Consider the following 115343-nt stretch of genomic DNA (forward strand, 5'->3'; position numbering starts at 1 on the left):
AAACGTTTACGGTGATGAGTGTCAAACCTCACAGCAGCGCAATGCCGGAACTCGGCGACTCAATTCGTCAACGTAGGATGAGGAGGCAGGGAACCGCCGTCGGCGTTGGTACGGCGGCGCGAGACAGGAGAGAGCATGGCAGACGCTGGAGTCCCGCACGGAACGAACGGACGTGGTCCGGACGTCTCGTTACGCCGGAAGCCAACCATCAACGACGTGGCAAAAGTTGCCGGAGTTTCGTTTGGGACTGTCTCACGCGTCCTCAACGACGCACCGGATGTCAGTGCCGCCACCCGCCAACGCGTTCTGCAGGTCATCCAGGACATCGGATATCGCCGAAACAGGGCGGCAACCGCGCTGGTCACGAGCAGGTCCACTTCCATCGGCATCGTCACTGACGGTTCCCCCCGGTTCGGCCCCGTCGGGACACTGATGGCCCTGGAAAACATTGCCCGGAAGAAGGGCTATGCCACAACCGTTATCAGTGCCGAAAAGCCGTACGCCGATTCCGTTCAAGCGGCTCTCGACACCCTCGACGACATTGGCGTCGGCGGGATCATCGTTATTGCACCGGTGGTCGACATGGCATCAGCTGTATGGAACGCCACCTGCCGGGTGCCTGTGGAGATGATTGCCGCGGGAGCTTCGTCGACCCCCAACGTCTTCACATACTCCGAAAACCAGGAGCTTGGAGCACGTCTGGCCACCCAGCACCTCATCGATCTGGGCCACACCGACATTGCCCACCTTGCTGGCTCCATGGATTGGTTCGACGGTCGGGTCCGAAAACGCGGCTGGGAGGCCGCGCTGCGTGACGCCGGCCTACCGCAGGGGTTCTGTGCCGAAGGGGATTGGAGCCCGCGCTGGGCATACGAAACCGGCGTCCAGCTTGTTCGGGAAGGCAAAGTTCCTCAGGCGATTTTTGCTGCGAGCGACCATACTGCCCTGGGACTCATCCGCGCCTTCACTGAGAATGGCGTGCGTGTCCCGGAGGACGTCAGCGTGGTCGGATTCGACGATATCGAAGGGTCGGACTATTTCCTTCCGCCCTTGACCACAGTGCGCCAGGACTTCACCGCTTTGGCGCTGATGAGCATGGAGGTGCTGGTTGGAGCCATGGAGGGGCGGGAGGTGGACCGCACGCCTACGGCGCCCACACTGGTTGTCCGCAACAGCTCCACCCGTGCAGCGTCCGGACGTGTCTCCCCAGCAAAAGACAGCTGACGTCCTGCGGTCCCGCTGCCCTCCGTGGTTAGGTTCCGGCGGCGGTAAACTGCCGCAGGGAGGGAGGCGGACAGGTCACTATCGGCCCTGTCCGCCTCCGCCCGAGGGGCCTTAGGCAGTCCGCCGCTTCCTGAGGGCTCTGAAGGCGGCTACCAGGCCGCCGGCAGCCAACGCCCAAGGAACTCCGGCGATGATGGGATCCATCCACTGATGGCTCAGATCGGTGCGCTTTCTGCCGAACCGGGAGCGAGCCCCATGACGGGTAAATTCACTCATGACCCCGGCCTCAGTGATCGGGTTGTCCGGGCGCAGCGTGGCCAATGAGCGAAGATGGTGTTCCCATGCATCGATCCTGTCCCCGGCAATGAGGAGCAGCCAGTGGGCAGCCCGGCCCTCGCTGTACTTGTAGGCGAATTTCCGGACAGCGCCCGAAGCACCTTTGGGAGGTGCGGACGTGCCGAAAACAGGAGTGACGAAGGCATGTTCGACCGAGCGCTCCCGGGGCCACCTCTCTTCCTGGCGTTCCGGGAAGTCCCAGCGGGCACCTGTCTCTATGCCGGGCTGTTCACGAGGGTACGATGGCCGGTCTGCCGGGTCGAGGTCCGCGCCCCATCCTGGGATGCGGCTACGGAGGTCCCCTGCAGATTCCTTCAGGGCTGGTCCAGTGGAGGCGGCATACGGAGTTGGGATCTCATCCATGATTGTCGTCCTTTCAGGCTGGATTGGGTACGACGAGTGGCTTGATGCAGTCATCGAGCTTGGCCGAGAAGATGTGATAACCCTCAGCGATGTGCTCCAACGGGATGCGGTGGGTAACGATGTCGCTTGGCTTCAGGTAACCGTTTCGGATGTGGTCGAACAACCTGGGCCACTGCCTTTTCACCGGACACTGGTTCATCCGAAGGGTGAGTCCCTTATTCATGGCATCGCCGAATTTCACTGCGCTGAAAAGCGGTCCATATGCGCCTACAACTGACACTGTTCCGCCTTTGCGGACTGAGTCGATTGCCCAGTTGAGAGCTATGGGGGAACCGCCCTGCAGTTTCAGCTTTGCGGCTGTCACGTGTTGGAGGAAGTTGCCATCCGCCTCGGCGCCTACGGCATCGATGACGACGTCGGCGCCCAGATAGTCGGTGGTCTTCTTCAGGTGCACAACAATGTCGTCGTACTCCACAAAGTTGTACGTTTCGGCGTGCGCGAAGGTGCGGGCCTTCTCGAGCCGATAGTCCAGGTGGTCGATAACGATCACCCTGCCCGCCCCCATCAGCCATGCTGACTTGGCTGCGAACAGGCCCACAGGGCCGGCGCCGAACACCACCACCGTGTCACCTTCTGCGATGTCGCCCAATTGGGCACCGAAATAGCCGGTAGGCAGCGCGTCCGTGAGCAGCAGCGCGTCCTCGTCATCCATCCAGTCCGGTATCAAACCGGGCCCGACGTCGGCGAAAGGGACGCGCACAAACTCTGCCTGGCCGCCGTCGTACCCTCCGCACGTGTGCGAGTAGCCGTAAATGCCGCCGACGGCGGTCGCGTTGGGGTTTACATTGTGGCAGTTGGAGAACAGTCCGCGGGCGCAGAAATAGCAGGATCCGCAGTAGATATTGAACGGAACCATGACCCTGTCACCGGGCTTGAGCCGCTCCACCGAAGGCCCTACCTGCTCCACCACGCCGATAAATTCGTGACCGAACGTCATGCCGACCCTCGTGTCCGGCATCATCCCGTGGTAGAGATGCAGGTCGGATCCGCAAATGGCGGCCAACGTCACGCGCACGATCGCATCGTTTGGATGCTCGATCGGTGGCATGTCCTTTTCTTCAACGCGCACCTTGTAAGGCCCGCGATACACCATTGACTTCATCAGTTCCGCCTCCCGTAAAAAGTCCTTCTAGACATCCGAAATCCCCTGTCCCGATTTATGCGTTGGAAGGGTGGAGGACAACTTTGGTCCAGCCGTCTTCGCGATTGTCGAAGTTCTTGTAGCCCTCGGGAGCCTGGTCCAGCGGAAGCTCGTGGCTGACGAGGAAGGAGGGGCTGGCTTTACCGCCGGCAATGAGGTCGCGCAGGGCCCTGTTGTACTTCTTGACCGGGCACTGTCCCGAACCCATCGTCTGTCCCTTGAACCAGTAGTTGCCGTAGTCGAAGGCCACTTGGCCCTCCTTGGCGAATTTGTCCGGAGCTCCGGGATCCTGGGGCAGGAAGACGCCCACCACGCCCAGGCCACCGACGAAGCGTACGGAGTCCACCAGCCGGTTCAGGGTCATGTTTGGGTGCTCATTACCTTCGGTATCGTGCGCCTGGTACCCAACGCATTCGCATCCCCGGTCTGCCCCGAATCCCATGGTTTGGTCCTTGACGAATTCCACTGGATCCACCGCGGAATCATCAACCGGGATGGCGCCGATCTGTTCAGCCAGCTTCAGGCGGTCGCTTTGACGGTCCACGACCATGACCTTGCCGGCCCCTTTGAGGATTGCGGAGTAAGCCGCCATGAGGCCTACAGGTCCTGCGCCGTAGATGACTACGGAGTCCCCGGGGTACACCCCGGCCATCTCCGTGGCGTGCCAGCCGGTGGGGAAGATGTCTGCGACCATCACGTAGTCGAGTTCCTTTTCCACAGCATCTTCGCCTAGGCGCAGACAGTTGAAGTCACCGTACGGTACGCGGAGGTACTCGGCCTGGCCGCCCTGGTAGGGTCCCATGTCCGCGAAGCCGTAGGCCGCGCCGGCGAGCTTGGGCTCGGGCTGCATGGTGAGGCAGTAGTTGGTAAAGCCACGCTCGCAGTTTTTACAGAACCCGCAGGCAATATTGAACGGCAGAACCACCCGTTCGCCCACTTTGACTTTGTCCACCGCGGGACCGACCTCGACCACCTCGCCGAGATTTTCATGCCCGAAGGTTCGACCGGGTTCGAAGCTGGTCCGGCCTTCGTACATATGGAGGTCCGAGCCGCAAATATTGGTTGTCGTAATCCGCACCAGAACGTCGGCGGGGTGCTCTATTTTGGCATCAGGAACGTCCTCGACGCTGACGTCGTTTGGCCCTTTGTAAACTACTGCTTTCATTTTTCTGCCCTTTTCTTTTGCCCATGCTGATTCGACCAGGTCGATGTAGCTTCCGGCGGGGGCAGTCGCAGAATGGCGCTGAGCCCGGACCAGAGTGATGGCGCAGCCGTCACCCGGATGAAGGGTGCTAAGTCAGCGAGGAAATGGGGGAATGTAGGTTCTTGCCTGTGAATCGCTTCCAGGGGGGCTGGTAGGCCCAAGGCCTTCGGACGGCAGTCTGTCCAGGACAATTTTCCTGCCGGTCCGTCCGCAAAAGAGAAACTGATTGAAGCTCAATACTAAGCACACTTACTATGGGTGTCGAGGGTAAACCCAAAAGAATTGACCAGTCCGTTTACGTCCTACAGCACCAGCAGCATCGACATAGCGGTCAACGCACACCTGCACTTCGACCACTGCGGAGGAAACCACCTCTTGCTGGCAAACCACTCATGTCCAGGGCCAGGAACTCGGATACTGCGGTGTGGTTCGGTGACTTTGACACCCCCCGTACGGAGGGACAGCTCCTGGTGCGTTCATTGAACCCGGAAGCTGTGTTGGCTTGCGCACCAGTATGAGCCGTGGGGGCCCGTCACAAGCGGGCTCTGATGCCGGCGGGGATCCAATATGTTCCGGTGGAGGCAGTTCAGCAGAGATGGTCGAAGTCTCCCCGCGACCAGGCGGCGTGCCTTTGGGCGGAGCTGAACAACACTTCCTTGGCGCCTGATGGGATCTTGTTGTTGAAGTTGCCATAGATCCGGTCAAATTCCAGGTCGCCGAGCTGCGCGGCGATGCGCAGAGCCACGGAACCTGAGAGCGGGAGATGGTTGGGGTAGCTTCGCATGAAGGCAACCGAACGGCGATCGGGGTTGGGAAAGACGCTGTCCCCGGTGAGCAGTACCCCTCTGCCGTCCGCACCAGCTGCCCAGTGCGCCACGGCACTGCCGCGGAAGTGGCCGCCGGCTTGGTGAAGCACCAGACCGTCCGCGATGGTTCTGCTGCCGGACCAGGTGGTGACGTTCGGGCCGCCGCGGCCCAACCATTCCCGGTCTGCTTCGGACACAAGTACCGGGACGCCACCGAGCCTGTTGGACCATTCAACCTGCACGCCAAACATGTGCGGATGGCTGGCGGCGATGGCCAGGACGGGACCGTGTTCAAGGATGGCGCCAACCGCGTGATCGTCGACGTAGCCAACCGGATCCCACAACAGCGATCCGGCAGGAGTCACCACAAGCTGGGCCGTTTGGCCGATCCCCACCTTGGGCTGGGTCCCGATGCTTACGAGGCCAGGCTCGCTTTCCATCAGGGTGGTGTGTTGTCCGCTCTTGGCGAGTTCGTCCAGCGTGGTCCAATACTGACCGGCCTCGGGCACATACTGTCGCTCGTCCACGCAGATTGGACAGAGGGCCGGAGCCGGTTCATCACGTTCAACAGCGCAGGTGGAGCAGATCAGCATGGGCCCAGACTATGGCACGGCGTGGCCGCGCCGGAAGGGGCGGAGCGCCTCAGCGATGCTGCCCCGTACCGTAGTATTGTCCGAGTTTGGCCAGTCCTTCGTCGATGGAAACGGCCGGCTTCCAATCGAGGAGTTGCCGCGTTTCGCGCTGGTCGAACCAGTGCGCAGTGGATAGCTGCTCAGCGAGGAACCTCGTCATTGGCGGCTCTTCTGTTCGTCCTGCCAGGATCCAAAGTTTCTCGACCACCGAACCCACCGCCCGGGCCGCGCGGCCCGGTACAGACCATGCAGGGGCCGGAACCCCGCCTGCAGCGCAAATGCCGGCAAGCAGTTCCCCGATGGGCCGGGGTTCGCCGTTAGTGACCACCAGGGCTTTGCCGTGTACATGGTCCATTCGGTGCAGTGCGGCGACAATGGCCGAGGCCGCGTTGTCCACGTAGGTGGTGTCGATCAGGGCTGCGCCGGCGTCCAGCAGCGGCAGCCGCCGTTGCTTTGCGCGGGCGAGAACGCGCTCCACGAGCTGGGTGTCACCCGGTCCCCACACGACGTGCGGGCGGATCGCGGTGACACGGAAATCGGGCGCATCCGCCGCGAGTGCCAGCAGTTCGGCCTCTGCCTTGGTCCGGGAATAGTGGCCGTGGGCATGCTTGGGGTCGGCCGGTCCGGCTCCCAGGCCTGCGATGGCGGCACCTGAATTGGCTACGGAGGGGGAGGACACGAAGACCATCTCGCGTACCCCGGCGGCCTTGGCTTCGGAGAGCACATGGGCAGTCCCGCGGACGTTGACGTCGTCGAACTCGGCCGCCCTGCCCGTGAACGACACTTTGGCAGCGAGATGGATCACCCCGTCCACGCCCTTGAGGGCGCTGCGAAGCGCTACAGGGTCCGTGACCGAACCCCGCACGTCCGTGACGCCGTCGATCGCGGAAGGGCTTCGTTGGAATGTCGTGACGTTATGGCCCTGCCGCACCAGCAGCCGGGCCACTTCCCGGCCCAGCAAGCCGCTGGCGCCTGTGACCAGGACGTTCATGGCTTGCCCGGACGGCCGCCAGCCAGCACCCGTGCAGCCCAAGCGGACAGCCGGGTCCGGTCTATTTTGGCGTTGTGCCGGATATCGGTGGGCTGGTTGGGAACCACCAACACGGCAGAGACATCGACGCCCGCTTCCCGGGCGGCGGCGCGGACGCGGTGCGCCAGATGCGGCGCGGCGGGACCGGCCTTCCGGGCCGGAGGGACGGTCTCGACGACGGCGACGATCGCCTGGGTGCCCGCAGGACCAACGCCTACGACGGCGGCCAGCCCCACACCGTCCAAACGCTCGACGGCCTGCTCCGCACCAACAGGCGTCACTGCCTTGCCTGGCGCGGTGACGACGTGCTGCAGGCGGCCTTCCACCCAGAGGCGGCCTTCGGCGTCGAAATGCCCTACGTCCCCGGTCCGGTGCCAGCCGACAGGATTGGTGCTCCCTTGCTGGGTCAACCAGAGTCGGTCGTAGGAGTCCTTCACATGGGGTGCGGTGACCAGGACCTCGCCCGTCACACCGGCCTCCGTCACGGGCCGGGAACCGGATGCGGTCCCGTCCTCAGCGAGCGGAATGACGGCAATGCGGGCACCGTGAACCGGCGTGCCGACGCAGACGCCGTTGCCGGCTCCCTTAACGGTCCCGACGGCGGCTTCGGCGGCCTGTATCTCCTGGAGGCTGATGTCAGTGACGGGGAGGGCTTCTGTCATCCCGTACGGCGTGTGCAGCGAGGCACCCGGCAACAAGAACTGCACCTGTGCCAGGAGAGGCTCCGGGATAGGGGCGCCGGCGGAGAGGAGCAGCTGGACCCGGTCTAGTGCTGTTTGGCCCGCTTCGCTGATCCCGTCCCGAGTGGCCAGGACGTTGCGCAGTGCTGCCGGAGCGGCAAAGACCACCGTGGCGTCGATCGCTGCAACGGCATCTGCTAAGGCGCGGGCAGTCAAGGTTCGTGGGGCGGTAACGTCCATATCCGGTGTGACCGAGACGGCACCCAGGGCGGGACCCAGCAGGGCAAATGGAGCGAAGCCTGCCACGAGCCGGGCGCCCGGACGGATACCGAAGGTTGTCGCCAGCGTATCCCGCGTCGCAGCCAATTGCCGGTGAGTGTAGAGAACGCCCTTGGCGGGGCCCGTCGATCCGGACGTGAACAGCACAGCCGCCGGAGCCTCTGGATCCACGGCCGTGTGGTGGATGTCCCCAGTGTCCGACCCTCGACGGGCCAACTCTTCGAGCGAGGTTTCAACCCGAAGAATTCGACGGCGTGTGGCTGGCAGGACCTGAACACTGATCCGGCGCCCCGGCCAACCGAGTGCGGCCGCTGCAGCAAGTGCCCTGTCAATACCGATCAGGAAATCAGGGGTTGCCCCCTTGACAGCGCGGCTCAGGCCCTTGGTTCCGAGCCCGGCGTCCGCTACGACCACCACGGCGCCCAGCCGAAGGCAGGCATAGAGTGCCACTGTCAGGTCCACGCCTGGCGGGACCATGAGGCTCACGCGGCTGCCACTGACAACACCGGCTTCCCGGAGTCCTGCCGCGACGTCCAACACCCTGCGGTTGAGTCCGTGCCAGCTCAGCGACCGTGCAACACTGCCATCGGACGCCATTTCCGCAACGGCTGTCTCGGCGGCGGCGTCAGAGTCCGCGAGGGTGCCGAGCTCGTCCCAGAGGGGACGGAAAGCAGCAGGCTCCAGGGCAGCTTCCCCCGACACCACGGCGTCCTGTCCGGAGTCTGCGCTGTGTTGGGTTCTGTCCTGTGTGTACCCTGCCAACCATTGGAAAACAGGTGTGGCAATGTCGCGGTCTTCTGCGAGCAGGTGGCCTGCCCCTTCGAAGCGGTGGACCTCCGCGTGGGGAAGGCGGCCGATAAGGTCCTTGAGGTAGCGGTCGGAGAAAATAGGGTCGCGCGGTCCCCAGAGCATCAAAGCGGGGACCTTTACTTCGCGCAAGCCCTCGGCCACGGCTTCAAGCGCGGGGAAGCTGGGGTGGGTGGCGTCAGCGGGAATGTCGGCCACGAAATTTCCCACGCCACTGCGGCGGTGCGGACCCTTGTAGGGGGCCATGTACGCTTTCCGGACCTCTGCGGCCAGCGGAGGAGACGCCAAGGAATGCGTGACCCGCAGGAAAGCGTCGGACGTCGTCGTCCCCCAGGAGTGGACGGCCGGGTGCAAGGCAAGCCGCAATGCGGACGGGATCTTGGATTCGGATGGTTGGTGGACCGCTGTGTTGGTGAGGATCACTCCGGTGAGCTCCGCGGGGTGGGCCAACGCCCAGCCGAGGCTGATCACACCTCCCCAGTCGTGGCCGACAGTGACCACGGGGCCTTCCACGCCCAAGGCATCGGTGAGGTCGCCCAAGTCATTGATCCGGTCGGCGAGGCTACGGAATTCGCCCGTACGTTCCGAGTAGCCCATGTCCAGTTGGTCGACCGCGATGACGCGCCAAGGCTGGGCAGGATCGGTTCCGGCGGCCAGCAGTGTTCGCCACAGATAGGACCAGGTGGGGTTCCCATGCACGCAGAGCAGGGTGCCGGCTGGGGTAAGGCCGCGCCGCGCGAGCTGTCCACCGTTGTCCAGGAGATGCCATTGGCGAACGGTTCCGGGAGCGTCAACGGCGGAAGTGGAGGGTACGCCGATTGTCCGTGACCATTCGGGGCGTACGCCCGGCCAGGTACCTGTCACCATACGATTTCGACCATGCCGGCGTTCAGCCCGGATCCGACACCCATGCAGAGGACCCTATCGCCGGCGCGCAGGGACTGCGCCTCGGCGGCGAGGGTCATGGGGAGTGAAGCCGGACCCACGTTTCCCCAGTGCGGGAAGGTGATGGGAACTTTGTCAGGGTCCAGCCCCACGGCGTTGATGATGGCCTGGGTGTAGGCATTGCTGACCTGGTGGGTCACGTAGCGGTCCATGGCCGTCCAGTTCCATTCGGGCTGGGCTTCGTGCCAGGCGTCGACGACGAGTTGCAGGCCGCCGTCGAGCAGGCCCTTCGTGTCGGTGGTCATGCCGTCAATGCCACCCACGCACAATTCGTGGTGCTCGGTGCCGGCGCGCATCACGCCGCCCACCAGCCGGTGCGCTCCGCTGTGCTCGTCGGCCGGTCCCAGGACTGCGGCCGCGGCTCCTGACCCGAGGGTCAGGGTGGCGAATTCCCGGTTGAAATCTTCCCGGGTCGTTTCGGGCCGCTGCAGCCTGGCAAGGGTCGCCTCCTGCGTCAGCTGTGAGTCCTCACCGTTGACGATGATCGCGTACTTGATCTGTCCGGAATCGATCATGTTGGCGGCCAGGATCAGCCCGTTGACGAACCCCAGGCAGGCGTTGGCGAGGTCGAAATTCATGGCCGAGGATGGCAGGCCCAGTTCGTGATGGATCTTCACTGCAACGGACGGCTCGAGGTTGCGGCGGGTAACGGAGGTGTTGATCAACAACCCGACCTCTGAAGCTTCGACTCCGGCATCGGCCAAGGCCTTCGCCCCGGCCTCGACGGCGGCATCGTCAAAGGATGTTCCAGCCGCCCACCAGCGTCGGTGCGTGACGCCCGCAACGCGTTCCAGGAGCCGGGGCGGGAACTTAAGCCGCTTCAGGGTGGTAGCCAACTTCCGGTCGAAGTCCGAGGAGCTGACGATCCGTGGAGCCTCGACGCTACTAACCGACAGCAGAGCGGTGTTGCTGTGCCTGAAGGTTGCGTTCCCTGCCAATTCAAGCCCCTGTTCGTTTCTGTCCCGCGTTCCTGCGGTGACTGTACCCCTATTACGCCATTCCAAGCCCGAAAGCGCAGTTGTGCTCCGGGTTCGGCGTGCACCAAGATTCCGCCGCAGTCCCGGCGCGTAAAAATGGCGACCCTTAAGCATGACAGACAACCGGGGGGTGTCATGACGCGGGGAGCGGGGCTACCGGGAAATGATCATGATGCTTACCATTAGGGAGCATCTTAGGGGAGACCACCACTTACCAGGAGCGGACATGACATTGAGCAAAGGGACCCGCGTGGAGTGGAACACCTCCCAGGGGAAGACCCAAGGCAAAATCGTGGAGAAGAAGACCAGCGACTTCGAGCTGGACGGGAACATGCACCGTGCCAGCGAAGATGAGCCGCAATACGTCGTCGAATCGGAGAAGACCGGCGCGCGGGCAGCGCACAAGGGCGCAGCGTTGACCGAGAAGAAGTAGTGCCGTGGCCCGGCACGAGGTAGTGATCATCGGTGGTGGCAACGCCGGTGTCTCCCTGGCAGCCCGCCTGGTGAGGTACGGGGTCAAGGACGTTGCCCTCATCGAGCCCCGCGACCATCACCTGTACCAACCGTTGTTTTCCCATATCGCGGGCGGACGCGCCCAAGTGAAGGAAGCTGTCCGCAGCCAGCAGTCCGTGATGCCCAAGGTAGTCACCTGGATCAGGGACAAGGCAACGGACGTTGATGCGGGGGCCAACACCGTCATGCTGGAGTCCGGCTCTTCAGTGGACTACGGGCACCTGGTGGTGTGCCCAGGGTTGCAGTACCACTGGGAAGCAGTGCCCGGCTTGGCAGAGGCCGTAAATTCGCCCTATGGATCGTCCCACTACGAATTTGAGCTGGCCCCCAAGACGTGGAGCTTGCTCAGCGCCCTGCGTTCGGGCACGGCCATCTTCACCATGCCTGCCGGTCCCGTCAAATGCGCCGGCGCCAGCCAAAAACCGATGTACCTGGCCTGCGACTACTGGAAGGAAAAGGGAGTCCTCGACAAAATCCGTGTCGTGATGGTCCAGCCATATCCCACGGTGTTCGGTGTCCCGGAGGTGGACCAGGAGCTGGAACGCAAGATAGCCGAGTACGGCATTGAGCTCCGGACCAACAGTGAACTGGTCTCGGTGGACCCGGCCAGCCGGACAGTCAGTATCCGTGACACCGCAGCAGGCACCATCGAAGAGCTGCAGTACGAGGTCCTCAACGCCGTACCACCCCAGTCCGCGCCCGATTGGCTCACATCCACCGACCTCCCGGCCGCGGGGGACCAGGGCGGCTTTGTCGAGGTGGACACGGAAACCCTGCGCCACCCCCGGTACGCCAACGTCTGGTCCCTGGGCGATGCTGCCGGCACATCCAACTCAAAGTCCGGCGGGTCGCTCCGGAAGCAGACCAAGGTGCTCGCCAGAAACCTCGTGGCGGCCCGGGAAGGAAAACCCGTCACGCAGAAGTACAACGGCTACTCAGTGTGCCCGTTTACGGTTTCCCGCAACACGGTGGTCTTCGCAGAATTCGACAACCACTACCGGCCCATGCCAACCATCCCCAAAGTGCCTACGTGGAAGGAGAGCCGGCTTTCCTGGTGGGTGGACAGGATCATGTTCCCGCAGGTTTATTGGCGGCTGATCCTTCGGGGTCGCGCCTGACGACGCCGCCCATCGCCGTCGGTGGGACGGACGGACGACGGCGGGAGGTCGCCGTCGTCCGTCCGGTCAAGCCTGCTGGGCCTGCTGGGTTAGTACTCGCCTTTGATGACGAAGTACGAACCGCGGATGACCCCAGCCAGCTTGGACTTCTGCCTGGCGAACTTAAAGTTCGCGGCCAGTTCCTCCGGAACCTCCATGCCGTCCGAGAGTTTGAAGCCCACAGCTCTTTTGCCGCCCTCGATGCCGTACATCACGTTGATGGACAGCCCCGATTGGTAGAAAACGTAGGCCATGCTCAGCCCGTCGACTTCGAAGGCGGTAGCTTCCAGGGCCGGCGATCCGATAACGATCCCGCGTTCCTCCCGGAGGATGCGGCTCACCCGTTCAACGACGTCGGGGACCTCGCTGGCCGGACTCACAGCGAAGACGTGCTGGTACTTGTTCCGGAAATACCGGGCCTCGTTGGCGCGCAGGCCCGCGAGGGCCTCGGCCACAGGAGAAGTCTCAAGCCCAGCCGTGGAAACCTTCTCAAAATCAACGATGTGCGGCATGCAGCCTCCTTGTAGGACGTGTCCGCACCCATGCTAACCCGGCCGCGCATCCGTCCTGAGCCTTGTCCGGATCTGGCGGAGTGCCATGAGCGGGAAGAGCAGCAGTGAGATCATTCCGGCCCCCACCAGTGCCGAGGCAATTCCGCTGGTTATAAGCCCCTGGTCCCGGCCGATGGCGGTCACGGCAACGATGATGGGCAGCCCAGTTGCCCCAAACAGGATCAAAGCCCGCTTCTCGTTGGGCGGGGCGCCTGGCGGAGAGGCGAGCAATGATGGCAGCCCGCGGATGATGAGCAAGAGGGCCACGAACAAGGGGACCAAGGCCAGGGTAGCGGGGCTGGAGGTCAAGGCAGCCAGGTCGAAGTCGATACCGGCGTCGATAAAGAAGATGGGGACCAGGAAACCAAACGCAACGGCGTCGATCTTCGTTTCAACCACTTTGCGGTCCTCCTCCGGAGCCCGGGCCATGACGGTTTTCCAGAGGACGCCGGCGGCGAAAGCGCCGAGCAGCATATCCAGGCCCAACACCATGCTCAGCACTACCAGTGCGCTCAGGATCAGCATGATGGACCGGACCGCGAACTGGCTGCTCGTGTGCAGGGTCCGGGTCACGTGGGCGTGGAACGCGGTGTGGCGTGCGCGGGAAGCGACGAAGACCGCAACGCCGGTAAGGACAACGAAACCCACCAATACCGCCGACGCAAAGCCTACTTGGCGCCCGCTGAAGAACAGTGAGATGGCGATCAGCGGCCCAAACTCGCCGGCTGCCCCGAGGGCTGTTACGGCGATCCCAAGAGGCGAGGCCGAGGTTCCCGTATCGCGAAGGATCGGCAGAATGGCACCCAGCGCAGTGGAGGATAAGGCGATGCCAATGATGACGGCCGCTTCCGGGCCTGGAGCCAGCAGGAGTCCGGCGCCGATGCCTGCGGCGAGGGAGATCACCCAACCCGCTGCTGCGCGGTTGGCAGGCCTGCCCCGGATGGTCGAAAACTCGATCTCGTTTCCGGCGACAAAAAACAGCATGGCAACGCCGAAGTCGGCCAGGGTGTCGGTGAAATGGGTCGACTCGATCCATCCCAGCAGGCTCGGGCCCAACAGGATTCCCAAGCCAATCTCGAAGACCACGATCGGGACCTTGGCTACACGATCCAACAACCGGGCCGCAAGCGGCGCTGCCACGGCGAGCAGGGCTATCAGCACCAATGAAGTGGACAGATCCTGCATGGGCGTCGCCGATGTCACGGCCGGCCGGGCCAATCCTTGCCGGCCCAGGGATCATAGTTGGCTACCAGGGCTTCCTGCGCAGGACGGTGTTCTTCCGGTATGTGTTGGAGGTTGATGCGCACCCGGTACCAAAGGGAACTCGAACCCCGCATCCCGTCAATAAGGACATCCGCAGGGCGTAGCGCGGAGGTGAGGTCGGAATGGCTTGCCTTCCACTGTTCGAGTGCTGCAAGTGCTTCCGGTTTGGTTTTGGTCCTGGCCACCTCAATGAGCGGCATGCTGGACATCCTCCTGCCCGATCCGTCACCGGCCCGCGGCGCCTTCTCTGCCGGCCCGAGCTCCGTGGCCAGTGCGAGAAGGCCGTCCAGTGAACCAGCGGCGTCATCAATGCCCGCGTGGGGATCGCCGGATTCGGCGAAGCGGACCGGAACCGTAAGTACGGTGAACTGTTCAGGTCGGGCGGTCCGCACTTCCTCCCAGCTCAGCGGCGTCGATACCCTGGCATCGGGGAGTGACCGGATCGAATAGGCTGATGCCACGGTGCGGTCCTTGGCGTTTTGGTTGAAGTCGACAAAGACGCTTTCGCCGCGTTCTTCCTTCCACCACCGCGCTGTGGCGAGCCCCGGGGCGCGGTTCTTCACTTCACGCGCCAGCGTTTCTGCAGCCAGCCGAACATCGCGGAAGGACCACTGCGGCGTAATACGCGCCAGGATGTGGAGCCCCCGCGAACCGCTGGTTTTGGGCCACCCCACGAGTCCGACGTCGGCCATTACCTCGCGCGCGACGTAGGCGGTGTCCACGATCTGTGACCAGTCCACCCCCGGCATCGGATCGAGATCGACCCGGAGCTCGTCCGGGTGCTCGAGGTCCTCGGCTCGTACTGGATGCGGGTTCAGGTCAAGGCATCCCAGGTTGACCACCCATGCCAGGCCTGCCGCGTCCCTGATGACGGTTTCTTCAGCGGAGGTGCCTGATGAGTAGTGCAGGGTTGCTGTATCGATGAACTCCGGATGGTTCTCAGGCACGCGCTTTTGAAAGAACGGCTCAGCGTTGATGCCCTTCGGGAAGCGTTTGAGGACCATGGGGCGGCCCCCGGCTCCCCGCAATGCACCGTCAGCGACCGCCAGGTAGTAGCGGACCAGGTCCATCTTGGTCAGCCCGGGCTCGGGGAAAACCACCTTATCCGGATTGGAGATGCGGACTTCGGCGCCGTCGACGTCCAGGATCTCCGCCGGCGTCTTGGAGGGGCTCATGCGGCCACGCTAGCAAGCAACAGCCGTCACAACCAGAGTTGCGATGAAACAAAGTGCATGGCCGCAGCAATCGGGGTGGCCAAAAGGCTCAGACTGGCTTTAAAAATATAAACGGGTATGGTGATTCTAAAGCGAATTCGAAGGGAATGATTGGCTTGTCCGGTAAATCACCGATCAATGCGAAGAAGAAGAAACCCGGGAAAACCATCTTGGAAAAGAGGGCAGAAAAGCGTGCCAAGGCGGAGGGCAACGAGAACCTGTTCGCCAAGCCCAGGAAAAGCCACCGGTAAGGCCGCCGTGCGGGCGGTGACCCCTCAGGGTTGAGGGACTTCGTCGGGCATGCGGTCGACTCACGTTTGTTCAAGGAAAAACATGAGACGACTGCCTGGCAGAAAGTATAAAGATTGAAATGCAGAAGTTTCTTTTTGCGCTTATTGTTCCTGCCCGGCTTCATGAGCCCATCAGGGTTCAGGAAATCGGGGCGGGACTTGCAAATCGGCAGTCACTAGTGGAGGGGAATGTGGAAGTCATTTCAGGGCGTGGCTGGCATGCTTTCCTCAATGACCAGGCTGAGTCCATTCCGTTGCCCCTGAACCACCGGGCTGAAGTCCTGATCCGCGAAGCCGGCACCCCTATCGAGGATCCGGTGAGTGGCAACGCCGTGTTTCTCGGCCAGGGGAGCGACGGCAATGAAACGGATGTCCCGGGACAGTTGCTGTTGCTGGCAGAGCGGTTGTTTGGGGCCCGGTTGGCGGCCTGAAAAGGGTCTGGCCAGTCCGTGCTCCGGCCCTGGGCCGGGACTGACCACGTCCCGGCACTATGATGCGCAGGCTGCCCGGAGGCTGGGCGACTATATTTGGCCATGTCAGCCCACCGCCACAACTGAGGGAGCCTGCACATTATGGCGAAGGAACTTGCCACCCAACTTATCGAACAACTCCAGGCTGCCGGGGTGCAGCGGATCTACGGAATAGTGGGGGACAGCCTCAACCCGATGGTCGATGCAGTCCGCCAAACAGGCGGGTCAAGCAAGGGCGGCATCGACTGGATCCATGTCCGCCACGAGGAAGCTGCCGCCTTTGCTGCTGCTGCCGAGGCCCAGCTCACCGGCAAGCTGGCCGTTTGCGCAGGCTCCTGCGGCCCGGGGAACCTGCATCTGATCAACGGCCTTTACGATGCCAACCGTACCGGCGCACCCGTTTTGGCCATTGCTTCCCACATCCCCAGCAAGCAGATCGGCAGTGGCTTCTTCCAGGAGACCCACCCGGACCGGCTCTTCAACGAATGCTCCGTGTACTCCGAAATGATCAGCACCGCCGAACAGGCGCCGCGGGTCATGCACAGCGCCATCCAGAACGCACTGGGCCTGGGCGGTGTCGCCGTGGTTACCCTGCCGGGGGATATCGCGGGACTCGAGGCCGTCGCGCCTACGCCCCTGCCGGCGACCTTCCGGCCCGCCAGTCTGGTCCCTGATCCAACCAGCGTCCAGGAACTGGCTGGAGCCATCAACGACGCCGGAAAGGTCGCCATTTTCGCCGGCGCGGGCGTCGAAGGCGCGCACAGTGAGCTGATCTCCTTGGCTGAACTGATCAACGCCCCGATTGGCCATTCCTTGCGGGGCAAAGACTTCGTCCAGTACGACAACCCGTTCGACATCGGCATGACCGGACTGCTCGGTTATGGTGCCGCCGCCGAGGGTATCGAAGACGCCGACCTGCTCATCCTGCTGGGTACCGACTTTCCCTATGACCAGTTCCTCCCGGACACCCGGACCGCGCAGGTGGATCGCGCCGCGCAGCGGCTGGGGCGTCGGACCGACGTCGACATCGCAGTCCATGGCGACGTGCTCCCCACTCTGAGAGCCCTCCTGCCGTTGGTACAGCCAAAGAAGAACCGGCGCTTCCTGGACCAGATGCTCAAGAAGCACGATCGGCTCATGAATAAGGCGGTGGGTGCCTACACGCGCAAGGTCGAGAAGAAACAGCCCATCCACCCCGAATACGCGGCGTCCCTGCTCGACCAGGTAGCTGCCGAAGACGCCGTCTTCACCGCCGACACTGGAATGTGCAACGTCTGGACCGCGCGGTACATCAACCCGTTGGGTACCCGTCGGTTGATTGGGTCCTTCCTGCACGGGTCCATGGCGAACGCGTTGCCCCATGCCATCGGTGCGCAGCTGGCCTATCCGGGACGGCAGGTGGTCTCCGTGTCCGGTGACGGCGGCTTGTCCATGCTCCTGGGCGAACTCGTCACTGTGGCCGCGCACCAGTTGCCGGTCAACGTCGTGGTGTTCAACAACTCCACGCTGGGCATGGTCAAGCTCGAAATGCTGGTGGACGGGCTGCCCGACTTCGGTGTGGACGTCCCCGAGGCCAACTACGCGGCCGTGGCCAAGGCCCTGGGCTTCCATGCCGTGCGCGTCACCGACCCTGCTGACATCGAGGCCGCCTACCGGGAGGCGTTCGCGCATCCCGGCCCTTCCTTGGTGGAACTCATCACGGACCCGAACGCACTGTCCATCCCGCCGAAGATTTCGGGTTCGCAGGTCATCGGCTTCGCCACTGCGATGTCCAAGGTGGTGCTGAACCGCGGTGCCGGTGAGGCTGTCAGCATGGCCCGCAGCAACCTGCGGAACATCCCGCGACGCTGACTCAGCGCCCGTAAGCGGCTGCCAGGTAGGGTGCCGTCCGGCTGGTGGTGGAACGCGCGACGGCGGCCGGCGGCCCAGCGGCGATGATGGTGCCGCCGGCGTCGCCGCCGCCCGGTCCCAGGTCGATCACCCAGTCGGCCCCGGCTACGACATCCATCTCGTGTTCGACCACGATGACGGTGTTTCCGGCGTCCACGAGCCGGTGAAGTTGCGCCATCAGGAGCTGTACGTCAGCGGGGTGAAGCCCGGTGGTGGGTTCGTCAAGGATGTACAGGGTGTGCCCTCGCTGGATGCGCTGCAGTTCAGTGGCGAGCTTGATGCGCTGGGCTTCACCACCGGACAGTTCCGTGGCCGGCTGGCCCAAGCGAAGGTAGCCCAGTCCCACCTCCAGCAGTGTTTGCAGGCTGCGGGCGACACCCGGGAGGTCGGACAGGAAGTCGGACGCTGCCTCCACTGTCATGCCCAGGACATCGGCGATGCTTTTGCCGCGGTACTTCACTTCAAGGGTTTCGGGGTTGAACCGGGATCCTTGGCATTCCGGGCAAGGCCCGTAGCTGCCGGGCAGGAACAAAAGCTCCACGGCAACGAATCCCTCGCCCTGGCAGGTTTCACAGCGCCCACCAGCGACGTTGAAGGAGAAGCGGCCAGGGCCGAAGCCGCGGGCACGGGCATCTTCGGTGGCAGCGAACTCCTTCCGCACCCCATCAAACAAGCCGGTGTACGTTGCAAGGTTGGAACGCGGCGTACGGCCGATGGGCTTCTGGTCGACCTTGACGAGGCGGTCCAGCCCATGGAGCCCGGAGACTGACCCCGCACTGTTGGGTACGTCCCGGTCAGCTGTTTCGATGGTCCCCGGATGAAGCGCCGCGTCCACTACCTCTGCCAGGACCTGACTGACCAGGGTGGACTTTCCAGAGCCTGACACACCGGTCACGGCGGTCAGGACGCCCAGCGGGAATCCGGCCTCGAGGTCGCGCAGATTGTGCCGGTTGACGTTGTGAAGCGTCACCCATTCATTCGCTCCCCGGGGTTGGCTGGTGCTCCCTCGACTCCCGGCGGCGGCTGGACCGTCGTCGTTCTTTTGATTCCCCGCACTGCTGGTAGCAGGGAAGAGAAACGGCCGCGTCACTGACTCCTTCACGTCGGCAAGGCCGGCGACTGGGCCGCTGTAAAGAATTTCTCCGCCACCTTCACCCGCGCGCTTACCAACATCAACCAGCCAGTCGGCAGCCCGCACGAATTCCATGTTGTGTTCGACCACAAACACCGAGTTGCCGGAGGCTTTGAGCTGGTCCAGGACATCGAGCAAGGATTCGGCATCTGCGGGGTGCAGCCCCGCCGATGGTTCATCGAGCACATAGACCACCCCAAACAGCCCCGAACGCAGCTGCGTGGCAATCCTCAGCCGCTGCATTTCGCCCGGGGAAAGCGTAGGCGTTTGGCGGCCCAATGCCAGGTATCCGAGGCCAAGGTCGGTCAGTACCGTGAGCCGCTTGAGCAGGTCGCGGGTGATCGCAACGGCTACTTCGGTTGCTTCGCCGGAGGGCTGCTTTCGGGAAGCCGTCCCAGCAGAAGCGAGCTCCGTGGTTGGCCGGATAACGTCGGCCAGTTCGGTCATGGGCAGTGCGTTGAGTTCGGCGATGTTCTTCCCGGCGAAGGTCACGGCCAGCGCCTCCGGCCGGAGCCCGCTGCCGCCGCAGCGTGGGCATGGGCCGCTGACCATGAAGCGCAGCACGCGGTCGCGCATGGTGGTGCTCTTGGAATCAGCCAGGGTGTGCATCACGTAGCTCCGGGCGCTCCAGAACCTGCCTTTGTAGGGTTTGGCGACCCGATCGCGCTGCGGCGTCACTTCGACCACCGGCTGCTCTTCGGTGAACAGGATCCAGTCGCGGTCCTTCTTTGGGAGCTTCCGCCACGGGGTGTCCACGTCGTAGCCCAGATGGGTCAGGATGTCGCGGAGGTTCTTACCTTGCCAGGCGCCGGGCCAGGCCGCGATGGCGCCGTCCCGGATGCTGAGGGTCGGATCGGGGACCAAGGAGGCTTCGGTGACTGTGTGCGCGGTCCCGAGCCCGTGGCACTCGGGACAGGCGCCTGCTGCGGTGTTGGGGGAGAAGGCATCGGAGTCGAGCTGCCCGACGCCGTCGGGGTAGGTCCCGGAACGTGAAAAGAGCATCCGCAGCGAGTTCGACAAGGTGGTCACTGTTCCCACGCTTGAGCGGGTACTGGCGGTACCACGGCGTTGTTGGAGCGCGACGGCGGGTGGCAGCCCGGTGATGGACTCGACCTTGGGATTGTGGCCTTGTTGGATAAGCCGGCGTGCGTAGGGCGCGACGGACTCGAAGTAGCGGCGTTGGGCTTCGGCGAAGATGGTTCCGAAGGCCAGGGAGGATTTCCCGGAACCGGAAACTCCGGTGAAGGCCACGATGGAATCGCGCGGGACGTCCACGTCGATATTGCGGAGGTTGTTCTCGCGGGCCCCGTGGACCCTCACGAAGCCGTCCTCGGCGGGGGACTGCGGTGCAGCAGGGTCGGGTCCGGGCCGTTGGGTCGTCATCAGTTTGCTGTCCATTGACACGACTCTATCGGCGTCCGGCTCCCGCACCGTTTTCCTCAGCGCTGACGACGGCGGCTACCGCACTGATCTCCACCAGCGCACCGGGTACGCCCAGGCCCGCCACGAAAGCTGCCGTCACCAGGGGTGGCTCCTCTGAAGCGAGCTGCGCAGCAATCGCTCCGTAGCCTGCCGAGAGGTCGGCACCTTCAACGAAGAGCACAGTCCACTGGATGACGTCTTCCAGGCCCGCGCCCGCGGCCTCGAGGGCAGTTTTGGCGTTGTGCAGTGCGCGGGCAGACTGGATGGCTGCGTCGCCTTCTCCAACCAGTTTTCCGTCCCGGTCTACGGCGTTCTGACCACCGACGTAGATGGTTGTTGCGCCGGGGGGAACGACGGCGACGTGGCTGAAGGCGGGGCTGTTGACCAACCCGGGTGGGCGGAGGCGCTGAATAGGTGACATGAGGGTATGGTGCCATCCGGCGTCGACGGCCAAAAGGGGGCGCCGCTAATCGGCGGCAGGCCGACGTCGTTGTTGCTTGGTTGCCGACCGTTGTTCCTTGGCAGCCCTGTGGCGTCGTGCGGAACCGCGGGTTGGTTTGGAAGGCCGACGGACGGACTCGGGAACGAGGGCCGTCTCAATGAGGCCGGCCAGTTTGGCAAGGGCGAGCTCTCTGTTGCGAAGCTGGGACCGCTCTTCGGACGCCGTCACGGTGATGACGCCGGAGACGAGCCTGCGACCAAGCCGCTGGAGCAGGAGTTGGCGTTGCTCATCAGTGAGGGCAAGGGACTCCTCGACGTTCCACATCACTTCGGCGCGGGTGTCGGTGGTATTGACGTGCTGCCCGCCCGGGCCCGAGGACCGCGAAAACCGCCAGCTGAGTTCAGCGGCGGGGATTTTCAGCGAGCGCCGGATGTCCAAGTCCATGGATTAAGCGTTGCACGCCCCACGCTAGGATCTTGTCATGGCCGGTTCCCTGGATTTCCTCGGCCCCATTCTTGAGGTGATGACGTGGGTGGGGTTTGTCCCCGGCGTGCCTCTGCTGGTCATCGCGTGGGTTGTTGCGAGGCGCCGCTGCCCCTGGGCGGCGGCCGACGGCGAACAGTTCACCGCCGGGGGATACCTGGGACTCCACTGGGTGGACCAACGCAATGAGGAACAGAAAGTCCTCCTGGACGTCGCCGCAAAAGATGGCAGCCTCACATCACGGTCAGTGGTGGTCCACTACGATATCTGCCACCCCTCCAGATGCTCCCTTCAGCCGCCCAAGTACGACAACACCGTGCTGATTCTTGGCTGGGTCCTTACTGGCATTGGTTTCCTGAGTACTGTCGGTGGACTTCTCCTGGTGATCATCTAGCCGCTGGCCCTTGAACGCCCGATCGGTGCGGAGCTAGCATTTGCGAACGGCAGGTCCGTGCGGCCAAAACCAGGAGATCCAGATGAGCGAATCGTCCGCCACGCTGACAGTGGACTTGATTATTTCCTTGGACGGTTACGCTTCAGCCGAGGGGTGGCCGGGATGGTGGGGGCTGGAGAGCCCGGAGTACCTGGCGTGGCTGGAGGAAGAAGGCAAAAAGGAGTTCACCACTCTGATGGGGGCAAATACCTACAGGGTCATGTCAGGTATGTCCGTACAGGCCGCGGGCCAAGACTCAGGCTTCTCCGAACAAGAAGACGCCGCCCTCACCGGGTTGGCCGCCATGCGCAAAGTCATCTTCTCATCCACCCTGCAGGAGCCCTTGGCGTGGCCCAACTCGGAGCTGGTCAGCGGTGACGCGGTGGAGACCGTGCGAAGGATGAAGGAATCCGGAACCAGGAAGTTGATGACCCTGGGCAGCCTCAGTCTTAGCCGTTCCTTGCTGGCTGCAGGCCTGGTTGACAGGTATCGACTGGTCATTTTCCCCGTCATCACAGGCCGGACGGGACGGGAGCGGATTTACGACGGCTATCCGGATGTCTCCCTTGACATGGTGGGAAGCAGGAGGTTTGAAGGCGGGCTGCAAATGCTCGAGTACGTTCCTACCCTCATCGACGGCCCACGGGCTGGTCGAGTGTGAGGCACCGCACAGGAACAGGATCCGCAGGGTCCTGGTGGACAGCCGGGACTAGGGCTGTTCGGGGAGCAAACTCTTCAAGCAGTCGGCATAGTGGGCCATGGCTTCGGAGAAGGTCAGTAGTTCAAAGCCCGCCCCGCCGTCCTTGGCCTCCCGCCACAATATGGGCTCGCTGCTGCTCCCGTTTGCCATGAGCGTCGCAATACCCCACGGATGGTTGGGATCCGCCACGGTAATCCCAGTGGCATCGAAGGCGTCGCGCAGGACGTAGGTGGTGACGGTCCGCCATGACTGCAGGAACGGTGGCCTTAGCTGCTCAATAAGGTCCTCGTCCTGAATGTTGTAGGCGTCCAATAGACCCTTTGATAGCCCGTCCCACTCTTTGTCGTCTCGGACCATGAGGTGCGCTGCCTCAACATGGGCGATGGTTTCGTTTAACGTCATGGCCAGTTCCCCACACTTCCTGTCGTCGCTCAAGCCCGTTCACTCAGGCCCAGGCGCCCGTGGTCATTGCCACGTCACACCATCATGAAAAGTAAACGGACAGGAGCCCTTCTTGATTCCCGTTGCTGCCGTTGTCGGCCACCACCGGTGGTCAATAAGCAAACTTACTAATAGGCTGGGCGTGGGGGCGTCCCCGAACGAAGAGAGTTGAGGCGAACATGGCAGAAGAGCGCGACATCAGCAAAGTCACGGACATCATCAACGGTGCCAAGATTGGCATGGTGACCACAGTCAATGAACAAGGTGCTTTGGTTAGCCGTCCGCTGGCGGTCCAGGATGTCAAGGACGACGGCGACATGTGGTTCTTCACGGGACTCGGTACGTCACAGGTAGCGCATGTCCGAAATGATCCACGGGTCAACGTGTCCTTCGGAAAGAACACGGAGTGGGTATCTGTTGCCGGAAACGCCGAGGTGGTCACTGACCGGCAGATAATCCGCGACATGTGGAACCAAACAGTTGAAGCGTGGTTCCCGGACGGCCCTGAGACCCCGGAGGTCTGCCTGTTGCGTGTCGACTCTGAGTCTGCCGAGTACTGGACCAGCCCTGGTGGCACGGCTGCGACCGTGCTGCAGTGGGTGAAGTCCAAGGTCACCCACTCGCGGATGAGCGTCGGCGAGAGCGGTACGGTTGACCTGTGAACCGACGTGGTTGATTCGGGGCGGTTTCGGCGCCTCCTGGAGGACGAGAAGCAGCAGAAGCTCGAACTTCTCTCGGCGCTGAGCAGCGACATCACATCGGTGAACCGCGCACGGCAGGACTCGAATGTTGATGACGAGCATGACCCCGAGGGCAGCACCATCGCTTTTGAACTTTCCCAGGCCTCTGCGCTACTGCAGCAGAGCAAGCGTGGACTGGCCCAGATTGACGCCGCTCTTGAGCGCATTGCCGCAGGGAGCTATGGATTGTGCGCCGTGTGTGGTGCGGTAATACCAGAGGGCCGGCTGGAGGCCCGGCCATGGACGCCGTTCTGCGTTAAGCATGCCTCCGGCAGGGCATAGCTCTTTCGAAGAGTGGCCGTTTCGCTTCCTTGGCTGCTCGGGGTTCAGGCTCCGCGTCCGCTAGGTCCCCATCCCCGGCTTGACCGGAACGTACTCGATGCCCTGGTGAACTTTCTTTTGCGGTCCACGGGAGAAGCCCTTGGCATCGAGGTGATTACCCGCCCGGTAGTCCGCCAGGGCTTGGTCGTAGGCCTCGTTGAGTTGCCGGCCGCTGAGGATCTCCTGCGTGCCATCGGTGAAGGTGATCTGTACGTTGATGCCGTTTGGGAAGTGGCGCTTCATGCGGATGAAACCTTGGGGATCCTGCTGTAGTGAAATCAAAGTCGGCCACGCTTTCAGAAGAGGTTTCCCATATCTTCCCGCACGGGACTCTACCGTCGACATTTTAGTTGCAGGTTCAACCAATAAGTTGTACGGTTAACTTGAAGGTTCAAGCTTTGCCTTCCAGTCAAACCCTGAAGGACCCCACATGACCGCCTGCCTGGACATCGCTCCACCCGCTGCATCGCTGCCCAGGGCGACCGTTCGCAGCAACGTCACCGTGCCGCTTCAGTTTCCTGACGGATTCCGGACGCCGGCGGAAGTCTTCACGTTCCACGGCCTGGCTGACGGCAAGGAGCATTTGCTTCTGGCCCTCGGCTCATGGGAGCAATCCCTGCTGGCCCCGGATAGCGAAACAGGTGTTGCTCCTCTGGTGCGCCTTCACAGCGAATGCATGACAGGTGACGTCTTTGGCAGCGAGCGCTGCGACTGTGGTCCACAGCTGCGTGAAGCGGTGGAGGAGATTGCCGCCGTCGGAGGTTTCCTGCTGTACCTTCGACAGGAGGGCCGGGGCATTGGCCTGTATTCCAAACTGGATGCTTACGCGCTCCAGGACAACGGCCTGGATACCTACGAAGCCAATCTGGCTCTTGGCCATGACGAAGACGAACGTGACTACTCCGCCGGAGTCCAGATGCTCCAGGCCATTGGTGCCAGTCGAATCCGGCTCCTCAGCAATAATCCTGACAAGGCAGCACAGCTCTCCGCACTGGGAATCGACATCAGCGAACGAGTGCCCACCGGCGTCCATGTGTCCGAAGCCAACCTGGCGTACCTGGCAGCCAAACGCGACCGGACAGGACATGTGCTGGAATTGCCTGAGCCTGCCTTGGTGCCTGAGCCTGTCCCGGAGGTCCGGAGCCCGGGATTCCACACGGAACCGCCAAGCCCGGGAACTTTGATCTCCCGGGCAGGAGCCCTGGTCCCGCACCTCAGGGCACGCGCATCCGAAACCGAAGAACTCCGTCGTTTGCCCGAAACTACCGTGAATGACCTTCATGAGGCGGGCGTTTTCCGCCTCCTCGCGCCCAAGGGCGTTGGAGGTTACGGGTTTGGCGTTGAGGACTATGCCCGGGTGGTCAGGCAGCTTGCCCGTGGTTGCGCATCAACTGCATGGACCGCCGGGCACCTGATGGAACATGTGTGGATGCTGGCCCGCTGGCCCAAGGAAGTCCAGGACGAAGTCTTTGCCTTTGGCGGCGTTCCCCTGGCGGCAGCGACGGGTGCCCCGGTTGGTGCCGCCATAAAGGTTGCCGGTGGCTACAGCATCTCCGGCCACTGGAGTTTTGCTTCCGGAGTCATGCATTCGGAATGGGCGCTCCTGGCTGTTGACTGCGACGGTGTCCGGCTCCAAGCGCTGGTCCCCGTCGCGGCGCTCGAATTAATCGATGCCTGGCATACTGCAGGGCTGCGGGGGACAGGCAGCAATGACCTGCGCGCGGACCAGCTCTTCGTTCCTGACCACCGGGTTTTGGAATGGGCCACCCTGGTCGCTTCGGACAACCCGGGAAGCTTGGTCCACCCCGACCCCACACTTCACATCCCGATGGCGACGCTGTTGAACCTGGTGGCACCGTCCACCGCTTTGGGTGCCGCAGAGCATGCCCTGGAACTGTTTCAAGAGCAATTGCTGGTGCGGAAGGTCAAGAACACCACGGAGCTGCGCCAAGCGGACTCCGTCCTGGCCCAAGCACGTTTCTCCGAGGCCTTCGGACAGGTTGCCACCGCGAGGATGCATTGGGAGGAGGCCATCCAAATCCTGGCTGCGGTGATCGGACGGTCCGACACGGAGCCCACAGATACTGAGCGGTCGCGGTACCGGCTATCGCTTGCCCTCAGCGGCCAGGCGTCGGAGAGCGCTGTCAGGCTCATCGTCGCGGGTTCGGGCGGCAGTGCCCACCGCTTGTCACATCCCTTGCAGCGCATCCAAAGGGACGTGAATGTCCTGCTGAACCATCCCACGCTCAGCTTCGACCCCATTGTTGAGCAAGCAGGCCGGGGACTGCTGGGCCTGGGGTTCACCGTCAGGTCGTTCTAGGCGTTTCAGGCGCTGGGCCCTCCGGGGTTGGTTCCGCAGCCAAGGTGCTGGCCCGGTCCGCCGCAGCCCCTTGCTTCCTGCTCGCCAGCAGGAAGGGCACCGCAATAAGCTCGATAACGCCGGCCATGGCCAATGAAGCCGGATAACCGTAAAGGTCCGCGCCGCGGCCCAGGAGTGGTTGGATCACCACTCCGCCGCTGGAACCCATCAGCGAATCGAAACTGAGGACGGTGGCCCGCTGTTTCGACGGGATCATGTCATTCACATACGCCTGTCGGACCGGAGTAGCCGCAGAACCCACCACGGCCCACAACGCCAGCAGCACCAGGGCTACCCAGAACACGCGCGTGGACCCCAGCACGAGGAGAATCACGGCACCCGCCAGGCTGGCGAGGATCATCACTGACGTGCGTTTGTGGAACAGTCCCCGGGCGTGCGGGGCCAGCCAGCCGCCCAGAATCTGCGAGCCTGCGACAATCGCGGCGGCCAGGCCCGCGATGGAATAGGCTTTCGGGTCCCCAAAAAGATTGAGAAGGTACGGCTGCAGAGCGTAAAAGACGTAAATTCCGACGCCGGCGCTAAAGGGAGCGGCCAGCATCATGTACCGAACGGGCCGGTTTTTCAGGCCGTTGTCTATCGAGGCCGTCAGTACGGTACGGACAGCCCGCATAGGGCTGGTTGAACGCTCAGGCGAGAAACCGACGTCGTGCATGAGACCGAAGGCCACTGCAAACATGGCAAGCAGCACCCCCACGCGCAAAAGGAAAGGCACGCCCAGGTTGGTGGCTTGGGCAATCACGCCGCCCGCGACGGACCCAAACAGCATTGCGAGGCCCTGGACCATTTGCCCGCGGCCAAGCACGGATTCGAGCCCGCCTTCGTAACCGGAGAATCGCAGTGCGTCCACGAGCCACGCTTCGACGGCTCCGGAAAAGAACGTGAAGCCAAGGCCCAGCAGGACCGAAACTACGGCCCACATCCAAAACGGGGCTGAGAGCTGCCAGAGCACGTAATACAGGTAGGTGGACACGGCCAGGGTCACGGTGCCGAGCAGGAACGATACGCGGCGGCCCCAACCGTCGGCGACCACCCCGGTGGGGACCTCGAAGAGGACCATGCCCGCCGTGAAGAAGGCATTCGCGGCGAAGGCTTCCAGGTTGCTGAGGCCCGCATCAAGCAGGAACAGGGTGTTGATACCCCAGATGAAGGACGCCGCCACGGTATTACCCAGCGTCAGTGTGAGGTACACACGTTGGATCGTTCGTGCGGCGGGATTCATGGTGTCGCCGCTTCCGCCAAGGCGGGGAAGGACCACACGCCCATTCTCGCGCTGATCGCTCCTGTTTGCCAGATCCGGGGGAGGTTTGATGTGCCACTAGGGGTTTGCGTTAGGGGAATGTAGATCTTCGGGGCGTTAAGCGGCAAATGCCGGGGAACCCTGCGTGGGTTCCCCGGCAATTGGCGGTACATCGTTAAGCTTGGTTGCTCACCAGGCCATCTGCAGCGGCACTTACCGTCTGGTGCGCCGAAAGCAAGGGCCTGAAGAACTCGCCGAGTTCGGCCGTTGCGGTCAGTGGCAGGATGTTGGCAACGTATTGGTCGGGGCGGACCACCACGACGACGCCGTCGCGGCTGAGGCCGCGCTGTTCGAAGATGTCGTTTGCCGGGTCGGTTCCGAAGACCTTCTCAAGGTACGTGAGCTCAAACGGTCCCACAGTGGGTTTGAAGACCGCCGGGACGGCGTTGATGTCCACTCCGGTGTGGTCTTGCTGGTAGATCACCTTGACGTCGAACCAGGCGTCGCGGTCAAGGCTCGACGGCGTAGCGGCCAGCGGGGAGTCGGGTGCGGTTTCGAGCCACTCGGCCACGTCCGCGAGCGGGCCGGCGGATCCTGCAGGTGCGGCGTCGGCGAAGACGTAGATCCGCCAGCGTCCGTCGGCTTTTGCGTGGTGTCCAAGGTGCATCGGGTTGGTGTCACAGACACGCTCCACCGGTGCTGATTTGAAACGCTTGCCCACCGGGAAGCCGGTGGCGAGTTCCTGGTGCTTTGCCTCGGCAACGAGCATGGAGGGCGCGTACTGTGTCATGAACCCGGCCGGGAACTCCGCGGTGCTCGTGTAGAACGTTTCCAGCTCCGTAGGGTCCTTGAATTCCTCGGGCTTCTTAGCCATGAGGGTGGACCATTCCTTATCGAAGTCGATCAGGTTCTTCGCTACTACCTGCCGTTCGGCGGAGTAGGTGTCCAGCAGGGACTCCGGGGACCGGCCTTCGAGGACGTGGCCGAGTTTCCAGCCAATGTTGAAGCCGTCCTGCATGGAGACGTTCATGCCTTGCCCGGCCTTGGCGGAGTGGGTGTGGCAAGCATCTCCGGTGATGAACACCCGTGGTGTGCGCGTGCCGCGCTCTTCCGGCAGGACGTCGTCGAACCTGTCCGTGAGCCGGTGACCGACTTCGTAGACGCTGTGCCACGCAACATTGCGGACATCCAGCGTGTAGGGGTGCAGGATGTCGTTGGCCTTGGCGATGATCTGCTCAATGGTGGTCTTGCGGACCGCGCCGTGGTCATCTGCAGCGACCTCACCCAAGTCCACGTACATGCGGAACAGGTGTCCGCCCTCGCGGGGGATCAGGAGGATACTGCCGCCCGAGCCGGACTGGATGGCGCACTTGGTGCGGATGTCGGGGAAGTCCGTGACGGCGAGAACGTCCATGACGCCCCATGCATGGTTGGCCTGATCGCCTGCAAGATGGCAGCCGATGGATTCGCGGACCTTGCTGCGGGCGCCGTCGGCGCCCACGACGTACTTGGCGCGGATCAGCCGTTGCTGGCCTTCGTTCGGACCGGAAGTGTGGCCGAGCGTCACAGTGACTGGGTAGTCGCCTTCGCCTGTGACATTGAGGCCAAGGAACTCGTAACCGTAGTCGGGAACCATTCGGGTGGGGGAGTTGGCCATGAATTCCGCGAAATAGTCCAGCACCCGGGCCTGGTTGACGATCAGGTGCGGGAACTCGCTGATCCCCGCGGGGTCATCCACCGCGCGGGCAGCACGGACGATGCGCGAGTAGTCCGCCGGGTCCGGCTTCCAGAACGCCATCTCGGTGATCCGGTACGCCTCGGCAATGATCCGCTCAGCGAAACCAAACGCCTGGAAGGTCTCCACGCTGCGTGCCTGGATGCCGTCGGCTTGGCCTATCGCAAGCCGACCCGGGCGCCTCTCAATGATGCGCGTAGTGACACCCGGGAACTGGGACAGTTGTGCCGCGGTGAGCATGCCAGCGGGGCCGGTGCCAACAATCAGCACGTCAACTTCGTCGGGAAGCCCGGTTGGTCGATCAAGACCAACGCCGGCTGCCGGCTCGACTCGGGGGTCACCGGATACGTAACCGTGGTGGTGGAACTGCACGGGCTTTCCTCACTTCTTCGTGGGCTGGTGCTTCATGAGTGTTCAGACTTTGTTCGATAATAGAACAGCTTGTTCGATTATCGCTCAGACAATCGTAATGCGGGTCACACACGCGTTCAAGTCCTTTCGGATTTGACCCCGGTTGCACCCCAGTTCCTTCGGAATAGTGGTTGGGCATGTGAGGATCAGGTATGCCTCGACTGATGCTTCTGGACACTGCCTCGTTGTACTTCCGCGCCTTCTATGGGGTGCCGGATTCGATCCGTCGCGCAGACGGAACACCGGTCAATGCGGTACGGGGCCTGATGGACATGATTGCCCGTCTCATCACCGACTATGAAGCAACCCACTTGGTGGCATGTTGGGATAACGACTGGCGACCCAAATGGCGGGTGGGGCTGATTCCCAGCTACAAATCGCACCGTGTCGCGGAGCTCGTCCCGGACGGTCCCGACGTCGAAGTGGTTCCCGACCCGTTGGAGGCACAGATCCCCATGATCCAGCGAGTGCTGGAGCTCGCCGGCATTGCGGTCGTTGGCGCGGATGATCACGAAGCCGACGACGTCGTTGGCACGTACGCCAGTCACGCACAGTTCCCCACCGATGTGGTCACCGGCGACCGCGACCTGTTTCAACTCGTCGACGACGCCCGCGGCGTCAGGGTCATTTACACCGCCCGCGGCATGAAGAACCTTGAGGTGATGACCGACGTCGTTGTTGTGGGCAAGTACCGGGTGCTGCCCCAGCAGTACGCCGACTTCGCGACCCTGCGGGGTGACGCTTCCGACGGGCTGCCCGGCGTGGCCGGAATCGGTGAAAAAACCGCAGCGTCCTTGTTGGGCGAGCACGGTTCGTTGGCTGGCCTGCTGGAGGCTGCCGAGACGCCCGACGGCGGACTGTCGGCTACGGTGCGGGCCAAACTTTCAGCGGCGGCGGACTACCTTAAGGTTGCGCCCGCCGTCGTCAATGTTGTCCGGGACCTGGAGGTTCCTACGCTCGAACAAGCCGGCGCCGAACTGCGGCCAGTAACAGGGGATGCACGCGCTGAACTTGAGCGGCTCGCTACCGAGTGGAACCTGGGTGGCGCTGTGAAGAGGCTCCTGGATGCGTTGGACAAGCTCGGCTGAACCTCGAATTCACAGCGGAATTACAGGTTCACAACAGCGCGGACTGGGGTAGCACCTCCATCGTGTTAAGAGGACGGCACACCTGACCGTCCCTCAGGCACGGACCGAGGCAACACGGTCCATTGAGGAGAGGTATATGTCGAAAACCAAGAAAATCACACTCGGAATCGCGGCGGGAGCCCTGGCCCTTGGCGCGGGGATGGGAGTGACAGGGATGGCGACAGCAGCCACTACCCCGTCGCCGAGTGCCACATCCTCCACGGATGCGGGCACAGCCCCAGCTGATCACGCGGGCAAGCCCGGAGGCCACGGCCATGGACGCGACGGGGGCAAGATCGCCTCCCAGCTCGCAACCAAGCTGGGTGTTGATGAAGCCAAGGTCACCGAAGCCCTCAAGGCTTTCCGCGAGGCCAACAAGCCCGCCACGCCACCTGCTGAAGGATCGGAAGGCACCAAGCCGGACCGGACGGCGCAAGAGGCCGCACTGGCCAAGTCCCTGGCCACGGCATTGGGTGTTGACGAGGCCAAGGTGACCAGCGCGCTGGAGGAGATCCGCACTGCCGGCCAGGCAGAGCGCGCAGCTGCACTGAAGACCAGGCTCGACAAAGCCGTTTCAGACGGAAAGCTCACGCAGGCCGAAGCTGACGCCGTGACCAAGGCTGTCGAAGCCGGGGTCATCGGAGGCGGCGGCGAGCGTTAGGTGCCCGCCCCTCCCTGGCTGGAAGCCAACTGAAAAGGATCCCTCAGGCTTCGGCTTGGGGGATCCTTCGCGTCATGTTTCGGGGAGACACCTAATGCGGCCTGAACTGCTCTGCAACGGGACACTCAAAAGGTTCCCCGGCAAACAGGCCTACACCGTCCAGATACTTCACAACGATCACATAGGAAGCAATCAAACTGGTCTCCGTGTAGGGAATGCCCAGATCATCGCAACACCCCCTGACGATCCCAGAAGCCCGCTGGAGGTAGGGCCGCGGCATGTCGGGGAAAAGGTGATGTTCGATTTGGCGGTTTAATCCGCCCATCAGGGTGTCCATCAACAGGCCGCCGGTGATGTTGCGTGCCGTGAGGACCTGGCGGTTCAGGAAGTCGGCCCTGCTGGTCGGTGGGAGTATGGGCATTCCTTTGTGATTCGGCGCAAAGGAAGCGCCCATGTAGAAACCGAAAACACCCAGTTGTACGCCAAGGAAAGCACATGCCATCCCTAACGGCAGGAGCGAAAAGACCAAGAACGGTACAATCAGCAACCGCAGCACGATGACGGGGATCTCCACCCATCGGTGGTCCACTTTCCCTTGACGCAACAGGTATTTCAACGAATCAATGTGCAAGCTGACACCTAGGAAAAACAAAAGGGGAAACAGCAGCCAGCCTTGTTTGTGGGTGACATGCACCATGACTCCATGCCGGCCGCTTGCCGCCCCGGGGTGGAACGCAATGGCTCCAGTGTGGATGTCCGGATCCTTATCGATGACATTGGGAAAGTTATGGTGCCTTGTGTGCTTCTGCGCCCACATGGAGTAACTGATACCGACAAGTCCTGTGCCGATCAGTCGAGCGGACCACTCGTTCATTCCTTTGGACTTGAACACCTGCCGGTGAGCGGCTTCGTGCGCCAGGAAAGCAAACTGGGTAAGTACCACGCCCATGAACGCTGCGATGAGGAGCTGGAACCACGTATCCCGGAGCAGGAGGAAACCGCTCCACGTTCCGGCCCATGCGATCATCAGGACGATGAAGATGGTGATGTAGAACCCTCTGCGGCGCTGAAGCAGGCCTGCATCGCGGACGGACCTGAGGAGTGCGGAGTACGAGTTGACCGCCCGGGCGGTGGCACCTCGCTCCGGACGGTACTTCTCGGACGAAACTTCTGGTGCCACGGTGCCTCTAGCCAATTACCGGTGGACTGAACACATCGTTTTCCACCGTCTCTTCAGAGTACGCCCCAACCCCGAACAAAGCCCGCGAAAAATCTCGAGGCAGGATGTCGAAATTTCCTCGACCCACTCGACCTATGGACGAGAAAGTCGAGACGACTTTCCACGACACAGGAGATTGAGTGAGATGGCGAAATACTCCGGAGTGATCTTTGCCCGCCGGGTGGAGAGGAAGTCGCGTGTCTCGGTCCGGTTGTCTATGGTTCAACGGTAAGACTTTTGGTCGGCTCAGGGAGTCACTGCCAATACCCCTATCAGCAGTGCCTCCCTTCCTTTCAGGCAAAGAGTGTTAGATGGAAACATCCACTTAAGACAGACACGCAGGAGAAACATGCCTACCGCTTCCGCATTTGCTTCACCCTCGGCCACGGGCGACCTGACCCTGACCACCATCGAACGCCGTGAGGTTGGCCCGAACGACGTCCATATCGACATCAAGTTCGCCGGAATCTGCCACTCGGACATCCACACCGTCCGCGGTGACTGGGGCCCCCAGCAGTACCCGCTGGTCCCGGGTCATGAGATCGCCGGTATCGTCACCGAAGTCGGCTCCGAGGTCACCAAGCATAAGGTGGGCGACCGCGTCGGCGTCGGCTGCATGGTCAATTCCTGCAAGGAGTGCAAGAACTGCCTGGCCGGCGAAGAGCAGTACTGCCTCAAGGGCAACGTGGGCACCTATGGCGCAGTGGACCGCGACGGCACCATCACCCAAGGTGGCTACTCAACCAACGTCGTAGTGAACGAAGACTTTGTTGTCACCATTCCGGAAGGTCTGGACCTCGATGTTGCCGCACCGCTGTTGTGCGCAGGCATCACCACCTTCTCCCCGCTGCACCACTGGGGTGCGGGTCCCGGCAAGAAGGTCGCCATTGTCGGCTTGGGCGGATTGGGCCACATGGGCGTCAAAATCGCCCACGCGATGGGTGCCGAGGTGACCGTCCTGTCGCAGTCGTTGAAAAAGATGGAAGACGGCCTCAAGCTCGGCGCGGACCACTACTACGCCACCAGCGACCCCGCCACCTTCGAGGCGCTTGCAGGCACCTTCGACCTCATCATCAACACTGTCAGCGCTTCCATCGACATCAGCTCCTACCTGCAGCTGTTGACCCTCGATGGAACGTTGGTCAACGTTGGAGCGCCGGCTGAACCGCTGCCGGTGAACGCCTTCGCCCTTATCGGCGGCCGTCGACGGTTCGCCGGTTCCATGATCGGCGGCATCCCGGAGACCCAGGAAATGCTGAACTTCTGCGCCGAGCACAGCCTTGGCGCCGAAATCGAGGTCATTCCCGCGAGCCAGATCAACGAGGCGTACGAGCGAGTCCTGGCCTCCGACGTGCGCTACCGCTTCGTCATAGACACCTCCACCATCGGCTAGGACCCCCGGCGACACCGTCAACACGGCGCCACCAAAAACACGAAAGGCCACGCCTCCTCCCGGAAGCGTGGCCTTTCCCGCGCCCCCAACAGGGACAATGGTCTGGTGACATTCGGACTGGACACCATTGGCAGGGGACTGGTCTTCGCCGATTCCCTCGACAACCTCGCCTCGGCCCTCACCAACCAGGGCGACGCCGGCACCGCAGTCGTGCAGGCACCGCCAGGAACAGGTAAAACCACGTTGGTGCCTCCGCTGCTGTCCAATCTTGTGTCCGAACGGCACCCCGGCCAGCCTCGCGTCGTCGTCACCCAACCGCGGCGCGTCGCTGCCCGGTCCGCCGCCCGCCGGCTTGCCAGCCTGGACGGTTCGCGGCTTGGTGGCAGGGTCGGCTACACCGTCCGGGGTGAAAGCAAAATCAGTAACGACACCGTGGTGGAGTTCGTCACGCCCGGCATTCTTCTCCGTAGGCTGTTGGTTGATCCGGGGCTTGACGGCGTCCATGCGGTCGTCCTGGACGAGGTCCACGAGCGCGGGCTGGAAACGGACCTTCTTCTCGGCATGCTCGCTGAGGTCCGCGAACTCCGGGATGACCTGTCATTGGTGGCGATGTCGGCGACCGTCGACGCGCCTCGTTTTGCGGCGCTCCTGGGTAAATCCGGGCTCGACGGCGCCGGTCCTGCTCCGGTGGTTGATTGCCCGTCCGCGCTGCATCCGTTGGAGGTCCGGTGGGTGCCTTCCCGGGACCGGCGGCTGGATGAGCGGGGTATAACCCGGAGCTTCCTCGACCACGTTGCCTTCACCGCGGCGACCACCCACGCTGCTGCCCTGGACACCAATCCCGGGGTGGATGCCTTGGTGTTCCTTCCGGGCGCCCGGGAGGTGTCCGACGTCGCTGCCCGCCTGCGGGGGCAGGTGGCCGACGAAATCGAGGTGCTGGAGCTGCACGGCCAGATCGGACCGGAGTCCCAGGACCGCGCTGTATCAGGCCGGGAACCCGGAGGCGCGCCCCGGATCATTGTCTCCACGTCCCTGGCGGAATCCTCGCTCACCGTTCCGGGGGTTCGCCTGGTCATCGACTCGGGGCTCTCCCGGGAACCGCGCCGCGACTCGGGGCGGGGCATGTCCGGTCTGGTGACGGTCTCTTGTTCCCGCGCCTCGGCGGAGCAGCGCGCCGGCCGGGCTGCGCGGCAGGGTCCGGGCACGGTAGTGCGTTGTTATGACCAGCAGGCGTTTTCCGCTGCCCCCGCTCACCAGACCCCGGAGATTACCGTCGCGGACCTGACAGGAGCGGCATTGGTCCTGGCTTGCTGGGGCGCGCCTGGCGGCGAGGGCTTATCGCTTCCCGATGCACCTCCGGCCATCGCCATGAGGGATGCCGTGGAGGTGCTCCGGGAATTGGGAGCGGTGGCGGACGACGGAACCGCCACCAGTTTGGGCAAAACCCTGGCCCGGATCCCGGCCGATCCGCGGCTTGCACGCGCCTTGCTGGAAGGATCCAGCGTTGCCGGCCCACGTTCGGCCGCTGAAACGGTGGCCTTGGTGGCGGGGGACCAGCGGGCTCCCGGAGCCGATCTCACTGCATTGCTCTCATCGCTGCGCACGGCTTCACACCCCGGCGCCCGGCGATTCGCGGAGGACACGCGGCGGATGGAGTCGATGGCGCGGCGGGAGGCGGCCGCCGTCGAACCTTCCCAAGGAAGCAAGGGCGTCACGGCGAGGGAAGCGCCCGGATTTGTGGTGGCGTTGGCGTTCCCGGATCGGATCGCCCGGCGCGTTCCCGGCGATGGAAGCATCACGTACCTGCTCTCCTCCGGAACGCGTGCCGGTCTCCCGGCTGGTAGCCCGTTGACGGCCCATGAGTGGCTTGCTGTCGCCGAAGTGTCCCGGGCCCATGGCCGTGACGCTGCGGGTACCGGTGCGGTGATCCGATCGGCAGCACCACTGTCGGCAGAACTTGCAGAAGCCGCAGCCCCCCACCTCCTTCTCCAGACGGTGCAGGCAAAGTTTGGCCAAGGGCGCGTCACCGCCAAGCTGGAACGTCGCCTGGGCGCCATCGTCTTGTCCTCCACGCCGGTCAGGCCCAGCGTGGAAGCCGGTCGGCACGCCGTGACGGAGGCGCTGAAGAACACCGGGCTTTCGATGATGGGGTGGTCTGCACCGGCCGATGCCCTGCGCAGGCGGCTCGCTTTACTGAGGCGCGAGCTCGGTGATCCGTGGCCGGACGTCAGTGAGGATGGCCTGCTCGCCCGCCTGGACGAATGGTTCGGCCCGGAGCTGGAGACCATCGCCTCCGGCACGCCTGCCGGCTCCATCAACCTCGTGGAACCCTTGCGGCGCCTGTTGCCTTGGCCGGAAGCGGCCAGGCTGGACAGCCTGGTGCCGGAGCGCCTTGAGGTGCCGAGCGGTTCGCGGGTGCGGATCGATTATCCGGACGTGGACGACGACGGCGGCAGGCCGGTTGTGGCGGTCAAGCTCCAGGAATGCTTTGGCTGGGACCGTACGCCGCACCTGGTCGATGGCCGCGTTCCGGTGCTCTTCCATTTGTTATCACCGGCCGGACGCCCGTTGGCTGTCACGGACGACCTCACCTCGTTCTGGTCCGGGCCGTACGCGCAGGTCCGGGCCGAGATGCGTGGGCGCTACCCCAAGCATCCCTGGCCCGAAGACCCGTGGACGGCGCCGGCCACGGCCAAAACCAAGAACCGGATGCAGGCCGGCTAGCCCAACCGCTCCACCATGAACTGCATCTCGCCATCCACGAAGGTTCCCACAACGCTGCTGGCGGCGAACTCGTCAGGCCCGGTGGTCAGGGGATCGAGCTCGAAGGCTGTGAAGTCTGCGCGCTTGCCCACGGTGATGGAGCCCGATACATCCCACAACCCTGCGGCCTTGGCCGCGTGCGAGGTGTATCCCTCCAGGGCCTGGAGCGCGGTGAGGGCCTGGGCCGGGGCGATGGGCTGCTGCTCGGGATGTCCGGATCGCCGGCGCAGCTGCGCATCGGCGATGGTGGGAAGCGGCTCGTAGGGGGCGATGGGCCAGTCCGAGCCGATGCCCAGGGTCACTCCGGCATCACGAAGGTCCCTGCACCGCCATGCCCTGTCCGCACGTTCGGGGCCCAGGCGGATAGACCAGTTGTCGCTGTGGTCCGCGAGCGAATAGTGCGTGCAATGGGTTGGTTGCATGCTGGCCACCACTCCCGAGTCCCTGAAGCGTTCCACCAGTTGGTCCGGTACGGATTCGATGTGCTCGATCCGGTGCACCGTCCGGCGCAGGACATCGGCAGGAACAGTCTCGGAGAGCGATTCCAACGCGTTCAATACATGGTGCACGCCCGCGTCTCCGATGGCGTGGGTCGCTGTGGGGATTCCCCGGGAGGCGAAGTAGCGGACAGCGGCGGTGTAGTCCTCGGGACGAGGCCAGAACGCTGCTGTGGATTGGCCAAGGGTGTCCGGTTCGTAGAGCCACGCGGTGCCGTTGTCCACTGTTCCGTCGACGAAGAGCTTGATGGCCTCAATGGACCAGCGGCGACCACCGGTTCCGATACTGCGGGCCATCTCCTTCCACTGGGCTTCGCCGCTGCCTGGCATGCACCACGGGGCCGTGCGCAGCCGAAGGGGCAGGTCACCGTCTGCTTCCAGTGCCTGCAACAGGGCGGTCGATTCCTCACTGTGGTCCATGATGTGCCCGCCGGTCAGTCCGGAACGGGCGAAGTCCCTCAGCAACCCGGCCAGCCGCGCCTTACGCTCGGCGAAGGACTCCTGCGGCATGTGCCGCTGGACGAGTTCCATGGCCGCGGCTTCCAGCAGGAGCCCGGTAGGGGTGCCATCGCCGTCGCAAACCACCTCTGAAGCCTGGTTGAATTCCTCCGGCCCATGGACACCGGCACGGTCAAGCGCCCGGCTGTTGGCCAGCGCCGAATGGCCATCGAACAGCCGTACAAGGGCTGGCTTCCCGCCGCTGACATCGTCCAAGGCATGGCGGTGCATGGGGGTGGTGCCGAAAGCGTTCGGGTTCAGGCCCCAGCCACGCAACCACTCGCCGTCGTTCGCTGCTTCCGATCGCAACAGAGCGCGCACGTCCGCCAATGTCGCCGCACCGGACAGGTCGACCCCCATGGTGAGGTCAAGGCCAAAGACAGGATGGATGTGGCAGTCCACCAGGCCGGGAGTCAGCGTAGCCGTACCGAGGTCCACCACCCGGGTTCCCGCTTGGCGCCAGCTTTGGGCGTCCGTGCGGCTTCCGACGGCGGCAATCACGCCACCGCTGACTGCGACGGCTTGTATGGGCTCATGGTGTGGCCGGTCATCCAGTGTGTGAACGGTGTCGGCCAGAATGATGAGGTCAGGAGTCATGGGTTTCAAAGCTTCCAATCCGGGAAAAGACGTCGGGGCGGTTGGTGCGCAGGCTACGGGCGATGAGCAGGCCGGCAAGGAACACCAGCGGTGATACCAGGAGCAGGATGGTATTGGTCAGGGCATCGGCGAAGGTGAGGAGTTCGATGTTGATGGCGATCAGTGCCACCACTCCGAACAGGAGGATGGCCGAGGCTACTGTCAGGGGGATGATCAGGCGGTTCGTGACAGCGGCAGGGTTACGGCGCAGGTAGGTAAAGGCGGCAACGGACACCAGTCCCTGGAGTGCGACAATCCCGAAAATACCCGGTGTGTTGACCCAGATCAGGAGTTGCTTGTAAGGGTCGGCCCCGGCGATCGCACAGATGATAATGACGACGGCGGCCAGGACAGTCTGGATCTGACCTGCACGATGCGGCGACTTGTATTTGGGGTGTGTCTTGCCAAGGAATGCGGGCAGGACGCCGTCTTTCGCCAGCATGTACACGTAGCGGTTGATGGCGTTGTGGAAGGCAAGCTGGGATGCGTAGACACTGGTCACGATCAGCACGTACATGACGACTTCGGCCCAGGGCCCCACGTATTGGTTGATGGTAGCGAAGAACATGCCATCGGCCAGTTCACCGGCAGCCTCCACCACGTTTCCGTCCCCATATGCCTGGATGACGGTCCAGACGATGAACGCGTAGAACACGGACATGAAACCTACGGCAATGTAGGTTGCCCGGGGGACCGACTTGTCAGGATTGCGTGCTTCGCGCCGGTACAGCACCGTGGATTCAAAGCCCATGAAAGCTGCGAAGCAGATGGCGAGGATGGCCAGCACGCCTGGCGTGAACGCATGCTCGGGGGAGAAGGAGGAGAAGCTGATGCCTTGGGCGCCTCCACGGGCCAGGATTCCAACCCCCATGACGGCAAGGATTGCGGTTTCGGCGATGAGCAGGACCCCCAGGACCTTTGCCCCGACGTCGATGCCGCGGTATCCAAGGAACCACACCGCTGCGATCGCAACCAAGGCCACTACCGGCCAGGGAACGTCGAGGCCGAAGAGCGTGTGGAGCATCGCCTGGGTCTGGACGGCGAAGAGCCCGTAGACGCCGATTTGCAGGCAGTTGTAGGAAACGATTGCCAGGATGGCTGAGGCCAGGCCCACGGTCTTGCCCATGGCCAGTGTGATGTAGGTGTAAAAGCCGCCGGCGGCCTTGACGTGTTTGGTCATGGCCATAAAGGAGATGGCAAACACCAGGAGCACCGCGCCGGCGATGACATACCCCATGGGGGCGCCGATGCCCCCAACGCCAAGGGCTACTGGTGCCACTCCGGCCATCACGGTGAGGGGGGCTGCTGCGGAGATCACCAGGAAGGCGATGCCGCCGGTGCCGATGGCATTCCGTTTGAGCCCATTCCCGGCATCTGCTGCCGGGGGTCGGGTTTCGAGGTCAGACATGGGGGTCCTCTGGGGTTCTGTGGGGAGGGGAATTCTTGGAGGTTCCGGAGACTAAAGCGAAAGGCTTTCGTTTATCGTAAGGGCCTGTGACCCTCCGCACAATACTTCGACGCAAACTTCTGGCTAGAGTCGTAACAACAACCGCGAATGGAGACACCCGCATGGCACGCCCGCTGGTCCCGCTGATATCGGTCGACGCACTCGTCACCGCCGCCCTCGAACTGGTGGACGAGGCAGGGGATTTCAGCCTGCCGAAACTGGCCAAACGGATCGGGGTCAGCCAGTCCTCCATCTACAACCACGTGAGCGGTCGCGAAGAGATACTTGAGCTCATGCGCGGGCGGATCATCGCAGAATTGCCCTACGTACTCGGCGACGACCAGGATTGGGAAGCATCACTCCGCGCGATCGTCCGCAGCTACCGCGACGCTTTTGCCCGCCACCCCAGGCTCGCGCCCCTGCTGGTACTCCAAACAGTCCAGGACCCCCAAGTACTGGCGCTTTACGAAAACCTTGCCGTCGCCCTCCGCACAGCCGGGTTCACCGGCCGGGACGTGGTCTCCGCGATCTCCACCATTGACAGCTTCGCGCTGGGGTTCGCCCTGGACCTGGCAGCTCCTGACGTCGTATGGGCTCCGCCGCTGCACGGCTATCCGACGCTCACCCATGCCCTGAGCTATGCGGGCCCTCCCACTGAACGCGGTGAAGCCGCTTTCGAATTCGGTCTGGAAATCCTCATCGCAGGCCTCCACTCGCGCCTCCAGTCGACGGTGCAATAGACGTGGACGCTGCTGGAAATGTGGCCCACAACTGGTGGGACGCGGTGCTTCGCGGTTTCACCGACACCCATACCACTGCAGTTCCCCTCCCTGCCCTGCTCGGCATTCTCGCCTGCTCCGTGGTCCTGAGCATTCCACGGCCCACATGGCGCTGGTTCGGCCTGTACGTGACCTTCGTCCACGAACTCGGCCACGCGTACGCAGCCCTGATGACCGGCCGGTTCGTGCACGGACTTCGCATCGGGCTGGACCATTCGGGCCGGCTGGTCAGCAGCGGCCGGAGTTCCTTCGGTGCGGCATGGTCAGGATTCTGGGGTTATCCGGCCCCGGCGGTTGTGGGCCTAAGCCTGATCGCCGCATGCGCTGCCGGGCGTTCGGGAGCCGCAATGTCCGTGGGCGCCCTGATACTGCTGGTTTCGCTGGTCTTCCTCAGGAACCTGACGGGCATACTGGTGGCAGTGTGCAGCGCGGTCATTGCCCAGGTCCTGATACTGTTTGCGGCGCCCACCACCGTCAATTACGTCGTGCTGGCACTTGGTGTTGCGCTCTCCGTGGGCGGTGTCCGCGATCTCTTCAAACTCGTCGGTGTTCATACCCGGCGACGGAACCGGTTGGCGGCCTCGGACGCGTTCATTCTGGGCCGCACCACGGGTGTCCCGGCCTACGTCTGGCTGGCCGGCTTCACCGTGGTAATTGCGGGGTGCTCACTCGTGGCTGCCTGGTTGCTGTGGGGCATGCTCACGGTTTAGTCCAAAGCCGGGCCGGTGGATCAAAGGCCGACGCCGGCAGGCTGGTTTTGCTCGCTGCAAGCCCTTGTCCTGCGGCCACCCCAGGGTGTCCAATCCTCTTTAACGTTCCACGTTCAGGGCGTTTGCATGAGCGCCGGAGAGAACACCAGGAGGTGCCCATGTCCGTGAAGGGTACGCGCGAACCGGCAAAAGGAAGCGGCCCAGGCAATGCTGAGGCCAAGGGCGGCGATAATGGCTCGACCATGTCACCCACGGATCCTGCCGGCATCCGGAATGTGGCACTCGTCGGACATTCCGGTGCAGGTAAATCCATGCTGGTGGAAGCCCTGCTTGCAGCCACTGGCGCCATTCCCAGGATGGGGACCATCAGCGACGGGACCACGGTCAGCGACTCGGATCCGTCCGCGATCCATCAGCAACGGTCGGTGACCTTGTCGGTGGCGCCGATCCGGGTCGGTGCGGTCAAGGTCAACCTGATCGACACCCCGGGCTACACCGATTTCACCGGCGAACTTCGGGCAGGTTTGAGGGCCGCAGACGCGGCCCTTTTTGTTGTCTCCGCTGTGGACGACATCGACGGCGCCACCGTTACGTTGTGGGGCGAGTGCCAGAAGGTCCGGATGCCGCGTGCGGTGGTGCTCAGCAAACTGGACCATCCGCGTGCTGACTTCGCCGCCGCCGTCGTGCGCTGCCGGGAAGCATTCGGTGACTCTGTCCTTCCCCTGTACCTTCCTGCCGCCGACAACGCCGGCCTGATCGGCATCATCCATGGCACCAGCAGCGAGCCGCGGGTGGAGGAAGCCCGGGGACCCCTGGTGGAAGGCATTATCGCCGAAAGCGAAGACGAGACACTGATGGACCGGTATCTCGGTGGTGAAGAACTGGCGCTGGCGGACCTCATCAAGGACCTCGAAACAGCCGTGGCCAGGGGAAGCTTCTTCCCCGTCATTCCCACCTCCGCAGAAGCCGGCATGGGGCTCGCTGAGCTCATGGCCCTCATGACCGAAGCCCTGCCATCACCCTTGGAACGGGTTCCCCCGCCGGCCATGACGTTGGACGGCACATCGCTGAAGCCCCTGCGCTGCGATCCGGCAGCTCGATTGGCGGCCGAAGTAGTGCGAACCACCGTGGATCCGTTTCTTGGCCGTGTTTGCCTTGTCCGGGTTTTTTCGGGAACCCTGCGGGAAGATTCATCGATCCACGTAGGCGGCAGGGGACTCGCCGACAGGGGCCATGAAGACCACGACGCCGACGAACGCGTCACGCACCTCTACTCACCTGTCGGTCAGGGACTGAAAGCAGTTCCGCAGTGCATTGCAGGTGACATCTGCGCGATCAGCAAACTCGCCAACGCCGAGACCGGCGACTCGATATCAGACCGTGAGGCGCCGCTGCTTCTTGAGACCTGGAACATGCCCGAGCCCCTGATGCCGGTCGCCATAGAAGGCGCCTCCCGAAGTGACGAGGACGCGCTTGCCAAGAGCATCGGCAAGGTGGCGGCCGCCGACCCCACGCTGCGCCTGGAACGTAACCCGGATACGCACCAACTCGTCCTCTGGTGCATGGGGGAGGCCCACGCGGAGGTAGTCCTGGACCGGCTCCGCAACCAGGGCGTCAAGCTGCAAACCGTGGACGTGATCACGCCTCTCCGGGAGACCTTTGCCACGAAGGCAAATGGCCACGGCCGGCACGTCAAGCAGTCCGGAGGCCACGGGCAGTTCGCCATCTGCGACATAGAAGTCGAGCCCCTCGGCCGCGGCGAAGGATTCGTGTTCTCCGACAAAATCGTGGGCGGCGCAATCCCGGGCACTTTCGTTTCTTCCGTGGAGAAAGGCGTCCGGGCGCAGATGCTTAAGGGTGTCTTGGCCGGTTTCCCCGTGGTGGATATCAAAGTGACGCTGGTGGGTGGTAAGACCCACAGCGTTGATTCCTCTGATGCGGCTTTTCAGGCGGCCGGAGCCCTGGCGCTGCGCGAAGCGGCAGCCGCGGCGAAAATCCAACTCCTGGAACCAGTATCCGCGGTGGTTATCAGCGTTCCCGATGAGTATGTAGGGACAGTCATGAGCGACCTTTCCGGTCGGCGGGGACGCGTCACCGGGACGACGGCTGACGATACCGCAGGGACCGAAATTACCGCCGAGGTCCCGGACCAGGAGCTCCTGCGGTACGCCATCGAGCTGCGTGCACTGACCGCCGGGACGGGCCGATTCCGGCGGTCCTACCTCCGGCATGTAGCGCTGCCCAAGTAGGACCTACGGGTTGGCCCCCAGGAACGCGGCCACAGCCGGCGCCAGCGATGCGCCCACTTCGGCTGCGCCCCGCTTCACACCCTTGACCGCGAACGAATGGTCGCCGCCCTCACACCACTGGAGTGTCGCCGTCGGGCCAATCCTTGCCACCACGCCCTCCAGCAGTTCCGGCGTGGCAAAGGTATCGCGGGTACCTTGAAGAAAGAGCATGGGCACAGTGACTCCGTAGAGGTGCTCGTCGCGAAGCTTGTCCGGCTTACCCGGTGCATGCAACGGGTAGCCCAAGTAAACCAACCCCCGTGCGGGCATTCCCTCAGCCACGGCCATTGATGCCATGCGTCCGCCGAAGGATTTTCCGGAAGCCCAGATGGGTTCCGCATTGCCCAGCTCAGTGGCCCTGTCCATCACGGCCCGCCACGTAGCGATAGCCAGAGGCGGCCGATCAGGAAAACGCCGGCCCGCTTCGCGGTACGGGAAGTTGAAGCGCAGGGTTGCGACGCCTTCGTCCGCCATCGCTTCAGCGAAACCCTGCAGAAACGGGTGCTCCATTCCCGCGCCGGCGCCATGGGCCACCACGAGGGTGGCCGAGGGGTGGTCAGGCCGGATGGAAAGGGCCGAAATTTCGAGTTCGTTGACGGCGATCCGCAAGGATGTTTCAGGCGTTGGCATGCATCCATCATCCTGCAGTGAGGCGGTCCGCGATGGACATGCGCACCGGAACGGGCCCGAATGCTGACGCGGGCGGTTCAAACACGGTAGCTTGTGGCCATGGCGAGCGAAGCAACCGTTGTCACCGTGCCCGGCCCCGATGGCCCCCGGGAGGTTCGAATTTCCAGTCCCAGCCGAGTCATGTGGCCGGAGGCAGGACTGACCAAGCTGGACCTGGCCAATTACCTCATTGACGTGGGCGAGGCCTTTGTCGCAGCCAACGGGAACCGTCCCGTCAGCCTTCAACGGTATTCGGGCAACATCGAGGGCGAGATGTTCTTCTCGAAGAATCCGCCCAAGGGAGCGCCAGACTATGTGCGTTCCGTGCCCGTCACGTACCCGAGCGCACGGTCCCATCCGCAATTGGTCATCGACGAGCCGGCGGCCGCAGTGTGGGCCGCACAAATGAACACCGTGGTGTTCCACCCGTGGGCTTCCCGGGCCGACGATCCGGATAACCCGGACCAACTCCGGATCGACCTCGATCCCCAACCAGGGACGGACTTTGATGACGCCAAGCCGGCCGCCCTTGAACTTCGGTCAGTCCTGGAGGAGGCGGGCCTCACAGCGTTCATTAAGACCTCCGGGAACCGGGGGCTTCACGTCTATGCCCCCATCCACCCCAAGCATGAGTTCCTGGACGTACGTCACGCCGTGATCGCGGCCGGCCGTGAATTGGAACGCCGCATGCCGGATAAGGTCACCATGGCATGGTGGAAAGAGGAGCGCGGAAAGCGGATCTTCGTTGACTTCAACCAGGCAAACCGGGACAGGACCATCGCCGGTGCCTACAGCCCACGCGCAGTACCCACAGCGCAGGTGTCCTGTCCACTGACGTGGGACGAACTGGATCACGCAGATCCGGCGAAATACACCATCGCCACAGTTCCCGAGCGCCTCAGGAAAGCCGGTGACCCGTGGGCGACCATGCACTCGCAACCGGGGGAGATCGACGTTCTGCTTTCCTGGTGGGAACGCGATGTCAGCAACGGCCAGGGCGAGATGCCCTTCCCGCCGGAATTTCCCAAGATGCCGGGAGAACCCATGCGGGTGCAACCGAGCCGCGCACGTAAGACGGAGGAATAAGCCGCGGGCAGGGGATGCCTCCGGCGCCTCGGCCAGCGCCCGGGGCATCTGTCGGGGGGCATCGGTCCGGGGGTTATTCGAACCGGGACGGATCTCCGGTTCCGCGACGCACGACTTCGGCAACGCCGCTGGAAAAGTCCACCACGGTAGTCGGCTCTGCTCCGGTGTCGCCGGCGTCGATGACACCGTCCACCTGGTTGTCCAGCCGTTCCTTGATTTCCCAGCCCTGCGTCAGGGGTTCTTCCTGGTCGGGCAGCAGGAGCGTGCTGGACAACAGCGGTTCGCCCAGCTCAGCCAACAGGGCCTGGACAACGCGGTGGTCAGGGATACGCACACCCACCGTCTTCTTCTTGGGGTGCAGGAGCCGCTTGGGTACCTCGCGGGTGGCCGGCAGGATGAACGTGTAGCTGCCCGGAGTGACCGCCTTGATGCTCCTGAAAACGTCGTTGTCGAGCATCACGAACTGGCCCATCTGGGCGAAGTCCTTGCACACCAGCGTGAAGTGGTGCTTGTCGTCCAAATGCCGGATCGCCCTGATGCGGTCAAGCGCTTCCCTGTTTCCGATTTGTGCCCCCAACGCGTAGCAGGAGTCGGTAGGGTAGGCGATCAGGCCGCCGTCCTGCAGCATTTTGACCACTTGGCCGATGGCGCGTGGTTGGGGATCTTCCGGGTGCACATCAAAGAATCTGGCCATGGGAAGAGCCTACGACAAAGCTAGGACAGGATGTCCTTGTTCGAGAATTTTGCGTAGGCCAGTGTGCCGCACACGGCGATGTATCCGGCCTGCAGCAACGCATTGGCACCGAACGACGTCCAGTCGATCGGCTGCCGCAGCAGATCCGCGAAGCCCAGCCAATGGTGGCTGAACAGCCACGGGTGCAGCCAGTCCAGTTGCGGGAGGTTGTCCAGCACCTGGGAGACAACAGAGAGGACAATCGTGGCGGCCATGGCGCCCACCGGAACATCAGTGAAAGTGGAAATCAGCAGTCCTATGGCAGACAAACCCAACAGCGAAACCGTGATGTAGCCGGCGATCCCCAAGGACCGCAGCATCGATTCGCCCACGCCAATGGTGTCGCCTGAGAGGAGCGTCACGGGTCCTACAGGAAAAAGCACGACGCCGGCCAAGGCACCTGACGCTGCCACGGTCACCGTCGCGGCGAAACAGAACGCTACGGCCCCGGCATACTTGACCAGCAGGAGCCGGACGCGGCCTGCGGGTGCAAGCAACAGGTAGCGCAAGGTCCCCATGTTGGCTTCGCCGGCGATGGTATCCCCAGCCACCACGCCGATGGTCAGGGGCAGGAATAACGGTACGCACACCACCAGGGCGGTCACGGCCACAAAAAGTCCGTTTTGGGTGATGCGGTCCAAAAAGAGCGGTCCCCGGCCTGGGGCGACGGGCCGGGACGACAGTTTGACGGCCACAGCTATGAGGATGGGTACGGCTGCGAGGGCGAGCAGCATCGCCCATGTACGGAGGCGACGGAACAGCACCGACAATTCAGAGCCAAGCAGGGACCAGCCAACCGGGGGCCGCACCCCCGGGGCCAAGGGCTTAGAGGTGTCAGCCGACAACGTCGAACCCCTCTCCGGTCAGGGACACGAACCGGTCTTCCAGGCTTGCGTCTTCAACAGCGAAACCCCGTACCCGAACGCCATCGGCAACCAAGGCTGCCACGATCACCTCAGGGGCAGGCCCGGCCAGTCCACCGTTCATGACAGCCCTCGCCTCGATGGGGCGTTCCCCATCCGGTGTGGCGGCCGGGACCAACCCCAGGCGCGCCAGGACGCCGATGGCGCGTTCGGCGTCGGGCGTTTCAACCACAACCTGCCTCTGGCCCGCGGACCGCAACTCCGCCAGCGGTCCTTGGGCGACCAGGCGCCCGGCACTCATGACGCCGACGTGGGTGCACATTTGTTCCACCTCGGCCAGCAAATGGCTGGAAACGAACACAGTGGTCCCTCCCGCGGCGAGGGATCGCACCAAGCTACGGACCTCGCGGGTGCCCTGGGGGTCCAATCCGTTGGTGGGTTCGTCCAGGACCAGCAGTTCCCGCGGCCTGAGCAGCGCGTTCGCCAAGCCAAGGCGCTGCTTCATGCCCAACGAATAGGCCCGGACCTTCTTACCGGCAGCGTGGGTAAGTCCAACACGGTCCAGGGCCTCGGCGACGCGTTGTCGACGTGTCGCCGGCAAGGCGTGGCGGTCAGCTGAATCGAGGCGCATGAGGTTTCCGGGTCCTGTGAGGAAGGGGTAGAAACCGGGCCCCTCCACCAAGGCGCCGACATTGGGGAGGACCGATGCCAGCGCGGCCGGCATGGACTGGTCCAGGACCCGGACATCGCCGCTCGTGGCGGAAGCCAGCCCCAGCAGTACCCGGATGGTGGTGGTTTTTCCCGAACCGTTGGGTCCAAGGAAGCCGAACACCGCTCCGCGCGGTACAGCGAGGTCGATGCCGTCAACGGCGGCGCGTTGCCCGAAGCGTTTCACCAGCCCGCGGGTCTCAACAGCCAGCTCCTCAGCGGCGGCCCCGCGCTGCGTTGGTGAGGGCTCCTTCACTGGGCGGCAGCCGCTGACTGGAGCCGCTCCAACGGGACCAGCCCTGCGAGGACGCGGCCGTCGTCGAGAATCAGGACGCTCACCAGCGAAGAGGTCAATGCCCGTCCGCCGGAAACGCTTTGCAACATCTGGGAGATTTGGGGATTCGAAGTAAGCCCGGCAGGCACAGCGGCGGCAGGCAGCACGACGATCGATCCCCACCCTTCGCCGGAAACCCGTGTGCCGTGAGGGGACGGCGCTTTGGCACTGGCATCGGCATCGGGCACCGGAGTGGGCCGCGCGGGAAGTATCTTCGTGGTGACAGTGGATCCCGCGGGCGGAGTGAACTGGAACAGGCCGGGATCGGGAGCGCTAAAGCTCAGATCGGTGAAGGCCAGGGAGTAGGCAGGGTCGGCTTGGTTTTTCGCCTGCACGTGAACGCCCAGCGGGAAGCCGGTTTCGGAGTCGACGTCGATGGACACCGAGGCCACCAGGGTGCCGGGGTCCTTCGGGGCAAGGTTAAGCCTGTACGCATTACGACCGGCAACCGATGAAGCCTCTCCCACCGTCACCTCGGTTCCGGCGTCAACAGCGGCCAGGAACCTGCTGGCCAGTGCCTCGGGCGTGGGCAACGTCGGCTTGTTTGGAAGAGTCTCCGTGGGGGCGCCGGACTTTGGGACCTGAAGGTGGGTGGCGCTGTTGTCCGCCGAGTTGTAGAACCATGCATCCTTGCCGTTGACGATGAGGTCGCGCTCAGCCATGGCGTCCATGACTTGCAGTCGCGCCTTGGTGGGATCGCCAACGAAAACGCGCGCGGTGTGGCTGCCCGCCAGGAACTCAAGTGCAGTACCAGCAGCCGGAGTGATGCCTGGGGCCGATGAGGGTATATCCGGGAGTCCCAGCTCCGCAGTCTGTTGAAGCGTTCCGGAGAATGCACGCACTTGCGTGCGCGCAATCATGGCAAGAACCTCATCCGCTGTCTTGGGCGGCAGCGACACTGTGGCACCGGCCTGGACCGAACCTGTGAGTACCGCAAGGACAAGGGCAAGGGGGATCAGGAGGGCTGGCAGCCACCGCCGCTTGGCCCGCGTCATTGCTACCGACCACCGCACGTGAAAAGCATGGATTAAGACTACTCCCGTTCCTGGCCGGAATCGGGGGCAGTCACGCAGAAGCGCGAGTTAGTCCCGGATCGGCTGGCGCGCCAGTTCCACCGCACCGTGCACCGGTGCCTGTGTCAGGATCCGGACGGAAGACGGGTCCTCGAGTGAAACTTTCCGGGCTACGGCACCAGCCAGCTGGCTCTGGTTGACCAGCAGGCCCCCGGCCATGACGAGCGGCAAGTCCAGGCCCAGTTCCCCCAGTACCTGGCGGGCAAGTGTTGCCAGGGAATGCGCGGCCTCGGCCTGGATCCGAACGGCAGCGGGGTCTCCCTCGGCCGCAAACTCCAGGACGAGCGGGGCCAGGCTGGCCCAGTGGTCCGGTTCCGGCTTCGCGTAGAAGAAGTCCATGAGCTGCAGGGCATCGGCGCTGGAGGTTGCTTCCATCAGCGCCCGAACCAGGATCCCAGGCTCCAGTCCGGCGTAGTACTCGCGCAGGGCTTCCCGGACGGCGTCGCGCACCACTGAGTAGCCGCTGCCCTCATCGCCCAGCAAATAGCCATACCCGCCGCTTCGCGCTTCGCGTCCATCGGCATTTCGACCCCAGGCTACCGAGCCGGTGCCAGCGACCAGCACGGCGCCGGCGTCGAGGCCGGCGGCCGCGAGGACAATGCGGGTGTCGTGGACCACCTCGACTTTGGCGCCGGGGAAATGTTCCATGAGGAGGGCGGAGAGGACGGCACGGCTCGCTGGCGTGTCGGCGCCCGCTGCACCGGCACAGACGGCTTTGACTCCACCTCCTACGCTTGCGGCAATCCGGCGCAGGACCGCGTCAGCTCCTTGGTGCCCGACCGATGACAAGTTGGCGCTGGTTTCAGTGATTTCATCACCGGAGCTCCGAGGTGATCCGCTAACTGTCTGGGTCTCCTCCGAGCGGACGGCGTGTGTCTTTGAGCCGCCGATGTGGAGGCCGAGGACTGGCGGCGTCACGGGAGCATCGCCGATGCTTTGGTCCTGCCGGGTGCGATGGCGCGGATCAGGGTCCCGGCCCGCTTCGCAGCGGCGCTCCTCGAGTTCACATTGTCCTTCAACTGGCGTCCCTTCGGTTCAGGTGCGGACTGTCTGTGCGAAGGTGGGGGAGTGCCCCTGGCTCGCCGCAGTTGGTTGAAACCAACAATCCCTAGATTGGCATAGACCAATCCAGCTGTCTACAAGTAGGATGTCCAACATGCAACCAGAAGCTGCACCTGCTGCGCCGAAATATTACCTCCTTAAAACGGAGGTCTTGGCGCTGATCGCGGGTCTGCAGCCCGGGACGCTTATCCCCACCGAGCGGGCACTGGCGGAAAAGTATGCAACCTCCCGCACCACGGTCCGGCAGGCGATCAGCGAGCTCGTCGCGGAAGGCAGGTTGGGCAGGATCCAAGGGCACGGAACGTTCGTAGCACCACCCAAGGTGACGCACGTCCGGCAATTGACGTCCTTTTCCGATGACGCCCGCACGCAAGGCCTCCGTCCCGACTCCACCCTGATCGGCCTCGACGTCGTCCGGGCGGACACCGTCGTCTCGACGCACTTGGGATTGGAAGAGGGCGCGCAGGTCACCCGGTTGGAGCGGATCCGCCTGATTGAGGGCGAACCGCTGGCCCACGAAGTCGCCTGGCTGCCGGGCAGGCTGCCACGTTTCAAGTCGAACCTGTCCAAATCCGGGTCGCTGTACGCGGTCCTCGAGGACGTATACGGGATCCGGGTCGCCGACGTGGAAGATACCGTGGAAACTGCCCTGGCAGGTCCTGGCGACGTTCAGCTTCTCGGAATCGAAATGGGTGCACCATTGCTGGTGGTACACAGGCTGGCCAGATCCGCCACAGGTGTTCCGGTGGAGTGGACCCGCAGCACGTTCCGCGGGGATAGGTTCAGGTTCGTCTCACGCGTGAAATCAGGGGATTAGCATGGCCAACTCGGCCTCAGGTGAGTCCGTCATCCGCCGCGTCGTCCGTCTGGTGGAAGCATTTGATGACTCCCACCGCACCATGAATGTCGCCACGCTGGCGCGCCGATCCGGGCTTCCAGTAACCACCACGTATCGCCTGGTGGACGAGATGCTGGCCGAGGGCCTGCTTGAACGCGAAGCCAATGCCGAGGTCCGCGTAGGCATACGGCTGTGGGAGCTCGTCTCCAGGAGTTCACGGATGGTGGGCCTGCGGGAAGCCGCGCTGCCGTTCATGGAAGACGTTCAATCGGTGGTCCAGCATTCAACGACGCTTGGGATCCTGGAATCCGACGAGGTCCTCTACATCGAACGCATCGGCTCCAGGGATTCCATGGTGGACATCACCAAGGTGGCCGGCCGGCTTCCCGTGCACGGTACATCGTCCGGGTTGGTCCTGCTGGCCTACTCGCCGGCTGCCTACCAGGACCTCTTTCTCTCCCGGACGCTGGAGAAGTTCACCGATGCCACGCTGACCAATCCAGCCGATCTGCGCCGTCACCTTGCAGCCATCCGCCAACGGGGATTCGCATCCATGCCCGGAATCATCGTGCCGGAATCGAGCGGAATCGCAGTTCCCGTCTTCGGCCGAACGAACACCGTTGTGGCTGCCTTAAGCGTTGTGGTGCCCAGGAATGAAGAAAACGCGGCCGTGCGCGTGCCGGTATTGATGACTGCCGCGCGCGGTATTTCGAGGGCCCTGGGTTGGCGCGGCGAGCTCAAAGGCGCACTCCGCCAAAGCAACGGCAACATCTGATTCCCGTTCATCGGTAACGCTGTGGCCCCACTCACAGGCCCGCTGGCAGAGTGGAGCGCACAGCAGGGCACTGCGGACCGGACCACCGGCCGGCGCCATACACGAGGACATTGACCCTCAAGGCATTCAGCCCAAGTACATCAACGGCCCCCGGGCCCTCTTCCGTGCTGCCCTGCGCCGTAGTGATGTTTGAACGCCGCAATGCCGCGGCAGGAGGAGTTTTGGTCATGGAGTCAGCAGTACACGGAAAGCCGTCCCAACGCGTGGCCGGGAAAGTGGTTGTGGTTACCGGCGGCAGGGGAGACCTGGGAAGCGCAACCGCCCGGTTGTTGGCTGACCACGGGGCGTCCGTAGCCTCGTTGGACCGGGCCGGGACGCCGGCCGGGGGCAACCATCCCGGTATCACCGAATACGACGTGGATGTCACCGATGAGTCCAGCGTCGCAAGGACGATCGGAAATCTCAGCGAAGAGCTCGGCGCTCCGGACATCCTGGTCAACGCTGCCGGTATCATCGGCGTCGCCGGAGCAAGCCACACCGCGTCCATGGAAGATTTCAATGCCATCTTTGACGTCAACGTCAAAGGGGTTTGGCTCATGACCAAGTACGTGGTTCCAGGCATGATCGCCAAGCAGTCCGGAAGCATCATCAACTTTTCCTCCATCCACGGACTGACCGGCGGACGCAACGTGCCGCTCTACCACGCAACCAAGGGCGCTGTCCGGCTCCTCAGCAAGTCCGATGCCGCCACCTACGGCGCCCACGGTGTACGGGTGAACTCCATCCACCCGGGATCCATGAACACCAGGATGAGCCGCCGGTCGGCGGAACAGTCAGAGATCGGGGCAGAGGCCTATTACCGGCAGTTGGTAGGCAGCAACCCGCTGCCCAGGCAGGGCGAACCGGACGAAATTGCCTACGGCGTGCTGTACCTCGCTTCCGATGAATCCCGGTTCACCACGGGATCCGAACTGGTGATCGACGGCGGCTACACCGCGGTCTGACCCGCCTGGCAACTGCAACCCCATTTCATTCCCGAAAGGCTCCACCGTGAAATTCCTGAACGGCACACAAACCGATACCTACGACGTCGTCGTGGTCGGCTCGGGCGCAGGCGCCCTGACGGCAGCGGCCACCGCCGCAAAGGCGGGCAAATCCGTCGTCGTCCTCGAAAAGACCGAGCTGCTGGGCGGTACCTCAGCGGTATCGGGAGGCATGCTGTGGGTGGCCGACAACCACCACGCCCGCGAAGCCGGTCTGAGCGACTCGAAGGACGCCGCGGCGCAATACATCCGCGCTGTGGCCCGCGGACGTAGCCGCGAAGAGCTCCTTGATGCTGCCCTCGACTACGGGGACACCATGCTCCGTTTTACCGAGGACGAATGCGGGGTCCGTTTCATCTTCCTGGATAATTTCCCGGACTACCGACAGGACCTTCCCGGTTCCGTTGAAGGCGGGCGGACCGTTGAACCCGAACTGTTCAACATCCGCGAGGCACTTGGCGAACTTGCGCACCATGTCCGGTCCGACGGCAGGGCCCCGTTCACTATGCAGGAGTATGAGAACTGGGGTGCCTTCACCAAGTTCCCGTGGAAGGAGCTGAACCAGCGGCAGGACCAAGGACTTGTGGCCAAAGGCCATGCCCTGGTTGCCATGCTGCTTGCGAGCCTGGTCCGGGACGGCGCGGCACTGGTGGTTGGCGCCCGCGGTCAACGACTCCTGCTCGACGGCGGCAGGGTAGTGGGCGTCGAACTCGAGTCGGGTGAAACTATCCACGCCAACGACGGCGTCGTCCTCGCTACCGGTGGCTTCGAGTGGGACAAGGCGCTGGCCGATTCGTTGCTGGCCTCCCGCCTGTACATCATGTGCTCACCACCCTCCAACACTGGCGACGGACTAAAGATGGCACAGCGGATCGGGGCACAGACCCGCGGAACCCGTGAAGCCTGGTGGGCGCCGATGTCCATCACGGGAGACACCCGCGATGGAGCGCCCATTGGCACCTTGCTGAGGTTCGAACGGCAAGGACCTGGCTCGCTCATGGTCAACCGGCACGGACGCCGATTCGCCAACGAGTCCCAGAATTACAACGATCTCGCACGCTGCCTGCAGTCCTGGGATTCGCCGAACAACCAGACCCTGAACACCCCGGCACATGTGGTCTTCGACCACGGCTACCTGGAGCGCTACGGCGTCCTGGCTCACCGGGCCGGCCAAGCAACGCCGGACTACCTGATCGAAGCACCCACGCTGGAAGAGCTGGCCGAAAAGATCGGTGTCCCTGCCGACGAACTCAACGCAACGGTCAGCCGCTTCAACGAATATGCCGTCAAAGGTGAGGACCCGGACTTCGGACGGGGTGAAAGCGCCTACGACAAGTACTGGGGCGATGACGACTGCCCTTGGCCCAATCCGTCACTGGGCCCGCTGTTGACCGGACCGTTCTACGCAATGGAGGTGGTCAACGGTGCGTTCGGAAGCAACGGAGGCGTAGCGACGGACGGCCGGGCCCGCGTCCTGGACGTGGACGGCAACGCCATCCCAGGCCTTTTTGCCGCCGGTAACACCACGGAGAATGCCTACGCCGCAGGCTACCCGGGGGCGGGAGCCACCCTTGGCCCCATCATGACCATGGGATACCTTGCGGGCCGGACCATTGCCGGCCAACCGGCCGAGTATGCGGGTGACAGTGTGACGACAGGAGTGGGAGCATGATCCGCCACGCAGTGTTGTTCAAGTTCAAGCCTGACTTTCCCGCAGCGGACAAAGCCGCCTGGGTGGCGGGCCTGGATGCGATGGACGGCAAGATTCCGGGCCTCCTGAAACTGACCCACGGCGCTGATGTCTTCCAGCACGAACGCTCCTTCGACTACGCGATCGTTGCCGATTTTGCCTCTGCCGAGGACATCGATGCCTACAACACCCATCCCCTCCACGAGCCACTCAAGAAGTACTCGTTTCCCAACAGCGAGCACATCATCGCCGTCGATTTCCACCTCTAGCACCACTTGGACGCCGTTCGAAGGAGAACAGCCATGTCTACAACTGCCCAGCAAACGACGCTGCGCAAGACCCCTGGAAAAGCGGCTTTGGCCTCGTTCCTCGGAAGCACCCTCGAGTACTACGACTTCTTCATTTATGGCTCAGCCGCCGCGCTGGTTTTCGGGCCGCTTTTCTTTCCCTCCGATGATCCTGCGGTGGGACTGATCGGAGCCTTCGCCACCTTCGGCGTGGCCTATGTGGCCCGGCCGGTGGGTGGGCTGGTCATGGGCCACTTCGGCGACAAGCTGGGACGCAAGAAAATCCTGCTCATCACCCTGGGCGTCATGGGACTGTCGTCCCTCGGCATCGGGTTCCTGCCAAGCTACAGCCAGATTGGCTTCTGGGCACCGGTCCTCCTGGTCATTGGCCGCCTGGCGCAGGGGTTCTCTGCAGGGGCGGAATCGGCAGGTGCGTCCACACTGACCCTGGAACACTCACCCGAGGGCCGCCGCGGCTTCTTTACCAGCTTCGTCATGACCGGTTATGCCTCCGGCATGGTGCTCGCGACTCTCGTCTTTATCCCGGTTTCCGCACTGCCCACCGAGGCGTTGATGAGCTGGGGTTGGCGCATCCCGTTCTGGTTGTCCATTGTGGTGTTGGGCGTCGCTTACTGGGTGCGGACGCACCTGGATGAGACTCCGGTGTTTGAGGACGCCAAGGACCGGCAGGCCGTGGCCCCGATGCCGCTGCGGGAAGTCCTTCGTTTCCAGTCAGCCGATGTGGCGAGGGTGGTTGGCATGTCCATCATGTCCGTTATGCAGACGATCTTCACAGTTTTCGGTTTGTCCTACGCCACCGGCGCCGCAGGCTTCGACAAGGCATCCATCCTCACTGTCAACGCGGTGGCCATTGGCTTGTCCATGTTCGTGATGCCCCTGACGGCGAAACTGTCCGACAATTGGGGACGCAGGCCGTTGCTCCTCACAGCGGCAATAGGCTGCTCAGCGACGATCTTCGCCTACTTCATGGCGTTGTCCAGCGGAAACATCTTCCTGGTCTTCGCCGCCGCGTTCATCAACATGACGCTGCTCTATTCCTGCTTCAACGGAATCTGGCCCGCCTACTTCGCCGAACTCTTCGCCGCACCGGTCCGGTATTCGGGCATGGCTTTGGGGAACCAGTTGGGATTGGTGGTGGCTGGCTTTGCTCCCCTTATCGCAGGACTGCTGCTGGGCAAGGGCCACGACGGGTGGCTTCCTGTCGCCGGGTTCGCGGTGCTGTGCATGGCCATCGCCGGCGTCTCCGCCTATTTCTCACGGGAAACCGCCAAGACGCCCATCGAAGACCTGGGGGAGCCGTACTGGCGGGGAATCGCCGTCAGGAAACCGTAGCTGCGGCCGTGCCCGCCAGACAGCGTCGAACGAATTCGGCACTGGGTTCGGCATAGGCGGCAACAATCCGTTTGAACAATTCAGCACCCTCGGCCCCGGGCCAGTCGGCTGGCAGGAATGCTGCCGGCAACCCGGGGTCGAGGTACGGGATGATCCGCCATCGGTCGATGCACTGGACGTAGGTGGCGAAGGCCTTCGCTGAGACGTCAACCGCGTGGCCTGAAACCGCGGCACCATGCTCCCTGATGAAGTCCTTGTGAAGGCCGGCCACCGCCTCCAGGTCCCACCAGTTCGACGCGGCATCCCGGAGGCTGCCACCTACCAACGGGGTTTCGGTCACGAAGACGGTTGCCATGTCCCGCAGGTCCAGGTCGGCCAGGATTTCCTCCACCTCCCCCCGCAGGGAGTCAGGGCAGATCCACAAACCCGCGGCCACTGTCCCGCAGCCGATCCAATGGAGCCTGCGCCGCAGCTGGTGGCGCTTTTCGCGTTCGGTCTCCGGAATGGAAAACGAGATCAGGCACCACGGATCGGCGTCGCCCATGCTGCGGGGGTTGTAGATCCGGCGGTCACCACGGGCCAGCATCGTGGAGGCGCCGTCGGTGAGCGTATAGCCGGGGAGTCCGTCACGGTTTTCCTGCAGGACCACATCCTTCTTGCGCAACCGGCCCAAGGCGGTCCGGGTGACTGTGCCGGACGTGCCGAGGGCCTCCATCAGGGCAACGATGTCCTTCGCCGACATCCAACCCCCGGCATCCCTCAAGTACAGGCCAATGACGGTCCGCAGCAATGAAGTGGTACTCCCGGGGCGGGAGTCCATATCGTCCAGTACAGCGCTCACTTCAGGCTCACAGCAGTTCGGCGAGGGCGTCCCGGATGGCGGTCACTCCCAGCTCAACCTCGGCGTAGCTGGTGCTCAACGGCGAGAGGCCAATGCGCAGCCCGTGCGGCGGGCGGAAATCGGGAATGACCCCCTTTTCCCAGAGGGCGGCAGTGACATCAGCGAAGAGCGGGTGGTCCACGGTAATGTGCGAGCCACGCTCGGCAGGGTCCCGGGGACTCACGATTTCGGCGCCGAGAGGCACCAGGTGTTCCTCTGCCAAAGCGATCGCATACTCGGTGATCTTGATCGACTTCTCCCGGACGGCCTCCATGCCTACCGAAGCGATCAGTTCCACCATGTCCTTGAGGGGCTGCATGGCCAGCACCGGCGGTGTTCCCGTGATGAACCGCCGGATTCCCTGCGCAGGCTCGTAGGAATCCGTCATGCCGAAGGGGTTCGCGGCGCCCATCCATCCCCAAATGGGCTGCTGCAAACGGTCCTGCTGCGAGGCATTCACATAGGCAAAGGCCGGTGAGCCGGGTCCACCGTTGAGGTACTTGTACGTGCAGCCCACCGCGAGGTCGACTCCCCACGCGTCCAGTTCCAATGGCACGGAACCGACTGAGTGGCACAGGTCCCAGAGCATCAGCGCACCGGCCTCGTGGACCTTGGCGGTGATTCCCTTCGCGTCCGCAAGGAACCCCGAGCGATACGCCACATGGCTGAGGACCACGACGGCGGTCCGCTCGCCAAGCAGTCCGTCCAGGTCGTCCGCGCGGACACCACTGGCGGGGTTGGCAGCGATCCACTTGATGGTTGCGCCGCGTTCCTTGGCGATTCCCTCAATAATGAACCGGTCGGTGGGGAAGTTGTCGCGGTCAATGATGATCTCGTCGCGTCCGGGCTGGGAATCCACCGCGGCGCGGATCATCTTGTAAAGCATTACCGACGTAGAATCGCCAACTGTGGTCTGTCCCGGCGCCGCGCCAAGAGTCACTTCACCGATGCGGTCGCCAACGTTTGTGGGTTCGTCCATCCATTGTTCATCCCAGCCCCGGATGAGGCGGCTGCCCCAGGCGTCGTGGACGAAGGACGCCAGATGTGCGGCGGTGGCCTTCAGGGGGCGTCCTAGTGAGTTGCCGTCCAAATATGAGGTGAGCTGATCGGCGTCGGGCGCGTAAAAGGCTTCACCCTGGGCGGCGAGGGGATCGGCGGCATCCAGTTCGGCCGACGTTGGCCGGTGGGTTTGCTGTGCGGTGGTCATGGTTCCTCCTGTGGTGTAGGCGGGCAGTCTTGCTTAGTTGCCGATCTCGGTCCGGACGGCATAGAGCTCGGGGAAGAAGGTCAGGTCCAGGGCGCGCTTGAGGAAGTCCACTCCGGACGATCCGCCGGTTCCTACCTTGAACCCGATGGTGCGCTGGACGGTCCTGAGGTGCCGGAACCGCCATGCCTGGAAGTTGTCCTCGATGTCCACCAGGTCTTCGCACGCTTCGTAGAGTCCCCACTGTGTGTCATCGGACTCGTAGATCTTCTGGAAGATGGGAACGAGGTCTTGGCGGAAGGTCCAGGGTTCGCTGGTGTCCCGCTCCAGGATGTCGGCAGGAATGTCGTAGCCGGCACGGGAAAGGACGCCTAGGAACGCATCGTAGAGAGTTGGCTCCTCCAACAACCTGCCGAGCAGTGCGTGGGCCTCGGGCTCGCTTTCGAACACGCGCAGCATTCCCCGGTTCTTGTTTCCCAGCAGGAATTCGACGCCGCGGTATTGGAAGGACTGGAAACCCGAGGAACTCCCCAGGAAGCCGCGGAACTGGGAGTACTCGCGAGGCGTCAGGGTGCCCAGGACGGACCATTGTTCGGTCATGGTGCGCTGGATGGCTTTCACGCGGGCGATGCACTTGAGCGCTTTTCCCAGGTTGTCGGCGTCGAACAACCTCCGGGCTTCCAGGAGTTCGTGCAGGACAAGCTTGAGCCATAGCTCGCTGGTCTGGTGCTGGATGATGAACAGCAGTTCGTCATGATGTTCCGGCTCGCTGAGCGGGTGCTGGGAACTGAGCAATTGGTCAAGGTCCAGATATCCGCCGTAAGACATCGCATGGCGGAAATCGGTGCGGACACCTTCTTCGATGTGGCGGACACTCTGCGGGGAATGGGCGGGGGGCTTTTCCATGCCTTGAGAATATCACTTGCATGACGAACGTCAAGAGTTTGATTCTGCCCAACCCCCAACCGGCGATTGCGCCATCCCGTAGGCTGATGCTGAACCGTTGGGGAAGGGGGAGTGGACATGGAATCCACCCAAGGGCGGACAGCTCCGGTGTCGATCTACCTGGATGTCGACGGCGTGGTGAACCCCTTCAGTCCCGTAGGAACCACTGGCTGGGGTAACGAATGGACCTTCGCCGATGCGGGCATCCTCGAAGTTGCTTTCGCGCCGGAGGCCGTGGCCGAGCTTAATGACCTCTCCGGCCACCCGGCTGCCCGCTTCGTCTGGCTCACCACCTGGGAACGGTTGGCGCCTGAGTTCCTCTGCCCCGCCATTGGACTGAGGGGTGAGGACTGGCCGGTACTCTCCAGCCAGGGCTGGGACGAGGGCCCCGAATGGTGGAAGCTGGTGGCCCTCCAGAAGGATCTGGCGTCGGCCGGTAGTGATCGGATGATCTGGCTGGATGACCAACTCAGTGCCGAGCCCGAGGCACGTTCCTGGGCCGAGTACCAGCAGGACCGTGTGCTGTGCGTCTCCCCGGATCCACGGAAGGGGCTGACGCGTAAGGATTTGGCGGCCGTCCGGGCATATTTGGGTTGATGCCTGCCCCGGGTACGTTTGTCCGCTCAGGGCCCCGCCACGTAGGATTCTTAAGGTTTCAAGCCCGCCAGAATGAATCCCGCAAGTCGAGTCAGTTGAACAGATGCTGAACTATGCTGTGGATGGCAGGTACGGGGAAGTGGAACTGCTGAACGTCGACTCTGCAGATTGGGCAACAGGTGGATATCACCTTCATGGTCGCGCTGGTAATAGCGTTGGCCCTATTTTTTGACTTCACCAACGGGTTTCACGACACAGCCAATGCGATGGCTACACCCATCGCTACGGGGGCGATCAAGCCCAAAACGGCTGTTGCCCTGGCGGCTGTGCTCAACCTTGTGGGCGCGTTCCTCTCCACCGAAGTGGCCAAGACCATTTCCGGAGGCCTGATCCGGGAAGGTACGGACGGCATCCACATCACGCCGGATATTATCTTCGCGGGACTCATGGGCGCAGTTCTGTGGAACATGATCACCTGGCTCAAGGGTCTGCCTTCAAGTTCCTCGCACGCCCTTTTCGGCGGCCTGATCGGCGCTGCAGTGGTTGGCATTGGCTTCCACTCCATCAACTTTGAAACTGTCCTGCAGAAGGTCATCCTGCCCGCAGTCATCGCACCCCTGATCGCGGGGTTCGTGGCTTACATCTGTACCCGCCTGGCCTACGCGCTTACGTCGCGGCACGATCCCGAGACCGGCGACAAACTCACCCAGAAACGCGGTGGGTTCCGCACGGGCCAGATCTTCACGTCCAGCCTGGTGGCCCTCGCCCACGGTACGAACGACGCCCAAAAGACCATGGGTATCATCACCCTGGTCCTGATCGCTGGAGGCACCCAGTCCCCCGGCAGCGGCCCCCAATTCTGGGTCATCACCGCCTGCGCCCTGGCGATTGCGATCGGCACCTATGCCGGCGGCTGGCGCATCATCCGGACCATGGGCTCCGGTCTGACCGAGGTTAAGCCCGCGCAGGGATTCTCCGCTGAAACAAGCACGGCCTCGGCCATCCTCGCGTCATCGCACTTGGGCTTCGCGCTCTCCACCACGCAGGTTGCGTCGGGTTCGGTCATCGGTTCCGGCCTGGGCCGTAAAGGCACTTCGGTCCGATGGGGAACCGCAGGCAAGATTGCTTTAGGTTGGCTGTTCACCCTCCCGGCCTCGGCGATCGTCGGTGCCCTGACGGCGCTCCTGGTGGGCACCGGCGTCGTTGGCGTTGTCATCGCAGCAGTGGTTGGAACGTCCGCTGTGGTGTTCATGTTCGTGGTTTCACGTAGGTCCCATGTCGGCCACCATAACGCCGTGGAAGTCGACGAGGCCGGCCACGCAGTGCAGTTCAGGAAAAAGAAGAAAAACCGAAAGACCACCCCGAGCGGAGACGTGCAGCGATGAAATGGTTGGAATTGCTGCAGGTTGCAGGTGTCACCCTTGTGGCTGCCGTTACCTTGGTTGTCCTGTATTCACTGGGGGTACGCCTGACGGCCATCGCCGGTGACGCCCAGCAGAAGTCACCCGCATTGATCCGCTCGCTGGCTTACGTCTGCTTCGGCGTGTGCGGGGTAGCCGTCCTGTTCGGCATCTACCTGATCGTCCCCTACTTCGGTAAATAGCGGCCGCTCTGGCAGTCACACCCCATCGGGAGAATAATCAGCAGTGTAGTTGTGCACGTGACTGCGTGATCGTGATCCGGCAGATGTGGGGCTGTCATGAAATGCCAATCCCGGAACCAAATCATCGGGCTGGCCTTGGCGCCGATCCTGATGCTGGGACTCTCTGCCTGCCTTCCCCCATCCACGGAAGGACTCCGGCCTGACCAAGGCTCCAGCGCAGCCAGCCAGGACACCTCGCAGCAATCGCAGCAAATGCAGCCAACCATCGCCGCTCCAACTACCGCCCAGCCCCGCGAAGCTACCGATCCGGCAGTCTCGGGAGCGCCGGCCAGTTCCAGTGCGCCGGAACCGGCCGACGCGCCGGCCACCTCCGGCGGGCCGCAGGCGGACGCGCAAGTTGTGCAGTGGTTGCCTGCCGGACCCATTGGGCCCAACGACCCAGTGTCGGGACAGCGATATCTCCTGCTTCAACAATTCCAATGTGACGCCTTGGCCCAAAGCCTCGAAGGCGCTGAGGACGCTGCTGTGTGGCAGGCGGGAGCGGCTGTCTGCCGGGCTGTGCAAAGCGGAAGCCAGCAGGACTGGCAACGGGCATCCAAAGCCGTGGGCGCAACTCCGCAGATTCCACAAAGCAAGTGCCTGGAATTCAGGGTTGCGATTACCGCTGCATCATTGCTTGCCCAGCACCGTAGTAATCCGCAGGCGGCCTTCAACGTACAGCCCGGGCAAGGAGAGGCCTGCCCCAGGCAGCTGGTCGGGTTGACCGTGGTGGACGAGGAGCTCAACCCGCTTCCCGGCACAACCCGCGCAACGGGTCCCAGCACGGGCGGCACCATTGTCCGCCTGGACGGGTACTACGTGCATGTAAGCGAGGTCCTGTTCGACGGCGTACCTGCGGATGTCGACTTTGTTGGTGACCGGCACGACTATGGAACGGTCTACCTCCGGATGCCCCCGGCACAGGGTCGGGACTCGGTCAGGATCTCGATCACCGACACGATGGAGGTCGCAGGAACTGTCACGTTCTTCTACGAGGACTCCGGCCTGTCCACGGGTGCCCGAGGTCCGTCGCCGTCCCCCGGGACCATTCCCGCAACACAGCCGCCGGACGTCTCCATTACTCCCTCCACGTCGCCTGAACCGTCCACCACGGCCGCACCTTAGGGGCAGGTCCAGGTACTCACCTGTCCGTCCGCTGGCTAGTCTGGGGCCATGTCACTTTTCCAGTACTACGTAGCGGCAACCGTTGACGGCTTCATCGCCTCACCTGATGACGACCTGGCCTGGCTCCTGCAGTTCGACCAGGTGGACGGCGTGAACGAGAGCATCGGGTCCTTCATGGCGGGAGTGGGCTGTATCGCCATGGGCGGCGACACCTACCGATGGCTGATCGAGCACGAGCCGGACAACTGGCCGTATCCGGAAACGCCATGCTGGGTCTTCACCCACCAGGACTACGTTGCGCCGGCGGGATCGGATATTACCTTCGTCCGTGGTGACGTTCGCAGCTTCGCCCCTGACCTTCTCAAGGCCGCTGGCGATAGGAACGTCTGGTTGGTCGGTGGCGGAGATTTGGTGGCCCAATTTGCCGACGCGGGACTCCTCCACGAAATGATCGTCACCATCATTCCGGTGGTGCTGGGCGCCGGCAAGCGGCTCCTGCCGTTGAAAGGCCCGACGGCGCCCCTTGAGTTGGTCTCGTCCCGCATCCTTGGGGGCGCCGCTGCGGAACTGCATTACCGGATGCCGCAGTCCGTCACCACTGGCTAGTGCCGGTTGTCCCGGATCATGTTGGTGATCCGGGCCGTTGAGAGGCGGCGGCCCTTGTCGTCGGTGATGACGATCTCGTGTGTGGCAAGGGTTCCTCCCAGATGGATGGCCGTGCAGGTTCCCGTCACCAGGCCGGCAGCAACCGAGCGGTGATGGGTGGCGCCCACTTCGATGCCGACTGCATGCCTGCCCCTTCCGGCATGCAGTGATGCGGCGAAGGATCCCAGTGTCTCGGCGAGGACCACGTGGGCCCCGCCATGGAGGATCCCGGCCACCTGGGTATTGCCCTCAACGGGCATAGTCGCCACGATGCGTTCGGCTCCCATTTCGGTGAAACGGATGCCGAGTTTCACCACCAGGGCGCCAACTCCGTGGGCCGACAGCCAATCATGGAACTCTTCAGGCACACCTGCCTCATTCAGCTCGTCGACAAACGGGTTCGGCGTGAAATTGTCCTTCATGCCAACTAGGCTGGCACCTGTGAGTGAAACAACCAAACCGGACCAGGTTCCAACGGCCCAGGCTGCTGCCGTCGCTACAGCACCCGCACCTTCCGCCAACAGCACGGGGGAGGGCCGGCCAAGGTTGCTGGTCCTCGATGGCCACTCCATGGCGTTCAGGGCGTTCTATGCCCTTCCCGCCGAGAATTTCTCCACTGCACGGGGGCAATACACCAACGCAGTGCACGGCTTCACGTCCATGCTGATCAACCTGATCAAGGATCAGAAGCCCACCCACGTTGCCGTGGCTTTCGACGTTTCCGACGACACCACGTTCCGCAAGGCCGAGTACAGCGAATACAAGGGCGGACGCAACGCCACCCCCGCGGAGTTCGCGGGCCAGATCGGACTCATTGCCAAGGTCATGGAGGCATGGGGGATCCGGACCATTGCCATGCCCGGATATGAAGCGGACGATGTCCTGGCTACGCTGGCAGCACAGGGCGACGCGGCGGGCTTCGAGGTCCTCCTTGTCTCCGGTGACAGGGACGCCTTCCAGCTCATCAACGACAACGTTTTTGTGCTCTACCCGAAGCAGGGCGTCAGCAACATCCCCAAGATGGACGCTGCTGCCATCGAAGAGAAGTACTTCGTCAAACCGAGCCTTTACTCGGACCTCGCCGCGCTGGTCGGCGAATCGGCGGACAACCTCCCTGGTGTACCGGGCGTTGGCCCCAAGACCGCTGCCAAATGGATCAACCTTTACGGCGGCCTTGAAGGCATCCTGGAAAACCTCGATTCCATCGGCGGCAAGGTCGGCGGTGCCCTCAAGGAGAACCTGGAGAACGTCAAGCGCAACCGCAGGCTGAACCAACTGCTGTCCGATCTTGACCTGCCCCTCACACTGGCGGACCTGCACGAACCACGCCCTGACCGCCAAGCCATTGAGGAGCTCTTTGAAGAGCTCGAATTCAGGACACTCCGCACCCGGCTCTTCGACCTTTACGGCGACGACACGGCCGGTGCCGCACCGGACACCATCGACGCTCCGGAGTTTTCCAGGATCACGGACGCTGAGTCGCTGGAGGCGTTCTTCGGCGCAGGGGCCGGCATGCGCTCAGCCCTCGCGGTGCAATTGGTTCCCGGGCGCATCGGCGACGACGCGAGTGCCCTGGCAGTAGTCCGCAACAACGGTGCTGCGTACATTGAACTCGCGGACCTGGATGCCGCGGCAGAGTCCGTGCTGCTTCGCTGGCTTCGGGACCCCGAAGAAGCCAAAGTGCTGCACGAGTTCAAATCGGCGCTCAAGGCCTTGCACAACCGGGGCCTTGGACTTGAGGGCGTGGTGGATGACACCTCAATTTCCGGTTACCTGATCCAGCCCGACCGTCGCAGCTACGACCTCGCCGAGCTCGCCCAGGTGCACTTGAAAATTTCGCTCGCGGCGGCTGCAGCCCCCTCCGGCCAGCTGGAGCTGGACCTTTCCGGGGAAACCGACGAAGTTGCCGCAACAGCGCTCGTCCAGCATGCCGCCGTCGTGCACGCACTCAGCAAGCACTTCGAAACCGAACTTGCCGACATCAAGGCCGATGCCCTGCTGACGACGCTTGAACTTCCCGTCGCGCGCGTCCTGGCGCAGATGGAGCTGACGGGTATCTACGTCTCCACGGACCGAATGGATGAGCAACTTGCCGACCTCACCAAGGTGATCGGCAATGCCCAGGAACAGGCGTTCGCTGCGATCGGCCACGAGGTAAACCTCGGATCGCCGAAGCAGCTCCAGACCGTCCTCTTTGACGAACTTGGGCTCCCCAAGACCAAGAAGATCAAGTCCGGCTACACCACGGATGCTGCGTCTTTGAAGGGGCTGCTGGAGAAGACCGGACACGAGTTCCTGGTCCAGCTCATGGCGCACCGGGAGTCCTCCAAGCTGGCCCAGATGGTGGAGACCCTCAAGAAGTCCGTTGCCGACGATGGCCGCATCCACACCACGTATGCGCAGAACATCGCAGCAACCGGCCGTATCTCCTCCAACAACCCCAACCTGCAGAACATCCCCGTCCGCAGCGAGGAAGGACGGCGTGTTCGGGGCATCTTTGTCGTCAGCGAGGGCTACGAGTGCTTGCTGTCCGCGGACTACTCACAGATCGAGATGCGCATCATGGCGCATTTGTCCGGCGACGAAGCCTTGATCCAGGCTTACCGCGACGGCGAGGACCTGCACCGCTTCGTGGGCTCACGGATCTTCAACGTTGAGCCGGCTGAGGTCACCAGTGCCATGCGCTCCAAGGTCAAGGCGATGTCGTACGGCCTGGCGTATGGCCTGACGTCCTTTGGCCTTTCAAAGCAGTTGGAGATCTCCGTCGATGAGGCGCGCACCCTTATGAAGGATTACTTCGACCGTTTCGGTGGAGTTCGCGACTACCTGCGCGGCGTCGTGGACCAGGCCCGCACGGATGGCTACACGGCCACCATCGAAGGCCGCCGGCGCTACCTGCCGGACCTGACCAGCACCAACCGGCAGGCCCGCGAGGCAGCAGAACGCATCGCATTGAACTCACCCATCCAGGGCTCGGCGGCGGACCTTATCAAGCGCGCCATGTTGGGCGTTTCCGCGGAGCTGGCCACCCAGGGCCTGAAATCCCGCCTGCTGCTGCAGGTCCACGACGAACTGGTTCTCGAGGTGGCACCAGGGGAGCGCGAGGCAGTGGAGAAACTGGTCATCGAACAGATGGGCTCGGCAGCTGACCTTTCAGTCCCGCTGGATGTGCAGATCGGCGTGGGTTCAAGCTGGTACGAGGCCGGACACTAACCCGGGCAGGCATTCAATGGATCGCCGGAGGGCGCGCCGCCGAGATGGTGGCGCGCCCTCCGGCGTCTGGTTAGGCTCGGGAGCGTGGCTGATCCCAATGAACCAAACCTTGAAAAATACTCCGCCCGGCGATTTCCTGCCGTAGGAAACCCGGAAGATGCCGATTACGGCCGATGCGCCACGTGGGTGCAGGCAGTCTCACATGGCTTCCACCAGCAACGGCGCGATGACGAATTCCTGGCCAAGACGCTCGCTGCTTACGAGACTGACCAGCGACAGCTGACCGGCGTTTACGTCAACGGCACCGTGCCGGACCATTCCTTGGGTGCCGACGTGCCCGTGGCGACATACGCCACGATGCGCAAGTCCCTGAACATCGGCTTCGGACGCCACCTCGAAACCAATTTGGTTACGTCAGTGACGGTCCGTGGCACCCACCGCAGGAACGGAATCCTTCGCGGAATGATCACGGCCGACCTGGAGTCTGCCAAGGACGATGGCTTGGCCATGGCTGCCCTCACGGCGTCCGAAGGCTCCATTTATGGCCGCTTTGGCTTCGGGGTGGCTACGTTCGAACGGAGCATCAAAGTTGACACCGGGCCACGCTTCCGCCTGATGGGCGAGTCGGAGGGCACCGTCGAGGTCGCCGATCCTGCGGTGCTCCTGGACGTGGCGCCGAAGGTATTTGAGCGCGTCCACCGGCTATCGCCGGGTTCCGTGGACCGGCAGGAGTATTACCGGCTGATCGCGTCCGGCTCCATTGGCCCCGACGGCAAGCCCGACACCAGCGTTCGCTGCGCCCTGCACTATGATCTTTCCGGAGCGTTGGACGGCTACGTCTCTTACCGCTTCAAAGGGTGGGAGCACAAGCCGTACACCATGGAAATCGTTGACCTGGTGGCGGCGACCAACGCCGGGTATCTTGATCTCTGGCGCTTCTTGGGCAGCATCGACCTCATTGACGAGATCACATGGGCCGAGGCTCCCGTGGATGACCCCCTGGCATGGGCCCTTGAAGATCCGAGGTGCATCGATGCTTCGGAAATCCGCGACATGCTGTGGCTCCGGATCCTGGATACTCCGGCAGCCCTGCAGGCCCGCCACTACGCGTCAGCAGGGACGCTGGTCATGGAAGTAGCAGATCCGTTGGGAATGGCGGATGGTGCCTGGGTCGTGGAGTCCGACGGCGGCAGCACCGCCGTCGTGCGGGACGCTGCGGGGGAGACGCCCGACCTCAGGCTGGAAGTGGCGGACCTCGCGTCGATCTATTTGGGCGCCGTGTCACCGGTGACGTTGGCCGCCGCGGGACGCATCAAGGAGAAGCGTCCAGGCGCTGCGCTCCAAGCCCAGCAGCTCTTCGCAGTTGAGCGGTCCGCACACTGCATGACCCACTTCTAAGCCTTAGCCCGAACCAAACATCATCAGATAGCCACAACAAGACGGGGACATCCATGGGGGATTCCACGCGGCGGCCGTTGGTCCGCCGTCGATCAGTGTTGCTCGGAATAGCGGGCTTCGCGTCAGCGGCCCTGGCAGCATGCTCGGAGACAGCAAACGCTTCCGGCACGGATGCCGACGCAACGGGAGAGGCGACGCTTCCGGCGTCAGGCCCGGCAACAGGCCCCGCTACTCCGCCGCCGTCCATCGCTGCAAGGTCCCGTGAGCAGGCCGCTGCTGCCCTGGCCCCGGCGGTGCCGGACAAGCAGCAGATCCTGGCGGAGTTCGCCGAACGCCGCCCCAAGGAATGGGGCCTCCACGTGACCGGGGTGGTGAACAACTCGCAGTCCCGGCAAGTAGCCCTCACCTTTGATGCTTGCGGCGGACCGGGAGGGGCAGCATGCGACCAGAAGCTGCTGGAAACGCTGCGCCGGCTCAACATCCCCGCCACCCTCTTCTTGAACAGCCGCTGGATCCGTGCCAACCAGGGGCTGTCTGCGGAGCTGGCCGCCGACCCGCTGTTCGAGCTGGCCAACCACGGAACTGCGCACCTTCCCTTGTCCGTGAATGGTAAGTCGGCATACGGAATCGCCGGAACCGCTACCGCTTCGGCGGCTTACGACGAGCTCATGGGCAACCAGGAAGTGGTGCACGAACTGACCGGGACAAGGCCACGCTTCTTCCGCCCAGGGACTGCCTACTACGACGACGTGGCTGCTGCCATGACGCACCGGGTGGGCCTGGTGCCCGTCAACTTCTCCGTAAACGGCGACGGCGGAGCCACCTATCCGGCGGCAACCGTCGCCGCCGAGGTGGGTCGGGTAGCCGCCGGTGACATCGTCATTTCACACTTCAACCGGCCGGCCGGGGGCACGGCGGAAGGCTATGCGCTTGTCCTACCGAGGCTGCTGGACCGGGGCATCGGGTTCGGGCGGCTCAGCGACGTGCTCACCCCGTAGGACTCCTTTTGACCCTGCTTTGCCAATGCGACTAGAATAAACGGGCGTGTACTACGTGCATGCATCCATTTTGTATTAATCCACAAATCAGGATGACCCGGTAATTTGCCGTGTTCTGCCGTCCGGACCCGGGCGGCAGCGGTTCGCCTGACCGACTAACTATCCACAACGGAGCCCCTACTACATGACCATCACCTCCACCGAGAAGCCCGGTACCCCCGTAGTCGCCATTAACGACATCGGTACCGCTGAGGACTTCCTCGCAGCTGTCGACGCCACCATCAAGTACTTCAACGACGGTGACCTCGTCGAAGGTACCGTCGTCAAGGTCGACCGCGACGAAGTTCTGCTCGACATCGGTTACAAGACCGAAGGTGTCATCCCTTCCCGCGAGCTGTCCATCAAGCACGATGTTGATCCCGGCGACGTTGTCGCTGTTGGCGATCAGGTCGAAGCTTTGGTCCTCACCAAGGAAGACAAAGAAGGCCGTCTGATCCTCTCCAAGAAGCGTGCTCAGTACGAGCGTGCCTGGGGCGACATCGAGAAGGTCAAGGAAGAAGACGGTGTCGTTACCGGTACCGTCATCGAGGTTGTCAAGGGTGGCCTCATCCTGGACATCGGCCTGCGCGGCTTCCTGCCCGCATCCCTCGTCGAAATGCGTCGTGTCCGCGACCTGGCTCCGTACATCGGTCAGCAGATCGAAGCCAAGATCATCGAACTGGACAAGAACCGCAACAACGTTGTCCTCTCCCGCCGTGCATGGCTCGAGCAGACCCAGTCCGAGGTTCGCTCCACGTTCCTCAACAAGCTGGAAAAGGGCCAGGTTCGTCCCGGCGTTGTTTCCTCCATCGTCAACTTCGGTGCATTCGTGGACCTTGGCGGCGTAGACGGCCTCGTTCACGTTTCCGAGCTGTCCTGGAAGCACATCGACCACCCGTCCGAGGTTGTCGAGGTTGGCCAGGAAGTCACCGTCGAGGTCCTCGAAGTGGATCTGGACCGCGAGCGTGTCTCCCTGTCGCTCAAGGCTACGCAGGAAGATCCGTGGCAGACCTTCGCCCGCACCCACGCCCTCGGCCAGGTTGTTCCGGGTAAGGTCACCAAGCTGGTTCCGTTCGGTGCGTTCGTTCGCGTCGAAGACGGCATCGAAGGCCTCGTGCACATCTCCGAACTGGCTGTCCGCCACGTGGAGCTGGCCGAGCAGGTTGTCTCCGTTGGCGACGAACTGTTCGTCAAGGTCATCGACATCGACCTCGAGCGTCGCCGCATCTCCCTCTCCCTCAAGCAGGCCAACGAGGGTGTGGACGCTGACAGCACCGAGTTCGATCCCGCTCTGTACGGCATGGCCGCTGAGTACGACGAAGAGGGCAACTACAAGTACCCCGAGGGCTTCGACCCCGAGTCGAACGAATGGCTCGAAGGCTACGAGAACCAGCGTGCAGCCTGGGAGCAGCAGTACGCTGACGCCCAGACCCGCTGGGAAGCCCACAAGAAGCAGGTTGCCCAGCACGCTGCCGACGACGCTGCAGCTGCAACGTCCGGCGAGAGCGACTCCGGCACCACCAGCTACTCCTCGGAGCCGGCTGCTGCTGAGTCCAACGCCGGCACCCTGGCGTCCGACGAAGCACTCGCCGCTCTGCGCGAGAAGCTCACCGGCAACTAATTCCGCCTCCCTCACGGGATGTGCTGAATAGCCAAAAAGGACCCCTGCCTCCGGGCAGGGGTCCTTTTGCGTTCGTCGGATCGGGGCGGGAGCGGGTTTATCACAGGGGCATGTCGATCCATTCAGTTCCTTCGGGCCGCAACTCGACGGACCCTGCCGTCAGGGACGCCAACCTGCCCTGGGCCTTGGCTATCTCTGCGGGGTTGTCCGCGAGGGCCAGCCGGAGGATGGTGTGCCTGGCCTCGTAACCGGTTTCGGCCATGACGTACCCGGCGCCCCGGAGTTCATTTTCGAGGCGACCCGCTTCTGCGTGCGGGACTTCCACTGCACAGAGCCGCAACCGTCGGCGGTTCACCAGGGGAGCGGACTCCAAGGCTGACGAGACGGACTCCGAATAGGCACGCACCAGCCCTCCCGCACCCAGCAGGATCCCACCGAAATAGCGCACGACGACGACACTTACGTCGCTCAGGTCGGTCACCTGCGGTGCTGTTTCGCGTTTGATGAGGGCTTCGAGCATGGGAATGCCGGCCGTTCCCGAGGGCTCACCATCATCACTGGAACGTTGGACCATGCGGTCCGGCCCGATGACGAACGCAGAGCAATGGTGGCGGGCGTCATGGAATTCCCGCCGTAAGTCCGACACGAGCGAACGGGCGGTCTCCTCGTCAGGCGAACGACGCAGCACGGTAATGAACCGGGATCGGCGGATTTCCAGTTCGTGGCGGACATCAGGTCCCGCGGCCAGCGTTGTGTAGGTTGTTGCGCGGCTGTCGTCCTCAATTTCCACCGCTTCAGTCTAGTGTTGAGTGGTGTTGAAGATTGGGCTGACGGGCGGCATCGCCTCAGGAAAATCACTGGTCGCGTCACGGCTGCAGGAACTGGGCGCTGTCCTCGTCGACGCTGACGCGCTTGCACGGCAGGTGGTGGAACCCGGCACTCCCGGCCTGGAGCGTGTGGTGGAGGCGTTCGGTCAGGGCATCCTCGACCAGGACGGCAGGCTGGACCGGCCCCAGCTGGGCTCCATCGTGTTTCGCAACGCCGGGCAGCGGGAAGTGCTCAACGGCATCATCCACCCGCTGGTCCGTGAAGCCGCCGCGGCGGTCGTAGCAGCTGCCGGCGCCGATGACATCGTAGTGCAGGACATTCCGCTGTTGGTTGAGACAGGGCAGGGCAGTAACTTCCACCTGGTGCTGGTGGTGGATGCGCCGGACGACGTGCGCCTGCAACGAATGGTGGAGTTTCGCGGCATGTCACCGGAGGATGCCCGCTCACGTATCGCTGCCCAGGCGACGCGCGAAACCCGCAATGCCGCCGCAGACGCAGTGCTGGCCAACGTAGGCACGCGGGAGGAACTGCTGGCCCGCGTCGACGTCCTCTGGGAGCAACGCCTGGTGCCGTTCGTGGAGAACCTGCGGCAAGGCAAACGCGCTCCAAGGCGGGGTGCGGCCGTCATGGTCCCCGCCGACCCCACGTGGAGCCTGCAGGCCGGGCGGCTCGCGGCCCGCATCGCTGCATCCGCACCGGGGGAGATCCTTGCCGTTGACCATATAGGCTCGACGTCCGTGCCCGGTTTGGCCGCCAAGGACGTTATCGATCTCCAGGTCACGGTAGCTGATCCGGGGACGGCGGACCGGATAGCGCCGCTGCTGGCCGCTGCCGGCTATCCCGCTGTCCCAGGCATCACCCATGACACGCCAAAACCCTCCCTTCCGGATGCCCGGCAGTGGGAAAAGAGGTTCCATGCCAACGCGGACCCGGGCCGGCCGGTGAACCTGCACGTTCGGGCGGCAGGGTCAGCCGGGTGGCGCTATGCCCTGCAGTTCCGCGACTGGCTGCGGGCCGAACCCTCTGCTGCGCGTCTCTACGAAGAGCACAAGCGGGAGCTCGTGGCCCACCACTCCGAAGACCTGGACACCGCTGCCTACGCGAACGCCAAGGAACCGTGGTTCGCCGCTGTGGCGTGGCCGCTCATGGATGAGTGGGCTGCCCGCACAGGCTGGCTGCCGCCGTCGTATTCGTCTTCCGCTGATGGCAAACGCGGACAGTAGCTGTCCTCGGACGGGGGTAGATTTGATTCATGAGCCTTGCCCAGGAAATCAACCGTGTCGTCGCACCGTTCGAAGTGATCAGCGAGTTCAAACCCGCCGGTGACCAGCCGACCGCCATTGCTGAGCTGACAGAACGCATCAACAACGGCGAAAAAGACGTCGTCCTCCTCGGCGCCACAGGTACAGGCAAAAGCGCAACGACGGCGTGGCTCATCGAGCAGGTCCAGCGACCCACACTGGTGATGGTCCAGAACAAAACCCTCGCTGCGCAGTTGGCCAATGAATTCCGCGAATTGCTGCCCAACAACGCGGTGGAGTACTTCGTCTCCTACTACGACTACTACCAGCCGGAAGCATATGTAGCGCAGACGGACACCTTCATCGAGAAGGACTCCTCCATTAACGAGGAAGTCGAGAGGCTGCGCCACTCCGCCACCAACGCGCTGCTCACCCGCCGCGACGTCATCGTGGTGGCAACGGTGTCCTGCATCTACGGCCTGGGCACGCCGGAAGAATACATTGCCGGAATGGTCACCCTCCGCAAGGGAGCGGAGATGAACCGGGACCACCTGCTGCGCAGGTTCGTTTCCATGCAGTACACCCGCAACGACATGGACTTCCACCGGGGAACGTTCCGGGTCCGCGGCGACACCGTGGAGATCATCCCGATGTATGAAGAACTGGCCATCAGGATCGAATTCTTTGGCGATGAAATCGAGAATATCCAGACCCTGCATCCGCTGACCGGAGAAGTCCTCCGGGAGGAAGAAGAAATGTACGTGTTCCCGGCCTCCCACTATGTGGCCGGACCGGAACGGATGGCACGTGCCATCAAGCGGATTGAGGACGAACTTGCCGACCGCTTGAAAGTGCTCGAGGGGCAGAACAAGCTGGTGGAAGCACAACGGCTTCGGATGCGCACCACGTACGACCTTGAGATGATGCAGCAGATGGGCTTCTGCAACGGCATCGAGAACTATTCGGTACACATTGACGGCCGCGCCCCCGGGACGGCACCCCACTGCCTGCTGGATTACTTCCCCGACGACTTCCTCCTGGTCGTCGACGAGTCGCACGTCACCATTCCCCAGATCGGTGCCATGTACGAGGGCGACATGTCCCGCAAGCGAAACCTGGTGGACTTCGGGTTCCGGCTGCCCTCCGCCATGGACAACAGGCCCCTGAAATGGGATGAGTTCCTGGAACGGATCGGCCAGACCGTCTACCTCTCCGCCACCCCTGGCAAATATGAGCTGGGCAAGGCCGATGGCTATGTCCAGCAGATCATTCGTCCCACGGGCCTCATCGATCCCGAGGTCGTGGTCAAGCCCACCAAGGGCCAGATTGACGACCTTTTGGGGGAGATCAGGACACGGACCGAAAAGAACGAACGCGTCCTTGTCACCACCCTGACAAAGAGGATGGCGGAAGACCTCACCGACTACCTGGTGGGCCACGGCGTCAAAGTGGAATACCTCCACTCCGACGTCGACACCCTGCGGCGCGTCGAGTTGCTCCGCGAGCTCCGCATGGGCGTCTTCGATGTCCTGGTGGGCATCAACCTGCTCCGTGAAGGCCTCGACCTGCCCGAAGTCTCCCTCGTCAGCATCCTTGACGCGGACAAGGAAGGCTTCCTGCGTTCCTCGACGTCCCTGATCCAGACCATCGGCCGTGCTGCACGCAACGTTTCGGGCCAGGTGCACATGTACGCCGACAAGATCACGGACTCCATGGCCCACGCCATTGAGGAGACCAACCGTCGCCGTGCCATCCAGGTCCAGTACAACACCGACCATGGCATCGACCCCCAGCCGCTGCGCAAGAAGATCGCCGATATCACCGATCAGCTGGCCAAGGAGGACGCCGACACCCAGGAGCTGCTGAACAACAACCGACTGGCCAAAGGTGCCAAGCGGGGTAAGTCAGCCGCGAAGGGTGCCGCGACGGTCCGGCAGGACGGGCTCGCTGCAGCTCCCGCTGAGGACCTTGTGGGACTCATTGAGCAACTCACGGAACAGATGCACGGGGCGGCGGCCGAGTTGCAGTTCGAAGTGGCTGCCCGGATCCGTGATGAGGTCAAGGAGTTGAAGCGCGAACTAAGGCAGATGCAGACCGCGGGCCACGCCTAAGGTAAGGTTGGAAGCACGTAGGGGAGTATCCCAAGCGCTAAGTCCGTCAGCACGCAAGGCATGGTTGCCTCGCCGGGCCTAGCGGGTCGCCATGTCAGAGCACTAAGTCTCCAGGGCGGCCGGAGAGACTTACACCGCTTTCACGTACCCTGCGAAAGGCCCCTAAATGGAGCTCCCTGTCTGGTTCGAGGTCGGCTCGTTCGTCGTCCTTGGAATTATTCTGCTGATTGACCTCTTGCTGGTCGTCAAACGCCCCCACGAACCCTCAATGAAGGAAGCCGGCCTGTGGGTCGCCTTCTATGTGGCCTTGGCCATGGTCTTCGCCGGAGCAATGTTCTATTTCACCGGTCCGGAGTACGGCAGCCAATTCATCGCGGGCTGGGTTACCGAGTACAGCCTGAGCATCGACAACCTGTTCGTCTTCATCATCATCATGGCCCGGTTCGCGGTGCCCCGTAAGTACCAACAGGAAGTGCTGATGGTGGGAATCATCATCGCCTTGGTCCTTCGGGGAATCTTCATTGCACTCGGCGCTGTAGTCATCGAGCAGTTCAGCTGGGTGTTCTACATCTTTGGCGCGTTCCTGCTGTGGACTGCCTGGAAGCAGGCCAAGGACTCCGGTGAAGATGAGGAAGAAGGCGCCGAGAACCCGCTTATTGCGCGCCTCCGCAAGGTCCTGCCCATGTCGGAGAAGTTCGACGGCGGCAAGTTGCGGACCACCGTAAACGGCAAGAAGGTCTTCACCCCCATGCTGATCGTCTTCGTGACCATCGGCCTGACAGACCTCCTGTTTGCTGTCGACTCCATCCCGGCGATCTTCGGGCTGACCCAGAGCGCGTTCATCGTCTTCACCGCGAACATCTTCGCGCTGATGGGCCTGCGCCAGTTGTACTTCCTGCTCGGTGGCCTGATGACACGCCTGGTTTACCTGAAGCACGCACTGTCCGTGATCCTGGCGTTCATTGGCGTCAAGCTGGTCCTCCACGCCATGCACGTCAACGAACTGCCCTTCATCAACGGTGGCCACCACATCGAGTGGGCTCCGGAGATCCCCACGTACGTCTCGCTCGCGGTCATCGTCGGAACCATCATTGTGGCAGTCGTGGCCAGCCTCCTGAGCCCGGCAGCCCGCAAAGCCAAGATGGATGCCAGGCTGGAAGAGGACGCACGAAAGAGCCTGAGCGAAGCCGAATAACAGGCTTGGATCGTTGTAGTCTCATGAAGTGAACACCACTTCGACGACGGCGCTGGACCCTCAACGGGTCCAGCGCCGTTCCGTCTTCCTGCTCAGCTCAGCCCAGCTCCTTAGCGGAGTCGGCAACGGAGCCACGTTGTCTATCGGGTCACTCCTGGCCGTGGACCTGACCGGTTCTGAGGCCTGGGCGGGTTCCATTACAACGGTCCTGACCCTGGCCGCAGCGATCGCGGCCCTACCGTTGGCACGGTTGGCGGAGTCGCGGGGGCGCCGTGTCGGTCTTGTGACCGGTTTAGTGGCAGCCATGGCGGGGGCGCTTCTCATCATCGTTTCCGTGATGAGTCAACTCTTCGTCGTCCTGCTGTTGGGTGCGGCGTTCCTGGGGCTTGGTACCGCGGCGAACCTCCAGGCGAGGTTTGCCGCCGTCGACCTTGCCCAACCCGAGCACCGTGGCCGGTCGCTCTCGACGGTGGTCTGGGCGATCACCATCGGCGCGGTCGCAGGGCCGAACCTGATCCAGCCCGGCGCTGTCGTCGGAGCCGCTTTGGGCCTGCCTCCGATCGTTGGACCGTTCGTGTTTTCCGCGGCTGGGCTGCTGCTGGCAGCCGTTCTGCTTTTCGTCGGCCTACGGCCGGATCCCTTGCTGCTGGCCCGTCGTCTGGCCGCCGCCGATGGGCCTGCCGAGGCGGGGGAAAAACCCATCAGGGGCACTGTCGGGTCCGGACTGCGGGCTGTCCGCTCGTCGCCGCAGGCGATGCTGGCCCTCACGGCGGTGGTGGGCGCCCACGGCGTGATGGTGGCTGTCATGTCCATGACGCCATTGCATTTGCAGCAGCTGCTGGGTGGATCGCATCAGGGGCACCACGGAGGCACCACCGAGAGCACGGACGCCTTGGTGATCATAGGCGTGACCATTTCGCTGCACATTGCGGGAATGTACGCCTTGTCGCCCTTGTGGGGCTGGTTGACGGACAGGGCCGGGCGGCTGCAGACCATCGCTCTGGGGCACGGCCTCTTGCTGCTGGCCGTGTTCATCGCCGGCGTCGGCCAGCACGAACCCATCCTGGTCACCAGCGGACTGATCCTGCTCGGACTGGGCTGGTCCGCAGCCACGATTGCCGGCTCAACCCTGCTGGCAGAGAGCGTCGCACCAGGCCAACGCGTCACTGTGCAGGGTGTATCGGACACGCTGATGGGCGCAGCCGGAGCGGTAGGCGGTGCCACCTCGGGGTTGCTCCTGGCCTGGATCGGCTACCAAGGCCTCAACATCGCTTCGAGCATGGTGGCGGCGGCAGTGCTGGCACTCGCCGGCGTTGCGGCCTTTCGGGGACCCGTCCGCCACGCAGGGCAGCCCCGCCAGCAGACACCGCAGTGACCCCGGTTCGACCCAGTGCTGGCAGCGGTGCGGTGATTCGTGGCCTAGCGGGCAGTCCGGACCATGCCCAACAACCGTCCGAAGATGCCTTCACCGTCCTCGCCAATGCCATCGTGGTGGAAATCGGCGGTGACCCACGGCTGGAGCCCACGCACGGCGGCTGCCGTCTCCAGTGAAAGGTCATGGTCAACGTAAATGTCGTCCTTGTACACCGCAGCCGCAACAGGCACAGTGTTGGTTGCCAACCGCTCGGTGTCGTACAAGGGCTTCCAGTCCTTCTTGCTGGCCAGCAGGCCGGCCACCTCGCGCATTGGGGCGAGGGATGGGTCCTGCTCGAAGTACCACGGATACACCATTTCGCCGGTGAGCAGCGGCGCTTCAGCACCGGGCTCGAACTCGGGGTATTCCCGCAGGACCCTCCAAGCGGCCCAATCCGTAGCCTCGTCCTGGCCGTAGATCGACTCGTGCATCACGGCGTAGAGGGGATTGGTTCCCCTGCTCACCAGCGCCCGCACTTGTTCGAGGAACAACTCAGAGAGCCGCGGGCCGTTACTGGTCTCGATGAACGCGTCCTCCAGGAGGTAATGCAGTGCATCCACCCTGCCGTTGCCTCCCAGGAATGATCCCACCATTTGGAACCGCTCAGGCGTCAGCCGCTCGCCACTGGCCAGGAACTCCGGCTGCTCCTCCAGATGGCGCACAATCCGGGTTACAAGTTCCCGGTCCTCGGGATACCAGGAAAAGTACTCGGCGTTACGGGCCGCGACACGGCGGAAGGTGGCCTGGTACACGCGGTCGGCCGCACCCTGGAGTGGGGCCAGCCCGCCCGTAATCAGCACTTCCCGCAGTCCTTCGGGCGCAAAGGAGAGATACGTCAAGGCACAGAACCCGCCGAAGCTTTGGCCCAGGACGGACCAGGGTCCCGAGTCCAGGACCGATCGGATGTGCTCAGCGTCGGCAACGATGGAATCCGCGCGGAAATGCGTCAGGTAATCCGCCTGCGCCTCCGCATCTCCCCGTCGTTCCAGACTCATGGGCTCGACGGGGGTGGACAACCCCGTGCCGCGTTGGTCGAGCATGAGGATCCGGAAATCCTTCGCGGCGGCTTTCATCCACCCGGAGAGGGAAGTGACTCTGTTGCCCCGGCCACCCGGGCCGCCCTGGAGGTACAGGAGCCAGGGCAAGCGGCTGGCAGCTTCGGGGGTGTGCGCAGTGGAGGAGTATTCACGGGCGAATACCGAGATGGTTTCCCCGGAACCGCTCGGGCTCTCCGCTGCGTGGTCCAGGGGGACTGTGAAGTAGTGCTCCACGGTTCGGATCCCACGGAACTCGTGGCGGCCGCGGATACTGTGGCCGTTGTTGGGCAGCACGGTTTCAGCCACGGGTGAGTGCCTGGCTGGCGGGGTCGGAAGTCGCGCCAAAGGCTTCAAGCGCGTCACCTGTCAGACGGAATGTTGACCACTCCGCCATGGGGAAGGCTCCAAGGTTCTTATAGAAGTTGATCGAGGGCTCGTTCCAGTTCAGGACACTCCACTCGACACGCGCATATCCACGTTCGACGGCCGTTGCGGCCAGGTGCTGCAACAGCGCCTTGCCGTGGCCCTCGCCGCGCGCATCCGGTTCCACATAAAGGTCCTCAAGGTAGATACCGTGGACCCCTTCCCACGTGGAATAGTTCAGGAACCACAAAGCAAAGCCCTGCACCGTGCCCGCGGCATTCTCGGCGATGGTGGCGTATACCCGGGGGTTGTCCCCAAAGAGGACGTCCGAAAGCATCTCAGGAGTGTTCTTGACGGCGTCCGGTTCCTTCTCGTAGATCGCAAGATCGTGGATCATACGAAGGATTGCGGGAACGTCTTCAACTGTGGCGGGTCGGATTACACTCATGGCATCGAGCTTACTAGGGCAGATCGGCCTGCCGCCGCCAAGCCAACACTGACGATCCGTACTGTACGGGCGGCTCCCGGTACATCAGCTGTATGCCTCCCACCAGGAGGGGCGGCGCCACGAACTCGAGCGTCCCGTAGGGGCTGTCCGCGACAACGACATCAGGTTCCGGCAGCGGACTGGCTGCAACATCCCCGTAGTCCCGGGGGAGGGCAAAAAGTTCCTCGGCGGTCCGCGCCAATGACATCCTGGCCAAACCACCACGTCCTGTATGGAGCCGTTCGCCCAGCAAGGCGATGACGGCAGCAGCCAGTCCGTACCCTGTGGCATGGTCAAGAGCCTGGACAGGCAACGCCCCGGGCTTCCACCCTGCGTCGTCGGGCTGTCCATACCGTTCGGCGATCCCGGTGGCCGCCTGCACCAGACTGTCGAATCCACGCTGCCCCTTCCACGGTCCGCTGCGGCCCCACGCGGTCAAGGTGGCAACGACGAGGCCGGGCCTGCTCGCCAACAGCGCACCGGGCCCCAGACCGAAACGGTCCAGGCCGCCGTCGTGGTATCCCGTGACCACAACGTCGGCCGAAGCAACCAGCCCGTTGATGACGCCCAAGTCCGCGGTCCGGCCAAGATCCGCCTCGGCGCTTCGCTTATCGAAACCTGAATCGACGAAAGCGTCCGTTAATTCCGGAAGCTGGGGCGGGTCGATGCGTAGTACGTCCGCGCCGAGGGCCCCCAGGAGCCGAGTTGCGGTGGGGCCGGCAATGACACGGGTCAGGTCCAGGACCCGTAATCCGTCCAGCGGCAGCCGCGGGTTTGTGGCAGGAAACCACGCCGTCCGGTGCGAAGCGGCAGCATGCTCAGCCGAAGATTCGATGTCGATCCAGCCGCCGGAGGCCGCCGCATGATGCATCGGCGAGGCGAGCCATTCGGTGCGGCTCCGGACGGCCGCAGCCACGCCCTTGTTGGCCACGATCGCGGCCTCGGCCTCCAGGGAGGTCATCGACAAGAGCGTACGGTCCACGTCCTGTGGGCTGGTCGCTGAAAGGGCTTCCAGCAAACGGGCAGCATGGTGGGGATAGTTGGCGTGAAGGCGGATCCAGCCATCCTTCGTGGGCCTGAAGCCTGACATCGGAGCGAAGCCCACTGGTTTCTGCCCAGCGATTCTCAGGTGCCCCAGTGAATCGAATGCAGCCGCCGCATGAGCGGCTGAGGTGGAATACCTGCCGGGAGATCCGGTGAGTGCGTTGAGCGCAGTTGCCACCGCTTGGACTGAGCCGAGCGCGAGGCCTTCGACGTCCAATGCACCACCCCACCACCGGCGCGGACCGTCGCAGGCAGCGGGAGGCACTTCAACCAATGCCTCAAGTTTCCGCAGGCCTGCACCGAGGTCGGGGATGGTTCCCATGGGATTCCCGCTCAGAGCCTGTTGACGTCCGTCACGCGGACCACTGCAGTGCCGGACTCGTCGGAGGCTGCCAAGTCCACTTCGGCCGATATGCCCCAGTCGTGGTTGCCTGCCGGGTCATCGAAGATTTGCCGGACCTTCCACGTGCCGGGCTCTTCGGTGATGATGAGCAAGCCCGGTCCGCGCGCGTCGGGTCCGGTGCCGATGTCGTCGTGTTCGTCAAAGTAATCGTCCAACACGTCTTCCCAACGCCCGGCATCCCAGCCGGCATCGGCATCGAGTTCGCCCAAGGCATTGGAATCCTCGTCGGCGAAAAGTTCAACCCTGCGGAACATCTCGTTACGGACCATCACCCGGAAGGCCCGGATATTGGACGTCAGCGACGGAGGCGGGGGCGGTGGCGCATCGTGCGGCGTCGGGGCAGCCCCGGAGGTGAGTTCCTCCCATTCATCCAGCAAGCTGGAGTCCACCTGGCGCACCAGTTCCCCCAGCCATGCGATCAGGTCTTCGAGATCCTCGCGGAGCAGGTCCTGGGGAACGGTCTGCCGGAGGGCCCGGAAACCGTCCGCCAGATAGCGGAGGACAATGCCCTCCGAACGGGCCAAGCCGTAGAACTGGACGAACTCCCCGAAGTTCATGGCCCGCTCATACATGTCGCGGACAATCGACTTCGGCGCGAGTTCGAAGTCGCCAACCCATGGGGCTGCCTTGCGGTAGACCTCGAAGGCTTCGCCCAGGATTTCGGCCAACGGCATGGGGTAGGTTACTTCGTCGAGCATGGCCATGCGCTGGTCGTACTCGATGCCGTCAGCCTTCATGGCCGCAACCGCCTCGCCGCGTGCCTTCTTCTGCTGGGCGGAGAGTATCTTTCGTGGCTTCTCAAGCGTTGACTCGATCACGGAAACAACGTCAAGGGCATATGACGGCGACTCCGGGTCGAGCAGTTCCAACGCGGCAAGGGCGAAGGGGGACAGCGGCTGGTTCAGGGCAAAGTTTGCCTGCAGGTGCACTGTGAGACGAACCGAGCGCCCCTCGGCTTCCTGCTGGTCCTCAGGGATCCGTTCAACAACTCCTGCTGCCAGGAGCTCACGATAGATTCCCAAGGCTTTCTTCATCAGTTTCAGCTGTGCGGGCCGGCTCTCATGGTTTTCGCTCAGAAGCCTGCGGGTTGCCTGGAAGGGGTCGCCAGGACGTTCCATGAGATTCAGGAGCATCGCGTGGGTGACGGTGAAGCTGGACGTCAGCGGCTCCGGAATGGATTCCACCAGTTTGTTGAACGTCGGCTCGCCCCAGGAAACAAATCCCTCCGGCGGTTTCTTCTTGACCACCTGGCGCAGCTTCTTTTGGTCGTCGCCGAACTTGGCCGTGGCCTTGGCCATGGCTTTGGTGTTCTCCACCACGTGTTCGGGAGCCTGGACGACCACCGTGCCTGCAGTGTCGTAGCCGGCACGGCCTGCGCGGCCGGCGATCTGGTGGAACTCACGGGAGTTCAGGGGGCGGGTTCGAACGCCGTCGTATTTACTTAGGGCCGTCAACAGCACAGTGCGGATGGGCACGTTGATGCCAACGCCCAACGTGTCAGTGCCGCAAATAACTTTCAGGAGTCCTGCTTGGGCGAGTTGCTCCACCAGGCGGCGGTATTTGGGGAGCATTCCAGCGTGGTGAACGCCAATGCCATGCCGGACCAGCCTGTTGAGGGTCTTTCCGAATCCGGCGGCAAACCTGAAGCCCGCGATGAGTTCAGCGATCCGGTCCTTCTCGTCACGGCTGCACATGTTGATGCTCATGAGGTTCTGGGCGCGCTCAATGGCTTCGGCTTGGCTGAAATGGACCACATACACCGGAACCTGCTTGGTGGCGAGCAGCTCCTCAAGGGTCTCGTGGACAGGCGTCACCTGGTAGTAGTAGTGCAGCGGGATGGGGCGTTCGGCCGAGCTCACAGTGGTGGTGGAGCGGCCGGTGAGATCAGACAGGCCGGCCTCGAAGCGCGTCACATCGCCCAACGTCGCGGACATGAGGAGGAACTGGGCCTGGGGGAGTTCCAGCAGTGGCACCTGCCAGGCCCACCCCCGCTGCGGGTCGGAGTAAAAGTGGAACTCGTCCATGATGACGGAGCCCAACTCGGCGGAAGCACCCTCGCGGAGGGCGATGTTCGCGAGGATCTCAGCTGTACAGCAAATGATCGGCGCATCCTGGTTCACCCCGGAGTCACCGGTGATCATGCCAACGTTCTCTGCGCCGAAAATGTCGCACAGGGCGAAGAACTTTTCCGACACCAGCGCCTTGATGGGGGCGGTGTAGTAGCTCCGTTGGCCGCGCGCCATGGCTTCGAAGTGCGCAGCGATCGCCACCAGGGACTTTCCGGAGCCCGTGGGAGTGGCAAGGATGACGTTGGCGCCCGAGGCGAGCTCCATGATCGCTTCGTCCTGCGCCGGGTACAGCTGAAGCCCGCGACTCTCCGTCCACTCCACGAACCGTGTGTAAATTTCGTCCGGGTCCAGGGGACCGGTGTCGGCGGAACCGGGAAGCTGCTCAAGAAGTTTCATTGGTTTCCAGCTTAGTGCCCGCACGGTTTAGGCTCGGCCCAGCAGTGATGCCAGACGCGAGGAGGCTCTAATGAAGTGGGACCCGTCCAAGTACGCCGAGTTCGGTAATCATCGGGACAGGCCGTTCCATGACCTCGTGGGGAGGATCCAGGCCAACGACCCGCGGAAGGTGGTGGACCTCGGTTGCGGCCCCGGAAACCTGACGGCGACGCTGACCGATCGATGGCCCGAGGCCCGCGTGGTAGGCGTTGACTCCTCGGCGGAGATGCTCCGCAAAGCGGAGTCGCTGGCGAAGCAGACCGCGCGGCTGGAGTTCGAGCTGGGCGACATCGCCCGCTGGGAACCGGATACGGATACCGATGTGGTTGTCACGAACGCGGCGCTCCAATGGGTACCGGGCCACCAGGAAATGGTGGCTGCTTGGCTGCGCGACCTCAAACCCGGCGCCTGGTTCGCCATGCAGGTACCGGGAAATTTCACCTCTCCGTCCCACGCCCTGATGCGCGGACTGGCAGAGTCGCCGCGGTGGTCGCCCCGGTTGGCTGGAGTCCTTCGGCACGATGGCGCTGTAAGCAGTCCTGCGGATTACCTGGGCATCATGCTCGACGCCGGTTGTACGGCTGACGCTTGGGAGACCACCTACCAGCAGGTACTGACCGGCGAAGACCCTGTTCTGGAGTGGGTCCGCGGCACGGGCTTGCGACCTGTGCTGGCGGCTTTGTCCGCGGAGGAAGCCGCAGACTTCGAGCAGGAATACGCCGCGATGCTGCGGGAAGCTTATCCGGCCACGAAACACGGCACAGTTTTTCCTTTCCGGCGGATCTTTGCGGTCGCGCGCAAGAATTGAACCCCGGATTGCCGCCAATTCCAGCAGCCGACAGTTTCCCCCGCCGGACCGGCTTGTCCCGTACCGGCGTCGCTGGTCTAATTTTCGACATGGACCATGGACGTTTCGAACCCCTCACGCCGCGCACGACGCCGGTGACCGGCCGGAGTTACTGATGACTCCCACAGGCGAGTTCCCCGGCACTTGGCGGCCCCACACCGGGAGCGCCGTAGCGCTCTTTGAACAGTTGCGCCTCCGGATCATCGAACTGGTTGACTCCGGAGCCCTTGCGGTCGGGGCGAAGCTTCCTCCGGTCCGCAATCTTGCGGGTGCGCTGGATGTTGCACCCCATACAGTGGCCCGCGCGTACAAGGAGCTGGAAGCGGCCGGCGTTGTGGCTACCCGGGGGAGGAACGGCACGGTCGTCTGCGCGCGGGATGACCGATGGGGAGCGCTGGCCGGCGTAGCTGCCGAATATGCGGCTGCCGCGAAAGCACAGGGGGCTTCCTTCGCTGAAGCGGTGCAGCTTCTTGCGGCCGCCTACGACGCCGACTGATACCGATCAGTAGGGTGTGAGGCACGACATGGAAATTCGAAGAAGTTTTCGATTAGCATTGGTAGGTGCCCAAAGCCTTAGCTGAAGATACCGCCATCGAATCGCCGAACAGCATCCCAGCCGTTCTTGAAACCAAGCCCGCCAGGCCGGACCTGTCGCGCCTGGTGGTCAAGGGCGCCCGGGAACACAACCTTCGCAACGTGGACCTGGACCTGCCGCGGGACGCCATGATCGTGTTTACGGGACTCTCGGGTTCCGGCAAGTCATCGCTGGCTTTTGACACTATCTTCGCTGAAGGCCAGCGCCGGTACGTGGAATCGCTGTCCGCCTACGCGCGCCAATTCCTCGGCCAGGTGGACAAACCCGATGTCGATTTCATCGAGGGCCTGTCACCTGCGGTGTCCATCGACCAGAAGTCCACCAGCAAGAATCCGCGCTCCACCGTGGGCACCATCACTGAGATTTACGACTACATGCGGCTCCTGTGGGCCCGCGTCGGCCGCCCGCACTGCCCAGTGTGCGGCGAGCCGATCACCCGCCAGACTCCCCAGCAAATCGTGGACCAGCTCCTGGAGCTGGAGACGGGTACGCGCTTCCAGGTCCTCGCACCCGTGGTGCGCGGACGCAAGGGAGAATTCGTTGACCTTTTCAAAGAACTGACCGCCAAGGGCTACTCCCGTGCCCGCGTGGATGGTGAGCTGGTACAGCTGAGCGATCCTCCCAAGCTGGGCAAGCAGTTCAAACACACCATCGAAGTTGTGGTGGACCGCCTGGTGGTCAAGGAAGACATCAGCCAACGGCTCACCGACTCTGTCGAAACAGCCCTGGGCTTGGCCGAGGGGCGCGTCCTGGTCGAATTCGTCGACCTCGATGCCGAAGATCCTGGACGCATCCGGGCGTTTTCCGAGAACCTGGCCTGCCCCAACGAACATCCCCTGGCCATCGATGAGATCGAGCCACGTTCTTTCTCGTTCAACAATCCCTTCGGTGCGTGTTCCGCCTGCAGTGGTATTGGCACCAAGCTTGAAGTCGACGAGGAATTGATAGTTCCCAACCCGGAACTGTCGCTTGGCGAGGGCGCCATCGCCCCATGGTCGCTGGGTACGGCGACCACCGAATACTGGAACCGCCTCCTGGAGGGCCTGGCCCACGAACTGGGCTTCTCCATGAAGACCTCGTGGGAGAAACTCCCGAAGGACGTCCGCAACACCGTGCTCCACGGCAAGGACCACAAGGTCGTTGTCCAGTACAAGAACCGTTTCGGCCGGGAGCGCAAGTACAGTACCGGCTTCGAAGGCGCCATCCAGTATGTCCACCGGAAGCACGGGGAAACGGACTCGGATTGGGCCCGCGACCGCTACGAAGAATACATGCGCCAAATCCCCTGCCCTGAGTGCAATGGCGCGCGCCTGAACCCGGCGTCTCTGTCGGTATTGATCAACGGCAAGTCGATCGCCGCAGTCGCAGCCCTGCCAATGCGGGAGTGCGCGGAGTTCCTGGGCAGCCTGACCCTGACCAGCAGGGAGGCGCAGATTGCCAACCAGGTGCTGAAGGAAATCCAGGCCCGGCTGACCTTCCTCCTGGATGTCGGTTTGGAGTACCTCAACCTCGAACGGCCCTCCGGCACCTTGTCCGGTGGCGAAGCGCAGCGGATCAGGCTGGCAACCCAGATCGGCTCTGGCCTTGTGGGTGTGCTGTATGTCCTCGACGAGCCATCGATCGGACTCCACCAGCGGGACAACCGCAGGCTCATCGAGACGCTGACGCGCCTCCGGGACCTCGGTAACACGCTGATTGTCGTGGAGCACGACGAAGACACCATCCACGAGGCCGACTGGGTGGTGGACATCGGACCGGGCGCCGGCGAGCACGGCGGCCAGGTTGTGCACTCCGGAACCTACAAAGAGCTCCTGGCGAACACCGAGTCGCTGACTGGCGATTACCTGTCTGGCCGCCGCACCATCGACATCCCCAAGAAGCGTCGTAAATACGACAAAAAGCGCGAATTGAAGGTTGTTGGCGCCCGGGAGAACAACCTCAACAACGTTGACGCGACGTTCCCCCTGGGACTCTTCACTGCCGTCACAGGTGTCAGCGGTTCCGGCAAGTCCACGCTGGTGAACGAGATCCTCTATAAGGTGCTGGCCAATAAGCTCAACGGCGCCAAGCAGGTCGCCGGTCGCCACAAGACCGTGACGGGGCTGGAGCACCTGGACAAGGTGGTCCACGTCGACCAGAGTCCCATCGGCCGCACGCCCCGGTCCAACCCGGCAACGTATACCGGTGTGTTCGACAACATCCGCAAGCTGTTCGCCGAGACCACCGAAGCCAAGGTCCGGGGCTACCAGCCGGGACGGTTCTCCTTCAACGTCAAGGGTGGGCGCTGTGAAGCCTGCTCCGGTGACGGCACCCTGAAGATCGAAATGAACTTCCTGCCGGACGTTTACGTTCCCTGCGAAGTGTGCCATGGAGCCCGCTACAACCGGGAAACCCTTGAGGTCCACTACAAGGGCAAGACGATCGCCGACGTCCTCAACATGCCCATCGAGGAAGGCGCGGAATTCTTTGCGGCCTTCACCCCCATCGCGCGGCACCTGAGGACCCTGGTGGACGTTGGCCTGGGCTATGTACGGCTCGGCCAGCCTGCCACCACGTTGTCCGGGGGCGAGGCACAACGCGTCAAGCTGGCAGCCGAACTCCAGAAGCGCTCCAACGGCAGGAGCATCTACGTCCTGGATGAGCCCACCACCGGGCTCCACTTCGAGGACATCCGGAAGCTCCTGATGGTTCTCCAAGGGCTGGTGGACAAGGGCAACACCGTTATCACCATTGAACACAACCTGGACGTCATCAAGTCTGCTGACTGGATTGTGGACCTTGGCCCCAACGGTGGATCCGGCGGTGGCCGGATTATTGCCACGGGAACACCCGAGCAAGTGGCTAAATCCACGGAGAGTCACACCGCGACATTCCTGGCCGAGATTCTGGGATAGAAGTATTCCGGTAGCGGCATGCGAGTTTCAGGCATGCCGCTACTCGTGAGAAACTAACCCGGTGACTCAAACAAAGGTGCCCGTAATATTCGATCTGGACGGCACCCTTGTCGATCCTGCCGGCGGCATAACCGGGGGAATCTCTGCCGCCCTCAGGGAAATGGACCTTCCTGTTCCAGGGCAGGCGGTCCTTAATTCCATGGTCGGCCCGAAGCTCAGTGATTCGCTCTTGCATTTGGCCAATGTCCCCACAGAATTGGTGGACGAGGTCATTGATCGTTATCGGCGCCACTACAAGGAAACCGGAATTGCCCAGAGCAAGCTTTATCCGGGTATCCAGGATCTTCTGCAGGACTTTGCTGAGTCCGGCCGTCCGGTGGCAGTAGCTACCCAGAAACCACAGTCCATTGCCCGCCTTGTCCTGGAGCATCACGGCATTGCCGGTTTCTTCGTCTCCATAAGGGGCGCGGCCGACGACGAGTACTTGGGCGCCAACACTGCTTCCGGCAAGGTTGAAATCGTGGGCGCAGCCCTGGCCGACCTGCACTCGCAGCCCGCAGTCATGGTGGGGGACAGGCACCAGGACGTAGCAGGTGCCATGGCCAACGGGCTGGACTGCATCGGCGTCGGTTGGGGTTTTGCCCCCGACGGCGAACTCGAGCAGGCCGGGGCAGTGGCCGTGGTGGGCACCGCGCTCGAACTGAAAAGCACAATCGAAGAACTTGACGCTGTCCGCGCGGCAGCCCTGAGCGAGGTACAAAACGATGGCAGTATTTGATGCGATCCGGTGGACTACCCGCGGGCTCATTTCGTCCACCTGCCGCCCTACGGTCATTGGACTTGAGAACGTACCCACCGACGGCCCGTTCATTGTGGCCCCCAATCACCTCTCCTTCCTTGACAGCGTGATCGTTCAGGCACTGATGCCACGACCGGTCGCGTTCTTTGCCAAAGCGGAATACTTCACCACCAAGGGCGTCAAGGGCGCTGTGATGAAGTCCTTCTTTGAAGCTGTTGGTTCCATACCCGTAGAGCGGGGCGAGCAGGCGGCCAGCGTCCAGGCGTTGAAGACCCTGCTGGATATCCTTGAATCGGGCAAGGGCATCGGCATCTACCCCGAGGGCACCAGGTCCCGCGATGGAATCCTCTACCGTGGTCGCACCGGAGTGGGCTGGCTTGCCCTGACTACGGGTGCACCTGTCATCCCCGTGGGGCTGATCGGCACAGAGAAGCTCCAGCCGGCGGATAAGAATGCCGTCCGTCCCCAGCACTTCACCATGAAGGTTGGGGAACCGCTCTACTTCGATAAGACGGGTCCGGATCATTCGCTGCCCGCCCGCCGCGAGGTCACGGACAAGATCATGGACGCCATTGCGCTGCTCAGCGGACAGGAACGCTCCACGAGCTACAACCAGAGCAAATCCGTGGACTAGCCACCCGGGCCCTGGCTTGGCCGTGGCATCTGGTGTCGGTCCGGTTCACTAGACTGGACATGTGGCAGATCCAGCAAGTTACCGACCCCAAACAGGTGAAATTCCCACCACGCCGGGCGTCTACCGTTTCCGCGACCCCCACGGCCGGGTCATTTATGTAGGCAAGGCCAAGAACCTCCGTTCGCGGCTGAATTCGTACTTCGCCAACCCGGCAGGCTTGCTCCCCAAGACCCATGCCATGGTCCATGCTGCCAGCAGCGTTGAATGGACCGTGGTTGGCAGTGAACTCGAGTCGTTGCAACTCGAATACACATGGATCAAGGAATTCAAGCCCCGCTTCAACGTCGTCTTCCGTGACGACAAGACGTATCCGTACCTTGCTGTGACCATGGGCGAGAAATACCCCCGGGTACAGGTCATGCGGGGAGAGCGGAGAAAAGGGACCAGGTACTTTGGGCCCTACACAGCCGGTGCCATCCGGGAAACCATGGACACGCTGCTGAGGGTATTCCCGGTCCGCAGCTGCAGTGCCGGTGTGTTCAAGCGGGCCGAGTCCAGCGGAAGGCCGTGCCTCCTTGGCTACATCGACAAATGTTCTGCGCCATGTGTCGGCAGGGTCACTGCCGATGAGCACCGGGTGCTCGCAGAGGACTTTTGTTCGTTCATGGGAGGTGAAGCCAAGCGCTTCATCAGCCGGCTCGAGAAAGAGATGGCCTCAGCGGTAGCCGACCTTGATTACGAGCGCGCGGCGGGGCTCAGGGATGACATCATCGCCCTGCGCAAGGTCTTTGAACGCAATGCCGTAGTGCTTGCCGAGGACACCGACGCCGATGTCTTCGCTTTGCATGACGACGAGCTGGAGGCCTCGGTGCAGGTCTTCCACGTGCGCGGAGGCCGCGTCCGGGGCCAGCGCGGATGGGTGGTGGAGAAGGTCGAGGATGCCACCACGCCCGAGCTCATCGAACATCTGCTGCAGCAGGTCTATGGCGAGGACAGCGAAGTCCAGGGCCGCATTCCGCGGGAAGTCCTGGTCCCCGAGAACCCCAGCAACCACGCTGAACTGACTGAATGGCTGGGAGGCCTTCGCGGTGCCAAAGTGGACATCAGGGTTCCGCAGCGTGGGGACAAGGCTGCGTTGATGTCCACGGTCCGCGAGAACGCGGAGCAGGCACTCAAGTTGCACAAGACACGGCGTGCCGGCGATATCACCGTCCGGTCCTTGGCCCTCCAGGAACTCCAGGAAGCCTTGGACATTCCTGTGCCGTTGCTTAGGATCGAGTGCTTCGACATCTCGCATGTGCAAGGGACCAACGTGGTGGCGTCCATGGTGGTCGTGGAGGATGGCCTTCCCAAGAAAGCCGACTACCGCAAGTTTTCCATCACCGGTGCCGCCGCGGCGGACGACACCGCAGCCATGCATGACGTCCTGACGCGCAGGTTCCGGCATTACCTGGCGGACAAGGTGGCACAGGTCCCTGTGGTCTCCGGCGAAATCAGCAACCCCGCCCGGCCCGGAAGTGCCCGCGCAGGTGAGGCGCCGCCGTCGGACCCCACCATGCCGGCACCGAAAGCCAAGTTCGCCTACCCACCCAACCTGGTGGTGGTGGACGGCGGTCAACCTCAGGTCAACGCGGCTTCGCGCGCCCTGGCGGATCTGGGAGTCGACGACGTCTACGTCGTAGGACTGGCCAAGCGGCTCGAGGAAGTCTGGCTGCCCGACAGCGACTTCCCGGTCATCCTGCCCCGAACCTCCCAAGGCCTGTACCTTCTCCAGCGGATCCGGGACGAAGCCCACCGCTTTGCCATTACCTTCCACCGGCAAAAGCGTGGCAAGGCCATGACGGTCTCCGCGCTGGACGGGGTTCCTGGCCTCGGTGAAGCAAAACGCAAGGCGCTGGTGGCACACTTCGGCTCGCTGAAGAAAATTCGGGCCGCGTCCGTCGAGGAGCTCACCTCCGCCAAGGGCATCGGCCCGGCACTGGCAGCCGCCGTTGTCCAGCACCTGGGCTCCACTGCGGACTCCGAGGAGGCAACTCCGGCGATCAACATGACCACCGGCGAAATCCTTGAATCTTAGCTAGGGTAAGAAGTTGCTGCAACGACCATTCCGAACTGAACGGGGAACACTTGATGGATGAGGCAACAGGGTCCGGCACGGAGCAGGACGGCCTCACGCCGGTCAAACCACCGGAGGCGGAACTGCTGGTAGTGACTGGCATGTCAGGGGCAGGGCGCAGCACGGCCTCGGACGCCTTGGAAGACCATGGCTGGTACGTCGTGGACAACCTGCCCCCGCAAATGCTGGGTACGTTGGCTGAAATTGTTTCGCACGCCCCCAAATCGATTCCCAAGCTGGCCGTTGTGGTCGATGTCCGCAGCAAGGACCTCTTTACTGACATCCAAACGGCACTGGGAGCCTTGAGCGCCACGGGCATCACCTTCCGCGTGCTTTTCCTGGATGCCAGTGACGAAGTATTGGTCCGCCGGTTCGAGCAAGGCCGCAGGCCCCACCCGCTTCAGGGCGGCGGCAGGATCCTCGATGGCATCGGCATCGAGCGCGAGGTCCTGCGGGAACTGCGCGAGCATGCTGACGTCGTCCTGGACACCACGGAGTACAACGTCCACGGGCTTGCCACGGCCATCACCGAACTGTTCAGCGACACCGGACCCGTCACCCTGCGTCTGAACGTCATGAGCTTCGGCTTCAAGTACGGGCTTCCCGTGGACGCCAACTTCGTTGCCGACGCACGCTTCATTCCCAACCCGCACTGGGTTCCGCAACTCCGGCCGCACACCGGCTTGGATGAGGACGTCAGCAACTATGTCCTCGCGGCCGATGGCGTCCACGAATTCGTGGACCGCTACGTCAGCGCCCTCGAACCGGTACTGGACGGCTACCGCCAGGAGAACAAGCATTACGCCACCCTGGCCGTTGGCTGCACCGGAGGCAAACACCGTTCGGTGGCCGTCGCCGTCGAGCTGTCCAAGCGCCTGGCGCAGTATCCACGCGTTACTGTCACCACCACCCACCGCGACCTGGGGCGCGAGTAGTGGGGGTCCTGACCGGCCCGCTGCCGCTCATTCCACCGAAAGGTGTCCCCGGCAGCCAACAGAAGAAAAGCCCGTCGGTGGTCGCATTGGGAGGTGGTCATGGACTGGCAGCGTCACTGTCGGCGCTGCGGCTGCTGACGTCCGAGCTGACGGCAATCGTGACAGTAGCGGACGACGGCGGCTCTTCCGGGCGTCTCCGTGACGAGTACGGCGTCCTCCCGCCCGGGGACCTGCGGATGGCCTTGAGTGCGCTCTGCGACGATACCGACTGGGGACGCACCTGGCGGGACGTCATGCAGCATCGTTTTGACGCAGGCTCGGCCAAGGGCGGGTCGCTGGACAACCATGCCATGGGCAACCTGCTCATCGTCACCCTGTGGGAGTTGCTCGGGGACACCGTCGCCGGACTGAAATGGGCAGGAGCACTGCTCGGTGCCCGCGGGCAAGTACTGCCCATGTCCAGTGTTCCCCTCACCATTGAGGGGAGGGCCAGAGTGGAACTCCCCGACGGCGGCTACGAACTGCAGACCGTCCGTGGCCAGGCGAAGTGCGCCGTAGCCGGGAAGCTGGAAGACGTTACCCTCCTTCCCGAAGCCGCTCCGGCCTGCACGGAGGCGCTCACCGCCATCGAACTCGCCGACTGGGTGATCCTCGGGCCCGGCTCTTGGTACACCTCGGTGCTCCCGCACCTGTTGCTCCCTGAGCTCCGCCAGGCGCTGGGGGACACCGCGGCCAAGCGCTGCCTGACCATGAATCTGGACGTCGAGACCAAGGAAACCTCGGGTATGACGGCAGCGGACCATTTGGATGTCCTGCGCCGGTACGCACCGGAGTTCAGCGTGGATGTGGTTCTCGCCGACCCCGCTGCAATCCAGGACCTGAAGGCCTTCGAGAAGGCTGCCGGGATGCTCGGTGCGGAAGTGGTGTTGGGTAGAGTAGGGGCGTCGAGGCGGCGCCCCGTCCATGATCCATTGCTGCTGGCAGCGGCCTACCACGATATTTTCGGGAACAGTTAGGAACACACGATGGCACTTACTGCGTCGGTCAAGGACGAACTGTCCCGGCTTGACATCAAGAAATCTTCGGTGCGCAAGGCCGAGGTTTCGGCAATGCTGCGCTTTGCGGGCGGCTTGCACATCATCTCCGGGCGCATCGTCATTGAGGCCGAAGTGGACCTCGCCTCCACGGCGCGGCGCCTGCGCGCCGCGATCGCCGAGGTTTACGGCCACCAAAGCGAAATCATCGTTGTTTCCGGGGGCGGCCTGCGCCGCGGGAGCCGCTACGTTGTCCGGGTAGTCCGGGACGGTGAGGCACTGGCCCGTCAGACGGGCCTCCTGGATGGGCGTGGCCGCCCGGTCCGGGGGCTTCCATCGGTTGTCGTCAACGGTTCAGCAGCTGACGCCGAGGCTGTCTGGCGGGGCGCTTTCCTCGCGCACGGGTCCCTGACGGAGCCGGGACGTTCGTCATCCCTTGAAGTCACCTGCCCCGGGCCAGAGTCGGCCCTTGCCCTGGTGGGTGCGGCCCGGCGCCTGGGAATCCAAGCCAAGGCCCGCGAAGTGCGCGGCGTGGACCGCGTCGTCATCCGTGATGGGGACACCATCGCCACCCTCCTGACCCGTATGGGTGCCCACGACGCACTCATGGTTTGGGAGGAACGGCGGATGCGCAAGGAAGTCAGGGCCACGGCCAACAGGCTTGCCAACTTTGATGACGCCAACCTGCGCCGCTCGGCCCAGGCTGCCGTTGCGGCCGGCGCAAGGGTGGACCGTGCCCTGGAGATCCTTGGTGACGACGTTCCGGACCACCTCAAGTACGCGGGGGAGCTCCGCGTCGCCCATAAACAGGCAAGCCTGGATGAACTGGGCCGGCTCGCTGATCCGCCCATGACCAAGGACGCCATCGCGGGTCGTATTCGCCGCCTGTTGGCCATGGCTGACAAGCGCGCCCTGGACCTGGGCATCCCGGGCACCGAGGCAAATGTGACTCCCGAAATGATGGACGAGTAGGCCACACCCATAGAATCGAAAAAGTGCGGAGGAAATACTGTGAGGGCGCGGCGGGTTGTTCCCGATGGACGCAGGAGCAGGCTTCTTCGCCAAGGATTTCCGGCCGGTCCGCTGGCCGGATGAAATAACGAGTTACCAACCCGGACGTCAGTCCATTACATTGGAGGATTTCGTGACAGAGTACGTTCTGCCCGAGCTCGGCTACGACTACGCAGCACTCGAGCCGCACATTTCGGCAAAGATCATGGAACTGCACCACAGCAAGCACCATGCGGCCTACGTCGCAGGCGCGAACAACGCGCTCTCCCAGCTCGCAGAGGCACGCGACAAGGGCGACTTCGCCAACATCAACCGCCTCTCCAAGGACCTCGCGTTCCACACCGGTGGCCACATCAACCACTCCGTATTCTGGAACAACATCTCCCCGGACGGCGGCGACAAGCCCGAAGGTGAACTTGCAGCAGCCATCGACGACGCTTTCGGTTCCTTCGATGCCTTCCGCGCACAGTTCAGCGCTGCTGCACTGGCCCTGCAGGGTTCGGGCTGGGCATTCCTTGCCTACGAGCCCATCGGCGGAAACCTGGTCATCGAGCAGCTTTACGATCAGCAGGGCAACGTTGCGCTCGGCACCACCCCGCTGCTGATGCTGGACATGTGGGAGCACGCCTTCTACCTGGACTACGTCAACGTCAAGGCTGACTACGTCAAGGCTTTCTGGAACATCGCAAACTGGGCAGACGTCGCCAAGCGCTTCGAAGCCGCACGCACCAACGCCACGGGCCTCATCGTCCTCTAGTGGTGAGCAAGGGTTCACGGAGATGTAACAAAAGTCACTTTTAGCGTGAATTCCGGCTAAATGCTGAAAAGCCTGCCTCCGCAGTTGCGGGGGCAGGCTTAGTTAAACGTAAGATGGATCACGGAAGGCGGTTAGCCTTCAGCAACGTGGCTGGTCGCCCTCCGATCTGATAATCACCTCTGCCCAACGGCGTGCGGGGTCTGTTAGTTGGAAATATCTGATCCGACTCACTAGGCGTGCTTGCAAGAGCACCAAGGAGATTGACACATAGTGACCACCCGTATTGGTATCAACGGCTTCGGCCGCATCGGCCGTAACTACTTCCGCGCAGCACTGGCCCAGGGCGCAGACCTTGAGATCGTCGCAGTCAACGACCTCACCAGCCCCGAGACCCTCGCCCACCTCCTGAAGTACGACTCCGTCGGTGGACGCCTCGCCCAGACCGTGGAAGTTGTCGATGGAAACCTGGTTGTCGACGGTAAGTCGATCAAGGTCCTGGCAGAGCGCGATCCCGCGAACCTTCCGTGGGGCGAGCTGGGCGTGGACATCGTTATCGAGTCCACCGGTTTCTTCACCAAGGCCGCCGCAGCGCAGAAGCACATCGACGCCGGAGCCAAGAAGGTCCTCATCTCGGCACCTGCCAGCGACGAAGACATCACGATCGTGATGGGCGTGAACCACGAGCTCTACGACCCGGCAGCGCACAACATCATCTCCAACGCGTCCTGCACCACCAACTGCCTCGGCCCGCTGGCCAAGGTCGTCAACGACGCCTTCGGCATCGAGCGTGGCCTCATGACCACGGTCCACGCCTACACGGCCGACCAGAACCTGCAGGACGGCCCGCACGGCGACCTCCGCCGTGCCCGTGCAGCAGCCATCAACATGGTTCCCACCTCCACCGGTGCGGCCAAGGCAATCGGCCTCGTCCTGCCCGAACTCAAGGGCAAGCTCGACGGCTACGCCATTCGCGTTCCCGTCCCCACCGGTTCCGCAACGGACCTCACGGTGACGGTTTCCCGCGAAGTCACGGTCGAGGAAGTCAACGCCGCAGTGAAGGCCGCAGCAGAGTCCGAACAGTGGGCTGGCATCCTCTCCTACACGGACGCTCCGATCGTGTCCTCGGACATCGTTGGCGACCCGGCGTCGTCCATCTTCGACTCCGGCCTCACCAAAGTCATCGGCAACCAGGTCAAGGTTGTTTCCTGGTATGACAACGAGTGGGGTTACTCCAACCGCCTCGTCGACCTCACGGAGCTCGTCGCATCCAAGCTGGGCTAGGGTAGACACATGACATCTCACACCCTCAACGAACTCATCGCTGAAGGTGTCCGCGGGCGGTACATTCTGGTCAGAAGTGACCTGAATGTGCCGCTCGACGGCTCTACAGTGACCGACGACGGCCGCATCAAAGCGTCCCTGCCGGTCATCAAGAAGCTCTCGGACGCCGGTGCCCGTGTGCTCGTAACCGCCCATCTCGGCCGCCCCAAGGGTGCCCCCGAGGAAAAGTACTCCCTGAAGCCCGCAGCGGACCGCCTGGCTGAACTCGCGGACTTCTCCGTGCAGCTCGCCAAGGATACCGTTGGCGCCTCCGCCAAGGAGCTTGCCAGTGGCTTGCAGGACGGGAACGTGCTGGTCCTCGAAAACGTTCGCTTTGACGCCCGGGAAACCAGCAAGGACGATGCCGAGCGCGGCGCGTTCGCTGACGAACTCGTTGCACTGACAGGTGGCAACGGTGCGTTCGTGGACGATGCTTTCGGTGCGGTACACCGCAAGCACGCCAGCGTTTACGACGTCGCCACGCGGCTGCCCTCTTACCTGGGCGACCTCGTCCACACCGAGGTTGAAGTTCTTCGGAAACTGACCAGCGACACGCAGCGCCCTTACGTCGTGGTCCTCGGCGGTTCCAAGGTCTCCGACAAGTTGGCTGTCATCGACAACCTGCTGGGCAAGGCTGACACCATCCTGGTTGGCGGCGGCATGCTGTTCACCTTCCTGGCTGCTGCCGGGCACAAGGTTGGAGCAAGCCTCCTGGAGGAAGACCAGATCCCTGTCGTCCAGGACTACCTCAACCGTGCCGCCGACGCCGGAACGTCGTTTGTCATTCCAACTGACGTGGTGGTAGCCAGCCGCTTCGCAGCGGATGCCGACCACGAGGTTGTCAGGGCGGATGCCATTGAGGAAAGCTCTTTCGGTGCTTCCGGCATCGGCCTGGACATCGGACCCGAAACGGCCTCGGCTTTCGCAGCACAAATCGAGGGAGCCAAGACCGTCTTCTGGAACGGCCCCATGGGCGTCTTCGAATTTGAGGCCTTCTCTGCCGGCACCCGTGCCATCGCGCAGGCGCTCACCGACACTGTGGCCTTCACAGTGGTGGGCGGCGGCGACTCAGCGGCCGCGGTTCGCACCCTCGGCTTTGACGATTCGCAGTTCGGCCACATCTCGACCGGCGGCGGCGCAAGCCTGGAATACCTTGAAGGCAAGGAACTTCCGGGGCTCAGCGTCCTGGACCGCTAAGCACCAAACCGGCCGGCAGGACGCCTATGCGTCCTGCCGGCCGTTCCACATCACAACGTAATCTTTGGAGTTCATGTGACTACCTCTGCCAACGGCAACTTCGTTCGCAAACCCTTCATCGCCGGCAACTGGAAGATGAACATGGACCATGTCCAGGGCATCACCTTGCTGCAGAAGCTCGCCTGGACCCTGTCCGACGCCAAGCACGACTACAACCGGGTAGAGGTAGCCGTCTTCCCTCCGTTCACCGATCTCCGCGGCGTCCAGACCCTGGTTCAGGGCGACGACCTGGAAATCGTTTACGGCGGCCAGGACCTGTCCCAGTTCGACTCCGGCGCTTACACCGGCGATATCTCCGGTCAGTTCCTCAACAAGCTGGGCTGCGCCTACGTCCTGGTGGGCCACAGTGAGCGCCGCACCATCCACAACGAGTCCGACGAAGTCGCGAACGCCAAGGTCAAGGCAGGCTTCCGCCACAGCGTCACCCCGGTGCTGTGCGTGGGAGAGGGCCTGGAAGTCCGCCAGGCCGGAACACACGTTGAGCACACGCTGGCCCAGTTGAGGGCCGGTGTTGAGGGTCTTACGGCCGAGCAGGCGGCTGAGCTTGTAGTGGCATACGAGCCCGTCTGGGCCATTGGAACCGGGGAAGTAGCCGGTCCTGAGGATGCCCAGGAAATGTGTGCTGCCATCCGTGCCGAACTTGCCGTGCTCTTTGACGAAACGGTCGCGTCCAAGACACGGTTGCTGTATGGCGGTTCCGTCAAGGCCAACAACGCCGCGGCAATCATGGCAGAAAGCGACGTCGACGGTTTGCTTGTGGGTGGCGCCAGCCTGGACCCCGCGGAGTTTGCTAACATTGTCAGGTTCGAGAACCACCTGGTCACTGACTAGTCCGGCTCCCGATTTCCGCTTCTTCGAAAGGCCGTCGTGGACGTTCTTCAAGTCATTCTGCAGATCCTGCTGGGCATCACCAGCCTCCTGCTGACGCTGCTCATCCTCCTGCATAAGGGACGTGGCGGCGGTCTGTCCGACATGTTCGGTGGTGGAATGAGTTCAGGTCTGAGCTCCTCAGGTGTTGCCGAGCGCAACCTGAACCGCTTCACCATCATTCTCGGAATTACCTGGGGCGTAGTCATCATTGGCTTGGGCCTGATCATGCGTTTTGCTTCGGGCGGCGACTCCTAGTCGTTCCTGGCTAGGGGAGGTTCCTTCACGGGAACCTCCCCTTTTTTCTTGCCCCGCACCAAACAGCAGTGCCGCCGTCGGGCTCCCCGGATTAGAATTGGCGTGTCGGCCGCAAGGCCTGCAGGGCCGTGACGGCCGACCACCGACTCGCTAGGGGTTCGAAAATGGTTCATGGCACGCCCGGTTACCGGGGCACCCGAGTAGGGGTCGCCCAAGGATCCGCACCCAGAAATCACAGCGACCATGGCGAAGGGCAACAGCTGCCCCGCATCCGCGTGCCGTATTGGTGCGCCAAGGGCCACGAAACGCAACTGGTATTCCTGAAACTTCCGGAAGAGCAGATACCCAAGTCCTGGGATTGCCCCAAATGCGGCCTGCCTGCTTCCAGGGACCCCAGCCATCCTGCCTCATCGCGGCCGGAGGACGAGATCTTCAAATCGCACTTGGACTACGTTAAAGAGCGACGCTCCAGCCAGGACGCTGAAGTGGTCCTGGCTGGAGCGTTGGAGCGGTTACGCGCCCGCGGGGTCCTTCCGGACAAGTTGCTGGGGGACTCGTGACGCTGCGTTCTCGTCGATAAGCCACAGAGTCCTCGAACGGCCCACAGGGCCCGCTGCCGGGACTTGTACCGGGTTGGCGCCGGCAAGGGCCAACCCAACAGCACCGGCCTTATCCTCACCGGCAACCACCATCCAGATTTCCTGGGCGGTGTTGATGGCTGGAAGAGTCAGCGAGATGCGCGACGACGGCGGCTTCGGCGAGTTCTCTACGCCTACCACCGTGCGGGTCTTCTCCCGGATGCCCGCCTGTTCAGGGAACAGGGACGCCACATGCGCGTCCGGGCCAACGCCGAGAAGAAGGATGTCGAATCGGGGGAGTACGCCCGGGTGCTCCGGCCTGTCATCGGACATGTCTGCTGCGTGTTCCGCTTCTGCGGCAGCCTTAAGCTCATCGGCGTAGGCAGCAGCTGCTTCCTCGGAGGAAGCGAACTGGTCGGTCGAACCGGGTTCGTGGACACGGGCCGGATCCACATCCAGGTGGGACAACAGAGCCTGGTGCGCCTGGCGGGTGTTCCTTTCATCGCTGTCCGCAGAAACGAAACGCTCATCGCCCCACCAGAAGTTGACCTTGGACCAGTCCACCGCGGGAGCCGCAGCCGAGTCGGCCACTGCCTTCAATGTTCCAATGCCAACAGTGCCGCCGGTCAGGACTACCGTGGCTTCACCGTGTTTGTCCTGGACGTCCACGAGCTTGGTGATCAGGCGGGCCGCAATGGCGGCCATCAGCACCTTGGAGTCGGGGTGGATGCTTACTCTTGGCTCAGCGTGCACTGGTCTGGACTCTCCTCTGGCTGGTAAGTGGCAGTCCCATCGTAATCACTTCTCCGAAGACTTCGTCGGGATCGAGTCGACGCAGTTCCTCGGCCAGGCAGTCCTTGAGGCTCCGGCGGGGAAGCGTGATGCGCTGGGCCGGTTGACCGGGCTGGGTCAGTTCCGCCACGGACAGGCCGGGGCGGAACAACTGCACGTCACCGCTGGCACGCGTCAGGCGGACCCGGCGAATGCCAGTGCCTGCCGGATCAGCCACAATCGTGACGGGGGCCTGCAGGGCAAGGCTCAACCACGCAGCGAGCAGCAACGTACTGGGAGAATCCGAGGCACCCTCGACCGCAATGGCCGAAACGGGGTCTCCGTCCACCTGGTCGAAGACAGCGGCCAGTTGCATGCGCCAGTTGGTCAGGCGCGTCCACGCGAGGTCGGTGTCGCCGGCCTTGTACGTGGACCGGATGTTCTCCAGCGCCAGGCGCGGATCGGGTTCGTTGGCCGAATCCGTGATCCGGCGGTGCGCTATGCGGCCGATCGACGTCTCACACGCGCTTTCCGGTGCACCGTGCGGCCACCAGGCAACGATGGGAGCATCCGGAAGCAGCAAAGCGGCAACCAGGGATTCGCTTTCGTGGGCCATATGGCCGTGGCCGCGCAGGACAATGACCTCGGACGCGCCGGCGTCGCCACCGACGCGGATCTGCGCGTCCAGGCGGTCAGGGCCTTCAGCGCCGGCGTCAGCGAGCACGATAATCCGGCAGGGGTGTTCCCGGCTGGCTTCGTTGGCCGCCTCGATGGCTTCCTCTTCCTGCCCGGACTTGGTGACGACCACCAAGGTAAGGACGCGGCCCAGGGCGATCACGCCGCCCTGTTCGCGGAGCGACATGATCTTCTTGGAGATCTTGGAAGTGGTGGTATCGGGAAGATCTACGATCATGGCCTTCTCCAGGTTCGTCCGTCACGTGCCAGCAGGGCGTCGGCCGAGGCCGGCCCCCAACTGCCGGGGGCGTAAGGTTGCGGTTGTTCGTCGAGCCCGGCCCAGTAATCCTCGAACGGGTCGAGGATCTTCCAGGACAGTTCGACTTCCTGGTGCCGGGGGAACAGTGGCGGCTCGCCCAGCAGCACGTCCAGGATGAGGCGTTCGTAAGCTTCGGGGCTGGACTCCGTGAACGAATGCCCGTACCCGAAGTCCATGGTGACATCGCGGACTTCCATTTGGGTGCCCGGTACCTTTGACCCGAAACGGATCGTGGCGCCCTCATCGGGCTGGACGCGGATCACCACAGCGTTCTGGCCGAAGTCGTCCTCACCGTGGTCACGGAAAAGCAGGTTTGGTGCACGCTTGAACACCACGGCAATCTCGGTGACGCGGCGGCCGAGGCGCTTGCCCGCACGCAGGTAGAACGGAACACCGTTCCAACGGCGGGTGTTGATGTCCACCCGGATCGCAGCGTAGGTCTCGGTCTTGGAGTCGGCGGGGATACCGTCCTCGTCCAGGTATCCGAGGACTTCCTCGCCGCCCTGCCAGCCGCCGGTGAACTGCCCACGCGCCGAATGGGTGGACAGGTCTTCGGGCAGCTTGACGGCGGCGAGGACCTTTTCCTTCTCAGCGCGCAGGTCATCGGCGTTGAAGGAGATGGGTTCTTCCATGGCCGTCAGGGCCAGAAGCTGCAACAGGTGGTTCTGGATGACATCGCGGGCTGCGCCCACGCCGTCGTAGTAGCCTGCACGGCCCCCGGTGCCGATGTCTTCGGCCATGGTGATTTGCACGTGGTCAACGTAGTTGGCGTTCCAGAGCGGCTCGAACAACTGGTTCGCGAAGCGCAGGGCGAGAATGTTCTGCACCGTCTCCTTGCCCAGATAATGGTCGATCCGGAACACGGCGTCCGGCGGGAACACCGATTCGACAATGTCGTTCAACTGACGCGCGGATTCCAGGTCGTGGCCGAACGGTTTCTCAATGACCACACGACGCCACTGGCCGGGCTTGGCCTGGGCCAAGCCATGCTTGGACAGCTGGCGGCACACCTGTTCAAAAGCCTTGGGCGGGATGGACAGGTAGAAACCATGGTTGCCGCGGGTACCGCGCGTCTCGTCAAGTTCGTCCAGGACGTCGCCAAGGCGCTCGAAAGCGTCGTCGTCGTCGAACTCGCCTTGGACAAAGCGGATACCGGACGCAAGCTGCTCCCAGACCCCTTCATCGAACTTTGTCCGGGCGTTGGCCTTGACGTTTTCCTTCACCTCGGCGGCGAAGTCGGCGTTGTCCCACTCGCGCCGGCCGAAGCCCACCAAAGCGAAGCTGGGAGGCAGCAGGCCACGGTTTGCGAGGTCGTAGACCGCGGGCATGAGTTTCTTACGGGCGAGGTCGCCGGTGACTCCGAAGAACACCAACGACGAAGGCCCGGCGATGCGGTTCAGGCGCCGGTCCCGCGGATCCCGCAAGGGGTTCCGCAGGCCGGCGTTCTTCCTGCCGTTTTCAGTTTCTGGCATGTTGTGTTTTGTGCCTTAGCTTTCGAGTGCGCTGGCCTGGCCGGCAAGCGCAGCGACGACGTCCTGGAGCTGCGCTACACCTGCGGCGCGCTCGGTGAGGTGCAGGCGCAGCACAGGACGGCCGTGTCCTTCAAGGACCTGGGCGTCACCCGATGCCTGCGCGGCGATGAGCTGCCCGAACGTGAACGGGCGCTCCGGGATTTCGAGATCGGTGGAAGCGGCGGCAGTGACCTGCAGGAAAACGCCGATGGCCGGTCCGCCCTTGTGGAACTGGCCGGTGGAATGAAGGAACCGGGGACCCCAGCCAAACGTGACCGGGCGGCCGCTCGCAGCGGCAAGCTCATCCCGGATCCCCTCAAGGGGGGCGTAGGAAATGCGATCCAGGTACGCCTGGACGCTCAGGTAGCCGTCCGCGCCGAGCTGGTCGAGGAGCGCCTGCACGGCTTCGGCCACGGTCGCAGCAGAACCGAGCCAGTCACCACCGCGCACTTCCACCACACCGTCCGTGAAAGCGGCCGGTGTGGGCTCCGGGCGTGCATCAAGCAGGCCGCGGGCGGCCACTTTGGCGGCTTCGACGTCGGGCTGGTCAAAGGGGTTGATGCCCAAAAGACGGCCCGCGACCGCGGTGGCAAACTCCCAGACGAACATCTGGGTAGGCAGTCCGCCGGCGATTGCAACCTCGTTTTCGCGAAGTTCGACGTCGGCGTCGGCACCTACCAGCCGAACCACCAGGACATCCTCGGCTCCGTTGAGGGCCTCCGGGGATTCAGGACCGGCCACGACCGGCAGGAGGCCGGTTCCCAGCTTGCCCGTGGATTCCGCAATGAGCTGTTCAGCCCAGTCGGCAAAGCCAACAATGCCGGAGCCGTCCTCTGCAATGACGATCTTGTTGCGAAGGGGGTTGGTGCCGCCCAGGGCGCTGCCCAAAGCCAGGCCGATGTTGTCTGCCGAGTCCTCGTTGAGGATCTCGGCCGCTTCCTCGGCTTCATCCAGGAACGCCTGGATGTCCACTCCGGCAAGGCCACAAGGAACCAAGCCAAAAGCAGTGAGTGCAGAGAACCGGCCGCCAACGTTGGGATCGGCGTTGAACACCGCCCGGTAGCCTGCCTCGCGGGATGCCTTGTCCAAGGGGGAACCAGGATCGGTGACGATGACGATGCGACTCTTGGCATCGATACCGGCGTCTGTGAACGCCTTCTCGAATACGCGCCGCTGCGAGTCGGTTTCCACGGTGGAGCCCGACTTGGAGGAAACGACGATGGCCGTTTCCTCCAGCCGGTCAGCCAGGGCAGCACCTACCTGTTCGGGGTCGGTGCTGTCCAGCACGGTCAGCTCGACGCCGGCGGTGCCGGCAATAACCTCGGGAGCCAAGGACGAGCCACCCATGCCACAGAGGACAATGCGTGAGACTCCTTCGGCACGGAGGGAATCACGAAGTTCCAGGATGTCCGCGACCAAGGCCTGGGACACTGTGGCGGCTTCTACCCAGCCGAGGCGGATCGCCGACTCGGACTCCGCATCAGGGCCCCACAGTGTGTGGTCCTTGGCGAAAATCCGCGTGGCGATCTTTTCCTCGACCAGGCCGTCGATGTGCTGGGCGATGGCCTGCTGGGCGGCACCGCTGGCGTCGTAGCTGATTGTGCTCATAGTGGGTTAGGAAGCCTTCCGTGCGGTGACGAGTGCGCCTTCGACGTCGGCGAGGAGTTCCTTCCAGGAGCCAACAAACTTCTCGAGGCCTTCGGTCTCCAGGAGGGTGACGACGTCGTTGTAGGAGACTCCCAGTGCTTCGAGGGCGTTGAGGGTCTCGTTCGCTTCGTCGTAGGTCCCCGTGATGGTGTCCCCGGTGACGACACCGTGGTCGAACGTGGCGTCGAGCGTTTTCTCCGGCATGGTGTTGACCACTCCGGCGGCAACGAGCTCGGTGACGTAAAGAGTGTCCGGGTACGCCGGGTCCTTTACGCCTGTGGACGCCCACAGCGGCCGCTGGGGCAGGGCCCCGGCCTCGGCCAGTACTGCCCAGCGCTCAGTGGAGAAGAGCTCTTCGTAGACCTGGTAGGCCAAGCGTGCGTTGGCTACGCCTGCCTTGCCCTTGAGTGCCTTGGCCTCTTCGGTGCCAATGGCGTCGAGGCGCTTGTCGATCTCGGAGTCAACGCGGGAGACGAAGAAGGAAGCCACGGAGTGGATCTTGGAGAGGTCGTGGCCGTTCTCCTTGGCCTGCTCCAGGCCGGACTGGAAAGCGTTGATGACGGCGCGGTAGCGCTCCAGGGAGAAGATCAGGGTCACGTTGACGCTGATTCCCTCGGCCAAGGTTGCCGTGATGGCTTCCAGGCCTTCCAGTGTTGCCGGGATCTTGATGTGGACGTTGTCCTTGTTGACCTTGGCGTAGAGGTTCTTGGCTTCAGCGATGGTTCCCTCGGTGTCCCAGGCGAGGCGGGGATCCACCTCGATGGAGACCCGGCCATCGACACCGTTGGTGGCAGCGGCGATCGGTGCGAACAGATCGCAGGCGTCCGCAACATCCGTTGTGGTGATTTCGAAGATGGTCTCTTCGACGCTGGCGCCGGCAGCGGCCTTGGCGGCGATGGTGGCGTCGTAGTCGGTACCGGCGGTGATGGCGGCGTGGAAGATGGACGGGTTGGTTGTCACGCCAACCACGTTCTTCTCGTCGATCAACTTCTGCAGGGTGCCGGTCTCAAGGCGTGTACGGGAGAGGTCATCGAGCCAGATCGAAACGCCGGCGTCGGAGAGTTGCTGGGTGGGAGTAGTAGACATGTGTATTTCTCCTGTTTTGGGGTTCAGACTGTTACGCGTTGGTGTCCGCGAGGGAGTCTTTGGCTGCGGCGGCAACGGCTTCGGCGGTGATGCCGAACTCGTTGAAGAGCCGCTTGTAGTCGGCGGAGGCGCCGAAGTGTTCCAGGGAGATGGAACGGCCGGCGTCGCCGACGAATTCCTTCCAACCCAGGGCCAGGCCGGCCTCAACGGAAACGCGGGCCTTTACGGACGCGGGAAGGACAGACTCGCGGTAGGCCTCGTCCTGCTTGTTGAACCATTCAACGCAGGGCATGGAAACCACGCGGGCAGCGATGCCTTCGGCCTGGAGGGCTTCGCGGGCAGCGACCGCGAGCTGGACCTCTGAACCGGTGCCGATCAGGATCACCTGCGGGTCGACCGTCTCGCCGTCCTTGGAGGCTTCGGCCAGGACGTAGCCACCCTTGGCAACACCTGCGGTGGAACCGAAGGTGTCACCGGCAGCCTCGCCTTCGCCGCGGGCGTAGGTGGGGATGTTCTGGCGGGTGAGCACGATGCCGGCAGGGTTTTCGTGGTTCTCCAGCATGGCCTTCCATGCGGCAGAGACCTCGTTGGCGTCGCCGGGGCGGACAACGTCCAGGCCCGGGATGGCGCGCAGTGACGCGAGCTGCTCGACAGGCTGGTGGGTAGGTCCGTCTTCGCCCAGGCCGATGGAATCGTGGGTCCAGACGTACAGGGACGGAACACCCATGAGTGCGCCGAGGCGGATGGCCGGGCGCTGGTAGTCGCTGAAGATCAGGAACGTGCCGGAGAATGCCCGGGTGCGGCCGTGCAGGGAGATACCGTTCACGATCGACGCGGCAGCGTGCTCACGGATACCGAAGTGCAGGACACGTCCGTACGGGTTGCCCTTCCAGGCGTCCGTGGAACGCGACGTCGGGATGAACGACGGCGAATCTTCGATCGTGGTGTTGTTGGACTCGGCGAGGTCGGCGGAGCCGCCCCAGAGTTCGGGAAGGACCGGGCCAATGGCGTTCAGGACCTTGCCGGAGGCGGCACGGGTGGATACATCCTTGCCGGCTTCGAACACCGGAAGTGCGGCGTCAATGCCAACGGGAAGCTTCTTGGCTTCAACGCGCTCAAGCAGGGCAGCAGCGTCCGGGTTGGCGGCCTGCCATGCCTCGAACGAGGTCTGCCAGGCAGCACGCGACTCAGCGCCGCGGTCCAGGACCTTGCGGGCGTGGGCCAGGACTTCTTCGTCAACGTCGAAGGACTTGGCCGGGTCGAAACCGAGCACCGTCTTGAGCGCTGCGACTTCCTCGGCGCCCAGTGCGGAGCCGTGGATCTTGCCGGTGTTCTGCTTCTTCGGGGCCGGGTAGCCGATGATGGTGCGCAGCGAAATGATGGACGGCTTGTTCGTTTCAGCCTTCGCAGCCTGCAGGGCCGAGTACAGTTCCTGGACGTCTTCGACGTAGTCGCCGGTCTTGGTCCAGTCCACGCGCTGGGTGTGCCAGCCGTAGGCTTCGTAGCGCTTGAGGACGTCCTCTGTGAACGCGATGTCGGTGTCGTCTTCGATGGAGATGTGGTTCTCGTCGTAGATCACTACGAGGTTGCCCAGTTCCTGGTGCCCGGCCAGCGAGGACGCCTCGGACGTGACACCTTCCTGCAGGTCGCCGTCGGATGCGATCACCCAGATGGTGTGGTCGAACGGCGATTCGCCGGCGGGAGCATCGGCGTCGAACAGGCCGCGCTGGCGGCGCTGCGAGTAAGCGAACCCAACGGCGGATGCGAGGCCCTGGCCGAGCGGGCCAGTGGTGATCTCCACACCGGCGGTGTGCTTGTACTCGGGGTGGCCCGGGGTCAGCGAACCCCAGGTACGCAGTGCCTCAAGGTCCTTCAACTCCAAGCCATAGCCGGAGAGGAAAAGCTGGATGTAGAGCGTCAGCGATGTGTGGCCGGGGGACAGGACGAAACGGTCACGGCCGATCCAGTCCGGGTTCTTCGGGTCGTGGCGCATCAGCTTCTGGAACAGCAGGTACGCTGCCGGAGCCAAGCTCATTGCCGTACCAGGGTGGCCATTGCCGACCTTCTCCACGGCGTCGGCGGCCAACACGCGAACGGTGTCAACAGCCTTCTTGTCCAGATCGGTCCATGACAGTTCTTGCTCTTCCAAATGTGGCACGAAAACCGAGCCCCTCTCTGTGCTGACGGCAGGCGTACGGACAGCACGCAGGAAGCACAGGATGGCGCCCGCTGCAATGTGTCTACCAGCCGTTCACCATTGAAACGTTGATCTCTCATCCAGACGCACGGATATCCGAGAATACGGTTTCCCGGATGCTCAACGTGTGCTGATCTGCTCACCAGCTTAGCCCCAAACGTGTCATGGAACTCAGGGAATCCCAATAACTGGACAGAAATTCCCTTATATGAATCACGATGGCCCGGCGCGGGAGTGAAGATTCGGAAACATTGACGAATTTTGCGGACATTGGGCCACTTCCGGCCACGGTATGATATTTGGAGGCCACCAGCGGTTCATGCGCCCGTGTTTGCTTTCGAAAACCGGGACGGCAGCCGCTGCGAGAACCCCAGAGCATAGAACAGAGTGACTGCCGCCGTGAGCACAACTGATACGCCCGTCAACGCGTCCCCGGCCCGGGGAAGCATTGGAATGTCCCGTAAATTCAAGGCGTATCTGGCTCTGACCAAACCCCGTGTCATCGAACTCCTGCTGGTCAGCACGCTGCCCACCATGATCTTTGCGCAGCGGGGATTCCCTTCCATCGGGCTGATTCTGGCAACTTTGGTCGGTGGCGCATTCGCTGCCGGCAGTGCGGGCGTTTTCAACTGCTACATCGACCGCGACATTGACAAACTGATGCACCGCACGGAGAAGCGTCCGCTGGTTACCGGTGAAGTGACTCCGCGGGAAGCACTGGTCTTCGCCTGGATCCTTGGTGCCGCTTCCATCGCGATCCTTTGGTTCGGCGCGAATCCGTTGTCCGCATGGCTTGGCCTGGGGGCAATTGTCTTCTACGTGGTGATCTACACCATGATCCTCAAGCGCCGAACAGCCCAGAACATCGTGTGGGGCGGCGCCGCCGGTTGCTTCCCGGTCCTTATCGCCTGGGCCGCTGTGACCAACACCGTTGAGTGGCCGGCGATTGTCCTCTTCATGGTGATTTTCCTCTGGACGCCTCCGCACTACTGGCCGTTGTCCATGCGCTACGGCGAGGATTACCGCAACGCCAACGTACCCATGCTCGGAGCAATCGCCGGAGCCAAAGTGGTTTCGGTGCAGGTCGTCCTCTATGCCTGGGCCATGGTTGCCTGCTCGCTCCTCATGGTTCCTGTTGGCGGTGCCGGCTGGGTTTACACCATCGTCGCGGTTGCTGCCGGCGCCTGGTTCCTCTACGAGAGCCACGCCCTCTACAAGCGTGCACAGGGCGGCGACGTCTCCAACAAGGGCGCCATGAAGGTCTTCCACGGCTCCATCAGCTACCTGACACTGCTGTTCATCGCGCTGGCAGTCGATCCCTTCATTGGTTCACCGCTTATCGGCGGCTAAGCCGACTCTGCCCGCACCACCTACACGGCTTCCTTCAGCACCTAGTTCAGGGCTCCAAGCACTCATTTTCTGCGCAAACAACACCTAGTTGGGTTGGATGGCGACTAGGTGTCGCAATACACCCCCTACCGTTCGAAGCGGAACAAAGCTGTTCCATTTCCGACGAAGACTTGGGGAAGCGATGAAGAAGCTATTGCGTACTGCCGGAGTGATGACCATTGCAGGGGCTTCGGTCCTGACGGGCGTTTCCGCCGCCCAGGCCGCACCGGCTTGCTCCACGGCAAGGGTCTGCCTCTACGACGACTATTGGTTTACGGGAACGCAGCGAACCTTCGGCTGGGTGACCTCCAACGTCGGAACGGCAGCCAACGACAAGGCAAGTTCCCTGGTGGTAGGGCCAGCGGCCGATCCGGCTTCTCCGTATGTCTATTTCTACGTTGATGACAACTTCTCGGGATACAGCATCATCTTCCGGGGCGGGAACGCCATGAACGACCTGAGGGGCAGTGCCATGGTGGCCGGCAGGAACTGGGACGACGAAATCACGAGTGTCTGGGGCTGACCGATTGCGCAATGCAACGACCCTGCCTCAAGCCGTATGCGGCGCTGTGACGATGCTGGTGGTTTCAGGCATCGTCACAGCCTGTTCGCCCGTGGACCACGTCCCGCCCGCGCCAACGTCAACGCCGAGCCTTCCTGTTGTGAATCGCGCAGCAGGAGCAGGTGCGCGGGCGGTCCTCAATGACGCCACTGGAGAGGTAGCGCTCCCGATGAGTGCCTACTGGTACTCCGACCGGGAGAATATCCTGGTCAATTCCGCGGTGGCATTCCTTGTCTACGACTGCGTCGAGCACGCCGGATACACCGTGGCACCATGGGGCGGCGACGGGAAAGGACTTCAAGACCGCCGTTACGGGCAGTGGTCCAAGATGCTGGCCGCTAAGAACGGTCAAAAGCCCGAGATCCGTAAGATCCCCGGCGTGATGCCGGAACAGCCGGCCAGACCTGCCTTGAGCCCGGAGCATCAGCGGGCAGAAACCACGTGCATGAACGCTGTAGGACGGGCCGGGTTTCCGGAGCTCCTTGAGGGGCTGGCCGGTGACCTGTCTGTCCAGCAACAGATAACTCAAAATGCTGTCGGGCTCACAGAGCGTGATGCTGAGTACGTCGAATATCGCGAGGCCTGGCAGCGATGCCTCGCCTCGAAAGGATTGAAGCTCAGGGCCGGTGATACCTGGACCGTCGAGTCGAGCGGGTTAACGGAGGATGAAATCCGCGTTGCACTGCTTGACGTTGAATGCAAGGAATCCAGCGGGGGCGCACGCAAGCCGTACGACATCTTTGCGCAGTACCAGGCAGCCCAAATGAAGGATCACCAGGCAGAACTGAACGCTTTGGCGGAACAAAAGAGCGCTGCGGTGGAGAGGGCCAGGCAAGTCCTCCGCGATCATGGCGTGGCTGATGCCCGACTCTGAGACGGCACTCAGCCGCCGTGCCATGACGCGCGTGCCACGATGGTGGTTGCTTCTGTCCTGTGTCGCGCTGGTGGTCGCAGGCTTGGTCGCAGCTTACTGGGCCGGATCGGCTGCAGCGGCGTCCGCGGGGCCACACTACGAGCCCCCTGCGGAGATTCCCGTCTCTGCAACTGTCCAGAAGCGGGCGGTGAACCAGCAGGCCATCCTTACCGGCAGGGTGGTCGCCGGGGCAACGTCCGCTGTCCGGGCCAGCCTGCCTGAGGGTACAGACAGGCTGATTCTCACATCAACGCCGAAAGCCGCAGGGGACAGCGTAGCTCCCGGGGAACTGCTCGCCGTCGTATCCGGCCGCCCGCTCCTGATGATCCAGGCCAGCGTGCCGCTATACCGCGACATCAAGCCCGGCGATGCGGGCATTGACGTCCAAGCGCTGCAGCGGGCCTTGGTCGGGCTCGGTCTTGATGTGAAAATCAGTGGCATCTTTGATCAGCCCACGCAAAGCGCCTTGAAGACCTGGTACGGCAACGCAGGCTTCGAGGCCCCTTCACCGCTGGAATCTGTTTCCGCGGCCACGAACGGCGGCGGCAAATCCTTGGAAGCTTCGACCGTCATGTTTTCCTGGCGGGAATTTGTGCAGGTTCCTGGTGACACAGGCAGGATCGCCTCCATGGCCGCCGTCGGAACGCTACTGCCGGAGGATGGTGTCGTGGCCCATATTGCCATTGCTGAGGACACGATCGTGGCGAGGGCGAATCTTCTTCAAGCCAAGGATTTCGCAGTGGGCGCGCCGGCCACCGTCAGGGCAGGCTCCGCAAGCATGGATTCCTCGGTAGCCGCGGTCAGTGCCTTCGTAGAAGGAGATGAGAGCAAGAACGAAGTCCCGGGAGTGGACATCACCCTGCCCATACCCGCCGGAGCCCAGGGACTCAGTCCTGAACAGTCTGTGACCGTGACCTCGGGAAGTGTTCCTCCTGAATCGCTGGCGGTACCGCTTATCGCGATCCGACAGGAGAACGGCATAGCATACGTCCAGCTCAGCGGCCCTGATGGCCCACGCCGGATCGACGTGACCGTTACGGCACAAGCCGACGGTTGGGCCGCCATAGACGACGGCGGCGGCCTCGCCGTGGGAGATTCGGTCCTGCTGCCATGAGCGAAGGAGAACATCAGCTACAGCCGCACGACGGAAGGCCGCTCCTTTCCCTGCGAAATGTGGGCCGTGCATTCCCGGGCGCCAAAGTCCTGCAGGAGGTGGACCTCGATGTCCACCCAGGTGAATTCCTTGCGATCGTGGGCCCATCGGGTTCCGGAAAATCCACGCTCCTGAACATCCTTGGACTCCTTGATACCCCCAGTTCAGGCACCTATCTCCTCCACGGCGAGGACATTGCAGCAGTCCGGACCAAGCAGCGGGCCGAGCTGCGGGGGAGAGTCTTTGGTTTCGTCTTCCAGGAGTCGAACATGGTGGGCCGGGACTCAACGGCCCGTAACGCAGTACTTGGACTCAGGGCGCGGGGCATTGCTCCGAAGACACAGGCACAGCTGCTGGTGCCGGCCTTGCGCAGGTTCGGGTTGGAGCGCCGCAGGAACACACCGGCTTCCATGCTCTCCGGGGGCGAACGTCAACGCCTTGCCATGGCGAGGGCCGTCATTGGAGCTCCCGAGGTGGTGTTGGCTGATGAACCCACGGGCAGCCTCGACTCTGCCAATGGGCAGATCGTTGTGGACCACCTCCGAGAGCTTCATCGGTGCGGCACGACCGTCATCCTGGTCACGCACGATCCGGGCCTTGCTGCCTCGGCGGACAGGATCGTGACCATGCAGGATGGCTGGATCGTCGGTGATACCGGCAGTTGCGAACCAGCAAGGACCGCTGCAGGCACGGATCCTGCCCCGGCCGGCCACCGGCCCGGTCTGGTGAGGCGCCGTCGTCATGAAATCGTCGACCTTACGGCGGATGCACTCTCAGCGCTGACACTTCGCCCTGCCAAAGCCCTCCTCCTGGTTCTGGCGTTCCTGTTGGGAAGTGGTGGTCTTGGGGCGGCCGTAGGACTCAGTGAAAGCGCCGCCATCAAGGTTTCGACCCGCCTGGACGTCGAAGCCCACGACGAGGTCAAAGTCTCCAGGAAAACCGGGTATTCATCTTGGGAAGCTGTGCGGAGCGACGTGTCGTCGGTGCTGGCGTTGCCGGGGGTGGTTGACGCTGGTGTGGTGGCAGACCTTCCAGCCAGCGAGGTGCAGCCATCGACGTTCCGTCCGGGGTCCCTGCCGGCACCGGGTGCTTTCAACGGTGCCGTCCGTGTGGCGGATTCCGCCTATCTGCGGACACAAGGAGTAGCTGTCCGGTACGGTGACACAGCGTTGCTTGACCAATCGTTCGGAAGGCCCGTGGCCCTCATTGGCCTGGATGCTGCCCGTCAACTGGGCGTCGGAAGGCCAGGACCCGGCGTCGTGCTCTGGCTGTATGGCCAACCCGTGCCCGTGGTGGGACTCATCGAAGAACCGGGCCGCGATCCTGTGCTCTCGGGTGCCGTGGTGGTGGGCGTTGGTTCCTACCCGATGACGTCGAAAATGGCAGCGCAGGTGGTGGTGCGTACCCAGCCCGGAGCGCCTGCTGCCATAGCTGAAGCGCTGCCGAAAGTCCTGGATCCCGCAGCGACAGATACTGTCGAAGTACAGACCGTGGCCGACCTGAGGGACCTCAAGCACGGCATCAACACGGACCTCGGACGACTGGTGGCGATAGTTTCGGTGATCCTGCTTGCCATCGCCAGCCTCAGCGCAGGAACAACGATGTACGTGGGCGTTCTTGCAAGGTCGGCCGAGATTGCCCTCAGGCTCGCCCTGGGGATGCGGAGAAGCACCGTAGCGGCCATGTTCCTGGTGGAGGGGGCAGTAGTGGGCGTCCTCGGGGGTGCTGCAGGGGCAACCGTTGGTATCTTCGCGGCGTTGGCCTATGCCTCCAGCGAAGGTTGGGTGCCGATCCTCCCCGATTACACGGCAAGTTGGGGAATCCTGGCCGGACTGCTCAGCGGGATTCTCTCTGCGGTCTACCCTGCAGTGATCGCCTCACGGGCCAACCCGGCCCAATTGATCCGAAGCTAGCGCACCGGGCTGGACGTCGCAATGTCGGCAGCATTGGTGGCGGCGCTCATCAGGACGGCCGCACCGAACATGTGCGCACCCACAAGCAGGGCCGGAATACCGTTGTAGTACTGCGTGAAGCCGATCACGGCCTGGAGCAGTGTCACCCCGAGCAGCAAGTACGCTGCAGTGCGGAAAAGCCCCGGTATGCGGTGGCGGATTACCAGGTAGATGGCGAAGAGGGTGCCGCCGGTAATGAGGTATGCAGGCACGGCGTGGATATGCGAGAAAAGATCCCAGTCAAGGTCGTTGCGTGGCGCGTCTGCGTCGCCGGCGTGCGGCCCGGCACCTGTGACCACGACGCCCAGCATGACGGAGAGAGCAGAGAACACAGCAACGGCAAGCATGAGCGGACGGGCCACGCTTGGCAGCGCCGGCAAGGTGCGGTTCATGAAACGGCCCGTCCGGCCGTAGGCCCGGTTCACCAGGAGTGTCGCAAAGACAACCAGTGCCATGGACACCAGGAAGTGCAGACCCACCACCCAGGGGTTAAGCCCGGAAAGGACAGTGACTCCGCCGATGATGGCCTGCGCCGGGATGCTTGCCAGCAGGCCCAACGCCAAAAGGAAGAGATCGCGCCGTTCCTTGCGGAGGTTCCACAAGTACACCAACATGAGCGCGGCGACGGCCGCGAGGGCGAATGTCAGGAGTCGGTTGCCGAACTCGATGAATCCGTGAACTCCCATTTCAGGAGTGTTCACCAGCGAGTCGCTGGTGCACCGCGGCCATGTGGGGCAACCCAGGCCGGAGGCAGTGAGGCGGACAGCGCCGCCGGTGACAACCAGGACGGTCTGCCCGATAAGCGAGAACAGGGCCAGACGGCGGACAGTCGTGTTGACCTCGGTCGGCAACTTGGACGTCAGGCGCTGGACGGTTTTCGGAAGGCGCGAAGCCGTGCTCACAGTTTTCTCACTTCTCAGTTCTGCTTGGTTGGTTGATTCCGGGCCGGGTCAGTTCCACTTGAACCAGCGGATGGCGGCGGCACCGGCCAGTACCGTCCACAGGAGGAGGACCAGGACGGCGGGCAGGGCGACGGTACCGTGCAGGAACGCTTCCCGCATGGCCTCGCCCAACGCTCCGGATGGAAGGTAATGCACAATGCTCTGCACCAGGGCGGGGAGGCGCTGGGCCGGTACAACGATTCCACCCAGGGCGCCGAAGAGTATCCACACCAGGTTGGTGATGGCCAGGGTAGCCTCGGGGCGAACTGTGCCGGCCACCAGCAGACCCAATGCAGTGAAGGACGCAGCGCCAAGCACCAGCAAGCCAAGTCCAGGAAGCCAGGCTTCGGGCCTGGGCTGCCATCCCAGCAAGCCCGCAACGGCCCCCACCACCAGGACCTGGAGTACCAGGACCACCAGGACTGCCAGGACCTTTCCGGCAATCAACCCGGTTCGGCCGAGGGGAGTGGTGGACAGGAAACGGAGGACGCCGTACCGGCGGTCAAAGCCCGTTGCGATGCCCTGGCCGGTGAAGGCCGTGGACATGGCGCATAGGGCCAGGATTCCTGGAGTGGCAACATCTACCCGGGAACCGCCAAGGCCGTCGAGCAAGGGGGTAACAACCAGTCCTACCAGCGCCATCAGCGGCAGGACGATCGCGAGGATCAGTTGCTCGCCATTGCGGAGCATGGTGATGGTTTCGTAGCGCCCTTGCTGCATGATCCTGCGGGGCAACGACGCCGGCCCGGCGTTGGGTGTAAGCAGTTTGCTCATCGGACGTCCCTTCCGGAGATGTCAAGGAACACGTCTTCCAGGCTACGGGCTTCCAAGCGCAGCGAGGCAGGCATGATGTTCCGCTCTGCCCACCAGGCCGTCAAGGCAGCGAGGTCCTTGGGAGTAAGTTCGCCGGTTACCGAGTAACTGCCTGCCCGGCTCTCGCTGACTAGCAACGCCCCGCCAAGGACGCCTGTGAAGTCCAGGCCGGCGGGAGCGTCGAAGTACAGGGTCCGCTCAGCAATGCTGGCCTCAGTGCCGTGGTCGTGCCGGAGGAGATCGGCAACAGTACCCTCCACGACGTTATGGCCGCCGTCGATGATGTAGACATAATCCGCAAGGCGTTCGGCGTCGTCCATGAGGTGCGTCGTCAGGA

Annotated in this window: 101 protein-coding genes (1 of these 101 only partly in view); 57 read left to right on the forward strand and 44 right to left on the reverse strand. The window is 63.2% G+C overall.

The window, feature by feature from the left end; genetic code table 11:
- The first annotated feature begins 135 nt into the window (after positions 1 to 135).
- Positions 136 to 1224, forward strand: a complete 1089-nt coding sequence (locus QRM57_RS03415) for a LacI family DNA-binding transcriptional regulator (RefSeq protein ID WP_284985604.1) — start codon at positions 136 to 138, stop codon at positions 1222 to 1224.
- Positions 1225 to 1335: 111 nt separating this feature from the next.
- Here the strand turns inward: QRM57_RS03415 and QRM57_RS03420 are convergent, their stop codons facing one another.
- The 7 genes from QRM57_RS03420 to QRM57_RS03450 all read right to left on the reverse strand — a co-directional run bounded on the left by QRM57_RS03420 (position 1336) and on the right by QRM57_RS03450 (position 10445).
- Positions 1336 to 1923 (reverse strand): hypothetical protein, encoded by a 588-nt coding sequence (locus tag QRM57_RS03420; protein WP_284985605.1) that lies wholly within the window; start codon positions 1921 to 1923, stop codon positions 1336 to 1338.
- 13 nt (positions 1924 to 1936) lie between these two features.
- The gene (locus QRM57_RS03425) at positions 1937 to 3085 is read right to left on the reverse strand and encodes a zinc-dependent alcohol dehydrogenase (RefSeq protein WP_235521763.1); all 1149 of its coding nucleotides are present in this window, start codon (positions 3083 to 3085) and stop codon (positions 1937 to 1939) included.
- A gap of 55 nt (positions 3086 to 3140) precedes the next feature.
- Positions 3141 to 4289, reverse strand: a complete 1149-nt coding sequence (locus QRM57_RS03430; RefSeq protein ID WP_284985606.1) for a glutathione-independent formaldehyde dehydrogenase — start codon at positions 4287 to 4289, stop codon at positions 3141 to 3143.
- Between the two features lie 625 nt (positions 4290 to 4914).
- Complete coding sequence (locus tag QRM57_RS03435) at positions 4915 to 5727, reverse strand: MBL fold metallo-hydrolase (RefSeq protein WP_284985607.1); 813 nt, start codon at positions 5725 to 5727, stop codon at positions 4915 to 4917.
- A 49-nt stretch (positions 5728 to 5776) separates the two neighbouring features.
- Positions 5777 to 6757, reverse strand: a complete 981-nt coding sequence (locus QRM57_RS03440) for an NAD-dependent epimerase/dehydratase family protein (RefSeq protein WP_284985608.1) — start codon at positions 6755 to 6757, stop codon at positions 5777 to 5779.
- Positions 6754 to 9429 carry an alpha/beta fold hydrolase gene (locus tag QRM57_RS03445; protein ID WP_284985609.1) on the reverse strand — a complete coding sequence of 892 codons (2676 nt, stop codon included), beginning with the start codon at positions 9427 to 9429 and terminating at the stop codon, positions 6754 to 6756. The genes QRM57_RS03440 and QRM57_RS03445 overlap by 4 nt, the downstream gene beginning before the upstream one ends.
- Positions 9423 to 10445 carry a 3-oxoacyl-ACP synthase III gene (locus QRM57_RS03450; RefSeq protein WP_257368207.1) on the reverse strand — a complete coding sequence of 341 codons (1023 nt, stop codon included), beginning with the start codon at positions 10443 to 10445 and terminating at the stop codon, positions 9423 to 9425. Before QRM57_RS03450 ends, QRM57_RS03445 begins: the two co-directional genes overlap by 7 nt.
- 265 nt (positions 10446 to 10710) lie before the next feature.
- Here QRM57_RS03450 and QRM57_RS03455 point away from each other — a divergent pair, with 265 nt between their 5' ends.
- Both QRM57_RS03455 and QRM57_RS03460 read left to right on the forward strand, forming a co-directional pair.
- Positions 10711 to 10917, forward strand: a complete 207-nt coding sequence (locus QRM57_RS03455) for a hypervirulence associated TUDOR domain-containing protein (RefSeq protein ID WP_257368206.1) — start codon at positions 10711 to 10713, stop codon at positions 10915 to 10917.
- 4 nt (positions 10918 to 10921) lie between these two features.
- The gene (locus QRM57_RS03460; protein WP_257368205.1) at positions 10922 to 12115 is read left to right on the forward strand and encodes an NAD(P)/FAD-dependent oxidoreductase; all 1194 of its coding nucleotides are present in this window, start codon (positions 10922 to 10924) and stop codon (positions 12113 to 12115) included.
- An 89-nt stretch (positions 12116 to 12204) separates the two neighbouring features.
- On the opposite strand, the gene QRM57_RS03465 is transcribed toward QRM57_RS03460, so the two are convergent.
- The 3 genes from QRM57_RS03465 to ligD (QRM57_RS03475) are packed head-to-tail and all read right to left on the reverse strand — an operon-like array spanning position 12205 to position 15143.
- Positions 12205 to 12666 (reverse strand): DUF8821 family protein, encoded by a 462-nt coding sequence (locus QRM57_RS03465; protein WP_257368204.1) that lies wholly within the window; start codon positions 12664 to 12666, stop codon positions 12205 to 12207.
- 33 nt (positions 12667 to 12699) lie between these two features.
- Complete coding sequence (locus tag QRM57_RS03470; RefSeq protein WP_257368203.1) at positions 12700 to 13908, reverse strand: cation:proton antiporter; 1209 nt, start codon at positions 13906 to 13908, stop codon at positions 12700 to 12702.
- On the reverse strand, positions 13905 to 15143 hold the full coding sequence (gene ligD / locus QRM57_RS03475) for a non-homologous end-joining DNA ligase (RefSeq protein WP_284985610.1): 1239 nt from the start codon (positions 15141 to 15143) through the stop codon (positions 13905 to 13907). Before ligD (QRM57_RS03475) ends, QRM57_RS03470 begins: the two co-directional genes overlap by 4 nt.
- 409 nt (positions 15144 to 15552) lie before the next feature.
- Here ligD (QRM57_RS03475) and QRM57_RS03480 point away from each other — a divergent pair, with 409 nt between their 5' ends.
- Both QRM57_RS03480 and QRM57_RS03485 read left to right on the forward strand, forming a co-directional pair.
- Positions 15553 to 15903: a DUF3846 domain-containing protein gene (locus tag QRM57_RS03480; RefSeq protein ID WP_502868614.1), complete on the forward strand. Its 351-nt coding sequence runs from the start codon at positions 15553 to 15555 to the stop codon at positions 15901 to 15903.
- A 141-nt stretch (positions 15904 to 16044) separates the two neighbouring features.
- Positions 16045 to 17793, forward strand: coding sequence for a pyruvate dehydrogenase (locus QRM57_RS03485; RefSeq protein ID WP_284985611.1), 1749 nt, complete (start codon positions 16045 to 16047; stop codon positions 17791 to 17793).
- 1 nt (position 17794) lies between these two features.
- Here the strand turns inward: QRM57_RS03485 and uvrA (QRM57_RS03490) are convergent, their stop codons facing one another.
- Genes uvrA (QRM57_RS03490) through arfB form a run of 3 tightly spaced genes read right to left on the reverse strand, consistent with a single transcriptional unit; the run spans position 17795 to position 21272 of the window.
- Entirely contained in the window at positions 17795 to 20362 is a 2568-nt protein-coding gene (gene uvrA, locus QRM57_RS03490) for an excinuclease ABC subunit UvrA (RefSeq protein ID WP_502868615.1), read from the reverse strand.
- Between the two features lie 10 nt (positions 20363 to 20372).
- Complete coding sequence (locus QRM57_RS03495; protein ID WP_284985612.1) at positions 20373 to 20807, reverse strand: RidA family protein; 435 nt, start codon at positions 20805 to 20807, stop codon at positions 20373 to 20375.
- 45 nt (positions 20808 to 20852) lie between these two features.
- A complete protein-coding gene (arfB, locus tag QRM57_RS03500) occupies positions 20853 to 21272 on the reverse strand; it encodes an alternative ribosome rescue aminoacyl-tRNA hydrolase ArfB (protein WP_284985613.1) in 420 nt (139 codons plus the stop codon).
- 37 nt (positions 21273 to 21309) lie between these two features.
- Between arfB and QRM57_RS03505 the strand changes: the two genes are divergently transcribed.
- Both QRM57_RS03505 and QRM57_RS03510 read left to right on the forward strand, forming a co-directional pair.
- Entirely contained in the window at positions 21310 to 21705 is a 396-nt protein-coding gene (locus tag QRM57_RS03505; RefSeq protein ID WP_284985614.1) for a hypothetical protein, read from the forward strand.
- Between the two features lie 82 nt (positions 21706 to 21787).
- Positions 21788 to 22405, forward strand: coding sequence for a dihydrofolate reductase family protein (locus QRM57_RS03510; RefSeq protein ID WP_284985615.1), 618 nt, complete (start codon positions 21788 to 21790; stop codon positions 22403 to 22405).
- A gap of 48 nt (positions 22406 to 22453) precedes the next feature.
- On the opposite strand, the gene QRM57_RS03515 is transcribed toward QRM57_RS03510, so the two are convergent.
- Positions 22454 to 22846 carry a hypothetical protein gene (locus QRM57_RS03515; protein ID WP_284985616.1) on the reverse strand — a complete coding sequence of 131 codons (393 nt, stop codon included), beginning with the start codon at positions 22844 to 22846 and terminating at the stop codon, positions 22454 to 22456.
- Between the two features lie 218 nt (positions 22847 to 23064).
- Between QRM57_RS03515 and QRM57_RS03520 the strand changes: the two genes are divergently transcribed.
- The gene (locus tag QRM57_RS03520; RefSeq protein ID WP_284985617.1) at positions 23065 to 23547 is read left to right on the forward strand and encodes a pyridoxamine 5'-phosphate oxidase family protein; all 483 of its coding nucleotides are present in this window, start codon (positions 23065 to 23067) and stop codon (positions 23545 to 23547) included.
- A 6-nt stretch (positions 23548 to 23553) separates the two neighbouring features.
- Complete coding sequence (locus tag QRM57_RS03525; RefSeq protein WP_284985618.1) at positions 23554 to 23907, forward strand: TraR/DksA family transcriptional regulator; 354 nt, start codon at positions 23554 to 23556, stop codon at positions 23905 to 23907.
- A gap of 60 nt (positions 23908 to 23967) precedes the next feature.
- On the opposite strand, the gene QRM57_RS03530 is transcribed toward QRM57_RS03525, so the two are convergent.
- A complete protein-coding gene (locus QRM57_RS03530) occupies positions 23968 to 24228 on the reverse strand; it encodes a hypothetical protein (RefSeq protein WP_257368438.1) in 261 nt (86 codons plus the stop codon).
- 148 nt (positions 24229 to 24376) lie between these two features.
- On the opposite strand from QRM57_RS03530, the gene ribA reads away from it, so the two are divergent.
- Positions 24377 to 26266 (forward strand): GTP cyclohydrolase II RibA, encoded by a 1890-nt coding sequence (gene ribA / locus QRM57_RS03535; RefSeq protein ID WP_284985619.1) that lies wholly within the window; start codon positions 24377 to 24379, stop codon positions 26264 to 26266.
- On the opposite strand, the gene QRM57_RS03540 is transcribed toward ribA, so the two are convergent.
- Both QRM57_RS03540 and QRM57_RS03545 read right to left on the reverse strand, forming a co-directional pair.
- Positions 26253 to 27545 (reverse strand): MFS transporter, encoded by a 1293-nt coding sequence (locus tag QRM57_RS03540; protein WP_284985846.1) that lies wholly within the window; start codon positions 27543 to 27545, stop codon positions 26253 to 26255. The two genes, ribA and QRM57_RS03540, sit on opposite strands and share 14 nt — an antisense overlap.
- A gap of 193 nt (positions 27546 to 27738) precedes the next feature.
- On the reverse strand, positions 27739 to 29670 hold the full coding sequence (locus QRM57_RS03545; RefSeq protein WP_284985620.1) for an FAD-binding monooxygenase: 1932 nt from the start codon (positions 29668 to 29670) through the stop codon (positions 27739 to 27741).
- A gap of 191 nt (positions 29671 to 29861) precedes the next feature.
- On the opposite strand from QRM57_RS03545, the gene QRM57_RS03550 reads away from it, so the two are divergent.
- Positions 29862 to 30797 (forward strand): 5'-3' exonuclease, encoded by a 936-nt coding sequence (locus QRM57_RS03550; protein ID WP_284985621.1) that lies wholly within the window; start codon positions 29862 to 29864, stop codon positions 30795 to 30797.
- 136 nt (positions 30798 to 30933) lie between these two features.
- Positions 30934 to 31497, forward strand: a complete 564-nt coding sequence (locus QRM57_RS03555; RefSeq protein ID WP_284985622.1) for a Clp protease N-terminal domain-containing protein — start codon at positions 30934 to 30936, stop codon at positions 31495 to 31497.
- Positions 31498 to 31588: 91 nt separating this feature from the next.
- On the opposite strand, the gene QRM57_RS03560 is transcribed toward QRM57_RS03555, so the two are convergent.
- A complete protein-coding gene (locus QRM57_RS03560; RefSeq protein WP_284985623.1) occupies positions 31589 to 32677 on the reverse strand; it encodes a fatty acid desaturase family protein in 1089 nt (362 codons plus the stop codon).
- A gap of 388 nt (positions 32678 to 33065) precedes the next feature.
- Here QRM57_RS03560 and QRM57_RS03565 point away from each other — a divergent pair, with 388 nt between their 5' ends.
- Together QRM57_RS03565 and hrpB are read left to right on the forward strand one after the other, a co-directional pair.
- A complete protein-coding gene (locus QRM57_RS03565) occupies positions 33066 to 34109 on the forward strand; it encodes an NAD(P)-dependent alcohol dehydrogenase (RefSeq protein WP_257368187.1) in 1044 nt (347 codons plus the stop codon).
- 105 nt (positions 34110 to 34214) lie between these two features.
- Positions 34215 to 36833, forward strand: a complete 2619-nt coding sequence (gene hrpB / locus QRM57_RS03570; protein ID WP_284985624.1) for an ATP-dependent helicase HrpB — start codon at positions 34215 to 34217, stop codon at positions 36831 to 36833.
- Here hrpB and QRM57_RS03575 read toward each other — a convergent pair.
- Together QRM57_RS03575 and QRM57_RS03580 are read right to left on the reverse strand one after the other, a co-directional pair.
- The gene (locus tag QRM57_RS03575; protein WP_284985625.1) at positions 36830 to 38464 is read right to left on the reverse strand and encodes an amidohydrolase; all 1635 of its coding nucleotides are present in this window, start codon (positions 38462 to 38464) and stop codon (positions 36830 to 36832) included. The genes hrpB and QRM57_RS03575 overlap by 4 nt on opposite strands.
- Entirely contained in the window at positions 38454 to 39911 is a 1458-nt protein-coding gene (locus QRM57_RS03580) for an APC family permease (protein WP_284985626.1), read from the reverse strand. The genes QRM57_RS03575 and QRM57_RS03580 overlap by 11 nt, the downstream gene beginning before the upstream one ends.
- A gap of 161 nt (positions 39912 to 40072) precedes the next feature.
- Between QRM57_RS03580 and QRM57_RS03585 the strand changes: the two genes are divergently transcribed.
- The 3 genes from QRM57_RS03585 to QRM57_RS03595 all read left to right on the forward strand — a co-directional run bounded on the left by QRM57_RS03585 (position 40073) and on the right by QRM57_RS03595 (position 43688).
- Positions 40073 to 40690, forward strand: coding sequence for a TetR/AcrR family transcriptional regulator C-terminal domain-containing protein (locus QRM57_RS03585; protein ID WP_284985627.1), 618 nt, complete (start codon positions 40073 to 40075; stop codon positions 40688 to 40690).
- 2 nt (positions 40691 to 40692) lie between these two features.
- Entirely contained in the window at positions 40693 to 41439 is a 747-nt protein-coding gene (locus QRM57_RS03590) for a M50 family metallopeptidase (protein WP_284985628.1), read from the forward strand.
- A gap of 158 nt (positions 41440 to 41597) precedes the next feature.
- The gene (locus QRM57_RS03595) at positions 41598 to 43688 is read left to right on the forward strand and encodes an elongation factor G-like protein EF-G2 (protein WP_284985629.1); all 2091 of its coding nucleotides are present in this window, start codon (positions 41598 to 41600) and stop codon (positions 43686 to 43688) included.
- Positions 43689 to 43691: 3 nt separating this feature from the next.
- Here the strand turns inward: QRM57_RS03595 and QRM57_RS03600 are convergent, their stop codons facing one another.
- The gene (locus QRM57_RS03600; protein WP_284985630.1) at positions 43692 to 44357 is read right to left on the reverse strand and encodes an alpha/beta hydrolase family protein; all 666 of its coding nucleotides are present in this window, start codon (positions 44355 to 44357) and stop codon (positions 43692 to 43694) included.
- A gap of 99 nt (positions 44358 to 44456) precedes the next feature.
- Here QRM57_RS03600 and ligD (QRM57_RS03605) point away from each other — a divergent pair, with 99 nt between their 5' ends.
- Entirely contained in the window at positions 44457 to 45482 is a 1026-nt protein-coding gene (gene ligD / locus QRM57_RS03605) for a non-homologous end-joining DNA ligase (RefSeq protein ID WP_284985631.1), read from the forward strand.
- 73 nt (positions 45483 to 45555) lie between these two features.
- Here ligD (QRM57_RS03605) and QRM57_RS03610 read toward each other — a convergent pair whose 3' ends face one another.
- The 5 genes from QRM57_RS03610 to QRM57_RS03630 all read right to left on the reverse strand — a co-directional run bounded on the left by QRM57_RS03610 (position 45556) and on the right by QRM57_RS03630 (position 50111).
- On the reverse strand, positions 45556 to 46176 hold the full coding sequence (locus tag QRM57_RS03610; RefSeq protein WP_235521689.1) for an L-threonylcarbamoyladenylate synthase: 621 nt from the start codon (positions 46174 to 46176) through the stop codon (positions 45556 to 45558).
- A gap of 20 nt (positions 46177 to 46196) precedes the next feature.
- Positions 46197 to 47060, reverse strand: coding sequence for an ABC transporter permease (locus tag QRM57_RS03615; protein WP_284985632.1), 864 nt, complete (start codon positions 47058 to 47060; stop codon positions 46197 to 46199).
- Entirely contained in the window at positions 47050 to 48042 is a 993-nt protein-coding gene (locus tag QRM57_RS03620; RefSeq protein ID WP_257368177.1) for an ABC transporter ATP-binding protein, read from the reverse strand. The genes QRM57_RS03615 and QRM57_RS03620 overlap by 11 nt, the downstream gene beginning before the upstream one ends.
- Complete coding sequence (locus QRM57_RS03625; RefSeq protein WP_284985633.1) at positions 48039 to 49115, reverse strand: LolA family protein; 1077 nt, start codon at positions 49113 to 49115, stop codon at positions 48039 to 48041. Before QRM57_RS03625 ends, QRM57_RS03620 begins: the two co-directional genes overlap by 4 nt.
- Before the next feature lie 87 nt (positions 49116 to 49202).
- The gene (locus QRM57_RS03630; RefSeq protein ID WP_284985634.1) at positions 49203 to 50111 is read right to left on the reverse strand and encodes an N-acetylglucosamine kinase; all 909 of its coding nucleotides are present in this window, start codon (positions 50109 to 50111) and stop codon (positions 49203 to 49205) included.
- 229 nt (positions 50112 to 50340) lie between these two features.
- On the opposite strand from QRM57_RS03630, the gene QRM57_RS03635 reads away from it, so the two are divergent.
- The 6 genes from QRM57_RS03635 to QRM57_RS03660 all read left to right on the forward strand — a co-directional run bounded on the left by QRM57_RS03635 (position 50341) and on the right by QRM57_RS03660 (position 56241).
- On the forward strand, positions 50341 to 51072 hold the full coding sequence (locus tag QRM57_RS03635; protein ID WP_502868616.1) for a GntR family transcriptional regulator: 732 nt from the start codon (positions 50341 to 50343) through the stop codon (positions 51070 to 51072).
- A 1-nt stretch (position 51073) separates the two neighbouring features.
- Positions 51074 to 51868, forward strand: coding sequence for an IclR family transcriptional regulator (locus tag QRM57_RS03640; RefSeq protein WP_284985636.1), 795 nt, complete (start codon positions 51074 to 51076; stop codon positions 51866 to 51868).
- A gap of 227 nt (positions 51869 to 52095) precedes the next feature.
- Positions 52096 to 52872: an SDR family NAD(P)-dependent oxidoreductase gene (locus QRM57_RS03645; RefSeq protein WP_284985637.1), complete on the forward strand. Its 777-nt coding sequence runs from the start codon at positions 52096 to 52098 to the stop codon at positions 52870 to 52872.
- A 46-nt stretch (positions 52873 to 52918) separates the two neighbouring features.
- Positions 52919 to 54583, forward strand: coding sequence for a 4-oxocyclohexanecarboxylate 2-dehydrogenase (chcC1, locus tag QRM57_RS03650; RefSeq protein WP_284985638.1), 1665 nt, complete (start codon positions 52919 to 52921; stop codon positions 54581 to 54583).
- A complete protein-coding gene (locus tag QRM57_RS03655; protein WP_235521697.1) occupies positions 54580 to 54870 on the forward strand; it encodes a Dabb family protein in 291 nt (96 codons plus the stop codon). Before chcC1 ends, QRM57_RS03655 begins: the two co-directional genes overlap by 4 nt.
- A 33-nt stretch (positions 54871 to 54903) precedes the next feature.
- Complete coding sequence (locus tag QRM57_RS03660) at positions 54904 to 56241, forward strand: MFS transporter (RefSeq protein ID WP_284985639.1); 1338 nt, start codon at positions 54904 to 54906, stop codon at positions 56239 to 56241.
- On the opposite strand, the gene QRM57_RS03665 is transcribed toward QRM57_RS03660, so the two are convergent.
- The 3 genes from QRM57_RS03665 to kynA are packed head-to-tail and all read right to left on the reverse strand — an operon-like array spanning position 56228 to position 59231.
- Positions 56228 to 57082, reverse strand: a complete 855-nt coding sequence (locus tag QRM57_RS03665; RefSeq protein ID WP_284985640.1) for a PaaX family transcriptional regulator — start codon at positions 57080 to 57082, stop codon at positions 56228 to 56230. The genes QRM57_RS03660 and QRM57_RS03665 overlap by 14 nt on opposite strands.
- Before the next feature lie 7 nt (positions 57083 to 57089).
- Positions 57090 to 58328, reverse strand: a complete 1239-nt coding sequence (locus tag QRM57_RS03670; RefSeq protein ID WP_284985641.1) for a kynureninase — start codon at positions 58326 to 58328, stop codon at positions 57090 to 57092.
- 33 nt (positions 58329 to 58361) lie between these two features.
- Positions 58362 to 59231, reverse strand: a complete 870-nt coding sequence (gene kynA / locus QRM57_RS03675) for a tryptophan 2,3-dioxygenase (RefSeq protein ID WP_257368166.1) — start codon at positions 59229 to 59231, stop codon at positions 58362 to 58364.
- Between the two features lie 117 nt (positions 59232 to 59348).
- Between kynA and QRM57_RS03680 the strand changes: the two genes are divergently transcribed.
- From QRM57_RS03680 to QRM57_RS03700, 5 genes are all read left to right on the forward strand, one after another.
- Entirely contained in the window at positions 59349 to 59867 is a 519-nt protein-coding gene (locus QRM57_RS03680; protein WP_284985642.1) for an HAD domain-containing protein, read from the forward strand.
- A gap of 179 nt (positions 59868 to 60046) precedes the next feature.
- Entirely contained in the window at positions 60047 to 61252 is a 1206-nt protein-coding gene (locus tag QRM57_RS03685; RefSeq protein WP_284985643.1) for an inorganic phosphate transporter, read from the forward strand.
- On the forward strand, positions 61249 to 61470 hold the full coding sequence (locus QRM57_RS03690) for a hypothetical protein (RefSeq protein ID WP_257368164.1): 222 nt from the start codon (positions 61249 to 61251) through the stop codon (positions 61468 to 61470). Before QRM57_RS03685 ends, QRM57_RS03690 begins: the two co-directional genes overlap by 4 nt.
- A gap of 96 nt (positions 61471 to 61566) precedes the next feature.
- Entirely contained in the window at positions 61567 to 62634 is a 1068-nt protein-coding gene (locus tag QRM57_RS03695) for a hypothetical protein (protein WP_257368163.1), read from the forward strand.
- A gap of 48 nt (positions 62635 to 62682) precedes the next feature.
- Positions 62683 to 63240, forward strand: coding sequence for a dihydrofolate reductase family protein (locus QRM57_RS03700; RefSeq protein ID WP_257368162.1), 558 nt, complete (start codon positions 62683 to 62685; stop codon positions 63238 to 63240).
- On the opposite strand, the gene QRM57_RS03705 is transcribed toward QRM57_RS03700, so the two are convergent.
- Positions 63237 to 63701: a hotdog fold thioesterase gene (locus tag QRM57_RS03705; protein ID WP_211712601.1), complete on the reverse strand. Its 465-nt coding sequence runs from the start codon at positions 63699 to 63701 to the stop codon at positions 63237 to 63239. The two genes, QRM57_RS03700 and QRM57_RS03705, sit on opposite strands and share 4 nt — an antisense overlap.
- Between QRM57_RS03705 and polA the strand changes: the two genes are divergently transcribed.
- From polA to rpsA, 4 genes are all read left to right on the forward strand, one after another.
- The gene (gene polA, locus QRM57_RS03710) at positions 63700 to 66492 is read left to right on the forward strand and encodes a DNA polymerase I (RefSeq protein WP_416403040.1); all 2793 of its coding nucleotides are present in this window, start codon (positions 63700 to 63702) and stop codon (positions 66490 to 66492) included. The two genes, QRM57_RS03705 and polA, sit on opposite strands and share 2 nt — an antisense overlap.
- Before the next feature lie 84 nt (positions 66493 to 66576).
- Positions 66577 to 67890: a GNAT family N-acetyltransferase gene (locus tag QRM57_RS03715; RefSeq protein ID WP_284985644.1), complete on the forward strand. Its 1314-nt coding sequence runs from the start codon at positions 66577 to 66579 to the stop codon at positions 67888 to 67890.
- Between the two features lie 53 nt (positions 67891 to 67943).
- Positions 67944 to 68888 (forward strand): polysaccharide deacetylase family protein, encoded by a 945-nt coding sequence (locus tag QRM57_RS03720; RefSeq protein ID WP_257368160.1) that lies wholly within the window; start codon positions 67944 to 67946, stop codon positions 68886 to 68888.
- Positions 68889 to 69072: 184 nt separating this feature from the next.
- On the forward strand, positions 69073 to 70548 hold the full coding sequence (gene rpsA / locus QRM57_RS03725) for a 30S ribosomal protein S1 (RefSeq protein WP_090821282.1): 1476 nt from the start codon (positions 69073 to 69075) through the stop codon (positions 70546 to 70548).
- 100 nt (positions 70549 to 70648) lie between these two features.
- Here rpsA and QRM57_RS03730 read toward each other — a convergent pair whose 3' ends face one another.
- The gene (locus QRM57_RS03730; protein ID WP_284985645.1) at positions 70649 to 71338 is read right to left on the reverse strand and encodes an IMPACT family protein; all 690 of its coding nucleotides are present in this window, start codon (positions 71336 to 71338) and stop codon (positions 70649 to 70651) included.
- Positions 71339 to 71360: 22 nt separating this feature from the next.
- Here QRM57_RS03730 and coaE point away from each other — a divergent pair, with 22 nt between their 5' ends.
- The 4 genes from coaE to QRM57_RS03750 all read left to right on the forward strand — a co-directional run bounded on the left by coaE (position 71361) and on the right by QRM57_RS03750 (position 77298).
- A complete protein-coding gene (gene coaE / locus QRM57_RS03735; RefSeq protein ID WP_284985646.1) occupies positions 71361 to 72599 on the forward strand; it encodes a dephospho-CoA kinase in 1239 nt (412 codons plus the stop codon).
- 29 nt (positions 72600 to 72628) lie between these two features.
- The gene (gene uvrB / locus QRM57_RS03740; protein WP_257368157.1) at positions 72629 to 74728 is read left to right on the forward strand and encodes an excinuclease ABC subunit UvrB; all 2100 of its coding nucleotides are present in this window, start codon (positions 72629 to 72631) and stop codon (positions 74726 to 74728) included.
- A gap of 166 nt (positions 74729 to 74894) precedes the next feature.
- Positions 74895 to 75923: a TerC family protein gene (locus QRM57_RS03745; protein WP_257368156.1), complete on the forward strand. Its 1029-nt coding sequence runs from the start codon at positions 74895 to 74897 to the stop codon at positions 75921 to 75923.
- A gap of 28 nt (positions 75924 to 75951) precedes the next feature.
- Positions 75952 to 77298, forward strand: coding sequence for an MFS transporter (locus tag QRM57_RS03750; protein ID WP_284985647.1), 1347 nt, complete (start codon positions 75952 to 75954; stop codon positions 77296 to 77298).
- Positions 77299 to 77342: 44 nt separating this feature from the next.
- Here the strand turns inward: QRM57_RS03750 and QRM57_RS03755 are convergent, their stop codons facing one another.
- From QRM57_RS03755 to QRM57_RS03770, 4 genes are read right to left on the reverse strand one after another with little or no spacing between them, the layout of a single operon-like run.
- A complete protein-coding gene (locus QRM57_RS03755; RefSeq protein WP_284985648.1) occupies positions 77343 to 78680 on the reverse strand; it encodes an alpha/beta fold hydrolase in 1338 nt (445 codons plus the stop codon).
- Positions 78673 to 79185, reverse strand: coding sequence for a GNAT family N-acetyltransferase (locus tag QRM57_RS03760; protein ID WP_257368153.1), 513 nt, complete (start codon positions 79183 to 79185; stop codon positions 78673 to 78675). The genes QRM57_RS03755 and QRM57_RS03760 overlap by 8 nt, the downstream gene beginning before the upstream one ends.
- A gap of 13 nt (positions 79186 to 79198) precedes the next feature.
- Positions 79199 to 80590 (reverse strand): CoA transferase, encoded by a 1392-nt coding sequence (locus tag QRM57_RS03765; RefSeq protein WP_284985649.1) that lies wholly within the window; start codon positions 80588 to 80590, stop codon positions 79199 to 79201.
- Positions 80591 to 80601: 11 nt separating this feature from the next.
- Positions 80602 to 83136, reverse strand: a complete 2535-nt coding sequence (locus QRM57_RS03770; RefSeq protein ID WP_284985650.1) for a DEAD/DEAH box helicase — start codon at positions 83134 to 83136, stop codon at positions 80602 to 80604.
- Positions 83137 to 83206: 70 nt separating this feature from the next.
- On the opposite strand from QRM57_RS03770, the gene QRM57_RS03775 reads away from it, so the two are divergent.
- From QRM57_RS03775 to QRM57_RS03845, 15 genes are all read left to right on the forward strand, one after another.
- Positions 83207 to 83983, forward strand: a complete 777-nt coding sequence (locus QRM57_RS03775) for a trans-aconitate 2-methyltransferase (RefSeq protein WP_284985651.1) — start codon at positions 83207 to 83209, stop codon at positions 83981 to 83983.
- Positions 83984 to 84137: 154 nt separating this feature from the next.
- Entirely contained in the window at positions 84138 to 84518 is a 381-nt protein-coding gene (locus QRM57_RS03780) for a GntR family transcriptional regulator (RefSeq protein WP_257368149.1), read from the forward strand.
- A gap of 65 nt (positions 84519 to 84583) precedes the next feature.
- Complete coding sequence (gene uvrA, locus QRM57_RS03785) at positions 84584 to 87511, forward strand: excinuclease ABC subunit UvrA (RefSeq protein WP_257368148.1); 2928 nt, start codon at positions 84584 to 84586, stop codon at positions 87509 to 87511.
- Positions 87512 to 87572: 61 nt separating this feature from the next.
- Entirely contained in the window at positions 87573 to 88289 is a 717-nt protein-coding gene (locus tag QRM57_RS03790) for an HAD hydrolase-like protein (RefSeq protein ID WP_284985652.1), read from the forward strand.
- A complete protein-coding gene (locus tag QRM57_RS03795) occupies positions 88276 to 88944 on the forward strand; it encodes a lysophospholipid acyltransferase family protein (protein ID WP_235521722.1) in 669 nt (222 codons plus the stop codon). The genes QRM57_RS03790 and QRM57_RS03795 overlap by 14 nt, the downstream gene beginning before the upstream one ends.
- A 61-nt stretch (positions 88945 to 89005) precedes the next feature.
- Positions 89006 to 91021, forward strand: a complete 2016-nt coding sequence (gene uvrC, locus QRM57_RS03800) for an excinuclease ABC subunit UvrC (protein WP_257368146.1) — start codon at positions 89006 to 89008, stop codon at positions 91019 to 91021.
- Between the two features lie 53 nt (positions 91022 to 91074).
- Positions 91075 to 91995 (forward strand): RNase adapter RapZ, encoded by a 921-nt coding sequence (gene rapZ, locus QRM57_RS03805; RefSeq protein ID WP_235521724.1) that lies wholly within the window; start codon positions 91075 to 91077, stop codon positions 91993 to 91995.
- Positions 91995 to 93011 carry a gluconeogenesis factor YvcK family protein gene (locus QRM57_RS03810; protein ID WP_235521725.1) on the forward strand — a complete coding sequence of 339 codons (1017 nt, stop codon included), beginning with the start codon at positions 91995 to 91997 and terminating at the stop codon, positions 93009 to 93011. The genes rapZ and QRM57_RS03810 overlap by 1 nt, the downstream gene beginning before the upstream one ends.
- Before the next feature lie 9 nt (positions 93012 to 93020).
- Positions 93021 to 94001 carry a DNA-binding protein WhiA gene (whiA, locus tag QRM57_RS03815; protein WP_235521726.1) on the forward strand — a complete coding sequence of 327 codons (981 nt, stop codon included), beginning with the start codon at positions 93021 to 93023 and terminating at the stop codon, positions 93999 to 94001.
- Positions 94002 to 94173: 172 nt separating this feature from the next.
- Complete coding sequence (locus QRM57_RS03820; protein ID WP_211712622.1) at positions 94174 to 94797, forward strand: superoxide dismutase; 624 nt, start codon at positions 94174 to 94176, stop codon at positions 94795 to 94797.
- Positions 94798 to 95067: 270 nt separating this feature from the next.
- Positions 95068 to 96078 carry a type I glyceraldehyde-3-phosphate dehydrogenase gene (gene gap, locus QRM57_RS03825; protein ID WP_024821016.1) on the forward strand — a complete coding sequence of 337 codons (1011 nt, stop codon included), beginning with the start codon at positions 95068 to 95070 and terminating at the stop codon, positions 96076 to 96078.
- A gap of 9 nt (positions 96079 to 96087) precedes the next feature.
- Positions 96088 to 97314, forward strand: coding sequence for a phosphoglycerate kinase (locus QRM57_RS03830; protein ID WP_257368145.1), 1227 nt, complete (start codon positions 96088 to 96090; stop codon positions 97312 to 97314).
- Positions 97315 to 97389: 75 nt separating this feature from the next.
- Positions 97390 to 98205: a triose-phosphate isomerase gene (gene tpiA / locus QRM57_RS03835; RefSeq protein ID WP_284985653.1), complete on the forward strand. Its 816-nt coding sequence runs from the start codon at positions 97390 to 97392 to the stop codon at positions 98203 to 98205.
- Between the two features lie 36 nt (positions 98206 to 98241).
- Positions 98242 to 98499, forward strand: coding sequence for a preprotein translocase subunit SecG (gene secG / locus QRM57_RS03840; RefSeq protein ID WP_211712625.1), 258 nt, complete (start codon positions 98242 to 98244; stop codon positions 98497 to 98499).
- A gap of 164 nt (positions 98500 to 98663) precedes the next feature.
- Entirely contained in the window at positions 98664 to 99059 is a 396-nt protein-coding gene (locus QRM57_RS03845) for an RNA polymerase-binding protein RbpA (RefSeq protein WP_284985654.1), read from the forward strand.
- On the opposite strand, the gene pgl is transcribed toward QRM57_RS03845, so the two are convergent.
- From pgl to tkt, 6 genes are read right to left on the reverse strand one after another with little or no spacing between them, the layout of a single operon-like run.
- The gene (gene pgl, locus QRM57_RS03850; RefSeq protein WP_257368142.1) at positions 99012 to 99830 is read right to left on the reverse strand and encodes a 6-phosphogluconolactonase; all 819 of its coding nucleotides are present in this window, start codon (positions 99828 to 99830) and stop codon (positions 99012 to 99014) included. The two genes, QRM57_RS03845 and pgl, sit on opposite strands and share 48 nt — an antisense overlap.
- Positions 99820 to 100761 carry a glucose-6-phosphate dehydrogenase assembly protein OpcA gene (locus QRM57_RS03855; protein ID WP_257368141.1) on the reverse strand — a complete coding sequence of 314 codons (942 nt, stop codon included), beginning with the start codon at positions 100759 to 100761 and terminating at the stop codon, positions 99820 to 99822. Before QRM57_RS03855 ends, pgl begins: the two co-directional genes overlap by 11 nt.
- Entirely contained in the window at positions 100758 to 102314 is a 1557-nt protein-coding gene (zwf, locus tag QRM57_RS03860; protein ID WP_235521733.1) for a glucose-6-phosphate dehydrogenase, read from the reverse strand. Before zwf ends, QRM57_RS03855 begins: the two co-directional genes overlap by 4 nt.
- A gap of 15 nt (positions 102315 to 102329) precedes the next feature.
- Positions 102330 to 103961, reverse strand: coding sequence for a glucose-6-phosphate isomerase (locus tag QRM57_RS03865; RefSeq protein ID WP_257368140.1), 1632 nt, complete (start codon positions 103959 to 103961; stop codon positions 102330 to 102332).
- A gap of 6 nt (positions 103962 to 103967) precedes the next feature.
- Entirely contained in the window at positions 103968 to 105086 is a 1119-nt protein-coding gene (tal, locus tag QRM57_RS03870) for a transaldolase (RefSeq protein ID WP_235521735.1), read from the reverse strand.
- A gap of 31 nt (positions 105087 to 105117) precedes the next feature.
- Positions 105118 to 107235 (reverse strand): transketolase, encoded by a 2118-nt coding sequence (gene tkt / locus QRM57_RS03875; protein WP_257368433.1) that lies wholly within the window; start codon positions 107233 to 107235, stop codon positions 105118 to 105120.
- A gap of 435 nt (positions 107236 to 107670) precedes the next feature.
- Between tkt and QRM57_RS03880 the strand changes: the two genes are divergently transcribed.
- The 5 genes from QRM57_RS03880 to QRM57_RS03900 all read left to right on the forward strand — a co-directional run bounded on the left by QRM57_RS03880 (position 107671) and on the right by QRM57_RS03900 (position 113213).
- Positions 107671 to 108633 (forward strand): heme o synthase, encoded by a 963-nt coding sequence (locus QRM57_RS03880; RefSeq protein ID WP_257368138.1) that lies wholly within the window; start codon positions 107671 to 107673, stop codon positions 108631 to 108633.
- Positions 108634 to 108814: 181 nt separating this feature from the next.
- Positions 108815 to 109195, forward strand: coding sequence for a peptidase inhibitor family I36 protein (locus QRM57_RS03885; RefSeq protein ID WP_284985655.1), 381 nt, complete (start codon positions 108815 to 108817; stop codon positions 109193 to 109195).
- Between the two features lie 139 nt (positions 109196 to 109334).
- Entirely contained in the window at positions 109335 to 110108 is a 774-nt protein-coding gene (locus QRM57_RS03890; protein WP_284985656.1) for a hypothetical protein, read from the forward strand.
- On the forward strand, positions 110095 to 111261 hold the full coding sequence (locus QRM57_RS03895) for an efflux RND transporter periplasmic adaptor subunit (RefSeq protein WP_284985657.1): 1167 nt from the start codon (positions 110095 to 110097) through the stop codon (positions 111259 to 111261). The genes QRM57_RS03890 and QRM57_RS03895 overlap by 14 nt, the downstream gene beginning before the upstream one ends.
- On the forward strand, positions 111258 to 113213 hold the full coding sequence (locus QRM57_RS03900) for an ABC transporter ATP-binding protein/permease (RefSeq protein WP_284985658.1): 1956 nt from the start codon (positions 111258 to 111260) through the stop codon (positions 113211 to 113213). Before QRM57_RS03895 ends, QRM57_RS03900 begins: the two co-directional genes overlap by 4 nt.
- Here QRM57_RS03900 and QRM57_RS03905 read toward each other — a convergent pair.
- The 3 genes in view from QRM57_RS03905 to QRM57_RS03915 are tightly spaced (at most 48 nt apart) and all read right to left on the reverse strand, a layout consistent with a single transcriptional unit that may run on beyond the window.
- Positions 113210 to 114154, reverse strand: a complete 945-nt coding sequence (locus tag QRM57_RS03905) for a COX15/CtaA family protein (RefSeq protein WP_284985659.1) — start codon at positions 114152 to 114154, stop codon at positions 113210 to 113212. The two genes, QRM57_RS03900 and QRM57_RS03905, sit on opposite strands and share 4 nt — an antisense overlap.
- A gap of 48 nt (positions 114155 to 114202) precedes the next feature.
- Complete coding sequence (locus QRM57_RS03910) at positions 114203 to 114967, reverse strand: ABC transporter permease (protein WP_284985660.1); 765 nt, start codon at positions 114965 to 114967, stop codon at positions 114203 to 114205.
- A protein-coding gene (locus tag QRM57_RS03915) for an ABC transporter ATP-binding protein (protein ID WP_284985661.1) crosses the window boundary here: on the reverse strand, positions 114964 to 115343 show its end. 586 nt of this gene lie beyond the right edge of the window; 380 of the gene's 966 nt are visible here — the last part of the coding sequence; its start codon lies beyond the right edge, outside the window; it ends in the stop codon at positions 114964 to 114966. The genes QRM57_RS03910 and QRM57_RS03915 overlap by 4 nt, the downstream gene beginning before the upstream one ends.

This window comes from Arthrobacter sp. fls2-241-R2A-172 (genome assembly GCF_030208885.1).
Lineage (GTDB): Bacteria > Actinomycetota > Actinomycetes > Actinomycetales > Micrococcaceae > Arthrobacter.

Coding starts and splice junctions, on each gene's coding strand:
- QRM57_RS03415 (WP_284985604.1), top strand. CDS start 136: ATGGCAGACGCTGGAGTCCCGCACGGAACGAACGGACGTGGTCCGGAC.
- QRM57_RS03420 (WP_284985605.1), bottom strand. CDS start 1,923: ATGGATGAGATCCCAACTCCGTATGCCGCCTCCACTGGACCAGCCCTG.
- QRM57_RS03425 (WP_235521763.1), bottom strand. CDS start 3,085: ATGAAGTCAATGGTGTATCGCGGGCCTTACAAGGTGCGCGTTGAAGAA.
- QRM57_RS03430 (WP_284985606.1), bottom strand. CDS start 4,289: ATGAAAGCAGTAGTTTACAAAGGGCCAAACGACGTCAGCGTCGAGGAC.
- QRM57_RS03435 (WP_284985607.1), bottom strand. CDS start 5,727: ATGCTGATCTGCTCCACCTGCGCTGTTGAACGTGATGAACCGGCTCCG.
- QRM57_RS03440 (WP_284985608.1), bottom strand. CDS start 6,757: ATGAACGTCCTGGTCACAGGCGCCAGCGGCTTGCTGGGCCGGGAAGTG.
- QRM57_RS03445 (WP_284985609.1), bottom strand. CDS start 9,429: ATGGTGACAGGTACCTGGCCGGGCGTACGCCCCGAATGGTCACGGACA.
- QRM57_RS03455 (WP_257368206.1), top strand. CDS start 10,711: ATGACATTGAGCAAAGGGACCCGCGTGGAGTGGAACACCTCCCAGGGG.
- QRM57_RS03465 (WP_257368204.1), bottom strand. CDS start 12,666: ATGCCGCACATCGTTGATTTTGAGAAGGTTTCCACGGCTGGGCTTGAG.
- ligD (WP_284985610.1), bottom strand. CDS start 15,143: ATGAGCCCCTCCAAGACGCCGGCGGAGATCCTGGACGTCGACGGCGCC.
- QRM57_RS03480 (WP_502868614.1), top strand. CDS start 15,553: ATGCAGAAGTTTCTTTTTGCGCTTATTGTTCCTGCCCGGCTTCATGAG.
- QRM57_RS03485 (WP_284985611.1), top strand. CDS start 16,045: ATGGCGAAGGAACTTGCCACCCAACTTATCGAACAACTCCAGGCTGCC.
- uvrA (WP_502868615.1), bottom strand. CDS start 20,362: ATGGACAGCAAACTGATGACGACCCAACGGCCCGGACCCGACCCTGCT.
- QRM57_RS03495 (WP_284985612.1), bottom strand. CDS start 20,807: ATGTCACCTATTCAGCGCCTCCGCCCACCCGGGTTGGTCAACAGCCCC.
- arfB (WP_284985613.1), bottom strand. CDS start 21,272: ATGGACTTGGACATCCGGCGCTCGCTGAAAATCCCCGCCGCTGAACTC.
- QRM57_RS03505 (WP_284985614.1), top strand. CDS start 21,310: ATGGCCGGTTCCCTGGATTTCCTCGGCCCCATTCTTGAGGTGATGACG.
- QRM57_RS03510 (WP_284985615.1), top strand. CDS start 21,788: ATGAGCGAATCGTCCGCCACGCTGACAGTGGACTTGATTATTTCCTTG.
- QRM57_RS03515 (WP_284985616.1), bottom strand. CDS start 22,846: ATGACGTTAAACGAAACCATCGCCCATGTTGAGGCAGCGCACCTCATG.
- QRM57_RS03520 (WP_284985617.1), top strand. CDS start 23,065: ATGGCAGAAGAGCGCGACATCAGCAAAGTCACGGACATCATCAACGGT.
- ribA (WP_284985619.1), top strand. CDS start 24,377: ATGACCGCCTGCCTGGACATCGCTCCACCCGCTGCATCGCTGCCCAGG.
- QRM57_RS03540 (WP_284985846.1), bottom strand. CDS start 27,545: ATGAATCCCGCCGCACGAACGATCCAACGTGTGTACCTCACACTGACG.
- QRM57_RS03550 (WP_284985621.1), top strand. CDS start 29,862: ATGCCTCGACTGATGCTTCTGGACACTGCCTCGTTGTACTTCCGCGCC.
- QRM57_RS03555 (WP_284985622.1), top strand. CDS start 30,934: ATGTCGAAAACCAAGAAAATCACACTCGGAATCGCGGCGGGAGCCCTG.
- QRM57_RS03565 (WP_257368187.1), top strand. CDS start 33,066: ATGCCTACCGCTTCCGCATTTGCTTCACCCTCGGCCACGGGCGACCTG.
- QRM57_RS03575 (WP_284985625.1), bottom strand. CDS start 38,464: ATGACTCCTGACCTCATCATTCTGGCCGACACCGTTCACACACTGGAT.
- QRM57_RS03580 (WP_284985626.1), bottom strand. CDS start 39,911: ATGTCTGACCTCGAAACCCGACCCCCGGCAGCAGATGCCGGGAATGGG.
- QRM57_RS03585 (WP_284985627.1), top strand. CDS start 40,073: ATGGCACGCCCGCTGGTCCCGCTGATATCGGTCGACGCACTCGTCACC.
- QRM57_RS03595 (WP_284985629.1), top strand. CDS start 41,598: ATGTCCGTGAAGGGTACGCGCGAACCGGCAAAAGGAAGCGGCCCAGGC.
- QRM57_RS03600 (WP_284985630.1), bottom strand. CDS start 44,357: ATGCCAACGCCTGAAACATCCTTGCGGATCGCCGTCAACGAACTCGAA.
- ligD (WP_284985631.1), top strand. CDS start 44,457: ATGGCGAGCGAAGCAACCGTTGTCACCGTGCCCGGCCCCGATGGCCCC.
- QRM57_RS03610 (WP_235521689.1), bottom strand. CDS start 46,176: ATGGCCAGATTCTTTGATGTGCACCCGGAAGATCCCCAACCACGCGCC.
- QRM57_RS03625 (WP_284985633.1), bottom strand. CDS start 49,115: ATGACGCGGGCCAAGCGGCGGTGGCTGCCAGCCCTCCTGATCCCCCTT.
- QRM57_RS03635 (WP_502868616.1), top strand. CDS start 50,341: ATGTCCAACATGCAACCAGAAGCTGCACCTGCTGCGCCGAAATATTAC.
- QRM57_RS03640 (WP_284985636.1), top strand. CDS start 51,074: ATGGCCAACTCGGCCTCAGGTGAGTCCGTCATCCGCCGCGTCGTCCGT.
- QRM57_RS03645 (WP_284985637.1), top strand. CDS start 52,096: ATGGAGTCAGCAGTACACGGAAAGCCGTCCCAACGCGTGGCCGGGAAA.
- QRM57_RS03655 (WP_235521697.1), top strand. CDS start 54,580: ATGATCCGCCACGCAGTGTTGTTCAAGTTCAAGCCTGACTTTCCCGCA.
- QRM57_RS03660 (WP_284985639.1), top strand. CDS start 54,904: ATGTCTACAACTGCCCAGCAAACGACGCTGCGCAAGACCCCTGGAAAA.
- QRM57_RS03670 (WP_284985641.1), bottom strand. CDS start 58,328: ATGACCACCGCACAGCAAACCCACCGGCCAACGTCGGCCGAACTGGAT.
- kynA (WP_257368166.1), bottom strand. CDS start 59,231: ATGGAAAAGCCCCCCGCCCATTCCCCGCAGAGTGTCCGCCACATCGAA.
- QRM57_RS03680 (WP_284985642.1), top strand. CDS start 59,349: ATGGAATCCACCCAAGGGCGGACAGCTCCGGTGTCGATCTACCTGGAT.
- QRM57_RS03690 (WP_257368164.1), top strand. CDS start 61,249: ATGAAATGGTTGGAATTGCTGCAGGTTGCAGGTGTCACCCTTGTGGCT.
- QRM57_RS03695 (WP_257368163.1), top strand. CDS start 61,567: ATGAAATGCCAATCCCGGAACCAAATCATCGGGCTGGCCTTGGCGCCG.
- QRM57_RS03700 (WP_257368162.1), top strand. CDS start 62,683: ATGTCACTTTTCCAGTACTACGTAGCGGCAACCGTTGACGGCTTCATC.
- polA (WP_416403040.1), top strand. CDS start 63,700: ATGCCAACTAGGCTGGCACCTGTGAGTGAAACAACCAAACCGGACCAG.
- QRM57_RS03705 (WP_211712601.1), bottom strand. CDS start 63,701: ATGAAGGACAATTTCACGCCGAACCCGTTTGTCGACGAGCTGAATGAG.
- QRM57_RS03720 (WP_257368160.1), top strand. CDS start 67,944: ATGGGGGATTCCACGCGGCGGCCGTTGGTCCGCCGTCGATCAGTGTTG.
- rpsA (WP_090821282.1), top strand. CDS start 69,073: ATGACCATCACCTCCACCGAGAAGCCCGGTACCCCCGTAGTCGCCATT.
- uvrB (WP_257368157.1), top strand. CDS start 72,629: ATGAGCCTTGCCCAGGAAATCAACCGTGTCGTCGCACCGTTCGAAGTG.
- QRM57_RS03745 (WP_257368156.1), top strand. CDS start 74,895: ATGGAGCTCCCTGTCTGGTTCGAGGTCGGCTCGTTCGTCGTCCTTGGA.
- QRM57_RS03760 (WP_257368153.1), bottom strand. CDS start 79,185: ATGAGTGTAATCCGACCCGCCACAGTTGAAGACGTTCCCGCAATCCTT.
- QRM57_RS03765 (WP_284985649.1), bottom strand. CDS start 80,590: ATGGGAACCATCCCCGACCTCGGTGCAGGCCTGCGGAAACTTGAGGCA.
- QRM57_RS03770 (WP_284985650.1), bottom strand. CDS start 83,136: ATGAAACTTCTTGAGCAGCTTCCCGGTTCCGCCGACACCGGTCCCCTG.
- QRM57_RS03775 (WP_284985651.1), top strand. CDS start 83,207: ATGAAGTGGGACCCGTCCAAGTACGCCGAGTTCGGTAATCATCGGGAC.
- QRM57_RS03780 (WP_257368149.1), top strand. CDS start 84,138: ATGACTCCCACAGGCGAGTTCCCCGGCACTTGGCGGCCCCACACCGGG.
- QRM57_RS03795 (WP_235521722.1), top strand. CDS start 88,276: ATGGCAGTATTTGATGCGATCCGGTGGACTACCCGCGGGCTCATTTCG.
- rapZ (WP_235521724.1), top strand. CDS start 91,075: ATGGATGAGGCAACAGGGTCCGGCACGGAGCAGGACGGCCTCACGCCG.
- whiA (WP_235521726.1), top strand. CDS start 93,021: ATGGCACTTACTGCGTCGGTCAAGGACGAACTGTCCCGGCTTGACATC.
- QRM57_RS03830 (WP_257368145.1), top strand. CDS start 96,088: ATGACATCTCACACCCTCAACGAACTCATCGCTGAAGGTGTCCGCGGG.
- QRM57_RS03845 (WP_284985654.1), top strand. CDS start 98,664: ATGGTTCATGGCACGCCCGGTTACCGGGGCACCCGAGTAGGGGTCGCC.
- QRM57_RS03855 (WP_257368141.1), bottom strand. CDS start 100,761: ATGATCGTAGATCTTCCCGATACCACCACTTCCAAGATCTCCAAGAAG.
- zwf (WP_235521733.1), bottom strand. CDS start 102,314: ATGCCAGAAACTGAAAACGGCAGGAAGAACGCCGGCCTGCGGAACCCC.
- QRM57_RS03865 (WP_257368140.1), bottom strand. CDS start 103,961: ATGAGCACAATCAGCTACGACGCCAGCGGTGCCGCCCAGCAGGCCATC.
- tal (WP_235521735.1), bottom strand. CDS start 105,086: ATGTCTACTACTCCCACCCAGCAACTCTCCGACGCCGGCGTTTCGATC.
- QRM57_RS03885 (WP_284985655.1), top strand. CDS start 108,815: ATGAAGAAGCTATTGCGTACTGCCGGAGTGATGACCATTGCAGGGGCT.
- QRM57_RS03895 (WP_284985657.1), top strand. CDS start 110,095: ATGCCCGACTCTGAGACGGCACTCAGCCGCCGTGCCATGACGCGCGTG.
- QRM57_RS03900 (WP_284985658.1), top strand. CDS start 111,258: ATGAGCGAAGGAGAACATCAGCTACAGCCGCACGACGGAAGGCCGCTC.
- QRM57_RS03910 (WP_284985660.1), bottom strand. CDS start 114,967: ATGAGCAAACTGCTTACACCCAACGCCGGGCCGGCGTCGTTGCCCCGC.